Origin of the sequence: Pseudomonas sp. XWY-1, from assembly GCF_002953115.1 — a bacterium.
Lineage (GTDB): Bacteria > Pseudomonadota > Gammaproteobacteria > Pseudomonadales > Pseudomonadaceae > Aquipseudomonas > Aquipseudomonas alloputida.
This window is the reverse complement of record NZ_CP026332.1, coordinates 3,020,414-3,135,756: the sequence shown is the minus strand read 5'-3', so window position 1 is coordinate 3,135,756 and position 115,343 is coordinate 3,020,414. Positions and strand designations below refer to the sequence as shown.

Below are 115,343 nucleotides of genomic sequence, written 5' to 3'. Positions count from 1 at the left end.
GGTCCTTGCGGTCGGACCAGCGCCCGACCGGGTATTGCAGCAGCATCGCGCCAAGGATCACCCAGGCCATCATGTTGCCGACCTCACCCACCTCCAGGCCGATGCGCTGCAAGTACAGTGGCAGCAGCGCATAGATGCCGGCAATCGCTACACCCGAGCCGAAGCAGCCGACCAGGCCCGACGGTGCCACGCCCAGCAACTGGCGGGGCTTGAGGGGTTCGACCTGGTCCAGCAGCGGCGACACCCGCGGCAGGATCACGATCGGCAACACCGACAGTGCGGCCAGCACGCCGGCCAGCATGAACGGGGCGGTATCGCCTAGCTGGGTGATTTCGCCAAGACCGGCCTGGGCGATCACCCCGGCGCCGTAGAAGGCGATCATGTACAGCGCCAGCAGGCGGCCGCGGATTTTCGCGTCGCCGGCCAGCAGCAGCCAGCTTTCGATCACCAGGAACACGCCCACCGCGGCCCAGCCGTTGATCAGGCGTAGCACCGACCACCAGGTGACCTCGTAGAACAACCCTTGCAGCAGGATGGTCACGGCGATCAGCGAGGCGAAGCTGGTATAGGCGCGAATGTGGCCGATGCGCAGGATCAGCCGGTCGTTGAAGATGGCGCCGAGGGTCAGGCCGATGAAGTAAGTCGACGAGACGATACCAATGGTAGTTGCAGACTCACCGGCGGCGCCCAGGCGCAGGGTGGTCAGGGAAGACATGAAGCCGTTGCCCAGGGCAATGATGAACAGCCCGAGCAGGGGCGCCAGCGCCATGGCCAGCAAACGCGGAGACATACGTACCTCTAGTTGGATGAGCGGAATGAGCACCTTCTCGGCGCGCACACCGGCTCGACCCGGCAAGGGGCGAGTGGCGACACGGATGCGACCTGGGCAAGACTCAACCGCTGGGCGCTATGGGAGATGGGCCGGGCGGGGAGGGTTGAGCCTACTTCACATGTGCGTTCATGTGTTCAGGCGCTGACTCTGTCATTGCTGCTGGTTGCCACCGTTCAAGGCGACGGGCGAAAAGGAAGCGGGATTCTACGGGCTTGGACGCTTTTGCCCAAGGGGCTCGGGTGTGCGACGAGACGCCGCAGTCTCAGCGCGACATGAACATGTCTTCCACAGACATTTTCGATGGCGGCTCCTGCGTGCGTTGAAATCGGCCCGGTAATCTCACTGAGTGCTGCATAATGCTGAACCCCACCAAGGAAGGCCCCCATGTTCGCGTCGCTGTTCGCAGTCCTGGCCCCGGTTTTCATCGTCGCCGGAATTGGTTTTGCCTGGGCCCGCAAGGGCCTGGATTACCCCACTGACTTCATCGCCCGGGTGGTAATGACCGTCGGCACACCTTCGCTGGTACTGTCCACCCTCAGCCGTACCGAGCTGGACCCGAATGCCTTTACCAGCATGGCCGTGGCCTGCTTGCTGTGCACCCTGGGTATGGCCCTGGCCGCTTTGCTCGTGTGTCGCGCGTCGGGCATGCACTGGCGGGTACTGCTGGCGGCGTTCATGTTCCCTAACACCGGCAACATGGGCCTGCCGATCAGTCTGTATGCCTTCGGTGAGCATGGCCTGGCCCTGGCCGTGGCATTCTTCCTGACCCTGTCGATCGTGCAGTTCACCATCGGCATGGCCATCTCCGGCACGGCGGCTTCGCTCAAGGCGCTGTTGCGCAACCCTATCGTCATCAGCCTGGCCGGCGCCATGCCCATCATTTTTCTCGATTTCGAACTGCCGCGTTGGCTGGCCAACACCGCAGACCTGCTGGGCGGCATGACCATTCCACTCATGCTGCTGACCCTGGGGGTGTCACTGGCCAGCATTCGCCTGCGTCACGTGGGCAGCGGCATGCTGCTGGGCGGCTTGCGCATTGGCCTGGGGGCTGCGGTGGGCTGGGCAGTGGGCGCGGTACTGGGTATGGACAGCCTGGAGCGTGCGGTGCTGATGGTGCAGTCGGCGATGCCGGTAGCCGTGTTCAACTACCTGATGGCGGTGCGGGCCAACCGCGAGCCAGAGCAGGTGGCGAACCTGGTGATGTGTTCTACGGTGCTGTCGTTTGCCTGGTTGCCGGTGGTGCTGGCTTGGTGGATGTAAGCTATAGGCAACGACAGAAATTTCCGTTGAGTCAATGCGCAGGGGTCACAAGGCCTTGGCCAAAAACGCCGCCGTGCGGCTGTCGGTAGATGCCGCCACCACCTGCGGCGTGCCGCTGACCACCACCTTGCCCCCGGCATCGCCAGCACCCGGCCCGATATCGATCACCCAGTCGCTCTGCGCCACCACTCGCATGTCGTGTTCGACCACCACCACGCTATGCCCGCTTTCTACCAGGCGGTTCAGCTGTACCAGCAGCCGGTCGATGTCCTGCGGGTGCAAGCCGTTGGTGGGCTCATCCAGCACATACAGGGTCACCCCGCGGGCCATGCGCTGCAGTTCGGTCGCCAGCTTGATCCGCTGCGCTTCACCACCGGACAGCTCGGTGGCCGGCTGGCCCAGACGCAAGTAGCCCAGGCCGATATCCTGCAGCACTTGCAGACAACGGCGGGCAGGCGGTTGCTCGGCAAAAACCTGCAGGGCCTGGTCGACGGTCAACTGCAGCACTTGCGCGATGTTCATGCCTTGCCAGCTCACCGCCAGGGTTTCGGGGTTGTAGCGGGCACCCTGGCAGGTCGGGCAGGGCGCATACACGCTGGGCATGAACAGCAATTCGACGCTGACGAAACCCTCTCCCTCGCAGTTGGCGCACCGGCCCTTGGCAACGTTGAAGGAAAAGCGCCCGGCGTCGAAGCCCTGTGCCTTGGCCTGCTCGGTCGCCGCGAAGAGTTTGCGCACGTGGTCGAACAGGCCTGTGTAGGTGGCCAGGTTGGAGCGCGGCGTGCGGCCGATCGGCTTCTGGTCAACTTGCACCAGCCGCTTGATGCTGCCAAGCCCGGCGCTTACGTGGCCGCTGCTGGTCTGTTCGGGTTCGTCTTCCAGGCTTTGCGCTTCGGGCTCGCTACGTTGCTCGGCATGGCCCAGGTGTGCCCCCACCAATTCCAGCAGGGCCTGGCTGACCAGGCTGGATTTGCCCGAGCCGGAAATACCGGTAACGGCGGTAAAGCAGCCCAGCGGAAATGCAGCGCTCAGGTTATCGAGGTTATTGCGCGTGATGCCTTCAAGCTTCAGCCAGTCGCGGGCCTGGCGGGGGGCGCGTGCGGCCTGTACCGGGGCATTGAACAGGTAGGTGCGGGTGCATGACTGTTGCACCTCGACCAGGCCGGCAGGCGGCCCGCTGTAGAGGATTGTGCCGCCGTGCTCGCCGGCAGCTGGCCCTACATCCACCAGCCAGTCGGCGCGGCGCATGGTGTCCAGGTCGTGCTCCACCACATACACCGAGTTGCCAGACTGTTTCAGGCGCTGCAGGGCTTCGAACAGCGCTTCACTGTCGGCCGGGTGCAAGCCGGCCGACGGCTCGTCGAGTACGTAGACCACCCCGAACAGCTGCGAATTCAGCTGCGTGGCCAGGCGCAGGCGTTGCAGTTCACCAGAAGACAAGGTCGGGGTGCTGCGCTCCAGTGCCAGGTAACCGAGGCCGAGGTCAAGCAGCGTATCAATGCGTTCGAGCAGCTCGTTGGCGATGCGTTGGGCCGCCAGGCGTTTTTCCAGTGTCAGCTCGTCCTGCTGCCGGGTCAGGTAGTCGGCTGCCGCCACCTTGCGGAACACTTCGGCCAGCGCCTGCAACGACAGGTGCGACAGTTCGGCGATGTCCAGCCCGGCGAAGGTCACGCTCAGCGCTTCGCGCTTCAGGCGTTTGCCCTGGCACAGCGGGCAGGGGCTGGGGCGCATGTACTGGGCCACACGCTTGCGCATCTGCGCGCTCTGCGAGTGCATGAAGGTATGCAGCACGTAACGGCGGGCACCCATGAACGTGCCTTGATAGCTGGGCTCCAGCTTGCGCTTGAGCGCTTCGCGGGTCTGCGCCGGGGTCAGGCCGGCATACACGGGGGCGGTGGGCGTCTCTTCAGTGAACAGGATCCAGTCGCGCTGCGCCTGAGGCAGGTCGCGCCAAGGGATATCGACGTCATAGCCCAGCGTGACCAGAATGTCGCGCAGGTTTTGCCCTTGCCACGCCATTGGCCACGCCGCCACCGCACGCTCACGAATGGTCAGCGACGGGTCGGGAACCATGGTCGCTTCGGTCACCTCGTAGACACGGCCCAGGCCATGGCACTGCGGGCAAGCGCCCTGGGGCGTGTTCGGAGAAAAGTCTTCGGCGTACAGCATCGCTTGCCCGGCCGGATAGTGGCCTGCGCGTGAATAGAGCATGCGGATCGAACTGGACAAGGTGGTCACGCTACCCACCGAGGAACGTGCACTCGGCGTGCCGCGTTGTTGCTGCAGGGCCACCGCCGGCGGCAGCCCGTCGATGGCATCGACATCCGGCACGCCAACCTGGTCGATCAGGCGCCGGGCATAGGGCGCCACCGATTCGAAATAACGCCGCTGGGCTTCGGCATACAGCGTGGAGAACGCCAACGAGGACTTGCCCGAGCCGGACACGCCGGTGAACACCACCAAGGCATCGCGGGGAATATCGACATCGATGTTCTTCAGGTTGTGCTCGCGGGCGCCACGAACGCGGATGAAACCGCTTGGGGTGGTCGGGCTTGGAGGCATGAATCAGTCCTTGTCTGAAGCTGAGCAGTGCGCTCAAGTTAACAGCAATTGCAGCGCCCTTGCGTGGGCAGCAGTCAAGGAATCTACCCGATGGAGCCGGTGGGGTGGCAGGGCGCCGGCTGTCTTCGCCTTACCTGACGTTCGTCTCAAGGCTTTTATTGCAGACCCTAGCGGGTACCCAGCACATCGCGGATGTTGTCCACCACATTGTTGTCCTTGATCACGTCACTCAACCAGCCTTCCAACGGCATGTTGCCCCACTTGATCGCACGTTCGATCAGGTAGGGTACCGGGCTTTGCGGTTCGCTCTGTTTGAAGTACTGGGCGATGCCCGCAAGCATGGTGAATGCCTCGTCGCGGGTCAGCGGGGTGGTGCGCAGGGCTGCAGGCGCGGTCGTCGGGGGCGTGGCATTCATCGCTTCACCTGCTTCGTGGAGGTTGGCACCCGTGGCCTGTGGCTGTGCTTCTTCCGGGATGGCGGGGTGTAGCTCGACGCCGCGGTCCTTGAGCAGTTTTTCCGCCAGTTGGCTGGCACGCGAAAGCATGTCGGCAAGGCTGGCAAAGCTGGGCGCCTCGTGGCCGAACAGGCGGTCGGCGCTGGCCTGCAGGCGTTTGCATGCATTCAGGCTGGTAGCGATCTGCTGGGCCTTGGCGCGCAGGTAGTCGGTGTCGGTAAGCGCTACCGAACGCTGGAAGATCTCGGCGTTGATCTTGCCTTCGTTCAGTGCTGTCTGCATCGCCTTGGGGTTTTGCAAGGCGAGGTTTTCTACATGGCGTGATTCGTCATAGCGCAACACGCCAAAATGCTGCCCCTGGATAATGGGCAAGCCACCGGCAATGTCGGTGAGCGTGGTCTTCAACCAGGACAGTCGCGCCGCGCGCTCGTCCAGGCCGTCTTCGAGGGTGGGGTACAGCGTTTCCCAGAACGCAACCAGGAGCTGTTCGGTCAGCTCGAGGCCAAAGGTGATGCCTTCGAAGTGTTCACGCTGGGCCAGCCCCTCGCAGAGCCAGGCCACCAGCATCAGGTCTTTGCTTTGCTGCGCAAGCCCTTGAGCCGACAGGTTGATCACCTGCTCCCAGTCGGCAGTCTTCAAGTCGGTTTGCCAGTCGCCCTGGGTCAGGTAGTCTGGGTCCGCCCGGCGTGCCTCCTTGATCTGGTCGAACAAGGCAGAGAAGCTCAAGTCTTCGCCACTGCCACCCTCGATAGGGGCGACCAGTGTGGCCAGCGAGAGGTCATTGAGAATTTCAGGCATAGAACACTCTGGACATGGCTAGTGAACAGCGCGCCGGAAAACCCGGCGCGCTGCAGAACACAGGCCGCCGAAGCGGCCCATGGTTCGGTACGTGCTTAGGCAAACACTTTGTTCGCGGTGCGGTCCCAGCCACCCACGATGTTGCCGCCGGCCTGGCCGTCGGTGCGGTTCTGCTGGGTGTAGGTGGTTTTGATGCGGGCAAAGTTGAAGCTGATTTCTTCAACTGGCAGGTCGCTGACCGCCTTGTCTTCACCACTCTGGTTGCCACCGGCGACAAACCTGACCGAAGAGACCACCACTTCTTCCATGTCGATGGTCAGGTAGGTGACCTTGTCACCACCGGCGCGGTTCACGTTCAGCTTCAGTTTGGCGATGTGCTTGCCGGTACAGCAGTGTTCGAACAGTTTGGCCGATGCCTTGTCGACTGCCTTGCGGATCTTGAAGTCGCTCAGGGCAACGCGCTCGGAGGACGCACCGCCCGAGGAGCTGGCGGTTGCCGACGTAGCCTGGGTGGCGCCGTACTCGTAGCCCAGCACTTCGATCCAGTCCTTGTGTTTTTCATCCAGAACTTCGCCTGGGATGCCGTCGATTTGGATATACGCGTCAAATGCCATTGTGAAACTCTCCATTAACAACATGTAAAGGGTTGCTCATGCGCCCCTTGGTTTTGACCTCGCCGGGCGCGCCGGCAGAGGTAGCTTGCCGCCGCCCGGGCCTCATCCTGTGAGGCCCCGGCGACCGGTTTTTGCGGCGTGGCTCAGTTAAGCCCACGCACTTCGATTTCCACCCGGCGGTTGGGCTCCAGGCACTTGATCAACTGCGTTCGCGGTTGTTGCATGTCGCAGTTGACCAATGGCTTGCGGCTGCCTTCACCCTGCGCGACCACCAGCTCGGCAGGTACGCCCTTGCCAACCAGATAGGTGCGGATGGTTTGTGCCCGTTGTTTCGAAACCTGCAGGTTGCCCTGGCTGTCACCCAGTTGGTCGGCGTGCCCCGAGATGATGATCTTGCCGATATTCGGGGTGTTCAGCAGCTTGCTGGCAATTGCGCTCAGCTGATGCTGGCCTTCGTTTTTCAGGCTCTGGAAGTCGGCGCGGCCGAAGGCGAACAGGGTGTCGGACTCCAGCGTGATGGTCTCGATGGCACGCAGTGACTGGGCCCGCAGGCTATCGATGTAGTTGCGCGAACTGGACATCAGGAAGGCGTTGTCGAGGATGCGCGGTACATCTGGCTCTCGAATCTGGTCGCTGTAGAACGTGATCTGGCGGCTGGCGTACAGGTAGTCCTGGTTGCCACCGGCCTCGCTGCCAGCGGCGGCCATGCTCTTACCGGTATGGCGGGCGATGGCCGGGTACCAGTAGTCCGGCAGGTGCGCCTTGAGAAACGCCGGGTCGGCATGCTCGCGCTGGCCCGGAGAAAGCATCACATAAGTGTCCAGCGCCGCCTTTCCGAAATTGGCGATCGACTGGGCCCGGTTGTCATGGGGCAGCGCCTCGGCCTCCACGCTGTCAATACCGCTCACTGGCTGCAGCTCACGGGTGTTGCGCTGGTAGACCTTGAGCGTGGTCAGCAGGTACAGGGTACGGGTCAGATTATCGGCCGTGGGCTTTAGCATCACATTCTGCAACGTGGCGAAGTAGCGGTCGCGCAGCAGCGGCTCGACCTCATGGCCCTGGTACAGGCCCAGGCGCATACCGAGGGGCACGCCCTTTGCGTGGTGTTGCTCATGGTAGTGAGCAGCCCAGAAGCGCAGGCGGTCTAGGCTTCGCCAGGCGGTGTACTGGCCGCTGGCCGCCTGGTCGTCGGCCTTGGCCTGGGCCAGTTCGCCGGCAATGCTGGCCAGGGTGGCGCGGTTGTTCAGGTACGACCAGCCCCACAGGCTGCACAGCACCAGTGCCGCCAGGCCGGCAGCGCCCACCCACCCGGCCTTGCGCCGGCGTTCACGGTGGTTGCTGGTGTACAGCGCCACCAAATGCTGGTCGGGAATGATCACTTTGCGGAACAGGCTGTTGATGAACAGCGGCGCCGGCTGGCTGCCGGCAGTGCCCGTTCCTTCTGCGTGTTCGAGCGCGAAGCGTTCGGCCACATGCTGGCCGTGGCAGCCCCATTGAGCCTCGTCGGCCTGCAGCGCCGCGGTGAAATAGAAACCGCGCAGCATTTCGGCATTCTGGTAAGGGTTGGCACGCAGCAGGCTGTCGACGAACTGATGCAGGCGCGGCTTGAGCGCGGCCAGCTCCAGCGGGAAGCGGTAGGCAGCGTTGTTCTGCCGAGTGACTTGGATATCCTGCTGCACCAGCTGCTGGCTCGCCATCTGCCCCCAGTAACGGGTCAGCTCGTCCATCGCATTGCTGAAGCGCTGGCCCCAGTCGGCTTGCTCGTAACCCTTGTGAGAGAAGGTTTTACCCATCACTTCACCACGAGCCGCGTCGTCCAGTTGGCGATAGAACGCGGTGAAACCAGGGATCAGGTCGCACTTGGTGAAAACCAGGTAGATTGGCAGACGCACTTCCAGCAGCGCGCAGCTTTCCTGAATGCGTTCGCGCAGGCGCTTGGCCACGCGCTCCTGGTCTTCGACCGAGCCATGCAGGATATCGGCGATGCTGACGCTGACGATCAAGCCGTTAAGGGGGCGGCGCTGGCGATGCTGGCGCAGCAGTTGCAAAAAGCCGCGCCACTTGCCGGCTTCCTCGGGGCTGTTCATGTAGCGCCCGGCAGTGTCCAGCAGTACCGCTTCAGAACTGAAGAACCAGTCGCAGTTGCGCGTGCCGCCCAGGCCCGCGACCCGCACGCCTTCGCGCTCGGCATAAGGGAAGTTCAGGCCCGACTGCAGGATCATCGTGCTCTTGCCGGCGGCAGGCTGACCAATGACCAGGTACCAGGGCAGGGCATACAGTGCATCCTTGTTCGAGGTACCGCGCGGCTTGTTGCTGTGCAGGCGCTCGATGCCCTGCAGCAGGCGCTCGCGCAACAGGCTGACTTCTTCCCGGTCGGCCGGGGCTGCACTGAGTACAGCCTGGTCGGCGTCGTCGCGCAGCAGGCCTTCAAGGTTGTGGTGCTGACCCACTCCGCGGTACAGCAGCAGTACATAGCCCGCCGACAGCAGCAGAAACACGCCGATCCCGGCCAGCAGGCTGTGCAGCGAGGCGAAGCCGAAGGCTCGGCCGATGGCCCAGACCAGGAAAATCGCCAGGAAGAACGCCACGCCCAGCAGGTAGGGTTGGTAGCGCAGGCAGTAGTACTTGAGCTTGTTCATACAGGCGTCGCATCCAGTGCATCGACGAACTGGTCGATGACATGTTCAAGGGGGCGGTCGTAATCGTGCAGCCGTGGCACCGTTGTCAGCGGGCTGAGCAACTCCAGGTGCTGGCGCGGGTCGGCACAGCCACTGAGCAGGCGGTAGGCACAGCTGGCGTGGCGCGCCGGGAAGCAGTACAGCTGCGGGTGCATGAAATCGTCGGCCAACAGGCTCACTGCCGGCAGCGCTCGGTGTTCGCTCATGCGGGCCAGCCAGGTCAGCCACAGGTCGGCAGTGGGGTTTTTAAGGCCACGTTCGGCCGGCAACGGCAATTCGATGCCGCCTGCAAAGTCGCCCTGCAGCGAGGCACTGCCGAGCTTGAGGTGGGCGAGGGCGGTGGCACTGTCGAAACCTGGCCAGGATCCATGAAGGGCACGGGCCACATCCGCGAAGCTGAAATCATGCAGGAACTTGGCGTGCACCCGGCGGAACAGGTCCAGGTCCTGGCCCTGCAGCGGGCGCAAGGCCTTGATCCGTTCGAACAGGCGGATGCAGTCGGCGCCTTGCACGGCCTGGTGCAGCATCGGCTTGATCTGCGCGCTGAACAGCTCGCCAAGCGTGAACGGGTTGACCAGCCCAGTACTGTCATCGCCCTTGAGCAGCTGGAAGATGAAGAACGGGTAGCGCCGCTGGCTGGCATCGCGCGAGCTGAGCAGGCCACCCAGTAGCCAGTTGCCGTTGCGTGCGCGGTAGGTGAAAAAACACATCGGCAGCGCGTCGAACAACGCCTGCCAGTCATCGCGGTAGCGCATGGCTGCCAGTGATGACTGCAACCAGGCGTCGAACTCGCAGACTTCTTCCGCCGCCCCATGCAGGCTGACGAAATCTGCGCTCGACGGCAGCTTGCCGAAGCAACCGATCATTGCGCGCCCCTGCTGTTGAGGGCGCTCAGGGCCTTGACGTCACCCAGATCGGTCAGCTTGACCCCACCGAAGTTGCGCACGACAAGGCTTACGCGGCCGCTGGCGGTGTTCCAGCTGAAGCGTTGCTGAATGCCGTCCAGGTCGTCGACCCGAGCGCTCTCGTTCATGCGCAGCAGGCCCCACCGCCCAGGGAAGTCGAACACGGTGACCCGTGTGCCGCTCAGGGTGACGACGTCCAGGCGCGCGCCCGGCGCGGTGCTGGTGCCCGGCCAGGCGAAGCGGTTCCAGCTGCTGCGGCCGTTGCGGTAGTGCTGCTCCTGGCCATCGAGGGTGAAGACGATGTCGGTGAAGTTGGCCGAAGGTTCCAGCATGATTTCGAAGCCGTTGTCACGGTCCGACAGGCTGGCGATCACCTGGCCCACGGAGCTGGCCTTGTCGATGCTGTTGAGCATGCCAGGGTTGACCAGCGCCGGCCCCTTGCCATCGCCCACGCCCAGACCTTCACCACCGGCCAGGTTGCCGATTTCGTTGCGCTTGAAGGCCGGCAGCAGGCCGCTGTCCGGATCCACGAAGCGTTGCAGGTCTTTCACCGAAGCCTCGTTGCGGCTGCTGCCGGCAATCGGGTAACGGTGTGCCATGACCTGCTCCCAGGGCTTGGCGATCTGCTGCGCCCAGGCCTTGGCGATCTGCTCGCCGGCCGGGTCGCGCAGGGTCGCCCAGGCATACTGGATGGGCAGGCTGAACAGCCCCTGCAGCGAGCGCGACAGGCCATCCTGGCTGGTGTCGACGCTGCTTTCCACGTAGTTGCGCACGGTGGTGATCTCGCTCGGCTGGCCTTCCAGGGTCTCGCTGATCAACTGTTTGCTGCTCTTGCCCACATCCTGCGAGCGCTGGATGTTGTTCATGCGCACCTTGAGTTTGCGCAAGGCGGCCAGGTAGCGGTCCATGATGGTGCTGTCGGCGCCTTCGGCGTTGTTTTCGGCGAACACCCGCGCCACCGGCTCGAAGCGCTTGGCCAGGCTACCGTCGTCCACCGCCGGCAGGGCCGGGGCGACGTTGGCAGGCAGGGTGTCGTTGGCGTCGAACAGACCGGTGACCTTGCTCCAGAAACCGTCATCGCGGCTGGTGCCTGGGGCCGGGATGGCCTGCTTGACCGGCAGGTCCCACTGGGTATTGTCGTTGACCGCCTGCAGCAGGTTCTTCACTGGCGAGTTCTGCACGTCGCTCAACAGCCCCAGTTCCCGGGTCGCCGAGGCCAGGTCGGCGAAGTGGCGCACGCCAACGCTGCTGACCATCTTGTACCAGGCCTGGGTGTAGTCGCGCTTGTAGCGGGTCATGAACTCGCGCACGAAGTTGGCCTTCTGCACGATGGCATCGCCGCCTTCGCCGTCCAGCACCCAGTCCGACTCGTTGCGCAGATTGCCCGACACCAGCTTGATCAGCTCGGGCTTGACGAAGGTGTCCCAGCCCTGGCGGGTGTAGATCGCCGGCACACCCGCGGTTCCGTACAGCAGCGCGCGGCCTGGTTGCGGGACCAGGTCGTTGAGGCTCAGCGCCGGGAACTGCCGGCTCGACTCGAGCTGCAGGCGCAGGTATTCGCGATCGACCAGCGAACTGGAGATCATGAACGACTTGAGGTTCTGCCGGGTTTCGTTGATCAGCTGTTCGTTGCGCGGCAACGACGGCGCTTGGCCCTGCTCCAGCAACTGCACGTACAGCGGGGCATTTTCCGCGATCACGCCAGCGTCGGCCGGGGTGCCTTCGGCGGCGGCGCTGGCCCAGGCCTGGGGCAGGCTGGCAGCGACGAAGGCCGGGTCTGGATGGGCCTGGGGCTCGGTCAGCAACAGGTACAGCTTGAGGGTGTTGTAGGCCTCGATGATCGAGGCCACCTGCTGCTCGTCCAGGCGCCCGAGCATTTCTTCGGACAGTGACAGCCCACCGGTGGCGGCGGACAGCTCGGCGCCATCGCTGGCAGTGGCCAGGTTGACCTTGGCGGCATAGGCGCCAGCGCGGGTGTTGCCCAGCGCGGCCTTGGCCCTGGCTGCAACGGCAGGGGCCAGCGGCTTGCCATTGCGTTTCTTCGGCAGCGGGGCCGGGGTGAATTCCAGCTCCTGGTTGATACCGTTGGCGAAGGTGTTGAACGCCCGCATCTGCACTTGCAGGCTGCGTGCGATCGGTTCCAGCGCCTGGCTGCGCAGCTGCGCCAGGTAGGCGCTGCGGGTCACCTGGTGAATCGCCTCGCCCTGGTACAGGCCGCCACCCAGCTGCAAGGGCACTCCCTGCAAGCGATGGGCCTCGACGTTGGCCATCTGTTCACGCAGCACTTCCAGGCCCTTGCCTGCGGCCAGCTGCTGCTCGCGGTCTGCTGCCTGCTCGATGTGCGCCAGCTGCCCGCGCAGGCTGTCCAGCCACTGGCGGTTGTTGGCGAACGACAGCGCTTGCCAACCGATGAACAGCAACCCGGTGGCGGCGGCCAGGCCCAGTAGCAGCGGGCTGAACGCAGCCTGGCGGCCCAGGCGCGACTGGTAAAGGATCAGGTCGCGGTCGGGGAAGATCACCTGGCGGAAGGTGTCGGTGATGAAGTAGCTGCGGTTGCCCAGGGCCTTGCCGACGTGCCCGGCCTGTTCATCGTAGGCGGCCTGCAGGGCGAATTCGTCGGCGATGACGTCTTCATAGACCTGCCCCAGTTGCTGCCCGTTCTGCAGTGCACTGGTGAAGTACAGGCCACGTAGCAGCAGCGGGGCACCGCCGCGATGGCCGCGGGTGAAGTGGTCGAGGAATTGCTCGAGCACACCGCTGAGGGCGGCGAAGTACTGCGGGAAATTCAGCAGGGTGCTGTCGGCTTCGGCACCGAGGGCGATCATTTGCGCGTCGACGTGCTGGCGAATATGAGCCTGCAGCTTCTTCAGGCGCGTCTGCAGCACGGCGTGCAGGCCGTTGGTGCGGATTTCCGAAAGGCCAAAGGTCATGCCCAGCGGCTGCTGGCGTTCGTGCAGGTCGAGGCCGTCGAAAGCCTGGCTGAAACCCGGCAACTGGTCGGTCTTGCTCAGCATCAGGTAAACCGGCGGGTTGGCATCGAGGCATTCGGCGTATTCTTCCACCCGTGCCACCAACTGGGCCGCCAGGGCATTGCGCTCATCGCTGTTGGCCGCCAGCAGCTCGGGCAGGCTGACCACCAGGACCAGGCCATTGATCGCCGCTTTGCCGCGCTGCTTACGCAGCATGCGCAGAAAGGCCGAGAACTCGCTGGCCGACTGGTCGTCGCGCAGGTAGCGCCCGGCGGTGTCGATCATCACGGCGTCGGGGCTGAAGTACCAGTCGCAGTGCTGGGTGCCGCTTTCACTGTCGTTGGCCGTAGCGATGCTGGCCGACAGGCCGGAATGGGTCAGCAGCGAGGTCTTGCCGGCCGCCGACATGCCGACCACCAGGTACCAGGGCAGGTCGGACAGGGCCGCCTTGCCGCCGCCACCCGCGGAGCGGTCGGTGCGCAGCATGGCGATGGCGTGCTTCAGGCGCTCACGCAGCACCTGCTGGTCACGGAACTCGCCAGTGGCATTCCACGAGCGGTCGACCTCGATCTGCAGCAGGTTCTCCAGGTTGTGTTCGGCGCGAATGCGCTGGTATTGGCGCAGCACGATTACCAGCAGGAAGCAGGCACTGATGATTGCCAGCGCTTCAGGCACGTGATGACGCAGCCACGGCACCAGCGGCGCGGCCAGCCAGCAAATCAACAGGCTAGCCAGCCACAGCAATGGCAGCAGCACCCAGAAACTTTTCAACAGACGCAGTAATGTTTTCATGTCTTCCTGACTCGGCTACCTGGTATGTGCTCAGGCACTGAACAGCTGGCGGATTTGTTCGGACAGGGCGGCGACGTCCTTGTCCAGCAACCAGTCCAGCGTCAGGTACACGGCGACGCAGACCAACGCGATCAGCGCCAGATACACCCACAGCGGTACTTCATGGCGCAGCATCTGCGACACCTGGTCGGGCAGTGCCCAGTCCGGTGACAGGGCTTTGGGCGCCTTGCGGTAGCGGGCAATATCCTGGCCCAGGGTATTGGCCAGGTAACGCAGCTGGTCTTTCTGGCCGAGGCTGAACTTGCCCTCGAAGCCCAGTGCCAGGCACAGGTGGTAGACCTCAAGCACGTCGATGTTCTGCTTGACGTCGGCGCGCAGCCCATCGACCTTCTCGAAGAACCCTTCGCCGGCCAGATGCACGCCGAAATAGCGGAACTGCAACGGCTGCAGTTCAAAGTGCCGACGCAGCGCGTTGTCATCCGAGCGCAGTACGCTTTCGTCGAGGAAGGCGCACAACGCGTATTGGGTGTCCTTGACCTGCTCGACGCTATAGTTGGCGGCACGGGCATCACGTTCCAGGTTGGCGAAGAAGCGTTCGACGCTACCTTCGAAGGCCTGCACCGAGGTCACCTGGCGGCCGCGACGTACGATCAACGCCATGCTGATGAAGTCCTGGACCAGGTCCTTGAGCGTCGGTTTGTCGCTGGCGGCCGGGACGGCGCCCTGTTGCAGTACGGCTTCGGTCATTTGAGCACCGCCATCAGTTCAAGCTTGAGGTTGGTAAAGGCGCTGGGCGCATAGAAGCAGATGGCCTGGGCGCTGATCATTCGCTCATACACAGTGCCGTGTGGTTCGATGGCGAAGTACTGGTTGTCCAGGCGCACCGGAATCGCGTTCGGCAGCCGCGCGGCATGATTGAGGGTGACACCCGGCATGGCGCTGTTGACCACCACTTCAATGTCTTCCGGCGAACCGACCTTGAAGGCACGGGGCACCAGCTCCAGCAGGCTGGCGCCGGGCATGTCGGCATGCACGGCGATATAGAAGTCGGCTTCGGCCAGGCGCGGGTCGTGCAGTTGGCCTTGCCAGTGCGATGGCTTGGTCTGGGTCAGGTTGATGACAATGCACTGGTTGGGCACAACGTTGTCGAGCATCACCCGGATCATTTCGTCGAGCTTGACCAGCGACGCGGCCGGGTCGTGGTGGTCGTACTCGGGGATGTCGCTGAGCTGGGTGTCCAGGGTGAAGGTCAGCAGGCCGCCGGCAAGGTCGGCCAGGAACAGGTACAGGCGCTCCGGGTGCAGGCGCGGGTGGGCCAGTAGATGCGCCAGCTGCGGGTGGGCACGGTTGACCGTGTTCAGCAGCCAGAACAGGGTCACATCGCTGGAGCCGAACTCGGCGATCTGGTCGGCGCGCTCGCGGCGTCGGCCGGAAAGCGCCTTGCTCTTGGCCTGCAGGGCGCCGAGCAGGCGCTTGCCGATGCCGGCAATGGTCTCGTGGCTGCCCAGGTGCAAGGTGGGGTGGACGAAATGTGGGTCAACGTTGAAACCGCCCATGCTGTTGCGTGTCAGCTTGGCCAGTGGGCAGTGGCTGTAACCGTCGAGGCTGTCACCGTCGACCAGCAGTACGACGTTCAGGCGCAAGCTGGTGATTTCGTTTTCCAGCTCGCCTTCATTAAGGTCGGGCAGGGTGTCGAACTGCTTGCGGAAACGCCGTGCGGCCTTGTGTTCGTGGCCATCCTCGACGTAGTTGAGGCCGAATGGCTCGGGCAGCTTGAGCGCGGCATACACCTTCAGGTCGTTGGCCTTGAGCAGGTCCTTGAGGTCGCGCGCGGCCGGCAGCGGATCGTGCTGCGGCGCGTCGTAGAGGCTGCCATCGGGGAACACCAGCTTCAGGCGCTTGAGCTGCAGTGAACCATTGGCCAGGGCGTCCTCGTCCACCTGCAGCGCCTGAACCCCCCAATGGAAAGGGGTGCTGCGCAGGGTCGCCTCAGCCAACTGGTGCTGATGGAATTCGTCCTGATACTGGAAGTGCTGGGGCAGCAGGAACATGCCTTCCGACCACATCACCCGGCTCTGCTTGCTCATTTGACGCTATCCACTAAAGAGTTGAAGGTTGAATCCATGGCGTTGCTGGCCGACTGGCTGGCGGCGTCGGTGGCTTTGTCGATGGCCGCGTCCTGCACCTTGTCGGTGAGGGTCGCGTCGGCATCCTTGGCCTTCTGCGCAGCGGCAAGCTGGTCGGCGGTCGGCGGTTTGTTCAGTACGTCTACGCCCCGCATGGCGCTGATTTCGGTGTTGTCCACCAGCACCCGCAGGCCGTCGGAGGAGAACCAGATACCGTCCTTGCGCAGCGAGTTGGCGTCGAAGGCGACTTTCCAGCGCGCGTCCTGCTCATCGCGGAAGAACGCCGCCACGCCGACGTAGCGCGCGTTCTTGGCCAGCGGCCACTGGTCGATCTGGCCAATGCCGGGCAGCAGGGTGATCTCGCGGGTTTCCACCAGGGTGTTGCCCAAGGCTTTTTCCGGGGCGTCCCACAGGGTCTCGGCATCGGTAGCCGCGAAGCGCTCGAGGTCGGTCAGCTGATACACGCGCATCACCACCGACAGCGGCTTGCCCTCGGCGTCGGGGTTGAGCTGGTTGCCGCCGTCGGAGGTCAGGATGACCTTTTCGCTGTCGGCCAGCATGTCGGCCGCCCAGCTGTCTTCCATGCGCTTGCCGATACGGTCGGTGACCCCGCAGCCGGCCAGCGCCACCAGCAAGGCGGCTGCGGTCAGGCGTTTGAGGACGATGTGCTTGTGTTGCATGACGGCAAAACCTCCGGGTACTGGTCAGGCCAGGCGATAGGCGAAATCGCCATCGCTGCCCAGCTCGATCGCAAGGTGCTGGATCGGCGCGTCCTGGGCCATGCGCTCGAGCACACGCTGGGCGAGTTCGGGCATCAGGGTCTGGGACAGGATGTTGTCGATGTTGCGTGCGCCGCTGTCGACCTCGGTGCAGCGCGCGGCGATGGCCTTGACCAGCGCCTGGTCATAGCTGAGCTCGGCCTGGTGGTTGCGGGCGAAGCGCTTGGCGATGCGTTCGAGCTTGAGGGCGACGATGCGCTCGAGGATCTGGTCCTGCACCGGGTAGAACGGCACGATGCTCAGGCGACCGAGGAAGGCCGGCTTGAACACATGGTTGAGCTGGTCGCGCAGGTCTTCGACGATCGCCTCGGGCGTCGGCAGCTCGGTGGCGTTCAGGCAGGTCTGCATGATGCGCTCGGTGCCGGTGTTGGAGGTGAGGATGATCACCGTGTTGCGGAAATTGATCTCGCGGCCTTCGCCATCGTCCAGCACGCCCTTGTCGAACACCTGGAAGAACAGTTCCAGCACGTCGGGGTGGGCTTTTTCCACCTCGTCGAGCAAGACCACGCTGTACGGCTTGCGGCGCACCGCTTCGGTCAGCACGCCGCCTTCGCCGTAGCCGACGTAGCCGGGTGGCGAGCCCTTGAGGCTCGACACGGTGTGGGCCTCCTGGTACTCGGACATGTTGATGGTGATCAGGTTGCGCTCGCCGCCGTACAGGGTGTCGGCCAGGGCCAGGGCGGTTTCGGTCTTGCCGACACCGCTGGGGCCGAGCAGCAGGAACACGCCAATCGGTTTGTTCGGGTCTTCCATGCGCGCTCGGGAAATCTTGATGCGCTTGCCGATCTCATGCAGGGCGTGGTCCTGGCCCAGCACGCGTTCACCAAGCAGGGCCGGCAGGCGCTGCACGGTATCGATTTCGTCACGCAGCATCTTGCCCAGCGGGATGCCGGTCCAGCCACTGATAACCTGGGCGATGGCGCCGCTGTCGACCAGCGCATGGACCAGTGGCTGGTCGCCTTGCACGCGCGCCAGTTCGGCACGCAGGGTATTGAGCTGCTGGGCGTCGGCATCGTTGGCGGCGTCCAGCGCCTTGAGCTGTTCGACCAGCTCCAGCTCCTGCTGCCACTGAACATTGAGCTGCTGTTCCTGCTGCTGCTCGGCCTGCAGGGCAGCCTGCAGCGCTTCCAGGCGGCGGGCATGGTCGTGCCCCTTGCCGGCTTCGTGGCCGAGCACGCCGATTTCCGCCTGCAGGTTGTCGATCTGCCGACGGCAGTCTTCCAGTGCGCCGGGCAGCGAAGATTGCGCCAGGGCAATGCGCGCGCAGGCCGTGTCGAGCACGCTGACCGCCTTGTCGGGCAGCTGGCGGCCGGTGATGTAGCGGTTGGACAGGCGTACCGCCTGAACCAGCGCTTCGTCCATCACCGCCACCTTATGGTGCTCGCGCATCTTGCCGAGCAGGCCGCGCAGCATGTGAATGGCCTTGTCTTCGTCGGGCTCTTCCACTTTGACCACCTGGAAGCGGCGGGCCAGGGCGGCGTCCTTCTCGAAGTACTTCTTGTATTCGGCCCAGGTAGTGGCAGCGATGGTGCGCAACTCGCCACGGGCCAGGGCCGGCTTGAGCAGGTTGGCGGCATCGTTCTGCCCGGCCTGGCCGCCGGAGCCAATCAGGGTGTGGGCTTCGTCAATGAACAGGATGATCGGGTGCAGGCTGCGCTTGACCTCTTCGATCACAGCCTTGAGGCGGTTCTCGAACTCGCCCTTGACCCCGGCGCCGGCCTGCAACAGGCCCAGGTCGAGGGTGTGCAGGGCAACGTCCTTGAGCACCGCCGGCACGTCACCCTGGGCGATGCGCAGCGCCAGGCCTTCGACCACGGCGGTTTTGCCGACCCCGGCTTCGCCCGTGAGGATCGGGTTGTTCTGCCGGCGGCGGGTGAGGATGTCGACCATCTGCCGTACTTCGAACTCACGGCCCAGCACCGGGTCGATGCGGCCTTCGCGGGCACTTTGGGTAAGGTTGACCGTGTACTGGTCCAGCGCCGGGGTCTTGCCGCTGGCCTTGCTCGACGTGCTCACTGGCGCCGCTGGGCTGGCCAGCGGGCTGGCCTGCCTGGACTCGGCGCTACCCTCCACCAGCGCGGCAAGGTTCAGGCGCAGGTCATCGGCGTTGATTTTTTCCAGCTCCGGCGCTGAGGCGATCACCACGCGACGCAGTTCTGCATCGTCAAGCAGGGCCTGCAGCAGGTGGGCGCTGCGCACCTGGCCTACGCCGTATTCGATCGAGGCCAGCAACCAGGCTTGCTCGATCATGCGGGTAATGTGTGGCGACAGCGCCGGGGTGCGGGTATTGCCTTTCTTGAAGGTGCCCAAGGCGGTGACCAGCTGCGCCTGCAGGCGTTCGGCGACGACCTCGTAGTGGCGCAGGATCGGCGCCAGGTCGCTGTCGATGTTGTCGAGCAACTGCAGCAGCAGGTGCTCCACTTCCACGTCGTAATGGTGCTCGGACAGGCACAGGGCCGCCGCGCTTTCGGTGGCCGTGCGGCTGGTTTCGTTGAGCTTGGCGAACAGAGACTTCAGGTTCACAAGGCGACCCCATCGTAAGGAATGTGGAAGACGGCGCAACGCGAAGGCTCCGCGTCACGACCAGGGCGTTTGAGCCAACCCAGCCAGCCCAGGGCGACATTGCCGCTGCGGCCCAGTTGGGCGCGTGGCACCGCCTCGCGCTTGAGGCGTGGGGCAATTTCGAAATCCAGTTCGGCACCTATATAGAAGCGCACCAGCTCGACCAGCTTGCGGTAGCAGGCGGTGCCCGGCTGGAAGCGCTGGTAGTCGGCCAGGTTCAGCGGGCCCAACTCGATACGGATGCACGACTGGTAGTCCCAGACCCGGTTGCCGGCGACGGCGCTGTGGCCGAGCTGGGCATTGCGGCGGCCGAGCTGGGTGCATTGTTCGGGCTGCAGGTGCAGCCAGCGCCCGGCGAACGGCTGGACCTTGATCGGCAGCGAGAAATAGAAGCCGAGCATGCGTTCAAGGTTCAGCGCATTGCGCGGCTTCTGGCTGAGCAGGCCGGCAAAATAGCTGAACAGCTCACGACGCAATGCTGACGGTTGCTCTTCGAACTTCAGCTTCTGGGCGCGCGGCCCGAGGCCAACCAGGTTGAGCAGGTAGCCATCGAAGCCTGAGGTGCCATTGCGCTCGTGCTCGATGTGGAATTTGTATTTTTGCCAGGCCTCGTAGAACAGCGTGGTCATGCGGTGCGAAAAGATGTCGAGAAACGCATGGGCGGCATCGTCGCGATACTGCACGTGGCGCTCGAGCAGCAGCTCGGTGTACGGGCGTGGCAGCACGCCTGACGGCCCGACCAGGCCCATGAAGGTGACCTGCACTTCCGACAGCGGCAATCCGGCCGGCGACACCTTGCCTTCGCGCTCGAAGTGCAGGTCGCTGACCTCGCTGGCCGGGAACGCCAGCGACAGCTGGGTACGAAAACGCAGCGGGTCTTCGTGCGGCCGGGTTGCCAGGTCCATGCGCCCGGTGCGGCTGTAGTGCAGGCGGAGCAGGCGCACCAATTGAAAGAATTCGAATCGGTGCGGCTCGGCTCGGGCCTGATCGATCAGACCAGGGGCTGATCGCCGGTGCGTGCTGGCCATTGGACGACTCTCTTTTCTCGTTGTTGGGTGCGCAGGGTCAGTTGGGTGAAGCTGTTCATCGAGCAGTACTGGCCGAAGAAGTGGTCCAGCACCCTGCCGAACAGAAACACGCCGCTGCCGATGAACTGGCTTTCGTCCAGGGTCAGGGTGATGCCGACGCCGCGCACGAAATTTGGCCGCGGGTGGCCAATGCGCGCGACCACCGGTTCGCTGCTGATCGCCTTGATGCCGTTGATCTGTTTGCGAATGGCGGAGACATTGCGGTAGTTGTACAGCGACAACAGCTCCAGCAGCACTTCGCGGCCCTGGCTGACCAGCGACAGATGGTTCAGCGACAGGTGGGCGATCAACCGCCAGATCAGGCCCTTGCCCAAGGGCACACGCACCGTGGCGGTGGGCTTGCGCAGGCAGCGGATATCCTTGATCACCGAGTTGGCGGGAATGGTGAAATCGCCCCGTTCCCCACCGAACGGCAGCATCAGCGGCACGTCGCGGTTGCTGCAGGTAAGGCCGATACTGAGGGTGTCGCTGCTGGCGTCGATCAATTCCAGATCGCGGTCGACCACGCGGATGCTCATGGCAGTGGCGTCACCCTGGTTTCGCCGGCGCGCGACCCAGAAGCTGCTGTGTGGGTCTTGCTCACCCCGGGGTTCGAAAAACGGCTGGCAGGTGGCGACCTGGTCGATACCGCCGAGTTTGCGCACCCGCCGTACCCGGTCGATCGAGACCACTTCTGCAGCGTTGTGCAGCCGTGTATCAGGGGTGACCGGGTATTCGTGCTGGGTGTGGGTCAGCTTGATCGGCTCGGCCTGCTGGCGGAACAGGTTGATGATCGGCGTGCAGTTGAGCTTGAAGTTGTTGCGCCCGATGTTCTGGGTCAGCCGCGCCAGGCGCTCGCTGAGGTCGTAGTCGGAGAAATAGAAGTTGACCTCTACCTGCTCGATGGCCTTGCCCTGCAGGATGCGGGCAAATCCACTGAGGTCGAAGAACATGAACTTGTCGGGGAAGGTGAAATACTCGTGCAGCAGGCGGTAGCCCAGGAATGAGCGTTCGGAGTAGTCCACCAGGCCTTCGTCACGGGCATAGCCCACGGTTTTCAGGGCATCGGCCGGCAGCGCCACTTCGCGGCTGCGGCCCTGGTCGTCGAAGCTCAGCGTGGCCTTGGCCAGGTTGTTGAGCAACAGCTCGTACAGCTGCAGCATCAGGGTCGCTTCGCCGTCGAGGAAGAACCGCAGGCGGTTCATGTCCATCTGCCCGAACAGGGCATCGCCGGTGGCTGCCAGGCGGATGCGCAGACGAGCGACCAGGTCGGCGCTGTGCCCGTTGAAGGCCGAACGTTCCATTTCCGTGAACGAGGCCTGCTGCACGGCAATCGGCCACAGCTCTACCGGGTAGCAGGTGCGGAACTTGCACACCACGCCCTCCACGGGGTTGGCATGCATCTCGGTATGGCGCGCCACGCGGTAGGCTTCGGTGACTTTCTCGTGCCTGCCCAGGCTCAGTTCGACAATCGACATCGACGGAGTAGGGCGCAGGTAGTGGGGGTACAGCACCTCGAGGAAGGATTCGACGATCTCCGGAAACTCGTCATCGAGCTTCTTGTGCACCCGCGCAGACAGGAACGAGAACGCCTCGATCAGGCGCTCGGTGTGCGGGTCTTCGCAGTTGTCGCCCTCGATCAGCAACCGCGAAGCGATCTTCGGGTACTGCGCGGCAAACTCCTGGCCGAGAAAGCGCAGGTGCGACAGTTCCTTTTCGTAGTAGGGCAGCAGTTCGTCGAGCATCAGTTGAGGTTCTGCACTTTGTATTCCTGGGTGTTGACCTGCAGCACGGCGTCGAATGACACCTGGCGGCTGATGTCCTGCAGACGCAATACGGCGTCCACGCGGAAGGTCAACATGCGGTGGCCGTTCTGCTGGGCCAACAGCTGAACACGGACCCGGCGAAAGCGCCGGTCTCCGGTGCTGATCGCCCGCTCCAGCTGTTGCTGGATCAGGCGACGATCGTGCGGGTCGAGCACGCTGCGGCTGATGAAGTCCGGCATGCCGTATTCAAGGATGGAACCACCGAGCTGGCTGAAGCCGTCGAGCTCTTCGGCGACCAGGGACTGGCGGGTGTTCACCAGTACTTCGAGGTCGCGGACGATGCTGGCCTTGTACTCGGCCAGCGAGCAGGTGCGCTGCGCTGCGGGCTCGGCCGACTGGTAGGGACGGTCGTCCAGCAGTCGGTCGAGCAGCGAGGGCAGCAGGCGGGCCTGGTTACTCATGTGTCATCCCTGTACACAACGGCCTGTCAGCCGCGTGCGCCCTGTGGCAGCTCGGCAACCAGCCGCAGCGAGGCGGTCAGTTCATCCAGCTGGTAGTGCGGGCGCAAGTAGGTCACGGCCTTGTACACGCCTGGCTTGCCGGGCACTTCGAACACCTCGGCGCGGGCTTCGCGCAGCGGGAACTTGGCCTTGGCCTCCTGGCTGGCGGTGTCGTCGAGCAGCACATAGCTGGCCAGCCACTGGTTGAGGAAGCGCTCGACATCCATACGCGAGGCAAAGCTGCCGATCTTGTCGCGCATGATCGCCTTCATGTAGTGGGCGATGCGCGAAGTGGCGAAGATGTATTGCAGCTGGGCCGACAGGCGTGCGTTGGCGTTGGCGATGTCGGTGTTGTACTGCTTCTGTTTCTGCGCCGACTGGGTGCCGAAGAACGCGGCATAGTCGGTGCCCTTGCAGTGCACCAGGGGGATGAAGCCCAGATCCGACAGCTCTTTTTCGCGGCGGTCGGTGATGGCGATTTCGGTCGGGCACTTGAGGGCGATTTCGCCGTCGTCGGTCTTGAAGGTATGGGTCGGCAGGCCTTCGACCAGGCCGCCGCCTTCCACGCCGCGGATGGCCACGCACCAGCCGTAGCGGGCGAAGGCATCGGTGACGCGGGTGCCGAGGGCGTAGGCGGCGTTCATCCACAGGTATTTGTTGTGGTCGCGGCCATCGACGCTTTCGACGAAGTTGAATTCTTCCACCGGGGTGGTATCCGGGCCATACGGCAGACGACCGAGCACGTGGGGCAGGGTGAGGCCGACGTAGCGCGAGTCTTCCGAGGCGCGGAACGACTTCCACTTGGCGTATTCCACGGTGTCGAAGATCTTCGCCAGGTCACGCGGGCCGGACATCTCGGTGAACGAGTCCCAGCCGAACAGCTCGGACGAAGCGGCCGAGATGAACGGCGCGTGCGCCGCCGCCGCGACATGCGAGATCTCTTCGAGCAGGTACATGTCTTCGGGGTTGCGGTTGAACTCGTAGTCACCGATCAACATGCCGAAAGGCGCGCCACCGAAGGTGCCGTACTCTTCTTCGTAGACCTTCTTGAACAGCGCGCTCTGGTCGAATTCGCTGGCGGCCTTCAGGTCGCGCACCAGGTCTTTCTTCGAGGCATTGAGCAGGTGGATCTTCAGCGTGGTGCTGGTCTCGGTCTGGTCTACCTGGTATTTCAGGCCGCGCCAGGAGGCTTCCAACTGCTGGAACTCGCGGGCGTGCATGATCTCGTTCATCTGCTCGGAGAGCATCGCGTCGATTTCGGCGATGCGCGAATCGAGCACGGCGATCAGGTCCTTGCTCGGGGTCATCTCACCCTCGAGCACCTGGTTCACCAGTTCGCCAATCAGGTCGCGGGTGCGGTTGCGCTCGGTGTCGGAGCGGGCCACGCGGCTTTGCGAAATGATGCTGTCGAGCAGCGAGGGCTGTGGTGCGAAGTTTTCCACTTCGACCAGGTCGCCGGCCTGTTGCGGTGCGGTTTGCTTGTCGGTCATGTTCGGGCTCCTGCTCAGGCGCGATCGTCGCTGGACGGGTCTTCCACTTCGGCTTCACGGCCGAATTCCTTGCCCAAGGTCTTGAGCTTTTCAGTGTTCTGCAGCACATCCATCAGCAGCTCTTCGAGCTTGTCGTTGCCGCCCATCTTGTTGCGCAGATCGGCCAGCTTGTTGCGCACTTCCAGCAGCTTGCGCAGCGGCTCGACCTGCTTGACCACGTTCTGTGGCTCGAAGTCTTCGAGGCTGTTGAAGTTCAGTTCCACGCCCAGCTGGGTGCCGTTCTTGGCCAGGGTGTTGTCGACGCGGTAGGTCAAGCGTGGCTTGATACCCTTGAGCACACCGTTGAAGTTGTCGCGGTCGATGTACACGAACTTGCGGTCCTTGAGCTTGGGCAGCGGCTCCAGCGGGTTGCCGGAGAAATCACCCAGTACGCCGACGACGAAGGGCAGCTCCTTTTTCTCGATGGCATCGCCGATGTCCACGTCGTAGGTGATATGGACCCGAGGCGCGCGAACGCGGTCGAGTTTGTGCTGAGTGCTTTCCTTCTTCGCCATCGTGTTCTCCAGTGCGAGCAATTCGCTGCGAATCATTGCGCGGCCCGGTGCCGGGCGCTGCGCGTTACAGTCCTTCGATCGTCAGCAGCAGGCGCTGACGGATTTCGTCGTTCATTTCCAGGATGTTGTCGCGGCCTACCAGTTCTTCGAAGCTGGTGTTGCCGGCAATCTGCGTGCTGCTGCGGATGACCGAGTCGTCGGGAAGTTCCGAGCGCACCGGCGAGCTGATGACGCAGAACGGCAGGTCGCCAAAGCCCTTCAGGCGCTCGAAGCTCAGGCCGTAGCGCAAGCCCTCGAACAGGCGGCCAAGGCCAGGCGACTTGCTCAGGCAGTAGAACAGCACCAGGTAGTGCACCACGAAGCGGTACAGCTCGGCGCTGCTGCGGTTGGGGTCTTTGATGACATTGCGAAACCGCGCCAGGTCGAAAGCGTGGAAGCCCACTACCCAGCGGGTCGGGCTGGTGATGCGGATGACCTGGCCGCTGTGTTCCAGGGTCTTGTCGTATTCCAGCGGGAACAGTTCGGGGGTGGTGCTGATCAGGTTCAGCGGTACTTCCAGCTCGGTGACCAGCTGGAACGGCGCGGCCGAACCGATACGTTCGTAGAGTTCGACCAGGGCCTGGAAGTGGCCCTGGGTTTCGCGCCCGCTGCTGCGCTGTGCGCCTTGCAGGTATTCGCCAAACAGGGTTTGCGGACGGATCAGCGGTGCCACGGTGGCAAGGTAATCCGCCGCCTGCGCCTTCAGCGCATCGGAGATCGCCCGCGTCTGGCTACGCAGCTTGATCAGTGCTTCGACATCGAATGTCTGTGTCATTGGTGCATCGTCCATGTGCCTGCTTGATCGTCCTGAAACGCCGGTGGCGTGGACTTGAAAAATCGCCTTTCGGCTACAGCGAATTTGAGTGCTGGCATATGAATATTGTGTTGCCAGCAATGCCGAGTAGGGCACCTCGCTGCGGAAGAAGTTCCGGCGAGGGGGGGGATTTTTTCCCCGTTTTGAGACGCGACGCAATAATGGCGCGATGATATTGACAGCGTGTCTTGGGCGCAGAATATGGGGGGTCAAGCCCTAAAGACTGGGTACGAAAGGGGCTGGAAAGCGATGAAAATCGTTGGCAAAAGATTTTTTCAAAAAGTGAATCCGGTCTCATTTTTTGCGCTGACCGCTTTCTCGCGGAGGTGTTGGCGAGGCGCCTCAGGATGATGGCAATGCGACGGAATGTGCCGCGCGGAAAGAGTGTTATCAGGCGTGATTCATCCGTTTGGATGGTGACTTTTGAAAGCTCGCGCGCTCCCTCGGAAATAGCGTCGACCCCCGGGCCTGTGCCGCACCTGCACAGGCAACGGTCTTACCGAAAACCTTGAAAACGTGCGCGATCACTGTGGGAGAGGGCACGCCCGTTCCCACAGGAACAGCGCCGGCCCCAGGGTTTGTGCCCTACCTGCAGCAACAATTGCCTCAGCCAAAACCGTGAAACCTGCACGGCCCCTGTGGGAGCGGGTTCACCCGCGAACACCGGCGTAGCCGGTGCCATCCTCATGGTCGGCGGCCTGCTCGGGTCATTGCCGGAGTAGTGCAGGTCAAGCAAAATGAGCGCATGGACGAGAGCAACCTACTGCAAGGAATCAGCATGATCGACCTGAGAAGCCCGGATGCAATCCTGAGCGACTACGCAAAGCGTTACGCCCATTTGCTCCCCGAACTATCGCCGCAGTTGCAACAGCGCATGGCCTACATGCCGGAGCCCGACGCACCAAGGCTGCCGCTGACAAAGCCCGCCTGGCTGAGCGACCGATCCTGCACGTTGACACCAGGCCAGGCGATAGACCGCGCGCAGGGTGCATTGCTGGGCCTGGCGATTGGTGATGCGGTAGGCACCACCCTGGAGTTCCGGCGCCGCGATCAGGGGCAGGTCAGCGACATGGTCGGCGGTGGGCCGTTCCGCCTCGCGCCAGGTGAGTGGACCGACGATACCAGCATGGCGCTGTGCCTGGCAGACACCTACGCAAGCCAAGGCAAGTTCGATTTCGCGACCTTTGCCGATGCCATGGTGCGCTGGTACCGGCAGGGCGAAAACAGCGCCAATGGCCGCTGCTTCGACATCGGCAATGTCACCCGCCGAGCCCTGGAAGGGTGGGAGGCCCAAGGGCTTGCGTGGATGGGCAATCTCGAGGCCTCGACAGCGGGCAACGGTTCGTTGATACGGCTCGCGCCTACGGCCATTTTCCGACGCCACTCGCTGTCGGCAACCTGGTGGGAGAGTGTGACGCAGAGCAGCGTGACCCATCGCGCGATTGAGGTCTCGGAGTGCTGCAAGTTGTTCGGTGCACAGCTGCATTTGGCGCTCAATGGCGCGGACAAGGAAGAGGCGTTGTCGCCGAAGGTGCGCCCCCTGCAGCCCCGGGCCTTGATCATCAATGCCGGGGAGTACAAGCACAAAACCCGTGAGCAGATTCGCTCGTCAGGGTATGTGGTCGATACCTTGGAAGCAGCGCTCTGGGCTGTGTGGAATACGGACAATTTCAGGGATGCGATTCTGTTGGCTGCCAACCTTGCCGATGATGCCGACAGCGTGGCGGCGACGGCAGGGCAGATTGCGGGCGCCTTGTATGGGGTGTCGGGCATGCCGCCGGAATGGGTGGCCAAGGTTGCCTGGTCGCGGCACATTTGTGAACTGGCAAGCCGGTTGTTTGAACTCGCGCCTCAGGGGGATGAAATGGACGAGCTGCTATCTGGCAGTGAGTGATAGCACCTTTGATCAGGTAATGGCTCTCAACGCGTCAACTGCAGCCCGGCAAAATCGCAGTAGGTCGAACGTTAACAGGTCAGTTTATGCTCAGTGGCTTTTAGCCTGGAATTTTTTAAATGAACTCCATTCTTGTCCATTGATTAACGCCATATAGAATTTGGCAAAAGCCTCGCTAAGTTCATGGTCGTCTTGTAAGTTTGTTTCCTGTAGATAACGATACCAGGAGATGTCTCGCGCCTCTAAAGGTGCGTGGATTTCACCGTTCTCAGATTTCAACAGAAGGTCGCGAAGTAGGTTGAGCATGGTCATGGCGTCAGGATTCTGGTCCTTGATAGTTTCAAGCTTTTCGCGAAGCGCTCTGGCTGTAATTTTCAGTGTGTGCTTGTCCATTTAATGCCCGAGTATGCATAGTCCAGAGGGGCGCCGCTGTAAGTCCACGTCGCCCCGTCTCCAAGTTGCTGCGGCTTATCAACTGTCACCTTGTCGGTTTTCTCCGCCGTACTCGCTTTGAGCCTGACCAAGGTAGGCAACTCACCGCCCATCGACCTGGACGCAAATGTCCTTGCCGTCGATGACCTTGCATGGCCAGTTGTCGTTGATGTAGTGATCCGGCTTGAAGCACACCCGATCATCATTGACCCAGAACAACTGCCAGGCAGAACCCGATATCAGCAGCTTCGAGCAGGGCGTATAACCCCTGGCCAGCAAAGCCCCCGTAGTCAGAATCATCACCGCAGGGACGACATGGATCAGCGTTTTAATCGATATCCCGAACATCAACGCCTGGAAGCGGTGCAGCCGGGATGCAGGGGGTGGGTCGAACTTCTTGCCGGTCCAGGCGCAGATCGCGCTGCCAACGAGCAGGATGGCGAGTGCCGGTGGCGCCATGAGCAGGCCGAACGCGAGGTACGGTGTTTCCACGACCGGAGCGCCACGAAGCAGCCTGCCGTACAGCGGGAACAGGTAGTTGGTATAGGCATAAAGCGAGACGGCCCCTACCAGGAGCAATGCGATGAACATGGCGACGGCCAGCAGCCTCATCTTGAGAGGCGTAAGCCCGGGTGACATTTGTGAGGAGCGTGTATTCATTCGCAGAGCTTGGGCAGGTTGAACGTGGGGGCGATGGCAGTGAGGGCATCGATGGCAGCCTGAGGGCGCTTGGCCAGGTAGGCAAGTCTATTCCGTCGGGGCGCAGCTTGCGGATGACCCACCACTTGGCTTCATCGTAAAGCTCGTCGGCAATTCTACCCGCGATGTTTTTGGATGCCATAGCGTGGCGCATTGAGAGTCCTGCGCGCTCGACCTCGATTGGCGCTTGGCGGGTAGATCAACTCATGTCCATCTGGCGTTTCCGGCCCTTGCTGACCATCGCAGGGGCGATGCTCGGCCGCTGCCGCTAGGCAACGAACGGTGCCTGTTCGGTCCAATAGTACTCTTCGTAATCAACCAAGGTATGAACTCGCGAGTGGCCGAGTTCAATCAGGTAGTTGAATCGTCAAGCCGCGGGCCGACTGAATGGCCACGTAGTAAGCGTCCTTCAATACCCTGGCCAGCTCCGGGTCATTTTCCTCGAATTCCTTCGATGCAACAGCTCCAATCGTTAGCCTGTGCAGCTTGGATTTATCCTTTTCGGTACCGTCGAAAACTGCCCTGATGTACTTTAACTGGTCGACTATAGTCGCGTAAACCGTAAAGCCAGGAATGCGCTTTTGTCGGTCAATCGCCAGCGCAATTGCGTTATCTACATACTCCAGTGGTGTGGCTGGTTTCATCTCTCACCTGCTCATATTAGTTTGAAAGGTTATTTCCGATACAGGTTATTTGCATCGTTCCACGGAATGGATTTCGGTCCACGTGATGTGCATGAGTTGTATCGATATGTGTACGATTCTTGGCCGTTTTCACTTGGAGGCATGGGGCTAATGGCCTGCGGCTTTCAGCAGTGGCTCCAGTTCGACGCTCAGCTTCATCGCGGCAGGGTCTTGCGCCATCAGGCTGTCGATGATCAAGCGAAGCTTGAGTAATTTTTGCTTGAGTGTTTCGGTGTTCATGGTCAGTCCTTATTGGGGTAAGGAAATGCACCACTTCACCGCAACGTAAGAGGGCGCCACTCATTTGTTGGCAGGGTCAAACGTTCATGCAATGTCGGATTTAGTCAGCATTTATCTATGTGGCACTAGATGGCCGTGCCCCGATTTTTTCCTGGCTTGATGATTAGTAATTCATCGAGTTGTCTTTTGCGGCATTTTATCACGAAAGCCAGCGCCGCATCAGGATCATCCATGAAGGCATCAAATGTAGCTGGAGCGATGGCGTAATATTCTTCGTAGTCAACCATGCCGTTGCTGACGGGGAACGAAACGTAATACTGGCCAGCGTCTTCTTCGATGCCGATTGAGTACATGTGTTGACGACTGATGAAAAGATCTTTGAATTTCATAGGGGGCCTTCAAAAAAGGGGAGAGGTGCTGAACATCTTGGCGGAAATACCCGCCGCGTCTATGACGGCTTCACTGTTGCCGTCAGGTAGCTTGCCACCAGGGATCCAGAATTCGTTTGCACCGGCTTCATTTCCTGATGGAATCCGTAGATTCAACTGCTTCGGATCAGGGATGTCTACCCGGACCAGTGCATTGGTATCAAGAAAATTCTCAGGCAAGCCAAGGGCTTGCTCCAACGCGCGCTTGTCACCTGCTGTCTTGGCAAGTAGTTCGGTTGCTTCGTGGCCTGGCATGATGAACGACGTACCATCTCTCTGTGCGATGCCGTATTTCTCAAGGTTGGTCTGGGTCATGAAGCGTGAGGCGCCATTTTCGAATTGGGCCAAGTGTTGCGCGACATAATCTGGGTCTAGATAAGTGGTGGGGTCGGGCCTTTCGCCTTTGGCGATTGCAAGGATATCTTCTTCGGTGAATCCAGGTTTGTATTTGGGTTTTGGCGGCTCAACAGCCTTCTGCGATAGCTCGCGAGAGCGTCCGTTGGCAGGTAGTGGTTCAGTCTCTGCACGCTTGAATGGTGTGGCGTCACGTGCTTGAAGTTCAGCATGTGCCAGCAGCTTTTGCTCGTTCTTTGCCAGCCAGGCGGCCAGTTGCTTGTTGGACATTTCCGCCTGCAGCCGGGCACTGCGTATGGCGGGCGTTTCCATATTCCTCTGAATGCCCGCCTTTATCTGCCCGCGGGTCAGGTAGGTTACAATGGCCGTCAGCAGCAGCAACACCAGTTGCTCCTGGCCGCGGGCCAGTTGGCGCGCCGCACGCTCGACACGCTCCTGGGCCTGCGCCGCGGAACCGCCGCTCGGGTCCAGGCCAGCGGGCTTGAGGCCATCCTCGGCGAACCAGGCCGTGGCCATGCCTTGCTGAAGGGTCGACAGGCAGGCAGGCAGGCCCTGATAAAAATACTCGGCGATGGCGGACAGCCCCAGGCCCATGAGGATCAGGTTGCCGACCTGCAGGCCAATGCCGGCGCCGGCCACCGCGCCCGGCGCCGCGCCGACGCCAAAGGCGAACGCCCCGGCCACGCCACCGGCGAGCGAGCCAACCGCCACACTGCCACCGAGGATCATCGACACCTCTTTGACCAGTTGCAGCAGTACCGGCAGGATTTGCTCGATACCTATCGAGGACCACTTGCGCTTGAGGTTGTCCTGAATGATCGGGTAGGACAGGGCCATGGCCTGGCGCACGTTGTCGATACGCTGGCCACCGAGGTTGCCATAGGCCTGGTTGGCGCCATTGCTCACTCGCCGGCTGAAACCGTCCCAGGCCTCATGGGCGCTGTTCAGGCCGCTGTCGACGCTCTGGTTGAGCTCGCTGAATTTCTGCTCGAGATTGCGTTCGATGTCTCCCCAACTGGGGATGTTGGCTAAAAGATCCATTTTCGCTTCACTGTCCATGGAAGTGGCGGCGCTCGGCGGCGAGCGCAGCATGTCGCTTCAGACCTCAGGATGGGGGCGAAGTCCGGCGGAGAGCCCATTGTTCTCATGACAGGCGTGCGCGGCAATAATGGCAATTGAGCATCGCTGCACGGCTTTGTGGCTGACCGCATCCCGCAAGTGCCATTACGGCCGCGTTCGCGATGGCCATTTGGCGGAATTGGCCAGTGGCAAAAAATTTGAACCAATCCACGTTATGAAACATTTTTCTCCGCCAGTGGAGTTGATGCGTCAGGTAGCGAGACAGTTCGAGTGGGAGCTGTCAGGCATGGGCTCTGATCGATACCTCAAAAACCTTCTGTGACGGGCCGTTCGGCGATTGCCGGGGGCGCTTCCGGGCGCCAGTGAGGAGGATGAAGGATGGCGATATGACATTGCCTTGCAGGGCGGTATTGCCCGGTTTTCCTAGGCCTGTAGTGAGTTGACAGGGCAGCTTTTGCCGGTGTTTCCTTTGGGCCTTTCTGCCTGCCTGGCATTTGGGAATGTGAACCCTGTCGCATTTATTTCAATGCATGATGGCACTTTCCTTTCTGTAGGCAGTCGCATGATTCCGCAAGCACGCGCGTTATGCGCGCATGCAGAATACGCCCGCAAGATCAGGGTTGCAGCTGAGCATCGCAAGCGCGTGCTGGCCGTGTTTTCAAGGAGATTTCGCATGATCATGGACTTGGCCTCCGCGCTGCTGTCGCCACAGAACCGCCGCCTGTTCAAGTTTCACAACCTGGCCAACCCCGAGCAGGAGCTGCTGCTGGAAACCTTCAAGGGCACCGAAGCCCTGTCGCGGGCGTTCAACTACGAACTGCTGCTGGTCTGCGAAGACTCCGGCGTGCCGCTCAAATCCATGATGGGCCAGCACGTCAGCATCGAGATCGAATTGGCCGAAGGCGGCCCGCGGTACATAACCGGCTACCTCACACGCTTTGCCAGCATCGGCAGCGACGGCGGCATGGCACGCTATACCGCCACCCTCAACCCGTGGTTCTCGATGCTGAAGAACCGCTTCGACACGCGGATCTTCCAGGGCAACACGGTCGAGGAAGTGGTCACCGAAGTGTTCGCCCTATGCCCGGCGTTTTCCCGCCACGAGTTTCGCCTGACCCGGCCACAGAAGCGCTACACCTACATCACCCAGTACCGCGAAACCGACTTCAACTTCGTCCAGCGCCTGCTGGAGGAAGAGGGGATGTTCTACTACTTCGAGCACACCGCCGAAGGCCACACCATGATCATCTGCGATGACTCCAGCACGCTGGTGGCCATCCCCGAGCAACCGCAAATCCGCTTCCACAGCGCCTCGGTCACCGAGACCGCCGACTCCATTACCCAGTGGAGCGGTAACCGTCAACTGCAATCCGGCAAGATGGCCACGCAAACCTTTGACTACCGCCAACCGAACAACCGCCTGCCGGTGGCGCTGAACAGCGTGAACAATCAAGGCGATGTCGAGAACTTCGAGATCTACGACTTCCCCGGCCAGTACACCCACGGTACCTATGACGAAGGCGAAACCCTGCTGCGCCTGCGCATTGAGGCGCTGGAGCTGCGCGGCAAAAAGTTTGAAGGTGCCAGCAACTGCCGGGCCATGAAGCCGGGCTACACCTTCGAACTGCTGCAGCACTACATCCACGACCAGGGGCCGGTAGAAGACCGTCAGTTCCTGCTGATGAGCGTGGAAAGCGAAGGCCACAACAACTACCTTACCGGCCAGCAGGCCAGCTACTTCAACACCTTCAGTTGCGTGCGCAAGAAGATCCCGTTCCGCCCGCAGCTGAGTACGCCCAAACCGACCATTGCCGGCCCGCAGACCGCGATCATTGTCGGCCCACCGGGTGAGGAGATCTTCACCGACGAACTGGGCCGGGTGAAAGTCCAGTTCCACTGGGACCGCAATGGCAAATACAACGATCACAGCTCCTGCTGGGTACGTGTCGCCCAGTCCGGCGCCAGCGGTGGCTTCGGCAGCATCCAGATCCCACGTGTAGGCGACGAAGTGGTGGTGGTGTTCCTGGACGGCAACCCGGACCGGCCGCTGATCATGGGCAGCCTGTACAACAGCACCAACACCCCGCCATGGTCGCTGCCGGCGAACAAGACCCAGAGTGGGTTCCTGACGCGGTCGATGAAGGGCAAAGGGTCGAATGCCAACTTCTTCCGCTTCGAAGACAAGGCTGGTGCTGAGCAGATCATCATGCACGCCGAGCGCAATCTGGATACAGAGGTTGAGGCAGATGACAGTCTCAAGGTGGGCGGGAATCGAACGATCAACGTCGAAGGCAAACATTCCGAAACGATCAAGCTGGAAACCAGTATTGCGGTGGAGGAGGGTTCGTATTTTGTGACGGTGGATCAAGGGGCAGTGAAAATTAAGGCTGCAACGTCCATCACGTTGGAGGTCGGAAGCAGCAAGCTGGAAATGAAATCGGATGGCACGATTACCCTGTCAGGCATCTCCGTGGACGTTGCAGGCAGCAAAATAATCAATTTGAACAAGTCTTGATTAGCGACAAGGAAAAGTCCCATGCGTAGAAACATCTACGACCGATTATCTGAACGGCGCGAACGCGAAGAATGCCTTGAGCGTGAGCGTCTAGAAGAGGAGGCTCGCAATGCGGAGCCCCCTCCACCAGAGCGTTTTCTTACAAATGAATTGAGTTTCGTTCGTCCAGAAAATTTAAAAGACAAGACGTTTCACGTCTTCACGCTGACGGACATCGGACCTAGCCCGTTCTCGTTCGTCGTGGGGCGTTCGCCAGTGGAACCGGGTACGGACTTGGAGACGCTTGCGCAACAACTGCTTGGTGAGTTGAAAAAGACGTTGTCCCATGTTCAGTGGATCGAGCCGGTTTCCCCGGTAGAGGTAGCTGGATTGGAGGCCCGACGTGTCGAGTTTCGTTGGCGACAACAAGGCCAACCGGTTCATCAAGTACAGCTGATTTTTCTGCATCAGGATGAGTACAAGCGGCCTTTGCTCATGCAAATTACTGGTACGAGCAACAGTCCCAAAGGCATGACGGCGGAGGAGCGTAGTGCTTTCGATACGTTGGTTGAAAGTCTTCAACTGCGCTATCTGCCCGCGAACGAGGGGGATGCTGAACAGGCCGAATCAGCATGACTGCGGCTGCTGCGAGATTAGATGATCCAATCGAGCACTCCAGCGCTTTAGGTGGATTGCTTGCTGGCTTAGCAATTGGTGCAGGCGCGGTACTCATAGGTATTGCCGTTATCGGGACCGGCGGGCTTGGGGCTGTAGCGCTAGCCGCGATGGTTGGCGCGGGAGCAGCTACTGGCGCTGGAATCGGTCAACTGATTGGTAGCCTATCTTTCGCTTGTAGTGAAACAGGGCAAATACGATCAGGCTCAAGTAACGTTTATATAAATGGGAAGCCTGCTGCGAGGGCTCATCTGGATAATGCCGAGTGTTCGGATCATCCAGGGGGGCCTAAGATATTGGCCCAGGGCAGTGACTCGGTTTATATCAATGGTCAGCCTGCGGCTCGAGTCGGTGACCGGACAGTTTGTGATGCAAAAATAAGTGCTGGCTCCCCTAATGTGTGTATAGGAGGGGGGACAGCGACGACTGATGCAATTGACCCGGAAGTTCCTGTTTGGCTTGAGCGTTCGGTGATGGCGTTGGGGCTGGCTAGTGCTTTTGTACTGGCAAGTCCAGTGTTGGTGATGGCGGGGTTGGCAGGTGGTATTGCTGGCGGAATGGCTGGACATTGGGCTGGCGGCGAGCTTTTTGGTGAGGGCTCTGATGGCCAGAAGCTGATGGCGTTTGGTGGTGCTCTGCTTGGGGGGGGCATCGGCGCGAAAGGCGGAAGAGCATTTGACGCCCGATATGAGATCCGGTCTCATGGTTTCGGTTCTAACCTCGGGAATGTTAAAGTTGTTAGACGGGCTGCACCTCCACTTACACCTAAGAAAGGAATATCTCCACAGCTTTACCAGAAGTTGCGAGCGAAGACGCCCAGCAGAGAAATCCAGGCGATGGTGAATAAGGATGTTGTATTACCCATGAAGGATCCAGCGCTGCCGGGGCTGGAAGTTACAAAGCCGTTGCATGCTGATCATATCGTCCCGATGAAGACGATTACAGAAATGAAAGGATTTGATAAATTGACATTTGAACAGCAAGTCGAGATATTGAATTACAAGCCTAATTTTCATGGGTTGAGTGAAACTGCTAATACCTCGCGCGGCGCTAAAACCTACTCAGAATGGACTCGGTATAAAAAAGGTGGAGTAGATGTTGACGCTGGTTTCAGAAGTAGTATGATGGAGCGAGCGATGAAATTGGAAGTTGAGTTGCAAGAAATGATATCTGGTGTCTTGTAGGAAAAATTAGATGATTACTCTTGATGATATTTTGCAAGATCTCAGTGTTGAATTTTCTGGCCGTAAGTTGTGCTTCGATCTCAAAGACATCCCTCAAGATGTCGTCTTGCCCGCAAGTTGGGAGGGTTTTGGGCTTGGTCTTGATCTTGCGCCTGTATATCCTGAAGGTTGGGATTCATTTTTAAATGAGTTTCCAACAACGCTCGCGCTATTCAAGGACTGCTTGCTGGGCACCGTATTATTGATAGATGCTGAGATTGAAATGGTGTATGTCTTTCATGATGGCGCCAGTTTCTACTATTATGTAGGGGGGAGGCCTGTGGAAAGGACTGAGGCTGGGGAATTCAAGCACCTTCCCAGTAGGCTTCAAGATTTTTATCGTGAAGTGCATGATGGGTACACTTTCTTTCCGGCGCGCTCAATGGGGCCGCAATGCCTTAGTGACCAGTCACGTGTTTCCGACTTAGTTGATGAGGAGGACGACTCTTTTGCTGATAAGTGGATTACGGTATTCTCGAATGGCGCCGGAGACTATGTCGCGGTAGAGGCCGACAAGCAAGATGATACGGAAGGCTTGATATGGTGGCATGAAGATCCTGTGACTCCAGAAATGGGGATTGATATTTTTGAAGTTATGGATGCATGGATGGCAATATTCCTAGAGGATACTAAGTCTCGCAATGAGTTGATAGTTAAATTTCATTGATTATTGTTAATTATGGCGATGCTGAGATGTTTATTAAACTACTGGCTTCGCTCCGTTTTCAATGTGCCGTGATTTTTCTTGCTTGCCGAAGCCAGGGGTGACATTGGCTACGGCTCGAACAGAGAGTGCCGTAAGGCCGCAGTCTGTTCGCGCGCGCCACCATTGGTCGTTTTATTATCAAGCTCAATCTGGAAACCCATTAGCAATTCACCTGCGACGATGGCTTCGTGCTGTTGTTTTGACATAAGGTTTAATTGGTTCGTATGCTGTGTGGTTTTGTTTTTTAAAAATTGTTAGTGTGTTATCGCTTGGGGAGAGCTATCATTTTCTTGCAAATTCTTAGTTTTTACGTCATTTGACTAACTTAACTAATGCACTGAACAAGACCACCACGCTGGAGCGCAAGCCCGACGGCGAAGTGCTGCGCATCAGCCACCCGGACGGCACCACGGAAAGCTTCACCTACAACGTCTACGGTCAGGTGCTCAGCCACACCGACGGCAAGGGCCAGACCACCCGCCTGATGCGCACGGCCCGCGGCCTGCCGAGCAGCCGCCAGGATGCCAAGGGCCAGCGGGTTCGCTACGAGTACGACAAGGCCATGCGCCTGACCGCGCTGGTCAACGAAAACAACGCCACGTACCGCTTTGCCTACGACGCTTCGGACCGGCTGAGCGAAGAAGTGCGGGTGGATAACCTGACCCGGCGTTTCAGCTACGACGTCGGTGGCCATCTCACACGACTGGATGAGATTGGCTATGGCGAAAGTGCCGAGCGGCCCGAGCGCCATACGCTGTTCGAGCGTGATGCCATTGGCCGTTTGGTCGCCAAGATCAACCGTGATGCGAGCCAGACATTCGCATACGACGACGGTGACCGGTTGCTGAGCATCGAGCGGCAACCGAGCGGGATCGGCAAGCAGCTTGGGATCACGGAAGAAAAGCTGGAATACACCTACGATCTGCTCGGCCGGCTGAGCAAAGAAATCAGCCCTGACGGCACGCTCGGCTACGAGTACGACCCGCTCAGCAACCTGACCACGCTGACCCTGCCGGATGGGCGTAAGGTCAATCACCTGTATTACGGCAGTGGCCACCTGCACCAGCTGAATCTGGATGGTCAGGTGATCAGCGACATGGAGCGCGATGACCTGCACCGTGAGGTGTACCGGACCCAGGGCAAGCTCACCAGTTGCTTCGGTTATGACGCCATGGGGCGCAAGGCCTGGCAGTTTGCCTCGACCTTGCCGGCCGACAAGCTCTCGCAAGTGCACAACACCGGCATCAATACCTCGTTGCTAGTCGAGCACACTTACAACCCGATCCACCGCCGTTATCAGTACGACCCAGCGGGTGAACTGGTGCGTACCCTTGACAAGCTACGCGGCGAGATCAAGTACGAGTACGAAGCCAATGGCCAATTGCGCAGTCGCGATACCGGCTCGCTGATCGGCAGCGAGGAGTTCCGCTACGACCCGGCAGCCAACCGCCTGGACTTCAATGCGCGGCAGTTCGACAAGGTCAAGGACAACCGGATCAAACAGTGGCGGGATCAGGAGTATCGCTACGACCCGTGGGGCAATCTGATCGAGAAGCGCTCGGGGCATAGTAAGCTGCAGCACTTCAGCTATGACTGCGAGAACCGCCTGGTGCGGGCGGAGACGTTGGTCAATGGCAAGCTGGAAAGCCGAGGCGAGTACCGGTACGACAGCCTTGGGCGGCGGGTGGCCAAGCAGGCTGAAATCAAGGGCGAGGTCGAACAGAAGCGCTTCCTCTGGCAGGGGCTGAGGATGCTGCGGGAGGAAACGCCTGCGAAGAGCATCTTGTACCTGTACGAGCCGGGTAGCTATGCGCCGTTAGCGCGGGTCGATCAAGTTGAAGGGGAAGAGCAGAAGGTCTATTACTTCCATACGGATCAGATTGGTACGCCGTTGGAGTTGACGGACAGTGAGGGCAAGATTGTTTGGCAGGCGACGTATCGGTCTTGGGGGGCGATTGAGCAACTGGCGATCAATGAAGTCGAGCAGAATCTACGGTTCCAAGGCCAGTATTTTGATGGCGAAACGGCGCTTCATTACAATACGCTAAGATACTATGATCCTGAAGTTGGTAGATTCACTGGCCAAGACCCAATTGGCTTGCGGGGTGGGATAAATCTTTTCAGATATAATGTTAATCCAATCTGTTGGATTGACCCCACCGGACTCGCTCCATGCCAAGTAAGAGTTGTTAATAATACAAGAATTCATGGTCGTGGACAGGTTGACGGAACCCCTGGGCATGATCAGTTTTCTGAAGCAATCGCTAATAAATTGGCTATGAGCGGAAAGTTCTCGGATGTGTATTTAAACCGTTCATATAGTTTTGCTAATGGGCGAGGCGTCTCAGCTCGACGTCCAGATGTTATGGCTGTTGATATTAACGGGAAGGTACATGCGATCGAGCTTGCATCCAAGACGGATATGGGCAGGAAGCTTCCTACGCTTACATCGCGTAACGAAACGGCAATGAGTAACTTGCCTCTTAACAAGCAAGGCGAAATTTTGGTGTTAGAGCATCCATATAATGCCGCTGATATGAAGTCTATGCTTGATGATTTGATTTCTGGAATATAGGTGAATTTATGTCCATTGCGTTAGCTTTATACGGTATTGAGGGCGTCACCTCTAGATTGGCTCTGAAGTTTGCCAAGCACTATTTTTCTTGTCTGAATTTGCCGATTACAGGTGCGGCTTATTTTAAATATCTGAGTAATGGGGATCATGTCGGCGATCATGATTTAGTAATGGTAGAAATGACCGAGCTCGAAGAGAAAATAAACAACGGTATTGCTACTGCTTTTAGGGTATACAACGAGGCAGCAGGTGCTACCCCATGGTTTGCATCCTTCGGTTATACTACGAACGATTTTGGCGGCTTCTATCATTTTGATGGTCAGTGCTCTGGCGATTTTATTGAGCTAGAGGGAATGATAAAATTTATTAAGGGCGTTTCTGCTGATATTGCAGTGCCGTACGGTATCATCTATAGTTGCGACAAGGTAAGTAAGGCGTTTAGCTATGCTGCTGGGAATAATATGGTAACGATGTATCCGTATGAAAATTCATCGGCGTTCAAGAAGGAAGTTCCCGGCAGATTTCAGGGGCGAGAGCGCTATAAGGATCTTCTATTGAGAATGGTGTATCCCGTTAACGTGATTAGCAGTAAACATTTAGAAATTCGCGTTGGAGGGGTGGTGCTGAAAGACTGGATTGGTGAGAGTGCGGGACGAGGAAAGCTCGAAGCTCTGACTTCTTCCACATGGTTGTGGTATGTAGAGGCCGATCAGCTTGAAGAAGTAAATAAGTCTCTGGGTGAGGCAGGTATCCTAATTTCGTGGAAGAAGTTGGAGGTCAAAAAGCGTTTTTGAGTCATATAGAGTAGAGGTTGATGACTGCTATTTCGCTTAATGTTGTAGGTGTAATTGCTCCTGCTTTGTGTTAGGTATACCCCAATAATGTGTCGTGAGGGGTGATCTTTAAAAATAAAGAAAGCGACCGTGGGGCGGTAGCCGCCCCAATTCTTCTATATGCCGCATAATGATTATCGATGTGAACTTCAAGTCTAGGTACTTGTAGTTCAACAAGGGCGCGTAGATCGAGCGTTTTTGATAACCGTGACAGACACTCTTAGTGAGCTAGCGTCGCTGGAGCAAGCACGATGGCGTAGTGCAGTGCATCAGCTACCCAGCCGGCACCACTATTTTCAACTGCAAATTTACCCGGCACGCTTGCCAACGTTGCTGCGCTAGGCCATGCCGCATCCAAAGCCACCAAAGTTGAAAACCTGCTGAACATGACGGATGCCACGCGCGGCAAGCTGAAGAAGTGGGCAGCGTCACGTGGCAAACCCGGCAGTGTATCTGCCGCCAGGGCCATGAAAGGGCGCCTGAAACTGGTGCGCATGGGCGGAAACCTCTACTTCGAAATACCCGCCAATAGCCAGGCAAGTTTGTACAGGCTGCCCGGTCGGGGCAGTAACCTGCATGTGGCTGCTTTCAATACCGCCAAGGCGATGCGTGCAACTGCCCATATTGACTCGGCCGGGTACAGCAGCCGTGGCGTAGGCAAAGTACTGACGGGTGCCAAATTAGGCGGGGCATTGGCGTTCGGCCCCCAGGCTTACCTAGATGCGACGGAGGCAAAAAGCGTCTCGGAGTTCCTCCAGAAGTCAGCTTACACCCAGCCGACCAATGCATTGGCCTTTGGTGTCGGTGTATTGGTCGGCGGGCTAACAGGGCCGGCTATAGTCGTGATTGCCTTGTCTTTGGGTGCGGGTTTGGCAGTTCAGTTTGTCATGAGTGATGATTTTTCGGGGCTGGGCACTACCCTGGGTAATTTCTTGACGGGGAAGGATTAAATGTTTACCACAGAACGTTTTTTTAAAAAAATCTGGTCGGTGTGGCTGCTGGTCGTGATATTGGCCCTGATGATGACCGGAGTGGCGCCGCCATTCATGGCGGTGCCGGCGATCCTGATCATTATCGTTATGACGCTGTGGTGCATCAATTGTGCTTACCGCAGTGAGCACTTTGTAAGTTTCGCGAATTTGCGCATGTTCTTCAATATGTCAGTTGCACCAATGTTCGCATCGCTGCTGACACTGGGTGTTACCTACAAAAAAATGAAGTTGGGAGCGGCGACTTCTTTGATGTTAGGGCTCGCACCCGTCGTGCTGGTGTTGTTGACCTATGCAATGGCTTATTACTGGCGCAGTAAAAGTGATATTCTCCACTTTAAAGGGCAGCGCGTGGAATCCATCGAGCCGCCCCAGAAAGTTCAGTGGTGGCAGGCGGGTTTGGCGGCGGGCTTGAGCAGCGTGATCTATCCGCTGATGAAAAGCCATGACGTGCCGGCCACCGGGTTGATCTACTTCTTTGCGCTAATGTCCGTGTTCATGGTGTTTTACAATCGTGACAAGATCAGTGCACTCAGAGAGCTGAAAGTGCGCGAAGCGAAGGAAAACCGTCAATACACATTCATGGATATTGAAACTATTCAGAGCATGCGTGCTGCCTCGTGGTTGGGCAGGCTTTTCGCCGTACGGGCGCGCTGATGTTCACCGTTACAGGGAGTAAATTATGCTAACTGACGTTCTTTCCATGCTCGCGCCGCAAAACAGGCGATTGTTCAAGCTGAATATCCTGACACAAACAGCCAACGATGAGTTTTTGCTTGAGCACTTTTCCGGCACTGAAGAGCTTTCCAAACTCTATGAATTCGATCTGGCCTTGCTCAGCCAACAGAGCGATGTAAAGCTCAAGTCACTGATTGGCAGCCAGGCCACGATAGAAATCGAGTTATCCAACGGCTCTTTCCGCTACATTAACGGCTATGTTCAGCGGTTTAGCACCCAAGGCAGCGACGGCGGCTATGTGCGTTATGCAGCCGTGCTAGGGCCGTGGCTGTGGATGCTGACTTGCCGCTTCGATACACGCATTTTTCAAGAAAAATCGGTCCAGGCTGTTGTCAGTGAAGTGTTCGCCGGATTTGGCACGCTGGCCAAGTACGAATTTCGTGTAAGCAAGCCGCTCAAATCGCACAGCTACATTACCCAGTACCGCGAGAGCGATTTCAACTTTGTGCAGCGCTTGCTTGAGAGCGAAGGGCTTTTCTACTACTTCGAGCACACGGCCGACTCCCACCTGATGGTCATCACCGATGACTCCAGCACCTTGTTGCCGCTGCCCGAACAGCCGCAGATTCGCTACCACTCCGCGTCGGTTACCGAAACCGCTGATTCCATTACTCAGTGGCAGTCAACGCGGCAGCTGCAATCCGGTCAAATTGCCGTTCGCACGTTCGACTATCGCCAACCGCGCAACTTCCTACCTGTGACCATGCAAAGCTTGAATCAACAGGGCGATGTGGACAGGTTCGAGATTTATGATTTCCCGGGCCAGTACACCCATGGCAGCTACGAAGATGGCGAAGCCATCGTACGCAACCGTATCGAAGCGCTCGAGTTGATGGGCAAGACCTTCTACGGCGAGAGCAATTGCCGGGCCATGAAGCCGGGTTACACTTTTGAGTTGACCCAGCATTATCTGCACGACACCGGTGACGCTGAGAACCGTAAGTTTTTGTTGCTGAGCGTGGAGCATCGCGGCAGCAACAACTACATGACTGGCGACCAGGCCGGTTACGTCAACCGATTCGTGTGCGTGCGTAAAAAAATCGCATACCGCCCGCAGTTAAACACCCGCAAGCCTTTGATCAACGGCCCGCAGACCGCCATCGTTGTCGGCCCCCCAGGCGAGGAAATCTTCACCGACGAACTGGGCCGGGTAAAGCTTCAGTTTCACTGGGATCGCCAGGGGCAGTTCAACGATCACAGCTCGTGCTGGGTACGTGTCGCCCAGTCCGGTGCCAGCGGTGGCTTCGGTAGCATCCAGATTCCGCGCGTAGGCGACGAAGTGGTGGTGGTGTTCCTCGACGGCAACCCGGACCGGCCGCTGATCATGGGCAGCCTGTACAACAGCACCAACACCCCGCCATGGTCGCTGCCGGCGAACAAGACCCAGAGTGGGTTCCTGACGCGGTCGATGAAGGGCAAAGGGTCGAATGCCAACTTCTTCCGCTTCGAAGACAAGGCTGGTGCTGAGCAGATCATCATGCACGCCGAGCGCAATCTGGATACAGAGGTTGAGGCAGATGACAGTCTCAAGGTGGGCGGGAATCGAACGATCAACGTCGAAGGCAAACATTCCGAAACGATCAAGCTGGAAACCAGTATTGCGGTGGAGGAGGGTTCGTATTTTGTGACGGTGGATCAAGGGGCAGTGAAAATTAAGGCTGCAACGTCCATCACGTTGGAGGTCGGAAGCAGCAAGCTGGAAATGAAATCGGATGGCACGATTACCCTGTCAGGCATCTCCGTGGACGTTGCAGGCAGCAAAATAATCAATTTGAACAAGTCTTGATTAGCGACAAGGAAAAGTCCCATGCGTAGAAACATCTACGACCGATTATCTGAACGGCGCGAACGCGAAGAATGCCTTGAGCGTGAGCGTCTAGAAGAGGAGGCTCGCAATGCGGAGCCCCCTCCACCAGAGCGTTTTCTTACAAATGAATTGAGTTTCGTTCGTCCAGAAAATTTAAAAGACAAGACGTTTCACGTCTTCACGCTGACGGACATCGGACCTAGCCCGTTCTCGTTCGTCGTGGGGCGTTCGCCAGTGGAACCGGGTACGGACTTGGAGACGCTTGCGCAACAACTGCTTGGTGAGTTGAAAAAGACGTTGTCCCATGTTCAGTGGATCGAGCCGGTTTCCCCGGTAGAGGTAGCTGGATTGGAGGCCCGACGTGTCGAGTTTCGTTGGCGACAACAAGGCCAACCGGTTCATCAAGTACAGCTGATTTTTCTGCATCAGGATGAGTACAAGCGGCCTTTGCTCATGCAAATTACTGGTACGAGCAACAGTCCCAAAGGCATGACGGCGGAGGAGCGTAGTGCTTTCGATACGTTGGTTGAAAGTCTTCAACTGCGCTATCTGCCCGCGAACGAGGGGGATGCTGAACAGGCCGAATCAGCATGACTGCGGCTGCTGCGAGATTAGATGATCCAATCGAGCACTCCAGCGCTTTAGGTGGATTGCTTGCTGGCTTAGCAATTGGTGCAGGCGCGGTACTCATAGGTATTGCCGTTATCGGGACCGGCGGGCTTGGGGCTGTAGCGCTAGCCGCGATGGTTGGCGCGGGAGCAGCTACTGGCGCTGGAATCGGTCAACTGATTGGTAGCCTATCTTTCGCTTGTAGTGAAACAGGGCAAATACGATCAGGCTCAAGTAACGTTTATATAAATGGGAAGCCTGCTGCGAGGGCTCATCTGGATAATGCCGAGTGTTCGGATCATCCAGGGGGGCCTAAGATATTGGCCCAGGGTAGTGACTCGGTTTATATCAACGGGCAGCCTGCGGCACGGGTAGGTGACCGGACAGTTTGTGATGCAAAAATAAGTGCTGGTTCCCCTAATGTGTGTATAGGAGGGGGGACAGCGACGACTGATGCAATTGACCCGGAAGTTCCTATTTGGCTTGAGCGTTCGGTGATGGCGTTGGGGCTGGCTAGTGCTTTTGTACTGGCAAGTCCAGTGTTGGTGATGGCGGGGTTGGCAGGTGGTATTGCTGGCGGAATGGCCGGGCATTGGGCTGGCGGTGAGCTATTTGGTGAGGGCTCTGATGGCCAGAAGCTGATGGCGTTTGGTGGTGCCCTACTTGGAGGCGGTATTGGTGCTAAAGGTGGGAAAGCGTTCGATGCGCGATATGAAATCAAGGTGCAGGGCCTAGGTTCTAATCTTGGCAATGTCAAGGTGGTGCCAAAGAAGGTCTCCGTTGATAGTCCACCAATACGGGGTGCTGATGGCAGGTTTGTAAAGTCCAGTGAGACTCCCGTTCAATATAATCGAAAGTCTCAATATCCAAGCGGGTATCGCGCAGGCGTTAGGGAAAAAGTTTTGGATGCTAATACCATTCAAGATGGGCCAGATGCAGGAAAAGTTCTAACGGCTGACATGGATGTCGTTCATAGGAACGATCCGAGAATTACAATAGAGCACAATAAGCCAGTCGTTGAACACTGGAACGAACAAGGCTATAATTCTGCTCGTGCTTCACGAAATGATTTTTATAATGATACGGACAATATGAGTATTCGACTACGCTCTGCAAATAGTTCCGATGGTGCTAGAATGGCTGCGGAAGGCGTAAGGTATAGGCAGGATGTAGGGCCCGACTATGAGTGAGGCATGTATGTTTTCAAAAAATGATTTGTTGCAATCCTTTTCTAGTGTAGATGAATTCGCTGGTTGCTATTTTTTTCAGCATAAGCTTCCCAAGGTGGTTTACGAATATTGCTTGAAAAGCTCAGATGAGAAAGACCTGCTGGTTATATCTGAAGGCTTAAGTGACAGGGCATTTTCGGTGGAGGTTGTTGAGCAAGCGCCTCGCTCTTTGGATCAGGGCGAAGTTATTATTTTCAATATTTCGCAAAATAAATATGGGTTTACTCATGCGTTGGTAGTGCCCAATACATATCATGGCAGCCTGAAAGGACGACTGGAATCTAAGCGAGATAATCTATTTCTTTGTATTCCGATCCATCGATGTGAGTTTTCGGGAGGAGAGTCTGAGGCTGAATTTAAAGAGATGATTCGGCGAAGCATTCCGGTCTTTCGTTGGGATAGAAACGTTTGCCCTAAAATTAAAGTATATTTTGACAATCCCGGGACCGAAGCAGGTACAGATGAAGCAGGCGTGCTGATGAAGTACCCTACTCTGCTGTCAGAGATAGAGAGCCTCAATGGTGTGGTTAGTGGGTTTATTGAGATAACGAACTACAGAGGGGGTGTGGTGGAGGTCCTTTCACCAAAAAAAGAAGTATTCACTCTGATTCGCAATCGGAAAGATGAGCAGGTGCTCACTCACTCTCGATTGGTCGAGGCAGTGCACGATTTTGTTTTCGCTGGAAATTGAAACTGTTAGGTAGAGTTTCGCTCGCTAAACGGCATACCCTAAGCAACGACCGCTGGCTTTGAGGCGGTCGTATATTTTATTTTGCTCCAACACCGAGCTTGCCAGATCGCTAGTGACTCCTTCGTACCGCTCAAATCCATACTGGGCCAGCACGTCAGCATCGAAATCGAACTGGCCGAAGGCGGCCCGTGCTATACACCTATGTTGGACAGCATGGCGTCTAGCCCAGCCACCCCGACGGCACCACGGAAACCTTCACCTACAACGTCCACGGCCAGGTGCTCAGCCACACCGACGGCAAGGGCCAACGGGTTCGCTACGAGTACGACAAGGCCATTCGCCTGACCGCGCTGGTCAACGAGAACAACGCCACGTACAGCTTTGCCTACGACACTTCGGACCGGCTGAGCGAAGAAGTGCGGGTGGATAACCTGACCCGGCGTTTCAGCTACAACGTCGGTGGTCATCTCACACGACTGGATGAGATTGGCTATGGCGAAAATGCCGAGCGGCCGGAGCGCCATACGCTGTTCGAGCGTGATGTCATTGGCCGTTTGGTCGCCAAACTGAATAGCGACGCACAACAGCGATTCACCTATGACGACGGTGACCGGTTGCTGATCATCGAGCGGCAACCGACCGGGATCGGCAAGCAGCTTGGGATCACGGAAGAAAAGCTGGAATACACCTACGATCTGCTCGGCCGGCTGACCCAAGAAATCACCCCCGATGGGACGCTAGCCTACGAGTACGACCCGCTCAGCAACCTGACCACGCTGACCCTGCCGGATGGGCGCAAGGTCAATCACCTGTACTACGGCAGCGGCCACCTGCACCAGTTGAACCTGGACGGCCAGGTCATCAGTGACATGGAGCGCGATGACCTGCACCGTGAGGTGTACCGCACCCAAGGCAAGCTCACCAGTTGCTTCGGTTATGACGCCATGGGGCGCAAGGCCTGGCAGTTTGCCTCGACCTTGCCGGCCGACAAGCTCTCGCAAGTGCACAACACCGGTGTGAATACCTCGTTGCTGGTAGAGCACGCCTACAACCCGATCCACCGCCGTTATCAGTACGACCCAGCTGGTGAACTGGTGCGTACCCTCGACAAGCTACGCGGCGAGATCAAGTACGAGTACGAAGCCAACGGCCAGTTGCGCAGTCGTGATACCGGCTCGTTGATCGGCAGCGAGGAATTCCGCTACGACCCGGCAGCCAACCGCCTGGACTTCAATGCGCGGCAGTTCGACAAGGTCAAGGACAACCGGATCAAACAGTGGCGGGATCAGGAGTACCGCTACGACCCGTGGGGCAACCTGATCGAGAAGCGCTCGGGGCACAGCAAGCTGCAGAGCTTTAGCTATGACTGCGAGAACCGGCTGGTGCGGGCGGAGACGTTGGTCAATGGCAAACTGGAAAGCCGAGGCGAGTATCGTTACGACAGCTTGGGGAGGCGAATAGCCAAGCAGGCTGAAATCAATGGCGAGGTCGAGCAGAAGCGCTTTCTCTGGCAAGGGCTAAGGATGCTGCGGGAGGAATCGCCTGCGAAGAGCATCTTGTACCTGTACGAGCCGGGTAGCTATGCGCCGTTGGCGCGGGTTGATCGGGTTGAAGGGGAAGGGCAGAAGGTCTATTACTTCCATACTGACCAGATTGGGACGCCGCTGGAGCTGACGGACAGCGAGGGTGAGATCGTTTGGCAGGCGACGTATCGCTCTTGGGGCACGATAGAAACTTTGTCGATCAAAGAGGTCGATCAGAATCTGCGCTTCCAAGGTCAGTACTTTGATGCTGAAACAGGGCTGCACTATAATACCTTCCGATATTATTATTCTGAAGTGGGGCGTTATGTCACTCAGGACCCTATTGGTTTAGATGGCGGGCTAAATCTTTATCGCTATGGTCAGAATCCGGCAGGGTGGATCGACCCGTGGGGATGGGAGTGTTGGAGTACTGCTCGAAAAAACTATTGGAAAGCTGAGGCCAAAGCACCTACTCGTGCCTACTCACCCACAAACCTTGTGCGTATGGCTGAGGGGAAAGCGCCCAAAAAGACAGTTGAGGTGATTTCGCGCAAGACCGATAAAATATCAATTAGAGAGTATGCATTAGAACTTCGTCATAATGATATTCCTCAGCGAGTGGGTGGGGCGGGTGTACATGATTCGTCAAATTTGCTCGCGCTTACTCCGTGGGAGCATGAGGCTGTCGACCAGTTTAGGCATGTAGGGTCTGACTTGATTAGAGTAATTAAAGGAGTTGATGTATGGTAATCAATGGCGGTTCATTGGCGGAGAATCTAGTTGGGTCGTCTGCTTATAGGGAGTTACTTGCGGTGAATCGCCCCTGGTTTCCTAGACACTCTCCAAGCTCAGGAAATAGCGTTTCTCATACTCTACTGGAGACAGCTGCATAGCACTGCTGTGTCGGCGTTTAGGGTTATAGAACATCTCGATGTAATCGAAAATATCACTTCGGGCTTCTTCACGGGTTGTGTAGATCTTTCGTCGGATTCGCTCCCGCTTCAAAAGCTGGAAAAAGCTCTCGGCTACGGCATTGTCGTGGCAGTTTCCCCGCCGGCTCATGCTGCTGATTACATTGTTAGCCTTCAAGAAGCTTTGCCAATCTGAGCTACTGAACTGACTACCCTGATCTGAGTGAATCATCACTTGCTGCTGTGGCTTGCGTCGCCACACAGCCATCAACATTGCGTCGATAGCGAGGTCGCTGCACATCCTTGGCTTCATTGACCAACCAATTACTTGGCGTGAGAACAGATCCAGCACTACCGCCAGGTAGAGCCATCCTTCATAGGTGCGGATGTAAGTGATATCTGTCACCCAGACCTTGTTCGGTTCACTGACATTGAACTGCCGCGCGAGGTGGTTGGGCGAGGCCACTGTTGGTTTACCACCGTAAAACCCTGGACGCCGCCGATAGCCCGTTTGCGAACGCAGCCCCTCCGCCTGCATCAAGCGCCCGACTCGATTTCGTCCGCATTCCTCTCCTAGCTCACGTAGGTCATCGTGAATTTTGCGGTAGCCGTATACGCCTCCGCTTTCTAGCCAAGCGTGTTTGATCAAGCCAAGCAGACGTTGATCTTCTTTTGCTCGGGCAGATTGAGGCTCGGCCAGCCAGGCGTAGTAGCCGCTGGGGTGCACCTTGAGGGTTTGGCAAAGGCGCCGCACCGGGTAATCAGTCGAGTGCTTCTTGATGAAGGCGTACTTTAACCGCACTCCTTGGCAAAGTACGCGGCGGCCTTTTTTAAGATGTCTCGCTCTTCCGTCACGCGCTTGAGTTCAGCGCGCAGCTTGCGCAGTTCGGCCTGCTGATCGTCGTCTTGCTGACGCTGCTCTTGGGGCTTGCTGTAGACCTTGATCCAGGCATAAAGGCTGTGCACGGACATGCCCAGGCGCTGGGCAACATCGGCGACGGGCTTGCCTTTCTCGGTGACTTGCTTGACCGCTTCGATCTTGAATTCTTCAGGGTAACGCTGACGACTCATGGCACCTCCTATTTGGGCCTCATTATGAGGCTTGGAGGTGTCTAGGAAACCAGGGGCGATTCACTGTAAGTTCCAAGCGCTTTCAGATGAGGAGGATGAGGAAGAGTACCCCGTTGGCGCAGAGCCTTCTGGCGATGAAAGAAGTAAAACTCTTTCGGCTGGGAAATATTCACAAGGTTTTTTGTTGACCAATCTTATTGAGTTTGCATTGGCGATGTCTGGTCGTGAGTGTCTGCTGGAATATATTAAATTGTGTAGAATCCCAAATGCAAAAAAATATACTGATCAAATAATCAAGTTGACAGGTCTTGGGTAGCGCTGACTGTCGCTATGGTTGGTTTTGTTTGAATTTGCTAATGTTGTATTTTGCAGGTGTCCGTAGTTCTTTAATAACATATTAGGTAATATTTCGGGGCGAAAGCCCCGATGTCTCTTTAAATAGTCAATTCAGAAATTGCGTCTTTCATAGGAAGGGCGCCACCTCTTTGGCAGCACTGCCACAGGTCTGCACCGAAGGTGGCCACTACCGCTGGCAAACCCTCAGCGGCAAACCGCGCGTGGTCGAACACTGGACCAGCGACGGCGAGCACTACCACTTCCGCTACGACCTCGATAGCCGCACCAGCTGGGCCACCGACGTGCTCGGCCGCGAGCTGGAAGTGCAGTACAACGCTGACCACCGCGTGGTCGCCAGCCGTGATTATGGCGGCGAGCGCTACGCCATCGAGCTGGACGAACACGGCAATATGGTTGGCCTGACCTTGCCGGACGGTAACCGCCTGCAATTCAAGTACGACGAATTCTCCCGCCTACTCGAAGAGACCGACCCGCTGGGCCGCAAGACCACCTACGAATATCACCACCTGACCACGCTGGTGACCCAGGTCAGCTACCCGGATGGCAGCACTTGGCGAGCGCGCTACGATGACAAGGGCAACCTGCTCGCCGAATTCGATGCCCTCGGCCAGATGACCGAGTACCTGAACAGCGATGACGGCCTGCCGCACACCATCATCGATGCGACCTACAAGTCCAAGTACCTGTGGTGGAACACCCTGGCCCAGGTCGAGCGCTACCAGGACTGCTCGGGCAAGAGTACGTACTACCGCTATGACGAGCGCCAGCACCTGGTCGCGGTAACAGACGCGCTGAACCAGACCACCACGCTGGCGCGCAAGCCCGACGGTGAAGTGCTGCGCATCAGCCACCCGGACGGCACCACGGAAAGCTTCACCTACAACGTCTACGGTCAGGTGCTCAGCCACACCGACGGCAAGGGCCAGACCACTCGCCTGATGCGCACCGCCCGCGGCCTGCCGAGCAGCCGCCAGGATGCCAAGGGCCAGCGGGTTCGCTATGAGTACGACAAGGCCATTCGCCTGACCGCGCTGGTCAACGAGAACAACGCCACGTACAGCTTTGCCTACGACGCTTCGGACCGGCTGAGCGAAGAAGTGCGGGTGGATAACCTGACCCGGCGGTTCAGCTACAACGTCGGTGGCCATCTCACACGACTGGATGAGATTGGCTATGGCGAAAATGCCGAGCGGCCGGAGCGCCATACGCTGTTCGAGCGTGATGCCATTGGCCGTTTGGTCGCCAAACTGAATAGCGACGCACAACAGCGATTCACCTATGACGACGGTGACCGGTTGCTGAGCATCGAGCGGCAACCGACCGGGATCGGCAAGCAGCTTGGGATCACGGAAGAAAAGCTGGAATACACCTACGATCTGCTCGGCCGTCTGACCAAAGAAATCACCCCTGACGGCACGCTTGGCTACGAGTACGACCCGCTCAGCAACCTGACCACGCTGACCCTGCCGGATGGGCGCAAGGTCAATCACCTGTATTACGGCAGCGGCCACCTGCACCAGCTGAACCTGGACGGCCAGGTGATCAGCGACATGGAGCGCGATGACCTGCACCGCGAGGTGTACCGGACCCAAGGCAAGCTCACCAGTTGCTTCGGTTATGACGCCATGGGGCGCAAGGCGTGGCAGTTTGCCTCGACCTTGCCGGCCGACAAGCTTTCGCAGGTGCACAACACCGGCATCAATACCTCGTTGCTGGTCGAGCACGCCTACAACCCGATCCACCGCCGTTATCAGTACGACCCGGCGGGTGAACTGGTGCGTACCCTCGACAAGCTACGCGGCGAGATCAAGTACGAATACGAAGCCAACGGCCAGTTGCGCAGTCGTGATACCGGCTCGTTGATCGGCAGCGAGGAATTCCGCTACGACCCGGCAGCCAACCGCCTGGACTTCAATGCGCGGCAGTTCGACAAGGTCAAGGACAATCGGATCAAACAGTGGCGCGATCAGGAGTACCGCTACGATCCGTGGGGCAACCTGATCGAGAAGCGCTCTGGGCACAGCAAGCTGCAGAGCTTTAGCTATGACTGCGAGAACCGGCTGGTGCGGGCGGAGACGTTGGTCAATGGCAAACTGGAAAGCCGAGGCGAGTATCGTTACGACAGCTTGGGGAGGCGAATAGCCAAGCAGGCTGAAATCAATGGCGAGGTCGAGCAGAAGCGCTTTCTCTGGCAAGGGCTAAGGATGCTGCGGGAGGAATCGCCTGCGAAGAGCATCTTGTACCTGTACGAGCCGGGTAGCTATGCGCCGTTGGCGCGGGTTGATCAGGTTGAAGGGGAAGGGCAGAAGGTCTATTACTTCCATACTGACCAGATTGGTACGCCGTTGGAGTTGACGGACAGTGACGGCAAAATCGTTTGGCAGGCGACATATCGTTCGTGGGGAGCGTTAGAGCAACTGGTTATCGGTGAGGTCGAGCAGAACCTTCGGTTCCAGGGCCAGTACTTGGATGAAGAATCGACTTTGCACTACAATACCTTCCGTTATTATGACTCTACAGGTGGGAGGTATATTTCTCAGGACCCAATTGGAATCGACGGTGGATTTAATCTCTACTTCTATGCCCCCAGTCCTGTTGCTTGGGTCGACCCTTTAGGATGGGTGGCAGAAACTGCACCCGGCTATTTTGTTTACGCACTTTTTGATAAAGGGGCTAAAGATCCTTACTACATTGGAATCACCGATAACGTAACCAGGCGCCGCGGTGAGCATGTTGCTAGTGGCAGACTGAATGGTGGAAAGATGAAGGTCCTTGATCGTAATGTCACCTACGGGCAGGCGCGAGGCTACGAACAAGCTTACATCGAGCATCACGGCACCAAAACTGGTGTTGTAGGTGAGGCTATATCTGACACCAATAGAGGTAATAAGATTAATTCGTACGACCATCAGAGTAAAATGAGATCCGCAACTCGCCAGCAGTACTTTGAAAATAGCTTCAATGAAAAAACATCAAATCTCGGCGGAAAAAAATCAATGTCGAGTTCCATAGCCTGCTGAGGAGTTTTAACGATGGGGTGGTGGAATGCACCGAACCAAACTGAATTGATTATTGGCGATATTCCCTTGGATCGGATTGGGAATCTGTTGGAGGAGCTGCAGGAAATATATCTCGAATCTTTAGGGCGGCGGCCGACGATTGATGAGGTACGGTATATGATTGAATTATCTCTCAAAGTTAATGGTCCCGGCTTGTTTCACGAACTGCAAACCAATTCAGCTAATCATGAGGATGTTCTAGTGCGCAAAAATAAAGCTGTCAAGTACTCTGCAGGTGATGTTGTTGCCTTCAAGATTGATGAGAAATTATATGGGTTTGCGAGACTGATAAAGAAGATTGAGTTAGGTTATGTATCTGAAATTTACTCTGAAACAGCTGCTTCGCCCAGTGAAGGTCTATCTGTCATAAATAAAATTAAAAAATTCCCGGCTATATTGGATACTTTTTCGTTATTGGAAATGGGGGAGGGGGAGTGGTGTGTGGTTGGTAATGCGAAAGGGGAAAATGATGAAAAAGTGGACGGGCTGAGATTTGTGTTCGGAACTGCTCCATATGACTTGAAAAGCATAGATGTTAATGAGAATGAGCAAAAAATATCGGAAGACGATTCTACAGGGTTGCCTCCATACGAGCAGATGGGAGATGAAGACGTCAAGGAGCTCTTTGAAGACGATTGATGTTTGGAAAGTAGTTTTGATGCGTGCGTAGTGATTTTAGTGTTTTTCTGCTTGCTTGGCATATACGGGTGAATGTAGGGTGCATGAATTTTAAGTTTAGTTTCTGTCGTGTTGATGCATCTGGCGCTTATTTTTAGATGCGGGAATAGTGATTTTTTGGCAGGGGCCTTTGGTTCCCAGCGAACGATCTTTAACATCATTAAAGCAGAAGCGGGTGCCGACTTTGTTCATTCGCTTTTTAAAGGGATGCTTCGCTTCTCGGGCGAAATCGACAGCCGCTAGTGTTTCCACAACGTCTACGGTCAGGTGCTCAGCCACACCGACGGCAAGGGCCAGACCACCCGCCTGATGCGCACCGCCCGCGGCCTGCCGAGCAGCCGCCAGGATGCCAAGGGCCAGCGGGTTCGCTACGAGTACGACAAGGCCGCCTGACCGCACTATTCAACGAAAACAACGCCACGTACAGCTTTACCTACGACTCCAGCTCCACACCCATTCCGCTTCTCCCCCCGACTGGTTCCGCTGGGCGGAACCACATTCGTTTGTGATCCCGCGTCACTCGCGCTTATCTGTGAGCCAAGCACGACCTGCCTCACCTGTCGTGACCTGAAGGCGAACAACAAGAACGGGAAACCACCCGCGCGAGGAGACTCCACATGTCCCGACATCAGCATATCCAGGCCTGGCTCGCCGACGTGGCCAGCGACCTGCACGCGATCCGTCACGATATCCACGCTCACCCGGAACTGGGCTTTGAAGAAAGCCGCACCTCGGCATTGGTCGCCCGACTGCTGGAGGCATGGGGCTATGAAGTGCACACCGGTATCGGCAAGACCGGCGTGGTCGGCGTGCTGCGCAATGGCAGCAGCCCCCGCCGGCTGGGCCTGCGCGCCGACATGGACGCGCTGCCCATCCACGAAGCAACGGGCGCGGCATACAGCAGCCAGCACCCAGGATGCATGCACGCCTGTGGTCATGACGGGCACACCACCATGCTGCTTGGCGCCGCGCGCTACCTGGCGGCAACCCGGCAGTTCGACGGCACGCTGACACTGATCTTCCAGCCGGCCGAGGAGGGCCAGGGCGGTGCCGAGGCGATGCTGGCCGACGGCCTGTTGGAGCGCTTCCCATGTGATGCGCTATTCGGCATGCACAACATGCCAGGGCTGCCGGCCGGGCACCTGGGGTTTCGTGAAGGGCCGATGATGGCTTCGCAAGACCTGCTGACGGTGACCCTGGACGGGGTGGGTGGCCATGGCTCGATGCCGCACCTAGCCGTCGACCCGCTGGTGGCGGCCGCCAGTGTGGTGATGGCACTGCAAACCGTGGTGGCGCGCAATATCGATGCGCAGGAGGCGGCAGTGGTCACCGTCGGCGCGTTGCAGGCCGGCGAAGCGGCCAACGTGATCCCGCAACAGGCGCTGTTGCGCCTTAGCCTGCGCGCGCTGAACGCCGAGGTGCGGGCGCAGGCCCTTGAGCGGGTGCGGGCAATCATCGTCAGTCAGGCCGAGAGCTTTGGCTGCCGTGCCAGCATCGAGCACCGCCCGGCCTACCCGGTGCTGGTCAACCATGCCGCTGAGAACGCCTTCGCCACCCAGGTAGGGGTCGAGTTGCTGGGCGCCCAGGCGGTGGATGGCAACACCCGCAAGCTGATGGGCAGCGAAGACTTCGCCTGGATGCTGCAGCGCTGCCCGGGGGCCTACCTGTTCATCGGCAATGGTGTATCGCGGCCGATGGTGCACAACCCGGCCTACGACTTCAACGACGACATCCTGCTGACCGGCGCCGCCTATTGGGGCGCGCTGGCAGAGCGCTGGTTGGCACCTGCCTGATTGTCCCTTTTTGACCACTGCCGCTGGAACCCGGGCGCGATTGCGCCTGGGCGATCACCCAATCATTGTGTGGAGTGTTCCCTATGCAGACTTCGAGCACCGGCGTGTCGCGTACCCGGCAAGTGGTGGCCGCCGTTATCGGCAACGCCCTGGAATGGTATGACTTTATCGTGTATGGCTTTCTGGCCAGCATCATCGCCCGGCAGTTCTTCCCGTCCGACGACGAGTACGCCTCGCTGCTGATGGCCCTTGCCACCTTCGGCGTCGGTTTTTTCATGCGCCCTGTGGGCGGCGTGCTGCTGGGCATGTATTCCGACCGCAAGGGCCGCAAGGCGGCCATGCAGATGATCATCCGCCTGATGACCGTGTCCATCGCCATGATCGCTTTCGCGCCCGACTACCTGGCCATCGGCATGGCTGCGCCGCTGCTGATCGTGGTGGCGCGCATGCTGCAGGGCTTTGCCACCGGTGGTGAATACGCCAGCGCCACGGCATTTCTGGTGGAAAGCGCGCCTGCCCACCGCAAGGGCCTGTATGGTTCGTGGCAATTGGTAGGGCAGTGCCTGGCGGTGTTTTCCGGGGCGGCAATGGTGGCGTTGGTTACCCACCTGTGCTCGCCTGAGGCGCTGGACAGCTGGGGCTGGCGCATCCCGTTCGTGCTGGGCCTGCTGATCGGGCCGGTCGGGCTGTGGATTCGCAAGCATATGGAGGAGCCTGAGGCGTTTGTCGAGGCGCGTCGCCATGCCAAGGGCCAGTCGCCCGGCCTGTGGCAGGTGCTGCGTGAACACCGGCGCAGCCTGCTGGTGTCGATGGGGTTGGCCTGCGGCGCGACGGTATCGTTCTACGTGGTGCTGGTGAACATGCCGACCTTCGCCCACAAAAGCCTAGGCCTGCCGCTGGACCAGGTGCTGCTGGTGCAGATGCTTGCCGTGGGGCTGATGACCCTCGTGATTCCGTTGTCCGGGGCGCTGTCTGACCGGCTGGGGCGGCGCCCGGTGCTGATGGCCTTCACCCTGGCGTTCTTCGTGATGGTCTACCCACTGTATGTGTGGGTGGCCGCTGCGCCTTCCCTGGAGCGCCTGTTGGTCATGCAACTGCTGTTGTGCACGGCCATCGGTGGTTTCTTCGGCCCGGCACCTACTGCCCTGGCCGAACAGTTCCCGGTCCAGGTGCGTTCCACCGGCGTGTCGGTGGCCTACAACGTGGCGGTGATGGTGTTCGGTGGCTTTGCCCCGTTGATCGTGACCTGGCTCACCCAGGTGCTCGGCACCCCAGTGGCGCCGGCGTTCTACGTGCTGTTTGCCTGCGTGCTGACATTGCTGGGCACCTATTGCCTGAAAGAAGCACCGCGGGCAGTCAAGCCTGCCGCCTTCAACCTTGGAGTAAAACCGTGAAGCCGCTAGCCATCGACCCCATTGTTGCCCTCGATGCCGAGGCACTGTCCCAGGCCATCCATGCCCGCCAGTTGTCATGCCGGGAGGTGATGCAGGCCTACCTGGGGCATGTCGAGCGCTTCAATCGGCAGGTCAATGCACTGGTCTCGCTGCGCCCGGCCGAAGTGCTGCTGGCCGAGGCCGAGACGCGTGACCGCGAACTGGCCTGTGGTCATTCGCGCGGCTGGATGCATGGCATGCCACAGGCAATCAAGGACCTCGCCGCCACGGCAGGGCTGCGTACCACGCTCGGCTCGCCGCTGTTTGTCGAGCAGGTACCCGAGCAGGATGCGATCAGCGTGGCGCGGGTGCGGGCGAGCGGGGCATTGATCATGGGCAAGAGCAATGTGCCCGAGTTTGGCCTGGGCTCGCAAAGCTACAACCCCTTGTTTGGCACCACCACCAACGCCTACGACCCGTCGCGGGTGGCGGGTGGCAGCAGCGGTGGGGCTGCAGCGGCGCTGGCCATGCGCTTGCTGCCGGTGGCCGACGGCAGCGACATGATGGGCTCGCTGCGCAACCCGGCGGCGTTCAATAACCTGTTCGGCCTGCGCCCATCGCAGGGCCGCGTGCCGCATGGGCCGGCGCCCGAGCTGTTCGTGCAGCAGCTGGCCACAGAAGGGCCGATGGGCCGCAGTGTGGTCGACGTGGCGCGGCTGCTGTCGATACAGGCGGGTGTTGATGCCCGGGCGCCGCTGTCGCTAAGCGAAGGCCGGCGCGATTTTGCCGTTGGCTTGCCGCGCGATTTTCGCGGTGTACGGGTGGGCTGGCTGGGCGACTACAACGGCTATCTGCCGATGGATGACGGGGTAATGAGCCTGTGCGAGTCGGCGCTGGCCGACTTTGCCGAGCTGGGCTGCCGGGTCGAGGCCTGCCAGCCGGCATTCGACCTGGCGCGCTTGTGGCAATGCTGGCTGACCCACCGCCACTTCCTGGTGCATGGCAACCTCGGCGCAGTCTATGCCGACCCTGGCAAGCGCGCATTGCTCAAGCCCGAAGCACAGTGGGAGGTGGAAGGTGGCTTGCAGCTGAGTGCGGCGGCGCTGTACCAGGCTTCGTTGGACCGCAGCGACTGGTACCGCGCCATGGGCAAGCTGTTCGAGCGTTACGACTTTCTGCTGTTGCCCTCGGCCCAGGTGTTCCCTTTCGATGCACGCCAGCCATGGCCGACGGTGGTCGGGGGGCGGGCAATGGACACCTACCACCGCTGGATGGAAGTGGTGATCGGGCCGACCCTGGCCGGTTTGCCGAGCATCAGCGTGCCGGTGGGGTTCAATGCCGCCGGGTTGCCCATGGGCCTGCAAATCATAGGCCCGGCGCAGGCCGACCATGGCGTGCTGCAGCTGGCGTATGCCCACGAACAGCTCACCCGCTGGGTGGTGCGCTGCCCGCCACAACGCCTGCTTGCGCCATGAAAGCATGGGCAGGCGCGGATCTTGCTGGCTATCCTGACCATCCCGCTACAAGGAGGTCATACCCATGGGCATCACGGCAGACAGCGGCGGCGTGCGTTCGGTGGAGCGGGCGCTGGCCATTGTCGACCTGCTGGGCGAACACCAGGCGTTGGGCCTGGAAGAACTGCACTACCTGACGGCGCTGCCCAAGGCCACGGTGTCGCGCATGATCGCCACCTTGCAGGCGCAAGGCTGGGTGTACCGCGGCCTTGCCGACCGGCGCTACCGGCTGTGCGCGCGACGCCTGTTCGGTGACCGCCAGTTGCGTTTCAAGCGGCGCCTGGTGGAAAGCGCAGCGCCCATGCTGCTGGAACTGAGTGAGCGCACCGGGCTGGTCGCTGACCTGTCGTGTTTCGACGGCCAGCGGCTGGAGGTGATGGAAAGCGCCATTCCCCAGGTGCTGCGCAAGCGCTATCCGCTCACCAGTCAGATCGTTGGGCAGCATGCCAGCCTGTTTCATTCGGCGATGGGGCGGGCGTGCCTGGGGGAGCTGGCGGTGGACGAAGTGCAGCGCCTGGCGGCCCATGAGCGGCTGGGTGACGACGGGTTGTTACGCGATATCGAAGAACAAGCGCACAAGGGCTTTGGTCAGCGCACCGAAGGCTACTGGGAATACCCGGTGCGCCTGCCGTTCCTGATCCGCGCCATTGCCTTGCCGGTACATGCCGAAGGGCGCCTGGTCGGCAGCATTGCCTTGCAATGGCCGCTGGATCAGGCGCCGGTGGAACGGGTGTCGAGCCTGCACCTGAGCAGTTTGGCGACCACTGTGGGGGAAGTGCAGCGGGCGTTGGCTGTTTGATGTTTCCTGCACGGGTTTCTTCGCGGGCAAGCCACAGACGCGTGCATTGCCAGTAATGCCCACAGAGCCTGCGGGGCGTTACTGGCCCTCCCGAAATCCGCTAGGGCTCACCCCCGCCTGCTTGCGAAAGAACCGGCTGAAATACCCCACATCGGCAAACCCCAGTTCATGAGCGATCTCTTTCACGCTCAGGCTCGAATGCCCGAGCATGCGCTTGGCCTCCAGCACCAGTCGGGCATGGATCACATTCATCGGCGTCATGCCCAGGTGTTCCTGGCACAACCGCCCCAACGTCACCAGGGTCATGCCCAACTCGGCGGCGTATTCTGCCAGTGGCCAGTGCGCGCGATAGTGCATGTCTACCAGCTCGCGAAAAGCAGTCAGTTGCTGGCTGCGTCTTGATACTGGGCGCTGCTCACCTGCGGGTATGTGCGGCTCATGGCGCAGGACATGGATCATCAGTGCCAGCAATAGCGCCATGCTGCTGGCCACATGCTCGCGGGCGCGATTGTGGTATTCCTCGCGCAGGGCCCGAAACAGGGGCAACAACGGGTCTTCATCGGCGGCCCAGTGGGGCAGGGCAATCACCTGTGGTTTGCGCAGTTGCACCCGCACGTTGGGTGCCAGCACCTGAGCGATGCTATCCAGCGGGTGCTGCGCAGCCGTGATTACCTGGCCTTCTACCTGGCTGGCCCAATGAAAACCATGCACCACCTGCGCCGGGACGTACACCACGCAGGGCGCATGAACCTGAAACCGGTCACTGTCGAACAGCACCTCGCCGCCACCGCTTTGCAGGTACAACAGCTGCAGCAAGCCTTCGTGACGGTGTGCGGCAATCTCCCAGTTGTGCGCGCCAGAGCGCTGGGATATCTGCTCCACATGCAAGGCTTCGTGCCACACCGGCTGCGCGGTTTCACCGTACAGGGCGTAATTGGGGATCTTGTTCATGGTGTTGTAATTGTTCTGTTCAGTACCCGCTACTGTGCCATAGCTGCCCGCAGGCTTCAGGGCGCAGTGGGCAAATTGACGGGAATGTGGGGCTGGTTGCAGGTTTTGTCCATTCTGCCGGTGGGCCTGCCGGCCATAGCCTGTTGCCCAGAACAAGCAACGCTCTGGAGAACAGCATGCACAACAACAAGATCCTTTCTCAGTGGCTAGGCCTGGAGTCGGCCGTATGCGTGGTGACCGGCGCGGCCGGCGGCATTGGCGCAGCGTTGGCCGCAGCCTTGGTGGAGCAGCAGGCCCACGTGGTGCTGCTTGACCGCGACCTGGACAAATGCCGCGAACTGGCGGCCACCCTGGGGGAACACAGTGCAGGCGAAGTCAGTGCCCTGGCCTGCGACATTGCCGACCCGGCCAGCGTGGAGCAGGCTGCGGCCCAGGTACAGGCGCTGCATGGGCGCTGCGATGTACTGGTCAACAATGCCAGCGTGCTGCGCCCCGGTGCGCTGGACACGCTAAGCCTGGAACAATGGAACCAGGTGCTGGCGGTCAACCTCAGTGGCTACCTTTTGTGTGCCCAGGCCTTTGGCCGTTCCATGCTGGACTGCGGCCAGGGCCGTATCGTGCATGTGGCCTCGATTGCAGCCCATTACCCGCAACCCAACAGTGGCGCTTACAGCGCGGCGAAGGCAGGCGTCAGCATGTTGTCGCGGCAGATCGCCGTGGAATGGGGGCCGCGTGGTGTGCGCAGCAACGCCGTATGCCCGGGTTTGATCCGCACGCCATTGTCGGCGGCGTTCTATGCCGACCCACAGGTGGAGCGCCGGCGTAGCGCCATGACCGCCAACCAGCGCATCGGTGAGCCGCAAGACATCGCCGAAGCCGTGCTGTTTCTGGCCAGCCGCCGCGCCGACTATATCAACGGCGCCGAGCTGACCGTGGATGGCGGACTGGAAAGCATGCCCATGGCATTGATCCCGCGCCCTGGCTTCGAGGGGGCAGGCCAATGAATACGCGTAGCTGCGATGTACTGGTCATCGGTGCGGGTGCTGGCGGCCTGGCGACAGCCATCACGGCGAAAAAGCTTGGCCTGGATGTGATCGTCATCGAAAAGGAGGAGTGCTTCGGCGGCACCACGGCGTTTTCCGGCGGCGTATTGTGGGTGCCGGGCACCCGGCACGGGGGCAATGACAGCCAAGCAGCGGCCATGACCTACCTGCGCAACGAAACAGGTGCCTGCTTCGATGCGGCCGGGGTGGAGGCATTCTTGCGCTACGCGCCGCAGATGGTTGAGTTTTTCGAGCGCGAGACGGCAGTCAAGTTCGTGCCCACGCTGTACCCCGATTATCACCCGCAGGTAGAAGGCGGCGTCGATGTGGGCCGCTCGATACTGGCCGCACCTTACGACATCCGTGGTCTGGGGCCCGACATGGCGCGGCTGCGCCCGCCGCTGAAGACCATCACCTTCATCGGCATGATGTTCAATTCGTCGAATGCCGACCTCAAGCACTTCTTCAATGTCACCCGTTCGTTGACCTCGTTCACCTACGTGGCCAAGCGCCTGCTGACCCATTTGAAGGAGCTGGCCTTGTACCGACGCGGCACCCAGGTCACCAGTGGCAATGCCCTGGCGGCACGGCTGGTACGCTCGGCACTGGACCTGGGCATTCCGATTCTCACAGGCACCCCGGCGCGGCAGTTGCTGCGCGAAGGGGCGCGAGTAGTGGGGGCGGTGACCGGGCAGGCCGGCAGCGAGCAGCGCATTGAGGCCCGGCGCGGTGTGGTGCTGGCCTGTGGCGGTTTCTCCCATGACCTGCAACGGCTGCGCCAGGCCTACCCGCATGTACGGCGTGGCGGCGAGCATTTTTCACCGGTGCCAGCGGGCAACACCGGCGATGGTGCGCGCATGGCCGAGGCGCTGGGAGCAAAGGTCGATATCTGCCTGCAGGCACCTGCAGCCTGGATGCCGGTGTCGAAGGTGCCGGTGGGTGGTGGGCGGCATATTGCCTTTCCGCATTTGCTCGACCGCTACAAACCGGGTGTGATCGGCGTGCTGCGTTCAGGGCAGCGATTCACCAACGAGTCGAATGCCTACCACGACGTAGGCGCAGCGCTGATCGAGGCGTGTTCCGACCAGGCAGAAACCGCCATGTGGCTGGTGTGCGACCGCCGCACCCTGGCCAAATACGGGCTGGGCTTTGCCAAGCCTGCGCCGATGCCGCTGGGGCCATTGCTGCGCAACGGTTACCTGCTCAAGGGCCAGACCCTGGCGGAGTTGGCCGGCAAGGCCGGTATCGATGCGCAAGGGCTGGAGCAGACTGTGCGCGAGTACAACCTTGGCGCCGTCCACGGCGAAGACCGTCAGTTCGGCCGCGGCAGCACCAGCTTCAATCGCTACCTGGCCGACCCGCAGCAACAACCCAACCCGTGCGTAGCGCCGGTTGGCGAGGGACCGTACTTTGCCGTGAAAGTCATCATGGGCGATCTGGGCACTTTCGACGGGCTGCGCACCCGTGTGACCGGTGAAGTGTTGGCGGCCGACGGGCAAGTCATCGACGGCCTGTATGCGGTGGGTAACGACCGCGCCAGCATCATGGGCGGCAACTACCCCGGGGCGGGCATCACCCTGGGGCCGATCATGACCTTTGCCTACATCACCGGGCGCCATCTGGCGGGTGTCGAGCAGGGGCTGGCGGCGGGCAACGCACGGGAGGTGGCGTGATGGACAAGCCTGTGGTCGACCACCGCATCTACACCATTCGCCCGCGCGGCATGGCGGCCTTTCTCGAGGCGTTCGACCAGCTGGCGATGCCGATCCTGCTGCGCCACCTCGGTGCACCCCTGGCGTTTTACACCAGCAGCATCGGGCCGTTGAACCAGGTGGTGCACTTGTGGGGCTATGACAGCCTCGATGACTTCGAGAAGCGCAGCGCAGCGCGGGATGCCGACCCGGACTTTGCCGCGTACCTGCATGCCACCCGCGACCTGGTGGTGGCTCAGGAAACACGCATCATAAGGCCTGTGCGCTTACCCAGCCTTTTCCACTAGGGCTGCGACAAACACCGTCATAAAAACAACAACAGGTGATACCTATGAACAACACACTCGACGTGCGCCAACTGATCGACCAGCAACCCATCGGCCGTTACCAGAAATGGGTGGTGTTCCTCGGCTTTCTCATCATCGCCCTGGACGGCCTGGACGTCGCCATCATCGGCTTCATTGCCCCGCAATTGAAAAGCGATTGGGGCCTGGATGCGCAAAGTCTGGGCCCGGTATTGAGCGCCGCGTTGATCGGCCTGGCACTCGGCGCATTGATTGCCGGCCCCTTGGCGGACCGTTACGGGCGCAAGGCGGTGTTGCTGTGCAGCGTGCTGCTGTTCGGCCTCTGGACACTGGCCTCGGCCTTTTCACCCAACCTGGAAGCCCTGGTCGCGTTGCGCTTTCTGACCGGCCTGGGCCTGGGCGCAGCCATGCCCAATGCCAGCACCCTGGTCAGCGAGTATGCCCCGGCACGCAGCCGCTCGCTGCTCATTACCCTGGCATTCTGCGGCTTCTCCCTGGGCGCGGCGGCAGGTGGTTTCGTCAGCGCCTGGATGATTCCGAACCTGGGCTGGCGCAGTGTCCTGGCATTGGGTGGGGTGTTGCCGCTGATGGTCCTGCCGTTGCTGTATTGGCGCCTGCCGGAATCGGTGACGTTCCTGGTCAGCAAGGGGGCGGACCGCAAGCGCATTCTGGCCATTGTCCGTCGCCTGGCACCTGAGCATGTCAACGCCGACACGAACTTTGTCTTGCCCGGTAAAGACCAGGCTGCAGGCGGTGCAATCGGCACTATCCTCTCTGCGCGGTATCGCTTTGGTACCTGCATGCTCTGGGGCGGGTACGTGCTGGCGCTGTTCCTGGTCTATCTGTTCAGCGGCTGGTTGCCGACGCTGGTGAAGGAGGGGGGCGGGTTCTCGGTGGCCGAAGCGGCCATCGTCACGGCCTGTTTCCAGATTGGCGGCCCGTTGGGCGCAATTTCGGTGGGTTGGGCCATGGATCGTTACCCGGCGCAGCGCGTGCTGGTACTGACCTTCCTGTTCAGTGGTGCGGTGATTTTTGCAATTGGTCAGGTCGCTGCGGACTTCGCCTGGTTGTGCGCGGTTGCGAGCGCTGTAGGCTTTGGCCTTAATGGGGCAAGTGTTGGGATGAATGCACTGGCGGCGGCTTTTTACCCGACTGAAGCACGGGCGACCGGGGCCAGTTGGATGAGTGGCATCGGGCGCCTGGGTGCGATTCTCAGTGCCTTTGCCGGGGCACAGATGCTGGCGCTGGGCTGGAGTTTTGCCCAGGTGTTCGCTTCGTTGTTGCTACCCGCAGGGTTGGCGGCTTTGGCGGTATGGCTGCAGGGGCGAAATGCGGCGTCACGGCTTAGCGTTCCAGGCTGTACATCCGGCACCCCGGCTGCAGCGCCAGCAAGTTCGGCTCCCGCTCCCTAGCCTTCGGGAACACACCCCTTATCTGAAGCCATACGCTCGATCAACGCCCACAACGCCGCATCATTGAAATCGTCGACAACCAGCCTGGCGCCCGCCGCCAGCAACCGCTCCGGGGTCTGCGTCGTGGCCACGCCCACGGTAAAGATCCCCGCGCCACTGGCCGCGGCCGTCCCCGGCAATGAGTCCTCGAAGGCCAGCGCTTGCCCGGCCTCGGCACCCAGCCGCTGCAGGCCGGTGAGGTAGGGCAGCGGGTCCGGTTTGGGCCGTGCCAGTTCTTCGGCCACCAGCACATGTTCAAAGTGTTGGCCCAGGCCCATGGCGTTCAGCATGTGCTCGGCGTTCAGCCGCGGTGCGTTGGTCACCACGCACATGCCGATGCCATGGGCCTGGGCATGCTCCAGCAGGCGCAACAGGCCTGGCATCGGTTCAAGCGACGGCGACATTGCGCGGAACAGCGCTTCCTTGCGGTCGGCCAACGCCTGGCACTGTTCGACACTGGCGCCGCTGAACAGCTCGGCGAACAGCTCGCCGTTGGCGCGGCCGCTGACCTGGGCGTCGAACTGCGCCTGGCTCAGCTCGCGGCCGTCGTGTTCGCGCAGCAGTTGGCGAAAGGCCTGCAGGTGCAGGGTGTCAGTGTCGGTGAGGGTACCGTCAAGGTCGAACAGCAGGGCGGTCAGCATGGGATATCCAGATGAAAAAACACAAGCCAGGGGATCATAACCAAAGCTGACGACGAAGGGGGCTGTTCAGCGTGCTCCGAAAAGAGTACAAATGTGCTCCATGGACACTCTTACCCCCAAACGCCGCGCCATTTTCGAATTCATCCGTGAGCGCATTGCCGAGCATGGTCAGCCGCCGAGCCTGGCCGATATCGCCACGCGCTTCGGTTTTGCCTCGCGCAGCGTTGCGCGCAAGCACATCACCGCCCTGTGCCAGGCCGGTTACATCGATGTCACGCCAAACCAGGCGCGGGGCATACGCCTGGCCGAACCGCTGCGCCGGCCGGAAATCCTCGAAATACCCGTGCTGGGCCAGGTGGCGGCGGGTGCCCCCATCGGCCCGGACCTGGACATCCACGAGCAGTTGCTGCTCGACCCCAGCCTGTTCCGCCGTACCCCCGACTACCTGCTGAAGGTGCGGGGCGACTCGATGATCGACGACGGCATCTTTGACGGTGACCTGGTCGGCATCCTGCAACAGGCCGACGCCCGCGACGGGCAAATCGTGGTTGCGCGCCTGGACGGCGAAGTGACCATCAAGCGCCTGCAACGCCAAGGCGGCACTTACCGGCTGTTGCCACGCAACCCGGCCTATGCGCCGATCGATGTGCAGCCCGAACAGGACTTTTTCATCGAAGGCGTGTTCTGCGGCTTGCTGAGGCGCGACTGATGGGCGCCGTGGTCGACCTCGACAGGCTGCTGGAGCAGCGCCGGGTATGGCGCGGCCGGCAGGCCCAGGCACGGCCACTCGGGCTGCAGCCCACCGGCCATCCTGCCCTCGACGAACGTTTGCCGGAAGGTGGCTGGCCGGCGGCAGCACTGAGCGAGCTGTTGCTGGCCAACCCCGGCTGTGGCGAATTGCAGTTGCTGTGGCCAACCCTGGCCCGGCTGAGTGCAGAAGCCAGCAGAGTGGTGCTGGTGGCTCCACCCTTCATCCCTTTTGCACCGGCCTGGCAGGCAGCGGGGGTGGACCTGCGCTGGCTGGTACAGGTGGATGCCGAGCCTGCCGATGCCCTGTGGGCTGCCGAACAGTGCCTGCGCTCGGGCAGTTGCGCGGCGGTGCTGTGCTGGCCGGAACGTGGCGATGACCGCGCCCTGCGGCGCTTGCAGGTAGCGGCCGAAACCGGGCAGGCACTGGCGTTCGCCTGCAGGCCGCAGCAGGCGTCGCACAACCCTTCACCCGCAGCGCTGCGCATTGCAGTCGACACACGCCCGGCGCAATGGCGCGTGCTGAAAAGCCGGGGTGGCATGCCTCCAGCGCTGCCTATTCCCTGCCCGGGGCGGGGCTGATGCACCATGCTCTGGGCCTGCATCCTGCTCCCGCAGCTTGCGCTGGACACCGTCCTGCGTGAGCGTGACGACCCTGACACGCCTTTGGTGCTGATTGGCGGGCCGACCCAGCGTCGCGTGTTGCAGGCAGTCAACCCGGCGGCCGCTGCACTGGGCCTGCGGGCCGGGCAAACCCTGACCGCAGCGCGTGCCCTGGCCGATGGCTTCACCTGTGTCGAAGCCGACCCCAAACGCATCGATCAGGTGCAACAGCTGCTGGCGGCCTGGGCCTACCGCTTCAGTGCCCAGGTCAGCCTGCATTACCCACGGGCGCTGCTGCTGGAAGTGGGCTCCAGCCTGCAACTGTTCGGGCCCTGGCCTTTGTTCGAGGCGCGTCTGCGTCAGGAATTGGCAGAACTCGGCCTGCGCCAACGCATTGTCCTGGCCAGCAACCCGGTGGCAGCTCGCATGCTCGCCAATGGCCACGATGGCCTGGCCGTGGGCGATGTCGACGCCACCCGAGCTGCGCTGCTTGGCATGCCCATCACGCGCGTCGGCCTGCCGGCAGAGGCGGCCGAAGCGTTTGCCCGCATGGGCTTGCACCAGCTGGGCCAGGTATTGGCCTTGCCCCGCGATACCTTGGCCAGGCGCTTTGCGGCCCAGGTGCAGTTGCACCTCGACCAGTTGCTCGGCCAGCGCAACCTGGGGCTGGACTTCTACCAGCCACCGGACCGTTTCGAAACCCGGCTGGAACTCAATTTCGACGTCGAGTCGCACCAGGCGCTGTTGTTCCCGCTGCGGCGCATGCTCAACGACCTTGCTGCATTTCTGGCCGGGCGAGACTGTGGCGTGCAGCGCTTCTGTCTGCATCTGGAGCACGCCGAGGGGCCGGATACCCTGCTCAAGGTGGGCCTGCTGGCGGCCGAACGCGATGCTGCGATGCTGTTCGAGCTGGCCCGTGCGCGCCTTGAGCCGCTGCGCATACCCGCACCGGTGCGCAACCTGCGGCTGGTTGCCGAAGACTTGCCACCCTTCGTGCCACAGCATCAGGCGTTGTTCGACCCGCGGGCGCAACAGGCGCAACCCTGGGCGCAATTGCGCGAGCGGTTGCGCGCCCGCCTGGGGGATGAGGCCGTCAAGGGGCTTGGTGCAGCCGCCGATCACCGCCCCGAATGCGCCTGGCAGTTGGCGGAGCAGGGGGCCCAAGGCAACATGCCCGTTGCACCGGGCAGCCGCCCAGGGTGGCTGTTGTCGGCACCGATCGCGCTGGATGACGCCGCCTACCAGGTGCAGGGCTATGCCGAACGCATCGAATCAGGTTGGTGGGATGGCGGCGATGTGCGTCGCGACTACTACCGCATCGAAACCCGTGACGGCCTGCGCGGCTGGGCCTACCGCGACCTGAGCCAGGCCGGCCCGCTTTGGCTGCAGGGTTGGTTCGCATGAACATCCCGGGTTATGCCGAGCTGCATTGCCTTTCCAACTTCAGCTTCCAGCGCGGTGCATCGAGCGCCGACGAGCTGTTCCGGCGTGCGCGCGAGCAGGGCTACCAGGCCTTGGCAATCACTGACGAATGCACGCTGGCCGGTATCGTGCGCGCCTGGCAGGCAGCCAAGGTGCACCAGTTGCGGCTGATCGTCGGCAGCGAGGTGCAATTGTGCGACGGGCCCAAGCTGGTGCTTCTGGTCGAAAACCTGACGGGTTACCAGAACCTGTGCGCCCTGATCACCCGTGCCCGGCGGCGGGCAGAGAAGGGTGCGTACCAGCTGTTTCGTGATGACTTGCTGCTGCACCACCAAGGCCTGCTGGCCTTGTGGGTGGCCGCTGACAGTGGCGATACCGCTACCGGCGCGTGGCTGCGCAGTGTGTTCGCTGAGCGCCTGTGGCTGGCCGTGCACCTGCATCGGGGCAGTGACGATGCCGTGCGCCTGCAACGGCTGCGGGCACTGGCGGCTGATGTAGGCATTCGCACCGTGGCCTGTGGTGACGTGCACATGCACGTGCGTGGTCGCCGTGCCTTGCAGGACTGCATGACTGCCATCCGCCAGCATTGCCAGGTGAGCGAGGCCGGGCGCTTTCTGTTTGCCAATGGCGAACGGCACCTGCGCAGCCAGGCGCAACTGGCCGAGCTGTATCCGCTCGACCTGCTGGCCGAGACCCTGGTCATTGCCCGGCGCTGCCAGTTTGACCTGAGCGAACTGAACTACCAGTACCCACGCGAACTGGTGCCCGAGGGGCATACCGCGGCAAGCTGGCTGCGCGAATTGTGCGAGCAAGGCATGCCGCTGCGCTGGCCAGACGGGCCGAGTGGCAAGGTGCGGGATGTGCTTGCCAAGGAACTGGGGCTGATCGAAGAGCTGGGCTACGAAAGCTACTTCCTGACGGTGCACGACATTGTCGCCTTCGCCCGCAGCCAGCGCATTCTATGCCAGGGCCGGGGGTCGGCAGCCAACTCGGTGGTGTGCTTCGTGCTAGGCATCACCGAGCTTGACCCCATGAAACACCACCTGCTGTTCGAGCGCTTCCTGTCGCGCGAGCGCAACGAGCCGCCGGACATCGACGTGGACTTCGAGCACGACCGGCGCGAGGAGGTGATCCAGTATGTGTTCCGTCGCTATGGCCGGCACCGGGCGGCGCTCACTGCGGTAGTCAACACCTACCATGCCGCCGGTGCGGTGCGGGATGTGGCGCGGGTGCTGGGGCTACCTGCCGATCAGGTGGATGCCCTGGCCAAATGCTGTGGTCGCTGGAGCGATCGCATACCCGATGACCAGCGCCTGGCCGAGGCCGGTTTCGAAGCGGGCAGCCCTTCGCTGCGGCGGGTGCTGGTGCTGGCCGGCGAACTGATCGGCTTCCCCCGGCACCTGTCACAGCACCCGGGCGGTTTTGTCATCTCCCAGCAACCGCTCGACCAGCTGGTGCCGGTGGAGAATGCCGCGATGCCGGAGCGCACGGTGATCCAGTGGGACAAGGACGACCTGGACATGGTCGGCCTGCTCAAGGTCGACGTACTGGCGTTGGGCATGCTCAGCGCCTTGCGTCGCTGCTTCGACCTGCTGCAGCACCACCGTGGCCGGCACCTGACCCTGGCGACCATCCCCAGCGAAGACCCGGCCACCTACGCCATGATCAGCCGCGCCGAGACCATGGGTGTGTTCCAGATCGAGTCGCGCGCGCAGATGGCCATGTTGCCGCGGCTGCGGCCCCAAAAGTTCTACGACCTGGTCATTGAGGTAGCCATTGTCCGCCCCGGGCCGATCCAGGGCGACATGGTCCACCCGTACCTGCGCCGGCGCCTGAAGCAGGAGCCGGTGACGTATCCGTCGCCGCAACTGAAGGAAGTGTTCGAACGTACCTTGGGCGTGCCGCTGTTCCAGGAGCAGGTGATGGAGCTGGCGATGGTCGCGGCCGACTATACCCCGGGCGAGGCCGACCAGTTGCGCCGCAGCATGGCAGCCTGGAAGCGCCACGGCGGCCTGGAACCGCACCGCGAACGGCTGGTGCAGGGCATGCTGCGCAATGGTTACACGCTGGCGTTTGCCGAGCGCATCTTCGAGCAGATCAAGGGGTTTGGCAGCTATGGCTTCCCTGAGTCGCATGCGGCCAGCTTTGCCTTGCTGTGCTATGCCAGCAGTTGGCTGAAGTGCCATGAGCCGGCGATTTTCACCTGTGCGTTGGTCAACAGTTGGCCGATGGGCTTCTACAGCCCTGATCAGCTGCTGCAAGAGGCTCGCCGCCAAGGTATCGAGGTACGGCCGGTGGATGTCTGCCACAGCGACTGGGACTGCACCCTGGAGCCTGATGCTGAAGGCACCCTGGCCATTCGCATGGGCCTGCGACTGGTGCGTGGCCTGGCCGAAGCCGATGCCAGGCGCGTGCAGCAGGCGAGGGCGCAGCGGCCGTGGCGCAACGTCGAAGACCTGTGCCTGCGCGCCGGCCTGGACGCACGGGCCCGTGCCCGCCTGGCTGATGGCGGTGCGCTGCGCGCCTTGGCCAGTGATCGGCATCAGGCGCGCTGGCAGGTGGCGGCGGTGCAGCCGCAGCTGCCGTTGTTCGCCGATGTGCAGGCCTTGCCTGAAGAACCGGTGCAATTGCCCGTGCCAACCGTGGGCGAGGACCTGATGGCCGATTATCAAACCCTCGGCACTACGCTTGGCCCACATCCGTTGACCCTGTTGCGCGCTCGCCTGAGGGCGCTGGGGTGTCGCAGCTCCAGTGAATTGCAGGGTGTGGAGCATGGCGACAACATTGCCGTGGCCGGGCTGGTGGTGGGCCGGCAACGGCCTCAAACCGCCAGCGGTGTGACCTTCGTTACTCTGGAAGACGAACATGGCATGGTCAACGTGGTGGTGTGGCGTGCGCTGGCCGAACGGCAGCGGCGGGCGCTGGTGGGTTCGCAGTTGCTCAAGGTCAGTGGGCGGTTGGAGCAGGAGAATGGGGTGCGGCACCTGATTGCGCGGCGGTTGGAGGATGTGAGTCCGCTGTTGCAAGGGCTGGATGTGCGCAGTCGGGATTTCCACTGAAACCCCAACGCTCGGTACTTGCACGGTTTCCTGTGCGGGCGAGCCCGCGAAGCAGCCACCGCGTTGCATGGCACCGGCCTTGCCGGTGTTCGCGGGCATGCCCGCTCCCACAAAGGTCGCGTCCTGGGCCAGATTGCGCTTGGCGATCGGCAGCGGTGGGTGGCGCAGTTGCTCAAGGCTTGCTCAAGGCTTGCTCAACGCTCGGTACTTGCGCGGTCCTGTGGGAGCGGGCGAGCCCGCGAAGCAGCCACCGCGTTGCATGGCACCGGCCTTGCCCGTGTTCGCGGGCATGTAGGCTCCCACAGAGGTCGCCTGCTGGTCCAGCTTGCGCTCGCCGGTTACACCATCGCCAACCGCTGCTTGCGCGTCGGTGCAGGGAACGCCCGGTCGATCGCCCGCAGGTCTTCACCGGTCAAGGTCAGCGCTCCCGCCGCCGCATTGAGCCGCACGTGCTCGGGCGCCACCGCCTTGGGGATGGCGATCACGCCGTCATCGCGGGTCACCCAGGCCAGGCAGACCTGGGCCGGTGTGGCGCCATGGCGCTCGGCGATTTCCGCCAGTACCGGGTGCTGCAACAAGCGCCCGGCCTGAGCCAGCGGGCAGTAGGCCATGGTCGGCAAGCCACGTTTTTCGCACCACGGTAGCAAGTCGAATTCGATGCCACGCTGGGCCGGGTTATACAACACCTGGTTGGTGGCACAATCAGGGTTGTGCAGTTCGCGCAGGTCGTCGACGTCGAAGTTGGACACGCCCCAACGCTTGATCTTGCCTTGCTCGCGCAAGCGCTCGAAGCCTTCGACGGTTTCCTCCAGCGGGTGCTGACCACGCCAGTGCAGCAGGTACAGGTCGATGCAATCGGTGCCCAGCCGGGTGAGGCTGCGTTCGCAGGCAGCCGCCATGCCGCGCAGGCTGGCATTGTGCGGGTAGACCTTGCTGACCAGAAATACCCGGTCGCGGCGCCCGGCAATGGCTTGGCCAACGACCTCTTCTGCCCCCCCTTCGGCATACATCTCGGCGGTGTCGATCAGGTTCAGGCCCAGCTCGATGCCCTGTTGCAGCGCCGCGACTTCGGCAGCCTTGCGACCTGGGTCTTCGCCCATGTACCAGGTGCCTTGGCCGATGGCTGGAACGCTCGTGCCTGCCAGACTTACATAACGCATGTCACCTCCGGGATCCGGGTATTGGAAAGAAGCACCTCAAGCAATGCTTGCGCTGCAGTGGAAAGCTTGTGCTCGCTGAGGGCAATCACGCCGATGCGCCGCTCGACTGTGGGCTCGACCAAGGTTACGCAGCGGGCACCCAGCTCCTGCATCTGGTTGATGCACAGCGCCGGCACGGCACTGACCCCCAGGCCGCTGGCCACCATGCGGCCGATGGTCGTCAGCTGGTGGCTTTCGAACGCGACTGCCAGCTTGCCGTGGCGGGCCGCCACATTCTGCTCCATCAGCAGGCGCACCGCCGAAGGGCGCTGCAGGGCCACGAAATCTTCGGCCATCAGCTGTGCCCAGCTGACCTGGGGCAGCAGCGCCAAGGGCGAGTCGGCGGCCACTACCGCAACGAAGCGGTCCATGTACAACGGGTGGAAGTCCAGCCCATCGATGTTATCCGGCTCGAAGCCGATGCCCAGTTCGACGCGGCGATGGCGTACCAGTTCCTGTACCTGTTCGTTGATCACGTCGTGCACCGTGACGTTGACCTTGGGGTAGCGCTGGCGAAACACCTTGAGCGCGTGGGGCAACAGGTTGCCGGCAAAAGCCGGCATGGCCGCCACTGACACACGGCCCAATTGCAGGGTAAAGCGCTGGCGCAGCATCTCTTCGGTGTCGTCCCAGTCGGCCAGCAGGCGGCGTGCCAGTGGCAGCAGCACTTCGCCTTCGGCAGTCAGGCTGACGCTGCGCGTGGTGCGGCTGAGCAGGGCGCCGCCGAGGTTTTCTTCCAGCGCCTTGATGGTCAGGCTCAGTGCCGGTTGCGAAACGTGCAGGTGTTCACCGGCCTGGGCGAAGCTCTGGTACTTGGCCACGGCGACAAAGGCGCGCAGTTGTTTGACGTTCATGTCGGGCCTATCGTTTGTTTTGTAAAAATTATCAATCGATGACGAAAACAAAATTAACAAATCAGTCGCTTGCGGTGAAGATGTCTGCACACGCTCACCGACAGCCTCGTCGGTTAAACAACTACAAAAGGCGGATCAGCATGGCCGGACTGGACAAGCGCGTTGCAACCTATGAACAGGCCCTCGAAGGCCTGACCGACAACATGACGGTACTGGCCGGTGGTTTCGGCCTGTGCGGCATCCCGGAAAACCTTATCAGCGAAATCAAGCGGCGCGGCGTCAAGGGCCTGACCGTGGTTTCCAACAACTGCGGCGTGGACGGTTTTGGTCTGGGCGTGCTGCTGGAAGACCGGCAGATTCGCAAGATGATCGCCTCCTACGTGGGCGAAAACGCCGAGTTCGAACGCCAGTTGCTCAGTGGCGAGCTGGAAGTGGAGCTGACCCCACAGGGCACCCTCGCCGAAAAAATGCGCGCAGGTGGTGCCGGCATTCCGGCGTTCTACACCGCCACCGGCTATGGCACCCCGGTTGCCGATGGCAAGGAAGTCCGCGAGTTCAAGGGCCGCAAGTACATCCTGGAAGAATCCATCACCGGTGACTTCGCCATCGTCAAGGGCTGGAAGGCCGACCACTACGGCAACGTGGTGTACCGCAACACTGCGCAAAACTTCAACCCGCTGGCGGCCACCGCCGGCAAGATCACCGTGGTCGAAGTGGAAGAAATCGTCGAGCCCGGCGTGCTGCTGCCAAGCGAAATCCACACCCCGGGCATCTACGTGGACCGTGTCATCGTCGGCACCTTCGAAAAGCGTATCGAAAAGCGCACCGTCAAGGCCTGAGCGCCATCCACCCGAACAATAAAGAGATCCTGACCATGGCACTGACCCGCGAACAGATGGCGCAACGCGTTGCCCGTGAACTGAAGGACGGTTACTACGTCAATCTGGGCATCGGCATCCCCACCTTGGTGGCCAACTATGTACCCGCCGACATGGATGTGATGCTGCAATCGGAAAACGGCCTGCTCGGCATGGGCGAATTCCCCACCGAAAGCACCCTCGATGCCGACATGATCAACGCCGGCAAGCAAACTGTCACCGCCCGCCGCGGCGCCTCGATTTTCGATTCGGCACAATCGTTCGCCATGATCCGTGGCGGCCACGTCGACCTGACCGTACTGGGGGCTTTCGAGGTGGACGTGCAGGGCAACATCGCCTCGTGGATGATTCCGGGCAAGCTGGTCAAGGGCATGGGCGGGGCCATGGACCTGGTGGCCGGCGCCGACAACATCATCGTCACCATGACCCACGCCTCCAAGGACGGCGAGTCCAAGTTGCTGCCAAAGTGCAGCCTGCCGCTGACCGGTGCGGGCTGCATCCGCAAGGTGCTGACCGACCTGGCCTACCTGGAAATCGAAGACGGCGCCTTCATCCTGCGCGAGACCGCACCCGGGGTCAGCGTCGAGGAAATCATCGAGAAAACCGCTGGCAAGCTGATCGTGCCGGATGATGTGAAGGAAATGACATTCTGATTGCCCGCTACAGACTGCCCCTTGTAGGCACAGCTTTGTGCTGCGAAGGGGCCTGTTAGGGGTGGCCAACTCGCCACCCCTATAGCGCGAAGCTTTGCCTTACCGCCAGTGATGCCTTGATTCAAGGCCTCTGCAGGCTTGGCGTCAGCTTTCAGACGCGTATCATGGCTGCCTCAGCCTGGGAAACCCGCGTCACATGTCTATCCGATTGAAACTGCTGCGTAAGAAACTGGGGATGACCCTGGAAATGCTGGCCGAAAAGACTGGCATGACCAAAAGCTACCTGTCCAAGGTCGAGCGCGGCCTCAACACGCCCTCGATCGCTGCGGCGCTGAAACTGGCGAGGGCGCTGAACGTCAATGTCGAAGAGCTGTTCGCCGAAGAGCAGGCCGGGCAGAGCCGCTACAGCCTGGTGCGCCGTACCGAGCGCCAGGCCCTGGTTGGCGATGGGCAAGGGCCGGGGTACGCGGCCCTCACCAGTCAGGTCGGCCAGCGCAGCCTGCTGCCGTTTCTGATTCAGCCGCCGTCCGAGTTCAGCGACCCCACGTTCAAGGAACACCAGGGCGAAGAGTTCCTGTTTGTTCACGCAGGCCAGGTGGAAGTGGATTTCATGAGTGAGCGGGTGTTGCTGGAGCAGGGCGACGCCCTGCATTTCAATGCCCAGACACCGCACCGGCTGCGCTCGGTAGGTGCGACACCGGCGCAGTTACTGGTTGTGGTTCACCACGCAGACGAATGAAAGCGCAGGGGGCAATCATGCCCCCACGTGTTATCAGCTGTGAAACGCCATGTTCATCGCATCATCCCTCCCTTGCATAATCTGCATGCCGTTTTTTTGACGAATGCGCCCATCGCCCATTGAATTTTATTATGGTGTCGGATCATTGACGTAGTGTCATTGTGCCCATAAGCTCAAATCAAACATGTAACAACACCCGCAGCACCGCTCTAATAACTCATTGATTTTCCTGTTTTTAGGAGGGGAGTATGCGCACGACTCTGATAATCAAATCGATGTTCTTGCTGGTGATGCTAAGTGGTGCTGCCCGCGCGGCAGATTCGTATATAAATCAGAACAGTATCATTCCTGTTTCAACTGCTGGCTGGTTCTTTGCCTTTGCTGTGGTCGGTTTTGTTGCCGTTGCCAACCGCAGAAAGATCTGAACCGGCTGCCTTGTACCTGAAGTGACTGCTCCTTGCCGCGAAGCCACAGGCATGGCTTGTGAATTCTCCAACCGTTGCTATATTCCCAGTAGCCCGTAGGACCAACATTTACAAGGCGTTGCAGCCACGTCTGCAGCGTCAAGGCAAGGGCCTCCAGGAAGGTCGAGGCCATCGCGGCAGCAGTGCGCCGTGAAGCGGAGCGAGAGTTGGTGTGTTGTTCTCATTCAGTGCTCTTTGTCGGGCCATTTGGCCGGAGGGACCCTCATGGTGCGTTCAATGTTTGCCGCTTTCTGCATGCTGACGGTGTGGTCTGGCGCCGGTAACGCCGACCAGAGCAGTGCTGCCTACCTGCTCAGCCCCGGCGATGTGGTGATGGTATCGGTGTGGCAGGAAGACAGCCTGCGTCAAGAAGCCACCGTACTTCCCGATGGCAGTATCACCTTCCCCCTGGCCGGGCGCATCGATGTCGCCGGGCTGGACGTGACGGCAGTCGAAAAGCAGGTCGCTGCCAAACTCGAAAAATACCTCCCCGACCCTAACGTCAGCGTTGTCGTCAAAAGCATTGCCGGCAACATGGTCTATGTACAGGGTAAAGTGATCAAACCTGGGCCCGTGCAAATGGCAGGCCCCACGGCGGTATTGCAGGCGCTGAGCATGTCGGGTGGCCTGGACAAGTTTGCAGATGAAAGCGAAATCAAGGTGGTCCGCGGCACCGGTGCTTCCCAAAAGATCCTGCCCGTGCGATATAAGGACCTGGTGTCTGGGCGGGACATGTCCACCAACATCCAACTTCAGGCTGGCGATACGCTGGTCGTTCCTTGATCTTGCCTTTAATAAGAACATTTAATGCCTCTTCTTAGAACAACTCGCATTGCAACGGCAATCTTGGTCTTGCCGTTCACGGACGCGGTACTGGCGGCAAATTGGCAGTCTACGGTGGTGGTACCGACATCCGTCGAATACGACAGCAACCCATTGCTGTTGACCTCGGGGGAAAAGGGCATAACGCGCACGATCATCGCGCCGGATTACACCCTGATTGGTACTTTCGACCGTGACGAATTGAGGTTGGGGCTTGGCATGCATGTGCTGCGCTCGTCCGATACGGATATCGTCGATGACCGTGAAGACCCTGATATCAGCCTGGGTTGGCAGCGCACCACCGAGCGGGGGCGGTTCGGCCTGGTGGGGCGCTACAACGAAAGCTCGACGCTGTCGGGCACAGTACTGGATACCGGGGTGATTACTACCGACGGTACACAGAAGCTTTACACCTTGACTGGCAACTGGAGCCAGGCGGTGACCGAGCGCAGTACCTTGAGCAACGAAACCACCTACAGCCGTGCCCGTTACGACATCAGCACGCTGACGGGCTACGACGAACTGGCGAACGTCTTTACCTGGACTTACGCCTGGAGTGAGCGGGCTGACCTGTATACCCGTTTTGGTGCCCGGCGCTATGAGCCCGAAGAGGACCTTACCGCGACCGCTTCCAACAGCTACAGCCCGGCAGTCGGCATCAAATACCAGCTTGCCGAAGGCTTGAGCGCCGATGCCCATGTTGGCGTCAACCAAGTGTCAGGTGACGACGGTGGCCGGCGCGGGGAGGGTGGGGTTGCGTTGCTGTACACCGGCCCGCGTGCCGATGCCAGTCTTACCGCCGAGCGCAGCACGGTGGCGAGCGCCGAAGGCGGCTTCGCCGAACTGGACCAGGTGCGTGGTGTGTGGAGCTATGCGCTGACCGAGTTGTCCCGGGTGGGCGCCGACGCCGCGTGGCAAGACAGCAAAGGGCAGTCGCCCAACACGCTGCAGACTTACAGCGTATGGGCCAGCCGCCAGTTTTCGCCTTACTGGGACCTGCGCCTGTCGCTGATGTACAAGGAACGGCAGCAGGACCATGTACCGGATGCGACCGCTACGATCGTTGGTTTGACGTTGACGTACAGGTACCCCGACATCTGAACTTCAGGCAGGTGGCCCTATGAAGTCTGACTACGAGCTCTCCCTCAGAGATTACATCGCCATTATCAAGGACAGGGCCCTGGTGTTAGGGGTGAGTGCCGCAGTCATTCTCGCCGCGACCGTGGCCGTCGCGTTGATGGTGCCGCCGATCTACCAGTCGACCGGCACCATTCTGGTGGAGTCGCAGCAGATTTCGCCTGAGCTGGTGTCGACCAACAACACCAGTTTTGCCGATGAGCGCATCGAGGTGATCCGTCAACGGGTGATGACCCGCGACAACCTGCTGCGCATCATCGCCAAGTACGACCTCTTCCCCGACAAGCGCTTCAGCGAAAGCGACAAGATCGACCAGATGCGCAACGCGATCGTGGTCGAAACCCTGACCACCTACGTGCGCGGCCGTGGTGAAGCGACCGTGGCGTTCAATGTCTCGTTCGAGCACAAGCAGGCACAAGTGGCCAAGGAAGTCGCCGATGAACTGGTGACGCTGTTCCTCAACGAAAACCTCAAGCAGCGCACCGAGCGGGCCAACGAAACCACCGAATTCCTAACCCAGGAAGCCAACAAGCTGGGTGCCGAGCTGGCCAGCCTGGAAAACCAGCTGGCCGATTTCAAGCAGGCCCACGCCAATGCCTTGCCCGAGCACCAGACCCTGCGCATGAACATGCTGTCGCGGGCGGAGCTGGAATTCCGTGAGGTCGACCGTGACTACAAGGCTGCCCAGGAAGAGCTGCGCTACCTGGAACTGGAGCTGTCTGCGGCCAATGCCGGCCTTGCCACCAAGGTTGCCGAAGGCACCCGGTCAACCCGTGCCGACCTGCCCGAAGACCTGCCAAGCCTGAAAGCCGAATACGCGCAGCTGCTGACCCGCTACAAGAACGCCCACCCGGATGTCGTGGCGGTCAAGCGCAAGATCCAGGCGCTCGAAGCCAGTGGGGGGCGCACTGCGGCAGTGTCCACGGTCAGCCTCGACGCGGCCCGTGTCCGCGCCAAGATGAGCGCCGCCCAGGTGCGTATTGCCTCGCTGGCAGAGCAAAAGCGTGAGCTGACCCGGAAAATGGAAGGCTACGAAGCCGAGATCCTCGAGGCGCCGCAGGTCGAGCGTGGCCTGGTGACCTTGATGCGTGACCACGACAACGCGCGCAAGAAATACGAAGAGATTCGTGCCAAGGAAATGGGCGCAAAGATTACCGAAAGCCTGGAGCAGGAGAACAAGGCTGAACGCTTTGTGCTGCTGGAGCCTCCCCTGTTGCCTGAGAAGCCGATCAAGCCTAACCGCAAGAAAATCGCTGCGCTGGGCCTGGTGCTGGCACCGGCCGGTGGCGGTGCGCTGGTGATGCTGCTGGAAATGCTCAATCAGCGCGTGCGTGGCGTGGGCGCCCTGGAAAGCCTGCTGGGCAAACGAGTGCTGGTGGCACTGCCCTATATCGATACCCGGGCCGACGTCGCCCGACGCAAGCGCTGGCGCAATCGACTGATCCTGGCGGCACTGGCGCTGGCAGCTATCATGATAGGGCTGGTGCACGTGTTCTACATGCCACTGGATGTGCTGTTGTACAAAGTCATGTCTCGGTTTGTATAGGGAAAGCAGTGATGGACAGGATCAAGCCGGCTGTTGGCAACAATATTCATCAGGTTACCCCAGGTACTCCCCAGGCACTGTCTCCCGCCCCAGGTACGGCGCTGGCCGAAGTGCCGGGTCAGTTCGATTACGTGAACACCAAGGTGGTACCGCTGCGTGCAGACCACCTGGAGCGTAACCGCATCGTGGCATACAACAAGAACTCCAACATGAACGGGCCGATCGACCTTTTGCGTACGCAGGTGCTCAGGGCCATGGACGAGAACGGCTGGCGTACCTTGGCCATCACCTCGCCAACGCCAGAAGCGGGCAAGACCATGCTGTCGATCAACCTGGCCATGAGTATTGCCCACCACACCACCAAGACTGCGTTACTGGTGGACTTCGACCTGCGCCGGCCCAAGGTCGGCAGTTACCTGGGCCTGCCCATGGAGCAGGCACTGAACGAGTTTCTGACGGACAAGGCCGAGTTGCAGGACTGCCTGGTCAACCCCACCTTGCCGCGCTTCGTGGTGCTGCCAACGCGGGTACCCGTGCCCCTGTCGACCGAGATGCTGTCCTCGCCCAAGGTGAACAACCTGATTGGCGATTTGCGCAACCGCTACGAATCGCGCATCTGCATTTTCGATTTGCCACCGCTGCTCAGCTCGGACGATGCGATCACCGTGTTGCCCAAGTTCGACTGCGTGTTGCTGGTGGTGGCCAACGGAATGAACAACAAGAAGGAAATCGAGGATTGCCTGCATCACCTGGGCACGGTGAACCTGATCGGGACAGTGTTGAACAAGGCTGACGAACAGCCACGCACCTATTACTGAGCCCCCTGGCCATACGCCTGTAGGCGCAGCCTTGTGCTGCGCCTGAAGGCAACGCGGGCAACTCAGCGCCTCCAGGGATACTGCAACTCCCACTGCCACGCATGCCGCACAATCTGCTCAAGCGAGGCGAATGCCGGGCGCCAGCCCAGCACCTGCATGGCTTTGCTCGCATCCGCCACCAGCCGTGGCGGGTCGCCGGCGCGGCGCGGTGCGTCAAGGGCAGTGATCTGTCGCCCGGTCACGGCCCGGGCCGTATCGATCACCTGCTGCACCGAAAAGCCCAGGCCATTGCCCAGGTTGAACGCGGCACGCTCGCCACCGTCCAGTAAATAATCCACTGCCAGTGCATGGGCCGCCGCCAGGTCTGCCACATGCACGTAGTCGCGTATGCAGGTGCCATCCGGCGTGTCGTAGTCGCGACCAAACACTGTCACCGCCTCGCGCCGGCCAGATGCAGCCTGCAGGATCAACGGGATCAGATGGGTTTCCGGCTCGTGACGCTCGCCTAGCTGGCCTTCCGGGTCAGCGCCCGCTGCATTGAAATAACGCAGGCTTACCGACTTCAAACCATAGGCCCGGTCGAAGTCCTCAAGAATCTGCTCGACCATCCATTTGCTCAACCCATACGGGTTGATCGGCCCCTTGGTGTGCGCTTCATCGATCGGCACGTACTGCGGGTTGCCGTATACGGCGGCACTCGAAGAAAACACCAGGTGCCTGATGCCGGCATTGACCATGGCCTGCAGCAGGGAAAGGGTGGCTGCGACATTGTTCTGGTAGTACTTGCCGGGGGCACTGACCGACTCGCCCACTTGAATGAACGAGGCGAAGTGGAACACCGCATCGAAGCGGCACACGCCAAACAGCACATCCAGTGCGGCTTCGTCGGCGATGTCGAGCTTGGCCCACTGGATACCGGGGCCAGGTGAGACCAGGTCCGCCACCAGCACTTCATGGCCGGCGGCGAGCAGGTGCTTGACCATGTGCGAGCCAATGTAGCCCGCACCACCCACAACCAGATATTTCATCCCCACCTCCTGGAATCTGCTGTTTACAGACGCAGTGAACACTCCCTGACACGTGCAGGTGGGATGATCAGCTACAGGTGACCTGAGCGTAGATGGCCATATGCTCTATTTCAAGAATAGCCAGTTGGACATGTAGGTGCCGTCGAAGGTAATGGTGTATTGCCCATCCTTGTAGGCCACCGGCAGCGGCTTCAGCTGCTCCCGTGCATCGCGGGCGAACAGTTTCAGGCCGGCGGGTGCCTTGATGTCCAGGCTGCCTTCAAGGGGCTCGACATTGAACGGCGTCTTGTCATCGGCCTTGGGCATGGCACGGGTGCCCAGTGACAGCAGAAGCTCGCGCGACTGGCCCAGTGGCTTGCCGTCCAGGCTCTGGACCACGACGCTGGCGTAAGGCGTTTTCGTTTGTATCTGAATGGCACCCAGGTTGATCGGGCGGCCGCCCAGCCAGCCGCTGGCGGCCTGGGTCAGTGGCGTGTCGATGGTGTAGATGCCTTGTTGCCAGTTGCGCCTGAGTTCGCCTGTGTCGGTCACCGACTCGGTGGCATCGGCGGCCAGCAGCGCTTGCCCCGGGTCGTGCAGCACCTGCGCGTCTGCCGGGATGGGCGCGGGTTTCAGCCAAGGCAATTCCGGCGTGTGTGGCAGGGCGATCTGCAACTGGCCCTTTTCCATGGCCGTGCGCAGCAGCGGTGAGTTACGCGGGGTGATTTCCTGGTTGTACAGGGTGGCAGGTGTCGGTGCGAACACGTAGCGAGTGGTGGCGGGTTTCACGTCCGCACGGCGATAGAGCAGGGCAGCGGCGGGCAGGGTGGCGATCATCGCGGGGTCGTTGTACGCGTGCCAGTTGTCCGCCGTGCGCCAACCCGGGTTGAACGCCTGTTGGCTGTAGGCGTATTGCAGCATGGCGTCCCAGCCTTGGTGGCTGGCGGTGCCGGCGATGTAAATCGGCAGCGAGTGACGGTCAGGCAGCGGGAAGGGCTCGGCGTTCCACTCGGTGACGGTCAGCGGTTTGCCGACGACCTGGGCGGCAGCAATCCAGTCGATCATGCCGTCGCTGGTCAGCGGGTTCTTCTCCAGTTGGCCTGTGTCCCCGTAGCTGTGGGCGTCGATGACATCACCAACGCTCAGTGCCGGCAGTGCGCTAAGCCCATTGCCGCCCCAGGTGCTGGTGGTAGCAATGGGGACTTTCACGCCCACGCTGCGCAAGTGGGCGATCATGTCGGCATTGAAGCGTTGTTCAAGCTCGTTGAGCAACAGCTTCGACGGCCCATGCTCCCAGGCACGCCAGGTCAGGTCGGCGGGTAGGTCAAACTGTTTGGCAAAGGCCTTGGCCGCCGTCATGTAGTGCGCGCTGTGGCGGGGTACATCCTTGTTCGGCATCAGGGCGTTGCCGTAATGCTGGGTCAGGTCATTCTCGTTGGTGATCAGCACGGCGGCGATGGCCGGGTCGTCCTTGTAGGCCAGGCCCGTGTACTCGTTCACATGGGTCAGGTACTGCTCGGCGAAGCGTTTCATCGCTTGCCGGATACTGTCATTCACGTAGGCGTAACCTTTCAGGTCGACGCGACCGTCCTGCTCGGGCAGCTCCTTGAAGTCTTCGATGTGGTCGTTGGCGGTAAACGCACGCTGCACATGCATGTCCAGCCAGATGTAGATGCCTTCGTCCTTGAGTGACTTGATCCACAGGTCGAGCTTGCGCAGCGATTCGGCGCTGAGCTGCTGGGTATCGCGCACCAAGGTGCCGTCGCCAAAGACGTTGGGGCTGACCCAGGGCGAGTCGTGGTGATGCAGGCGCACCAGGTTGAAACCCAGTGCCGAAAGGCGTTTGGCTTGTTGGCGGATTTCGTCGTCGGGGCTCTTGAACAGCGAGTAGGCCGACAGGTTGGTGCCCCAGAAGCGTACCGGGGTGTTGTCGGCGAACATCAACTGGTCGCCGACCGCCTTGACGAAGCCACGCTTGCCGGCGGGTTTTTCCGCTGCGTTGAGGAACGACAGGTCCACCGGCGAGGTGCGCCAGTCCAGCTGGTCATCAGGCCACTTGGCGGGGTCTGCCAGGCCGAAGCGCTCGCTGGGTGTCGGGCCGAGTTCGATGTCGCCGGTCACGTTGAGCACGGCCTTGAGCTGCTGGCGGCCGGCGCTGATCGGGTCCTTGTAGAGGAATGCGCGCAGCTCGGACGGGTTGCCGCGCTCGAAATAGACCTTGGCCAGTGGCGGGTCGAAGCGCATTTCGATGCGTCGCCCCTGGTCAGCCTTGCCCCACGTCCAGCCGCGGTTGTCGGGCAACAATTGCGGGGCACCCATGTCGCCGGCGATTTGCGCCGGGTCGAACTGGAACACCAGGCCGCCACCCATGACACCGCTCTGGCGGCTGTGGGCGTCGAGGTCGAAGGCCCAGCTCAGGGTTTGCGCCTGTTCCTTACGGATGTCAGCCTGCAGGTCGAAGTCCAGTTCCTTGTTCTTGCCCCGCAGCGTGTAGTGGTAAGGGCCATTGACCTTGAAGTCGGTATAGAAACCGGTCCAGCTCCAGTTGGCAGCCCAGAAATCGAATTTGGCCTTCATGACCGGGCCACCGCCGTGTGTCACGGTAGGCAAGCCATTTTGCTCATCGACACTGACCTGCCAGTCTGAAGCCCAGCTGGCCAGCGGCAGCAGGGCCAGGCCGGCAATGGCCGAAAGGCGCACGTAATGACGCAGGGACAGCCTATTCATGAACATTACCTGGGTTGTAGGTCGGGTTCTGCCAGTTCCACGGCCGGGCTGTTGTGCAGCCGGCGAACCATCTGGATGTAGGCCACGCCCAGGCCAGCGATAGACCAGTACACCACCGGGATGAAGGTGATGCTGCTGACCGTGAAGATGATGACCAGAATGCCGATCAGCGTTGCCAGCAACACCCGGCCGAGCTGTCGTCGCTCGTCGTCCTTGTCGGCAAAGCTGAGCATGGCCTTGCGGATACCCCGCAGCACGACGGCAAAGAACGCCAGGAACAGGCCTAGCCCGACCAGGCCGACCCGCAATGCCAGGTTGATGTAGGTGTTGACGATGTCGATGATGCCGTCGCCCTGGATCATCGCCTGCATTTCGGGTGTGTTGCGGAAGTCGAAGGAGCCGAACAACGGGTTGCGCTGGATGACGATCCACGAGTTGTCCATCAGCCGCTCGCGGTAGGTGATGTTCTCTTTCTCGAGGTTACCGATGAACGGCAGCAGGTCCAGCACCTTTTCGCCCCCAGGCACGACGGTTAGCAAGGGCAACGCCAGCATGCCTGCCGCACCCAGCAGCGCCAGGCGCTTGACGGCGCCTTTGCCCAGGGCGATGAACACCACCACGATGACCACCGCGCCGATCCACGGGCCACGCGACAATGGCGCGAACAGCCCGGCGGCCAGCAGCAGGGCGCCCATGGCCCTGTGCAGCGGGCGTTGCACATAGCCCTGCACGAACAGGAACAGGCCGATGGCCACGCTCATCACGTAACCCAGTGCAATCGCCTGGCCGGTGGTGACGCTTGCCCGCAGTGCACCACCCCGGCTCAGGTAGCCGGACATGCTCCATGGCACGCCCATGGCGTCGACCAGGGCGCTGTACAACAGCCAGTGGCGCACATACTCGGCCACAGCGATCAGCGCCATGACGAAAGAGGCGAGCACGAAGGCCAGCAGGGTGTCCTTGAAGTCGCTGATCTGGCGCAGGCCACGGCTGGCCACGTAATACGGCAGGAGAACGTCGACATACAGGTACAGCGCCTGGCGCAGCGTGTCGGTAAGGGTGGTTTCGCGCAAATAGAGCACGCTCATCAGCAGCAGGCCGGCCGCCAGCAGTTTATCGGCCCAGGTGCGGCCAAAGCGCAAAGTGTCACTTTGGCGGCGCAGGTGCAGCGCGGCCGGCAGCAGCACGCACAGGGTCAGCAGGCGAATATGGTTCAGGTCGACCAGGTAATTGACCACGCCAAACCCGGGCACCTGCACCGACGCTGGCGGGATCAGGAACAGCAGCATGTAGAACAGCGCCATGGGGTTGTGCTCGCGGCGCCCGGCCAGCAACAGGACGACCGCGCCCACCCCCAGGTACAGCCAGAAGCTGTGGGAGAAAAAAGCCAGCAGGGTCAGCAGGAACCACAGATTGCGCCGGCGCTTGTAGTCGCTGAGCGGAATCAGGTCGGTGGCAGGCCGCCGGGCCATCAGGAAGACCACGCTCGCCAGAAAAAGGATGACGATCAACGCACGAAAATGTTCAGGCATCGGCTATGTACACCTTTCCCTTGGTGGGCAACGGCTAGCATCGTGGCTAATTGAAACTATAGTGACTTTTAGCCAATCAGTCAGAGATTGAAGTCATGCCGTCGATTGATGTGTCAGCCGCCGCGAGCCTGCGCAAGCGGGCCCTGAGGGCCGGGTCTTGGAACCTGGTCTCGCAGGTGGCTTCACAGGCGATGCGCCTGGGCGGCAATCTGATCATGGCCCGCTTGCTGCTGCCGGAAATGTTCGGGGTGATGGTCATCGCCACCACTGTTTCGATACTGCTGCATTTGCTTTCCGATGTCGGCCTGCGCCAGAACATCATCCAGAGCCACCGCGGAGACGATCCGGACTTTCTCAACACCGCCTGGACCGTGCAGATCATCCGCGGTTTCCTGCTGTTTGCCCTTACCCTGCTGCTGGCCCTGGGAGCTTGGTTGGCCCAACTGGCTGAGCTGTGGCCGGCCGACTCGACCTATGCCGCGCCCGTCCTGCCGATGGTGCTGGCGGTCACCGGCCTGTCGGCGGCCATCTGGGGTTTCCAGTCCACCAAGATAGATGTGGCGGTACGCACTTTCCAACAAAAGCGCGTGGTACTGGTCGACCTTGCCTCGCAGGTGGCCGGCCTGGTGGTGATGCTGGTGCTGGGCTTGCTGACCCATTCGATCTGGGCGCTGGTGTTATCAGGCCTGGTTTCGGCGGTCGTCTGGACCGTGCTGGGGCATACCGCCCTGGAGGGGCCCAACAACCACCTGCGCTGGGACCGTTCGGCGCTGACCGAGCTGATCGTGTTTGGCCGCTGGATCCTGTTGTCGTCGATGGTCGGCGTGCTGGCGATGTACGGCGACCGCATGTGGTTTGGTGCCAGCATGTCGGCGGCGCAACTGGGTGTGTATTCGATCGCCGTGCTGATCCTGGGTGCGGTGCAGACCGCGCTCATGAAAATTGTCGGCGCGGTGGCGCTGCCTGCTTTCAGCGAAGCGGCCCGGGCCGACGACAAGCCGCGCCTGAAAGCGCTGTATTTCCGCTTTCGGCTGCTGGTCGACCTGCTGGTGCTGTTCATTTGTGGCGGTTTCCTGACCGCCAGCCCGCTGCTGATCGGCTGGATGTATGACGATCGCTACCGCGAAGCCGGGCCGATGCTGGCGATTCTCTCGCTATCGTTCATCGTATTGCGCTATACCTTGGCTCATCAGGTGTGGATTGCCTTGGGCCTGACCAAGTACCAGGCCATGGACAACATCATCCGCCTGGTCTCGTTATGGGGGCTGTTGCCGCTGTTACTGGCGATTGGCGGGGTGGAGTGGGCTATCTGGGGGGTTGCCCTGCATGCTGTGCCAACGCTGGTGCTGGTTGTGTATGTGAACTGCAAACTGGATATCTTCAGCCTCAAACGTGAACTGGTGGTACTGCCGATGTTGCTGGTCGGGGCGCTGTGCGGGGCACTGTTGACGGCCTTTTTCAACTGGCTGTAGCGCAGTTTGCCGGGTGTAACTTTCATGGCTACAGGTCACGGGAACATGGGGAAGCTCACTTTTTGTACTGCGCAATTGGGTCGTAGAGGCTTTCTCCAGAGCTGTGTCTTGCTCGGCGCGGGGGGCGCGGTGTTCGGCGCCTCGGCGGCCGTTGCGGGCAAGACGGTCGAAAAGCCCGGGTTCGTGGTAATCAACGGTTGGGTATTGCCGTCCCGCTACTTCCGGAACGCGTCAGCATGATCAAGGACTTTGAGCAGCAGAAGGTGCTGCGCGATCACTATGATTTCTGCATCATCGGGGCCGGCCCGGCGGGTATAACCCTGGGCTTGCGCCTGGCAGCCGCCGGCTGGAGCGTAATGATCGCCGAAGGCGGGGGGCGCGAATATGCGCCGCACTCGCAAGACTTGTACGCGTGCTCATCCACCGGCCTGGAACTGTATGCCGAGGAAACCCGCCTGCGCTACCTGGGTGGCACCTCCAATCACTGGGCTGGCCGGTGCCGACCATTCACCCCTTCGGATTTTGCCGTCGCCCCGCCAGGCGTCTTGCCGGGCTGGCCAATTCCCTACTCGGAGATCGAAGGCTTTCTGCCGGCAGCCATGGAGATCGTCGATCTGGCGCCTGGCTCGGATTTTCGTGCGATGAATGCCGGTCTCAATGGCGGTGACTTCGAGGCGGACCGTTTTCTGCTCAGCACGCCGACACGTTTTGCGCAGAAGTACGCTACAGCACTGGAGCAGACCCCAGGCCTGGATGTGTTCATCAACTGCAATTGCGTTGACCTGGAGTTCGACAAGGCTTCCGGCCACCTGGCTGCGGTGGTTTTGTCTGACTATGAGTGCAATCGTCAACGCCTGGTGGCTGGAAATTTCATTCTGGCCACAGGGGCCATCGAGAATGCCCGGCAGTTGCTGAACAGCGAGACCCTGGTGGCCGCAGGCGTGGTGAGCAAGGAAGGGCTGGTCGGCGGGTGTTTCATGGAACACCTGAATATCGAAATGGGCACTTTCATCCTCAAGTCCGGGCAGGACCCAGAGCCGCGCCAGTACTACACCACCGATGCTTTCGTCGACGAGTACAAGGCCGGTAAAGGCAATGTCACCGCCTCCTTGCTGGCCGATGTGCAAACTTATGGCCGCACTGCCGAGGTGAAGTATTTTCTCGAGAGCCTGGCCTGCGACATGGGGTTTGCCAGCAAGGTCGCCTTCGTCGCCAAGTTCAGCTGCCCTGGTGACGGCGTGATCGGCACCATGATCGAGCAGTTTCCCAACCTGCACAGCCGCATTTCGCTGCTGGACAAGAAGGATGCGCTGGGCGTGGCCAAGGTCAATGTCAATTGGGTGCTTAGCGCCGAAGACCGGCACACCATCAAGTGCATTGGCAGCGAACTGGCCAAGCAGTTCGCCGACATGGACCTGGGGTTCGTCAAGCTCAACGATTTCGTTTACGACACCTCGATACCGCTGAGAATGGCACCCCATGCCCATCACATGGGCACCACGCGCATGGCCGCCTCGCCGCAGTTTGGTGTGGTCGATGCCAATTGCAAGGTGTTCGGTACCGAAAACCTGTATGTCGCCGGCAGCAGCATTTTTGCCAAGGGCGGCGCCTCCAACCCGACCATGCCGCTGTTGCAATTTGCCTTGCGGCTGGCCGACCACCTCGATAACAAGATGAAAGCGGCCAGCGGCGCCGCGGCGTGATGAAGGTTGTACACGGGTGAGTGCGATGCGGTCAGCACCTAGAAGAACGAGACCGGAACGCCTCAGGAGACTCCAGATTGTTCAGATCGCGAGGCCAGGCAGTATGAAAGGATGGATACGCAAGGCAGTGGCGCGCTACGCCCATGCAACCGGGCGAGGTGGCAAATTCTACAGGAGGTTCTGCAACCCATCTGGTCTTGAATGGGGGGCCTATCTGGCCCGGTGGGGCAACTTTCATTCGGTCGGCAGCAATTTCTACGTCAATACAGGCTGCAAGTTTCTCGACCCGTCGCTGGTACGTATCGGTAACAGCGTAGGCTTGTCCGACTGCACGTTGATCGGTCATGACGGGGTGGTATTGCTGATCGAGCATCGCTTTGGCAAGCACCTGGATTCGGTCGGTTTCATCGACATCAAGGACAACTGCTTCATCGGCCATGGTGCGATCGTGATGCCGCGCGTGACCATCGGGCCCGAATCCATCGTGGCGGCAGGGGCGGTGGTGACCAAGGACGTGCCGCCAGGCACCGTCTATGGTGGCAACCCTGCCGAGTTCATTTGTACCACCGAACAGTTGATCAAGCGGGTCGAGGCACGTTGCGAAGCCTACCCATGGATCGATCTGGTGAAGCAGCGCAACGGTGCCTACGACCCGGAAGTGGAACCGTTACTGATGGCGCAAAGACGTCAGTATTTCTTCGGGGACAGCTGAAATGGCTAGCAAACCTGTGGATGTCATGGTGGTCAACTTCAATACCGCTGGACTGTTGCAGCCGATGTTCGATGCGCTGCGCCGGGCCGACAGCGAGCGCCTGGCCAGTTACCTGGTGGTCGACAATGCCTCGCGCGATGACTCGGTGCAGCGCATGGCCCAGGTGTGCCCCGAGGCACTGCTGCTGAGCAACAAGCAGAACGTGGGTTTCGGCCGGGCCAACAACCAGTTGTTGGCGCACCTCAAGGGCAAGTACGCCTTGCTGCTCAATACCGATGCCTTCGTTGCCGCCGACTCGCTGCAAAAAACGCTCGACTACATGGACGCCCACCCGGAGTGCGGCGTACTGGGGGTGCGCCTGGAGGGTCGCGATGGCGACCTGCAGCCCAGTTGTCGCTACTTCCCCACGCCGCTCAATGTGTTCGTCGGGCGCACCGGGTTGGGGCGGTTCTTCCCAGGGGTGAAGATGGTCGACGACATGAACTGGGACCACGCTTCGGTGCGCGAGTGTGACTGGTTGCCCGGCTGCTTCTACCTGGTGCGCCGCGAAGTACTCGACAAGGTGGGTTTGTTCGACCCGCGCTACTTCCTTTATTACGAGGAGGTGGACCACTGCAAGCGGGTGAAGGAAGCGGGCTGGAAAGTGGTGTTCTACCCGCATACCACGGTGGTGCACATCGGTGGCGAAAGCTCCAAGTCGGTGGCGGAGCTGGAGGCCGCCAGCCGGCAGATCTCGTCCTATCAGATCGAAAGCGAGTTGCTGTACTTCCGCAAGCATCATGGGGTGGCGGGGCTTGCCCTGCACATGCTGCTGGTCACGCTGGGCGACCTGGTGCTGGCACTCAAGGCGCTGTTGAAACGACGCGGCTGGGGCGCCATTCAGGCCTGCTGGCGTCATTGCCGGGCAACCTGGTCTTTGCTGTTCAAGACCCGGTACGCCAGCCAACCGACAAGGTAGGTGGAGCCATGTTCGATAATATTCGCGCCGACCTGCGGGCCCATGGCGGGGACTGGGGCGCCCAGGGTTTCTGGGTATTGCTGGTGTACCGCTTTGGCCGCTGGCGTTATACGCTGCGCCCGGCACTGCTGCGCAAACTGTGCTCGCTCATCTACAAGGTGCTGTTCAAATTCGTCCAGATCATCACCGGTATCGAACTGCCGTGCGAGGTGGTGATCGGGCGCAACTTCGTCATCGATCATTTTGGCGGCATCGTTGTCAGCGGCTATGCCCGCTTCGGCGATGACTGCCGTATCCGCAACGGCGTGGTGGTGGGCCTGAAGAATGTCGACGAGCCGATTGCCCCGGTGTTCGGCAACAACGTCGACATTGGCACCGGGGCCAAGGTGCTGGGCAGTATTCGCATCGGCAACAACGTGATCATCGGCGCCAATGCCGTCGTGCTGGTAGATGTGCCTGACAATTCACTGGCAGTGGGGGTGCCGGCCATCATCAAGGCCCGGCAACCGGCCGCCACGGCATCGGTCGAGTGAGGCCTATGGCAACGGTGATCGGCGTGGTGGTGATCGGCCGCAATGAAGGCCAGCGTCTCGAGCGCTGCCTTGTTTCGCTGGCGCAGGGGGCGGACAAGGTCATGTACGTCGACTCGGGATCCACCGATGGTTCGCTGCAGTTGGCCGCCGACCTTGGCGTGGACGTGCTGGCGCTGGACATGAGTATCCCGTTCACCGCCGCACGCGCCCGAAATGAAGGCTTTGCCGCCTTGCAGCGCCTGTTGCCATCGATGCAACTGGTACAGTTCGTCGATGGCGACTGCGAGGTGAATGCCACCTGGCTGGCCACGGCGCAGGCTTTTCTTGAGCAGCACCCCGCCGTGGCAGTGGTGTGTGGTCGACGGCGTGAGCGCTTCCCGCAGCGTTCGGTGTACAACTTGCTGTGCGACCTGGAGTGGGATACCCCGGTCGGTGAGGCCAAGGCCTGTGGCGGCGATGCGCTGATGCGGGCAGACGCCTTTGCTGCCGTGGGTGGCTTCCGTCCTGACCTGATCGCTGGAGAAGAGCCGGAACTGTGCGTGCGTTTGCGGGCCCGCGGCTGGAAAGTCTGGCGACTGGCTGCCGAGATGACCCTGCACGATGCCGGCATGACGCGTTTCAGCCAATGGTGGCGGCGTAGCCTGCGCGCTGGGCATGCCTATGCTGAGGGCGCCTACCTGCATGGCCAGCCACCCGAGCGGCATTGGCTGCGTGAGTCACGTCGGGCCTGGTTGTGGGGCCTGGGCATACCTTTGGTGATCGCGCTGGCCTGCCTGCTGCTAGGCGGCTGGGGCCTGCTCTTGCTGTTGATCTACCCACTGCAGGCCGTGCGCCTGGCGCGCCGCGGCGGCAAGTGGACGCGCGAGAACTGGCTTCAGGCTGTGTTCCTGGTGTTGGGCAAGTTCCCGGAAATGCTCGGCCAACTGAAGTTCCTGCGCCACCGCCTTGCGGCTGGCAAATCGGCTTTGATCGAGTACAAGTGAGAGAAACCCATGATGCTCGGCACCCTCGTCAAAAGCGTGTTTACCTTGCAACCGGGTTACTCGTTGCGGGCGATGCACAACAAGTACAAGTTGGCACGGCAGATCGCCAGGCAGTGGCCTGAGCTGAACGGGTTCATGCAGCGCATGACGGCGGCGCTGGGCCCGCATGGTCTGCAGCGGCTGGGTGTGGATTGTATCGGTGTCGTGCAATGGCCTTACATCAGCCAATGCTGGGAGGCCCCGCAGCGTCTGGAGGTGGTGGCTTCGCACTTTGAATTGATGGCTGGGCAGTTCCCGGCGTTGCTGTTGCTGGGGCGCGACGAAAGCCTGAGGCTGTGTGACCTGTCCAGCCACTCGCCGGGCTGTTGCCTGGTACTGGACCGGCCAATCTGGTTCAAGCGTGAAGGCGAGCTGGTGTTGAACCTGTTCCAGGCCGACCTGCGTGTGGCATCCCTGGCCTTCACCCTGGGCCGCAGCCAGGGTGAGACCTGCCTGTTCATTGGTGCGGTGCAGGGCATCCACAAAGGTATCGACAGCGAAACCTCGCTGGCCATCTACCGTGACCTGACCAAGGACTTCGAAGGGCTGCGGCCACGCAGCCTGTTGCTCGAAGCGTTGAAATGCCTGGGCAGAACCTTGGGTGTGACACAGCTGTATGCCGTCAGCGACGCCTGCCGGCACCATCGCCATCCCTATTTTGGCAGCGACAAGGGCCAGGACCTGGCGGCCAACTACGACGTGATCTGGCAAGAACACGGTGCCACAGCGTCTGACCGTGAGGATTTTTTCAGCCTGCCATTAGCGCCGGCGCAACGGGCGGAAACTGACATCCCGGCCAAGAAACGGGCGATGTACCGCCGCCGCCAGGCATTGCTCGACGATGTTTTCACCCGTTTGCAGGCAGCATTGCCAAGCAGCAATCACAACCTTGGACTACAAGGAAAACAGGGGGATGCATTTGCTGTGAGTGCATCGGCAGTAGACGGACCGCCCGTAGTCGACAGCCTGAAGTGAAGGTTGCCAGGGAAGGTTGGTCATCAAGCGGGTTTGGATCTGGATTCGTATGCGCATTGCTTACTTCATCAATCAGTACCCGAAAGTCAGCCACAGTTTCATCCGTCGCGAAATTCTGGCGCTGGAGCGCCAAGGGGTCGAGGTGCAACGTATAGCCCTGCGTGGGTGGGACGCCGAAGTGCAGGATGCCGAGGACACAACCGAACGGGGCAAGACCCGCTACGTATTGCAAGGTGGGCTCAAGGGGTTGTTGGCACCGACGTGGCAGGTACTGCGTACGCAGCCGCGGCGGTTTTTCCAGGCGCTGTGGCTGGCCATGCGCCTCGGCTTGCGGGCCGACCGTGCCTGGCCCTACCACCTGGTCTACCTGGCCGAGGCCTGCCAGGTGCTGCAGTGGTTGCAGGCAGGGGAGGCGACACATGTGCACGCGCATTTCGGCACCAACTCTACTGAAGTGGTCATGCTGGCCAACGCCCTGGGCGGGCCGGCATACAGCTTTACCGTGCACGGCCCTGAAGAATTCGACAAGCCACAGTTCTTGCACATGGGTGAGAAGGTGCGCCGCGCCGCCTTTGTCGCGGCGGTGAGCTCGTACGGGCGCAGCCAGCTGTACCGTTGGGTGGCGCACGAGCACTGGGGCAAGGTGAAGGTGGTGCACTGCGGCCTGGAGCGTGGCTTTCATGAGGTGGCGCCGGTCGCTGTGCCGTCGGCGCCACGGCTGGTGTGTATCGGGCGCCTGTGCGAACAGAAGGGCCAGCTGCTGTTGCTGGAAGCGGCGCGCTGTCTCGCTGCCCAGTCGATCGCCTTCGAGCTGGTGCTGGCGGGTGACGGTGAAATGCGCGAGCAGATCGAGGCCTTGATTGCCCGGCACGGCTTGCAGCAGCAAGTGCGTATCACCGGTTGGATCAGCAGTGCGCAGGTACGCGAGGAAATCCTGGCCGCCCGTGCGCTGGTGCTACCCAGCTTCGCCGAGGGCTTGCCCGTGGTCATCATGGAGGCCATGGCCTTGCGCCGGCCCGTGCTCACCACCTATGTAGCGGGTATCCCCGAGCTGGTGCGGCCTGGCGAAAACGGCTGGCTGTTCCCAGCCGGTGCCGTGGACGAGCTGGCAACAGCCATGGCCGACTGCCTGGCGCAACCGGCCGAGGTACTGCAGCGCATGGGCGAGGTGGCCTACCAGCGTGTCGTGCAACGGCATGACATCGATACCGAGGCGGCCAGGCTGGCCGACTATTTCAAGGCATACGCATGATAAGTGTATTGGGTTGGTTACTGGGCCTGTTGGCGATCATCGTCCTGGTACCGGTGTCGGTGCTGTTGCTGCAAGTGTTGCTGGCTTGCCTGCCGGCGCGGTCCAGGCCCAAGGGCATTGGCGAGCGCCCGCGAGTGGCGGTGTTGGTGCCCGCCCACGATGAGGCGCTGGTCATTCGTGCGATGCTGGCCAGCGTTACGCCGCAACTGCTGGACGGCGACCGCTTGCTGGTCGTGGCAGACAACTGTTCGGATGACACGGCCCGGTTGGCACGCGCGTCCGGTGCCGAAGTGGTAGAGCGCCACGATACGCGCTTGCGCGGCAAAGGTTACGCATTGGATTTCGGCGTGCGCCACCTGGCTCAGCGGCCGCCCGAGGTGGTCATCGTGGTGGATGCCGACTGCCAGGTGGGCGAGGGGGCGATCGATTGCCTGGCGCGCCGCTGCCACGCACTTGCCCGCCCGGTACAGTCGCTGTACCTGATGCGTGCACCGGCAGGTGCCGGGTTGCGGGTGCAAGTTGCCGAGTTTGCCTGGCGGGTCAAGAACCTGGTGCGGCCACGCGGCTGGGCGCGCCTGGGCCTGCCATGCCAACTGATGGGCGCGGGCATGGCGTTCGGCTGGCACGATCTGAGCCTGATCAACCTGGCCAATGGTCATCTGGTCGAGGATGTGAAGCTGGGCCTGGACCTTTGCCAGCAGGGCAAACCTCCTGCTTTCTGCCCCGAGGCACTGGTCACTAGCCAGTTCCCACTTAGCCAGCAGGGCCTCAACAGCCAACGCACTCGCTGGGAGCATGGCCATCTGGGCTTGATGCTTGCCGACGCACCCAAGCGGGCGATGGCTGCCATCACCCAGCGCAACGCTAGCCTGGCGGCCTTGACCCTGGACTTGCTGGTGCCGCCCCTGGCGTTGCTGGTACTGACCTTGCTCGGGCTTAACCTGGTGACCTGGCTGGCGTACCTGCTGTTCGGCCTGGCGGCACCCGCGTGGCTCGCCTTTGCCGGTTTGGCCTTGCTGGCCTTTGCCGTTGTGTTGGCCTGGGCGCGCTTCTGCCGTGAAGTGATACCGTTCTCGGTGCTGCTGTACGCGCCGTTTTACGCGGCCAGGAAAATTCCCTTGTACCTGAGTTTCCTGATCAAGCGCCAAGTTGAATGGGTGCGTTCAAAACGGGATGACGACTGATGGCTCAGTGGCAGAATCGCTGGAAGCGTGTGATCGACCAGCTGGCAGTGATCGCTGATGACGCCGCCGTGCAGCACCTGCTCGATCGCCTGGCCACACCGGATACGGCCACCGTGCTGGGCTTCGTCAACGCCCATGCGATGAACCTGGTGGTGCGCGATGGTGGCTACAGCCAGGCGCTGTCGGCCGCAGATGTGCTGCTGCGCGATGGTGCCGGCATGGCGATCCTGTATCGCTGCCTGGGCCTGGAACCCGGGCTCAACATGAACGGCACAGACTTCATTCCCAGGCTCATGGCTGCTTACCGAGGGCGCAAGGTCGCCTTCTGGGGCACCCGGCAACCCTACCTGGACCAGGCTGTGCAGCGCTGTAAAGCCGAATTCGGCATCGTGCCAGTGTCGGTTCACGATGGCTTCGCCAGCCTGCAAACCTATCTGCAGTTGGCCCGCGTCCAGCAACCCGAGCTGATCGTGCTGGGCATGGGCATGCCCAAGCAGGAAGCGGTGGCAGCGGCGTTGGCAGCCACTGGCGGGCCATGCCTGATCGTGTGCGGTGGGGCGATCCTGGACTTTCTCGGCGGCAAGGTCAGCCGTGCCCCCGAATGGCTGCGGCGTTTGGGGGGCGAGTGGCTGTACCGCCTGCTGCGCGAGCCCAAACGCCTGTTCATGCGTTATGTGGTGGGCAATCCGCTATTCCTGTTGCGCACCCTGTTGTACCGGCGGGCGGCGGTTTCGGCCAGGCGGGCCCTATGAATCGGCCAAAAATCGCAAAAGCGGTGATCCCGGGTACGCCAGCGCCGGGTGGCTGCTACAGTGATATCAATCGCTTGAGGGCGCCACGCGCCTGCTGCACGGTTTTTGCTTAAGTCTGTTTTCAAGTCTTGCTGTTTGATGGAAGGCACTTGCTACGCTCATCTTGATGAGGTCTGAAATGGTTTTCGAACCCAGAAGCAGTCGTTCCTTACTCCAGAGAAGAAGCAGTGTCAGTAACGCCATCCAGGCCGGCCTCGATGGTATTGCCGTCACCGGTATTGCCTGGTACCTGATCTACGACCAGTTCGGCTATATCACATCCGATTACGTGATCATGCTGCTGCTGCTGATTGGCGCACTGGCAGTCATTTATGATCATTACGCGATCTACCGCACCAACGTCGGGCTTTCGATCAAGGCGTTCCGCCTGTTCAAGGCCTGGTCGGCAACGTTTTGCTTCCTGGTCGTCATGGCGTTCCTGACCAAACAGAGCGAAACCTATTCACGGCTATTGGTGGTGCAACTGTTCGTCATTGGTTATGTCGCCCAGTTATTCTTGCATTTTGCCGTGCGCGAACTGCAAAAGCGCTTTAGCGCGCATGCGCGCCTGGACAATGCCCTGATCATCGGCAACGGTGACCTGGCCAACTTCCTGTATCAGAAAATCAGCAACAACCCGTGGTTTGGCGAGCGGGTGCTGGGTTGCGTGCTGCTCGACAAAGGCGATGGGCAGGGGCTGGAGAGTGCCGAGGGCAAGCAGCGCCTGCCGGTGCTGGGGCATATTGGCGACCTCGACGAGCTGGTGGCCCAACACGGCATTCGTACGGTGTATCTGGTGACGCCACTGGGTGGCTCCGAGGTCATCAACGACGTGTATTTCAAGTTGCTCGACAAGTGCATTGCGGTGAACTGGGTGCCGGATATCTTCTCGTTGCGCCTGATCAACCACAGCGTGCGGGAAATTGCCGGCATTCCGGTGCTGACCTTGTCGGAGACACCCTTGACGGGCATGAGCCTGTTCTTGAAAAACCTTGAAGACCGGGTGCTGGCCGCGTTGATTTTGCTGTTTGCATCCCCCGTATTGCTGGCTGTTGCGCTGGCCATCAAGATCGACAGCCGCGGGCCGGTGTTCTTCCGCCAGGAACGTACCGGCTGGACAGGAGAATCGTTCCGCATCTGGAAGTTTCGCAGCATGCATGTTCACCAACCGGAAGCAGGTGTGGTCCAGCAGGCGCAGAAGAACGACCCACGGTTGACCCGGGTCGGCGCCTTTATCCGGCGTACAAGCCTTGATGAACTGCCACAACTGTTCAATGTGCTGACCGGGGAAATGTCCCTGGTAGGGCCGCGGCCGCATGCCCTGCAACATGACACCTTGTATTCGCAGGATATCGTTGACTACTTTGCCCGCCACAATATCAAGCCAGGCATGACAGGTTTGGCGCAGGTGCGCGGCTTCAGGGGGGAGACCAAGGATATCGAGCAAATGATCCAGCGGGTCGACTCGGACATCGAGTACATCAACAACTGGTCGTTGTGGCTGGACTTCGTGATCCTGGTGCGCACGCTTAATGCCTTCACCGGTAAGCAGGCTTATTGAGCGCAGCGCTCCTGCTCAAGCGCACCCAAGTGGCTATTCCTTGTTCAACGGATGCAACGCCCTGAACCCCCGCGCTTCTTCCACCAGCCAGTCATGCACCGCCCGCGCACCTGGCTGGTTCAAGCCGCCTGGCGGGTAATGCACCACATAACGCTTGTGGTTGGCGATCGGTACACCAAACGGCACGATCAGTGCCCCGCGTTCCAGTTCATCATTGAGCAGCGTGCGGCGGGCAATCGCCACGCCGATACCGGCAATCGCCGCCTCGATGGTCAGGTGGTTGCGGTTGAAGGTGTGCCCGCGCCGCACATCCAGGCCGGCGGCGCCGATGCCTTCCAGGTAGAACTCCCACTCGGCATATTCCGAACTGCCACGCCAGGCGGTGATGTCATGCAGCAGCGGGTAGTGCGCCAGGTCAGCGGGGCCATGCAGCGGCGGGCGCCCGCGCAGCAGGGCAGGTGAGCACACCGGGAAGATTTGCTCGTCCAGCAGTGGCGTCGAAAGCATGCCTGGGTAGCTACCATCGTTCAGGTCGATGGCCAAATCGAAATCACCCGGGGTCAGCGCCTGGGCACTGTCTTCGGCGACCAGGCGCAGTTCGATATCCGGGTAGCGCTGTTGAAAACGCGGCAAGCGCGGCGTGAGCCATTTGGCCAGGAACGAGGGGATCGAACGCACACGCAAGGTGCCGCGGATTTCCCCCGCGTCCAGCCGCAGCAGCTCGGCTTCGATACTGCCGTAGGCCTCGGCCACCGTCTGGGCCAGGCGTTGCCCCTCGGCGCTCAGCTCCACGCCGCGCGCCCGGCGCAGGAACAGCCGGTAGCCCAGGCGCTCTTCCAGTTGGCGCATCTGCTGGCTGACCGCGCCCGGGGTGATGTGCAGCTCTTCGGCACAGCGGGTGAAGGACAAGTGCCGGGCTGCGCAGGCAAATACATGCAGCCAGACGAACATCTGACCATTGAGTTGTCGTCGCATCGTTTAGTACCACTAAAGGCTTGCTTAGGAAGTTTCGTTGGTCATCCGTGAGCCAGCGCGGCAGTATCGCGCAAAATCGCAATAACGCTCAATTTCTTCAGACAACCCTACCCTGGATGCATATCAGGGCAGGGTCAGGCATTAGCATGGCTATCAGTGTTTTCGACCTTTTCAAAATTGGCATCGGGCCGTCCAGTTCCCATACCGTCGGCCCGATGCGCGCGGCGGCTACCTTTGCCCAGGCCTTGCGTGAGCAGGGGCTGCTGGCCCAGGTAACGCGCGTGCAAGTGCGGCTGTATGGCTCGCTGTCGGCCACCGGGGTTGGCCATGCCACCGACCGCGCGTGCCTGCTAGGCTTGATGGGCCAGTGGCCGGACCGTATCGACCCGTCCACGATCGAATCGCGCATCGGCCAGGTCCTGCAAGAGCACTGCCTGATGCTCGACGGTAGCCATCCGCTGGCCTTCGACTACGGCCGTGACATGCTGCTGCTCGACGAGAGCCTGCCTTATCACCCCAATGCCATGAGCCTGGAAGCCATGGACGGGCAGCGCAGCCTGTTGAGCCAGACCTATTTTTCGGTGGGCGGCGGCTTCATCGTCGAGCAAGCCGAGATCGATGCGCCGGCAAGCGAAACGAATGCCGTGATGTTGCCTTATGAGTTCGACAGTGGTGCCCAACTGCTGGCGTTGTGCAAGGCCCACAACCTGAGCGTGGCGCAACTGATGATGGCCAACGAATGCGCCTGGCGCCCGGAGGCCGAGGTGCGCGAAGGCTTGTTGCGCATCTGGGCGGCCATGCGCGAGTGCGTGGCGAACGGCCTGCGCAACGAGGGCATCCTGCCGGGCGGCTTGCACGTCAAGCGCCGCGCCGCGCGGTTGCATCGCAGCCTGCAGGAGCTGGGCAAGCCCAACGTGATCGGCTCGACCCTTGGTGCCATGGAGTGGGTCAACCTGTTCGCCTTGGCGGTCAATGAAGAAAATGCTGCCGGTGGGCGTATGGTAACCGCGCCCACCAACGGGGCAGCCGGCATTATCCCGGCGGTGTTGCACTACTACATGAAGTTCAACCCCAATGCCTGCGATGCTGATGTGGTGGACTTCCTGCTTGGCGCAGCGGCGGTTGGCATCCTTTGCAAAAAGAACGCCTCGATTTCCGGTGCCGAGGTGGGTTGTCAGGGGGAGGTGGGCTCAGCCTGTTCGATGGCTGCTGCCGGCCTGGCGCAGGTACTGGGTGCTACGCCGCCCCAGCTTGAAAACGCCGCCGAAATTGCCCTGGAGCACAATCTTGGGCTGACCTGCGACCCGGTGGGCGGCCTGGTGCAGGTGCCGTGCATCGAGCGCAATGCGATTGCTGCGGTCAAGGCGATCAACGCTGTGCAGATGGCACTGCGGGGTGATGGCGAGCACTTCATCTCGCTCGACCGGGTGATCCGCACCATGCGTGATACTGGCGCGGACATGCATGCCAATTACAAGGAAACCTCGCGCGGCGGTTTGGCAGTTGCTTTTGTCGAGTGCTGATATTTAACGCGGTCAACTGGAGCGGCCTTGTGTCTCGATGGGCCGCTCCTTAACCAGGTTGCGCTGACCTGTTGGGTCAGCGCTGACTCAGCGGCCTTTCTGCTTCGCTGCCAGGAAGCTCGCACGCATGTCCTTGGCCCAACCATCGAGCACCGGCTTGACGTCATTCAAGGTCAGCTTCTGGGTATCGTTCTCCAGCTCCTGGCCCGCGCCCTTGCGGACCACCTGGGCCAGTACCTTCTGGCTGGCACCGTCCAGGAACGCTGCCTCCACACCGACATCCACGTCCTGGTCACGGCCACCCATGGCGGTATTCACTCCCGCCGCGATAAGCGCGATAGGGATCACCTCGTAAGGCCTGAGGCCCTCGTTACTGGTGGACACTGCCGTGATCGCCGGGCGCACCACGATCACGCCCGGGCCAGGCCCCTTGGCCAAAGGCATCACGCTGCCCATTTCGCGGCGCAGGGCCTCGTTGAAGTAGCGGGTGATTTCCTGCAGCGTCTGCTGCGAGATAACAGCTGTGGGCTGCGGCTTGGGGTAGAACTGGCTTGGCTCGACGAACACCTGGCTGTATTGATTGATATTGACCTTGGGGTCGATCCAGCGCATCACCGGGTCACCCGACGGGCTCTTGGCCTCTTGCAGCCGGCTGTAGTCTTTGAGGAAGCCGGAGTAATCCTTGGGGTCCACGCGGTTGCTGGAGCAGGCGGCCACGGCAAGCAGCGCGGCGCACAACAGGGTAATGCGAGGCAATGATTTCATGATGAAAAGGCATCCATGAGAGGTCGGCCTCAACAACGCTAGCAGGTGCGAGGCAGTTGGCCAGTGGACGGGGCAATCCTCTTTGAAAAGAACACAGTGCGTGGCTCGCCCTGAGGGGCGCTGCAAACGTTGCTGCCCACTCAACCCAGGGCCTCACGCAAGCGGTACCACAACATGCCCAGTGCCAGCAGGGGGGAGCGCAGGGCCTTGCCGCCGGGGAAGGTCAGGTGCGGCACGGCGCTGAACACATCCAGGCCGCGGCTGTGGCCGAGGGCGATGCTTTCGGCCAGCAGTTTCGCCGTCCAGTGCGTCACGTTCAGCCCGTGGCCGGAATAGCCCTGGGCGTAATACACGTTAGGGTGCTGGTTCAGGCGCCCGACCTGGGGGAAACGGTTGGCGGTGATACCGATCATGCCACCCCACTGGTAGTCGATGCGCACGTTGGCCAGTTGCGGGAACACCTTCAATACCTTCGGCCGCATGTACGCGCCGATGTCTTTAGGGTCGCGCCCGGAATAGTGGCAGGCGCCGCCGAACAGCAGGCGGCGGTCTGCGGTAAGGCGGTAGTAGTCCAGGCCGACCTTCTGGTCGCATAGCGCCATGTTCTGCGGGATCAGGCTGCTGGCCAGTGCTTCGGGCAAGGGTTCGGTGGCCACCACATAGCTGCCGGCCGGGAGCACCTTGCCGCTCAGGCGCGGTTCCAGTTCATCCAGGTGAGCGTTGCAGCCCAGCACCAGGCTGCTTGCGCGCACCTTGCCGCGCGCCGTGTGCAGCGTCAACCTGGGCCCGTGCTCAATGCGCAGCACCGGGCTTTGCTCGAAAATGCGCACGCCCAGGCTGTGGGCCGCGCGGGCTTCGCCCTGCACCAGATCAAGTGGGTGCAGGTGTCCCGAGCCCATGTCGACCAGGCCGCCAGCGTACTGGTCGCTGGCGACGATTTCGTTCAACTGCCCGGCGCTGACCAGGCGTGTCTCATGGCGATAGCCCAGGGCGGCCAGGTCGTCCTGTTCCTCCTTGAAGGCGGCGAACTGCGCCGTGGTGTTGGCCAGTTCGCAGAAGCCCCAGCGCAGATCGCAGGCAATGCCGTAGCGGGCGATGCGCTCGGCCACCAGTTCCACTGAGTCGATGCCGGCCTGCTTCAGGTAGCGCACACCGTCCTGGCCGACATGCCGGGCAAAGCCGCTGACATCATGGCCGATACCGCGAATCAGCTGGCCGCCATTGCGCCCACTGGCGCCCCAGCCGATGCGTCGGGCTTCCAGCAGTACCACCGAGAGGCCGCGCTCGGCCAGCTCCAGGGCGGTATTGACCCCGGTCAGGCCGCCGCCGATCACGCATACGTCGGCCGTCAGTTCGCTGTCCAGGCTGGGGTAGGGTGCCGCGTCGCGCGCTGTGGCGGCGTAGTACGAGGCAGTGTGTTGGGTATTGAAAGACATGAGCGTTCTCGACTCAGCGGTTGGACTTGATCTTGCTCCAGGAGCGGGTCATGACGCGCATGATTTTCGGGCTCGGGGTGCTGGAGATGTACAGCTTGTCCAGCACCTCCTGGGGTGGGTAGATCTCGGGGTTGTTCACCAGCGATGCATCCATGTAGGCCTTGGCGTCCGGGTTGGCGTTGGCATAGCCGACCGTGGCGCTGACCTTGGCGATCACTTTGGGGTCGAGCAGGTAGTTGATGAACGCCAGGGCCTGCTCGGGGTTGTTGGCGTCCTTGGGGATGGCCAGCAGGTCGAACCACAGGTTGCTGCCTTCCTTGGGAATGCTGTAGGCGACCTTCACGCCGTTTTTCGCCTCTACGGCGCGGTTGGCAGCCTGGAACACGTCGCCGGAGTAGCCGAACGCGATGCAGACATCACCGTTCGCCAGGTCAGAGACGTACTTGGAGGAGTGGAAGTAGGTGATGTAGGGGCGCAGTTCGAGCAGGCGGGCCTCGGCCTTGGCGTAGTCGCCCGGTTTTTCGCTGCGCGGGTCCATGCCCAGGTAGTTGAGCACGGCCGGGAACAGCTCGTCGGGCGAGTCCATGAATGCCACGCCGCACTGCTTGAGCTTTTTCAGGTTTTCGGGCTCGAACAGCACTGCCCACGAGTCGATATGGTCCACACCCAGTGCCGCCTTGACCTTGTCGACGTTGTAGCCGATGCCATTGGTGCCCCACAGGTAAGGCACGGCGTACTGGTTGCCGGGGTCGTTCTGTTCAAGTTGCTTGAGCAGTTTGGGGTCCAGGTGTTGCCAGTTCGGCAGCTTGCTGCGGTCCAGCGGCAGGAAGGCGCCGGCCTGGGCCTGGCGGGCGAGGAAGTGGTTGGACGGTACCACCACGTCATAACCCGTACGCCCGGCCAACAGCTTGCCTTCAAGGGTTTCGTTGGAGTCGAACACGTCATAGACCACCTTGATTCCGCTGCTGGCCTGGAAGTCGGCCAGGGTGGTGTCACCGATGTAGTCGGTCCAGTTGTACACACTGACCGTGGGCGCGGCCTGGGTGGTGGTGGCGAACAGCAGGGTGAATGCAGCGGGGATCAGGGCTTGCAGATGACGCATGGGAACACCTCGTTGGTCTTGTTCTTCGAGTTCGGAGCAGGCTTGCCTGTGCATGGGGTGCAAAGCACCCCCGCGGTGGATCAGACACTCAGCATCAGGAATTCACGCTCCCACGAGCTGATGACGCGCTTGTAGTTCTCGTGCTCGGCGCGCTTGACCGCCACGTAGCCCTGGACGAACTGCTTGCCCAGGTACTGCTGCACGGTTTCGCAGTCTTCCATGTGCTGCAGCGCATCTTCGATGGTGATCGGCAGGCGCAGGTTGCGGCGTTCATAGGCGCGGCCCTGCACCGGTGCGCTAGGGTCGATCTGCTCGACCATGCCCAGGTAGCCGCACAGCAGGCTGGCAGCGATGGCCAGGTACGGGTTGGCATCGGCGCCCGGCAGGCGGTTTTCCACCCGCATCGCCTCAGGGCTGGAGGTGGGCACGCGCAGGCCGGCCGTGCGGTTTTCTTCGCCCCACTCGACGTTGACCGGTGCCGAGGTATCCGGCAGGAAGCGGCGGAACGAGTTGACGTTGGGCGCAAACATCGGCAGCAGCTTGGGGATGTACTTCTGCAAGCCGCCGATGTGATGCAAAAACAGCTGGCTCATGCTGCCGTCTTCGTTGGCAAAGATCGGTTTGCCAGTGGCGATGTCGACCACGCTCTGGTGCAGGTGCATGGCACTGCCGGGTTCATCGGTGATCGGCTTGGCCATGAACGTGGCGGCCACGTTGTGCTTGAGCGCGGCCTCGCGCATGGTGCGCTTGAACACGGTGATCTGGTCGGCCAGGTCCAGCGCGTCGCCGTGGCGGAAGTTGATCTCCATCTGCGCCGGGCCGTCTTCGTGGATCAGCGTATCCAGGTCCAGGCCCTGGATCTCGCACCAGTCGTAGACGTCTTCGAACAGTGGGTCGAATTCGTTGGCGGCGTCGATCGAGAACGACTGACGGCCACTTTCAGCACGGCCTGAACGCCCCAGTGGCACCTGCAGTGGCAAGTCCGGGTCTTCGCAGCGCTTGGTCAGGTAGAACTCCATCTCGGGTGCGACGATTGGCTGCCAGCCCTTGTCGGCGTACAGCTTGAGCACCTTCTTCAGCACGTTGCGTGGCGAAAGCTCGATAGGGTTGCCTTGCTTGTCGAAGGTGTCGTGGATCACGATCGCGGTTGGCTCGATCGCCCACGGGATCTGGTAAACGGCAGTGGGGTCAGGGCGGCAGACCATGTCGATGTCGGCGGCGTCGAGCAGGTTGTAATAGATGTCATCGTCGACGTAGTCGCCGGTGACCGTCTGCAGCAGCACGCTTTCTGGCAGGCGCATGCCTCGCTCATGGAGGAACTTGGCGGTAGGCGCAATCTTGCCGCGGGCGATGCCGGTCAAGTCGCTGATCACGCATTCGACTTCGGTGATCCGGTGTTCTTTCAGCCAGGTGGACAGCTGATCGAAGGGGGCGTTCATACAGACCTCTTGGTTGGGTTTTAGTGGGGGAGCGTGGGCGCTTGCGAAAACCGTTGAACAGTTGCGAAGGCGTTACGCTTCCCAGGTGACGCGCTGGAGACTATCTTGGGCGCAGCCCCCCCGGGGCGATCTATCCACTTTCTTCAGTATCGAATGCACCAAAAGAGTGCATACAGGACGATGTGTGACAACCGCCAATGCGTTGAAGGTCCAGGCTTTCCACACCACTGACGTCACCGAGCAAGTGCGCGCCACCCCTGGCTGGCAGCAGCAGTACCGGCAGATGTCGCCCGGGTACTTCAGCGGTGAGCTGCGGTGTCTGGGGCTGGAGGGTGTGGAGGTGTACGAAGAGCGCCTGAACACCCGGGTGGAGCAGTTTTTCCGCGCGCCAAGCGGCTCGCTGGCGTTTTGCTTCGACCGCAGCGAGAACAGCCTGTACCTGCTGAACGAACAAAGCCGCAATATCTGGATCACGCCGGAGAACTACCAGGAGGTGGCGGTCGTGTTCGACCAGGCCTTCCTGGCCCGCCATGGGCTGGACCCGCAGCGCCTGGAAGGGTTGTTCATGGTGCCACTGGGCAGCGGCCAGAATGCGCTGTTCGGCAGCTGGCTCAGCGCCACCTTGACCCGGTTGGGCGAGGAGGGTTGCCCGTTGCAAGGGCAGGCCCTGGCTGAGCAGCTGCTGGAGGACTGCCTGTTCATTCTCGACAACGCCAGCCAGCGTTTACAGGGCGTGGCCCTGGGGCGGCGGGACGAGGAAAGGGCGATCATGCACCGGGTCAGCGAATGGGCGGCCGACTGCCCGGAAGAGACGCTGAACCTGCTTGAGCTGGCAGACGTGGCTGGGGTTTCCCTGCGCCAGTTGCAGCAGGCGTTCAAGGCGTTTACCGGCATGCCGCCGGCGCACTGGCTGCGCCTGCGCCGGCTCAACGGTGCGCGGCGTGATCTGTTGCGCGGTGGCGGCGTGACCGTGGCCGAGGTGGCGATGCGCTGGTCGTTCTGGCATTTAGGAAGGTTTTCAGAGAGTTACCGGCAGTTGTTCAAGGAGTTTCCCAGTGAAACATTGAAGCGCTGCAGGGTTTGAGGTGGAGGCGGGGCTGCCGGCCTCTTCGCGGGCTCGCCCGCTCCCACAGCACCAGCATGGTTTCGTGAATCGCACGTTGCCTGGGGCGCGGGCAAGTCCGCGAAGCGGCCAGCCCAGGCAACACTGAACCCAGCATTCCACGCCAAAAGTTGCTATCGTGCCGCCCTGATTTCACCCGAGGTGCCGATGTTCTACCTGCCTTTGCCCAGCGACCAGGCCGACCGCCTCGCCAGCGCGGCCGTTACCGAGTTCTTCACCACCGCCAGTGTTGTCGATGCTGCTACCGTGCTGTTCGTGCAAAACCTGCCACGCCAGCCTGCCACCGCCTCGGCCGACGCGCAGGAGCGTCGTTTCGCCGAAATCGTGCGCATCGCCAACGAAGTCGAAGGTGTCGCCCCTGGGCGCTTCCAGGCCCAGGTAGCGCAGCAATTCGATCGCGAAGCGTTCGCCATGGGCCTGGGCATGCTGGGCGAAAATGGCATTGCACTGCTGTCGGCCGAAGTGCAGTACCAGGCGGACGAATGGCTGGATGACGAAGGCCAGTGGAACTTCCAGTTCGCCGACCGCTACCGCCAACGGGCCACGCCGCTGCACCCGGTGTACCTGCCGTCGCTGGCCAGTGATTTGATGCTCAGCGACCAGCAGAACCGCCTGCTGCGCGAATTCCTCAGTGGCATCGACGAGTCTGTGGCTGTGCAAGGTTTCGCCGGCACCGGCAAGACCTTCCTGATTCACCAGTTCGCCCGGCTGCTGGAGCCACAGCGCACCTTGCTGCTGGCCTTGACTGAAGGCCAGTTGCGCGCGCTGCAGGCGCGGGTCAAGGACGCTGCCGCCTATACCGCGCTGACCTTCGGCCAACTGGCTGACGAGCTGCTCAACCGTGACCTCACCAGCAACGGCTGGCGATTGCGCGATCCGTACCGCACCAAGCTGTCCTGGCGCCCCCAGGAAGCGCAAGTGGTGCGCTGGCTGGCCATCCCTGATATCGGCCCGCTCGCAGCGCGTGACGTGGTTGCCTTGTGCATCCGCGCCGTGCGCACGTTCTGCCACAGTGCCGATACCCAGCTTCAGCTGCACCACTTGCCCTGGGCCGGGCCTGGCACCTCGCCGTTGGATCAGGAGGTGCTGCTGGAAAAGGCACGCCTGTACTGGCAAGAGCTGATTCGCCCGTCGGCGCGGGACATTCAGCTGCCGGTGCGTGACTACCACCGGGTCAAGCTGCTGTCGCTGACCGAGCATGTCATCGACAGCCGTTATACCCATGTCATCGTCGACGAAGCCCACGAGCTGTCGGCACCGATGCTGGCGGTACTCGATCGCAGTCCGCAGTCGATCATTACCCTGGGTGACGAACTGCAAAACCTCAACGGCCTCAGCCCGCACCATGGCAGCTTCATCCGGCAACGCTGCATCGACCATTCACTGCGCGCCGGGCCGGCAATGGACAATGTGCTCAACCCGCTGATCCAGGCGCACCCGGCCACGATCCAGGCGGCCTTCAGTGGCAACGCCGAGCACTACACCCGGGTCAGTTTCTTCGATACGGTGATGGTGCCGGAACAGCCCACGGCGCTTATCGTCGATGATGAATGGGGCCTGTTTGGCTGGTTCCAGCGCCTGACGCATCAGGGGGTACCGTTCTTGTTGCTGAAAAGCGCTCGCAAGGACTTTGAGCTGTTCGTCGAGGACTGCATCGAGCTGTACCGCTACGGCACCCGGCCGCGCCACCCGATGCTGTTCCGCTATGCCAGCTGGCAGGCGCTGGAACAGGACAAGGGCGATGACAAAGCGTTCGTCGCCGTGGCCAACATGCTGCGCAAAGGCTACACGCCGGAGCACTTTGCCAAGGCCAAGAGCCGCTACCGCTGGGACAAGGCGCCGAAGCTGTTCCTGGGGCGAGTACGTGATGTGAAGAACATGGAGTTTGCCCGGGTGATGGTGTCGCCGGAGCTGATGGTGGCGCCACAGGTGGCGGGTAACCGCAATGAGCGGGCGCGTATGCTGGCGGGGTTATATACCGCCTGTTCGCGGGCGCGGCATGAACTGATCGTGCCGGGGGGGATGCTGGACTGGGTCAAGGACCAGGTTCGGGATTGACGCAGCTGGGGCTGCAAAGCAGCCCCAGGGTCATGAATCAGTTACGGTCCAGCCACACGGTCTGGGCATTGGTGAACTCGCGCACACCAAAGTGCGACAGCTCACGGCCGAAACCACTCTTCTTCACGCCACCAAACGCCACGCGGGGATCGGAAGCGCAGTAGCCGTTGATGAACACGCCACCGGTGTCCAGCGCGGCGGTCATGCGTTCGGCCAGCGCGTAGTCGGCTGTGTAGATGGTCGAGGCCAGGCCAAACTCGCTGTCGTTGGCCAGTTCCACGGCATGGTCGGCATCGCGTGCAGTGATGATCGCCGCTACCGGGCCGAACAGCTCCTGCTTGAACGCGGTCATGTCCGGGGTGACATTGGCGAACACGGTCGGTGCGTAGAAGTTGGCCACGCCTTCGACCTTGTTGCCGCCCAGCAGCAACGTGGCGCCTTCGGCCAACGTCGCCTGAACCTGGCCATCCAACTCGTCGCGCAGGTCATAGCGGGCCATCGGGCCGATATAGGTGTCGTCCTCCAGCGGGTTTCCGACTTTCAGCTGGCGAGTGGCTTCAACGAACTTGTGGGTGAACGCGTCGACGATGCTGGCTTCCACGATCAGGCGCTTGGCGGCGGCGCACACTTGGCCGGTGTTCTGGTAGCGGCCTATCACCGCGGCCTGGACGGCAGCATCCAGGTCGGCATCGGCCAGCACGATGAAGGGATCGGAGCCACCCAGCTCCAACACGCACTTCTTCAGCGCGGCACCGGCCTGTGCACCAATCGCCATGCCGGCACGCACGCTGCCGGTCAGGGTCACGGCGGCGATGCGCGGATCGTTGATGGCGCGGGTGACGCCATCCGGGGTCACGTTCAACACTTCGAACACGCCTTCCGGCAGGCCGGCATCCTTGAACAGCTCACCCATCAGGTAGGCGCTGCCCATTACGTTCGGTGCGTGCTTGAGCACGTAGGTGTTACCCGCCAGAATCGCCGGCACGGCGCCGCGCAGCACCTGCCAGACCGGGAAGTTCCACGGCATCACGGCCAGGATCGGGCCCAGCGGGCGGTATTCGATACGGGCTTTTTCGACCTGGGTCGGCTCGGCGGCGAGCATGGCCGGGCCGTGCTCGGCGTACCAGCGGCACAGGCCCACACACTTGCTGACTTCACCGCGAGCCTGGGCGATCGGCTTGCCAATTTCGCGGCTGATCATGTGCGCGAAAGCTTCAGCCTTGGCTTCGAGGGTGCCGGCCAGGGCCAGCAGGTACTCGCTGCGCTGACCCAGCGACACCTGGCGCCACTGGCGGTAGCCAACCTTGGCACGTTGCAGCGCCGCTTCCAGTGCGGCGTCGGTGTCGAACGGGTAGGCGCCAATCTGCTCGCCGCTGTACGGGTCGAGGGAGATGGCGTGGGTCAGGCTGCTGATCGCGCTCATGGCGGGACACTCTCGTTGTTGTTAATCAATGAGGCCAGACTAGTGGGCTATGGCTTTAATGAAAACTGAATAATAATGAGCGAAACATTCACGTTTGGAGAATGCCTGTGGACCTGGTGCAACTGGAGATCTTCAAGGCCGTGGCAGAGCAGGGCAGCATCAGCGCCGCCGCGCAGCACATCCATCGGGTGCCGTCGAACCTGACCACGCGCATCAAGCAACTGGAGGAGGACCTGGGTGTAGAACTGTTCATTCGGGAAAAGAGCCGCCTGCGCCTGTCGCCTGCGGGTTGGAACTTCCTCGAATACACCCGGCGCATCCTCGACCTGGTCCATGAGGCGCGGCTGACCGTGGCGGGTGAAGACCCGCAGGGCACCTTTGCCCTCGGATCGCTGGAAAGCACGGCGGCGGTGCGCATTCCGGCGTTGCTGGCCGCCTACAACCAACGCTACCCCAAGGTTGACCTTGACCTGTCCACCGGGCCTTCCGGGACCATGCTCGAAGGCGTGTTGTCTGGCCGCCTGGTGGCGGCGTTCGTCGACGGCCCGGTGCTGCACCCGACGCTGGAGGGCATACCGGTGTTCGAGGAAGAGATGATGGTCATTGCGCCGCTCAACCATACACCGGTGACCCGCGCCCAGGACGTGAACGGTGAAAGCATCTACGCCTTCCGCGCCAACTGTTCATACCGCCATCACTTCGAAAACTGGTTCGTGCAGGACCAGGCGGTACCGGGCAAGATTCACGAAATGGAGTCGTACCACGGTATGTTGGCCTGCGTCAGTGCGGGTGCCGGCCTGGCCATGCTGCCGCGCAGCATGCTCGACAATATGCCCGGGTGCAGCACCGTCAGCGCCTGGCCAATGTCGGAGGACTTCCGCTATCTGAAAACCTGGCTGGTCTGGCGACGAGGTACGGTCTCGCGCAGTTTGAGCATGTTCGTGAAGTTGCTTGAAGAAGGCCGCGCAAGCTGATGTTTTCACTAGATAACCTGATTTTCTGAAGTGAATTTCACCGCCATGACCAGGCATCAGCACGAACACCCTTTCGCTGGGAGGATCAGATAATAGGTAAGCCATCCTCGAAAGGAGGGTCGTACCATGCGTAACCATCACTATGCGCTCGGCGCTGCCTTGCTGATCACCCTGGCCCTGCCATGGACCCTGGCCGCCGCTGCCGACCTCAATGCCCCCATCGACATGCAGGCCGTGCAGTTGCAACCGCAGGAGCAGAATGGCGTGCGCTACCTGCAGGGCGGTATCGGCCAGGACGAGGCCAATGCCCTGCGCAAGACCACGGGTTATGACCTGCACGTAGAGCTTTCGACCGGCCCGGAAGGCAAGTTCCAGAGCGGGGCCACCGTCGATATCCAGAATGCCCAGGGCCAGCCCGTACTCAGTGTCAGCGATGCCGGGCCGCTGCTGTATGTGCAATTGTCTCCCGGCAAATACAAGGTCATTGGCAATGCCCAAGGCCAGGCGGTGCAGCAGTGGGCGACCGTCACGGGCAAGGCGCCCACCACCGTTAACCTTAACTGGCGTTGATGAAAAGTCGGGCAGGAGTACGCCTGTACTCCTACCTGGGGTCAGGTCACGCCTCGCGAATTCCTGTGCCCGGCAGGCACATCTTTACCAAGTGATTTAGCCAATAGTGGCAATACACTTCCAACTTTCTGATTATCTGGACAATAATCAGAAAAGTATTACTTCGTATGACCGGTCTGGATGCACCGGTCAGCGCAAAACATCGAGGGGCCCAAGCCCCCGCTTGCCGTGTAGACCATCAGGAGAGTCGTTGATGAAAACCCGTCTAGCAGCTTCGCTGGCCGTAGCAGTGCTGGCCTTTGCCGGGGCCGATCTGGTCCAGGCTGCGCAGATATCTGGCGCCGTGGGCGCCACCGGCCAAGGTGACATGACTTACCGTATCGGCATGTCGTTCGACTGGGACAAAAAATGGCTGGAAAGCAGCACCGGCCATGTGAGCGGTTACTGGGATGCGGCCTACACCTATTGGGAAGGTGGCGATGCCAGTGGTGCGCATTCGCTGTCGTTCAGCCCGGTGTTCACGTATGAGTTCAGCGGCTTTACCTACACGCCTTACATCGAGGCAGGCATTGGCCTGGCAGCGTTTTCAAAGACCGACGTGGGCGACCAACGACTGGGGTCGGCGGTCAACTTTGAAGACCGTATCGGCTTTGGCCTGAAGTTGCCGGGAGAACAGAAGGTAGGCATCCGTGCCATGCACTACTCCAACGCCGGGATAAAGCAGCCAAACGACGGCATAGAGTCGTACTCGCTGTTCTACAGCACAGCGTTCTGAAATTACGGGGCCACTGCGCGGCCCCGGCAATTCAGAAGGTATAGGAAACGCCGGCCTGCACCGTACGCGGTGCGCCGGGGTATACGTAGCTGTTGAACGCGCCCTCGTCATACCCCTTGTTGAACACGTTTTTCACGTCCAGGTTCAACCGCACGTGTTCGTTGACCTTGTAGAACGTCAGCAGGTCAACCACGGTGTACTGGTCCATGTTGTAGGTGACCGCCTCGGTCTGACCATTGCGGTCATCCACATACTTCACCCCAAGTCCTAACCCAACACCTTTGGCAAAACCGTCTTGGAACTCATAAGTGTTGAGCAGGCTGAAGCTGTTGCGCGGGATGTTGGCCAGTCGCGTACCCGTCGGCAGGCGGTTGTCCTTGGTAACTTCGGCATCGACATAGGCGTAGCCACCGATTACCCGCCACTCAGGCGTGATATTGCCGGCGATGTTGATATCCAGCCCGCGGCTGCGCACTTCCCCGGCGGCCAAGCTGTAGTTGGTATTCACCGGGTCGCGCGTCAGGACGTTCTCCTTGACGATATGGTAGATCGCCGCGTCGACACTCAACTGGCGGTCGAGTGACTCCCATTTCACACCCAGCTCGTAAGATTTGCCCTTCTCCGGGTCGAAACCACCGCCACTGGCCGGCGTGCCCGTATTGGGTTTGAACGAACGTGCGGTGTTGGCGTAGACCGCCAGGGTATCGGTCAGGTCGTAGATCAAGCCAAGGCGGGGTGTGACGCCGTTTTCGCCCTTGCTGAAATCGCCGGCATTGTTCAGCTTGTTGTCATAGTCATGCTCGAAACGCTCGAAGCGCACGCCTGCCAATGCCTTCAAACGCTCGGTCAGGGCCACTTGGTCCTGAATGAAGAACGCCCACGTCTGCAGGTTTTCCTTGTCCCAGGTGGTGGTGCGGTTCAGGGCCGGACGCGGCTGGCCCAGTACCGGGTTGTAGATGTCGATCGGGTAGGCTGCCGAGGAACGCTGGATGATCGAGTTGTAGTCGTAGTTTTCGTATTCGACCCCGGTCAACAAGGTATGGCTGAAATTGCCGGTGTCAAAATGCCCGGTCAGGTTCAGCTGCCAGTCGCGGTCGGTCCACTCCAGCTTGCGGTAGTTGAAGTTGCGCTGCAGCGTGCGTCCATCTGCCGGTGCGCCGTCGGCTTCGACAGCGTTGCCCTTGAGTGAGCCATCGAGGAACTGGAACCCGCCAGCCAGCGACCAATTGTCATTGAGCAGGTGCTCGAAACGCAGCTGCGCCATGTTGTTGTCGTTATGCAGCAGGTTGTCGCTGCCTTTCTCCCAGATGTAGGTATCGCGCGAGGCGCTGCCGGTCTGGGTGGGGTAGCGGGTCAGGCCGCGATCGAGGGGGTGGTTGTTGCGCATGAAATCGCCTTCGAAGGTGATCTTCGTGGCGTCATTGACCTGCCAGCTGATGACCGGGGCGACATCGTAGCGTTCGCTTTCGACATCGTCGCGGAAGCTGTCGCCGCCTTCACCCAGTACGTTCAGGCGGTAGGCCAGCGAGCCGTCCTGGCTCAGCGGTCCGGTGGCATCGAGGGTGGCACGGTGCATGCCCTGGTCATCGAACTGGCTGCCAAGGGTGACCTTGGACTCCGGCAACGGCTGCTTGCTGACCACGTTGAACGTACCGCCGGGGTCGCCACGGCCGTACAGGCTGCTGGCCGGGCCACGGATGACCTCCAGGCGCTCGACGGTGTTGGCATCCGGGGCGTTGGGGTAGCCGCGGTTGATCGGAAAGCCGTTGCGATAGAACTCGCCGGTCGTGAAGCCACGCACAGTGAAGGTTGTCAGGCCCTGGCCGCCGAAGTTGTTGGCGCGGCCGACACCACCGGCGTAGTCCAGGCCGTCCTGCAGGCGCGTGGCGCCCGTGTCTACCAGCACATCCTTGGGCACCACGCTGACCGATTGCGGGGTTTCGTGCAGCGCCGTGTCGGTGCGGGTGGCACTGGCCGAGCGGGTGGCCTTGTAGCCATCGACCGGGCCGTCGGCGCGTTCACCGTCGGCAGTACTGGTGATGCTCAGGGCCTGGAGTTCGATCTGGTTAGGGTCGCTGAGCGGTTCAGGCTCGGCAAAGGCCAGCGGGGAGACAGCATGAAGCACACAAAGCGAAACGAACGTGCGGCGCATCGACAGTACGGTCCTTGAATAGGGCGCTGAGGGGCTGGGTCGGGAAACGCCGCGAACATACTACGAATCATTATCAAATGCATTAATTTTGAGTGGCACTGGTGTACCAGATACCAGCGAAGATATAGCGTCAGTGACAACAGTGCCTGCAGGGCACTGCGAAGGGGCCGACAGGTTAGAAGCTGCTCTGTGGGTGCAAGTGCCTCTTCGCAGTACAAGGTTATTCCTGCCTGGCCCCTGGGGCAGCCTGCTGAAGCTCAGCGAACAGCCTTGATCGCCAACACATTGCACAGCGGGTGTTCCAGCACATGCGCCGTTGTCCCGCCGAGGAATGTCTGCATGGTGTCATGCCGGTGGCTGCCCATGACGATCACGTCCACCCTGTTGTGGCCGACGAACTGGGCAATGGCCCTGATTGCGGCCCCTTCGAGGAAGTGCCGGCGCTCCAGCGGGATCTGGTGATGGTCGCCCAGGCGGTTGAACGCCGCCCGCTGCGCGGTTCGCACACTGCTGTCGAAGCCGGGCATGGTGACCGTACCGGCGCCGAAGTCGGCGATGTGGGTCTTGGCCGCGTCGCACACATGCAGCAGGTGCAGTTCGGCGTTGCACTGCAGGGCCAGGTCGTGGGCGCAGTGGATGACCTGCTCGTCCAGGTGCTCGCCAGCGCCATGGCTATTCAGATCCACTGCGGCGGCGATCTGCCGTGGCAGGGGCAGGCGAATGTCGCTGACCAGATGCACGGCGACCGGGCTGTCCTTGAGCAACTGCCAGTCCAGCGGCGTGACCAGCAGGCGTTTGAGTACGGGCTCGTGCTGTACGTCCTTGACCAGCAGATCGCAGCCCAGCCGTTCGACCCGTTCCAGTACGCTGCCCAGCGGGTCGCGGGTCAACAACAGCTCGGTGGACACGTCCACACCGGCATCGCTCAGCTGTTCGGCCTCATCCGCCAGCCATTGGCGGTTGTCGCTGAGCAGCCGCTCACGCTCACGACCATCGCTCATCAAGCCAAAGGTGTCGACGTCGTCGACGAACACATTGATATCCAGCAGGGCACCGCTGGACTCTGCCAACGCCGCCGCGCGTTGCAGCGCAGGCGTATGACGCATTTGCGGGCCGAGCATGACGAACAGACGTTTGAACTGGCTCATCGCACACCTCCACGTGTGGCAGCCCCCCGGTGACCTGATCATGTTCAGTCTAGACCGCCGCAGCGTACACCGGGGCGATGTGTCGGGTATGATGCGTGCCCCATCATTGTCACGAGGCCCGTCCCATGTCCCTGAGTGCTGAACAGATCGTTGAGTATCGCGCCTTTGCCGAGCAATTGGCCGATGCTGCCGCTGCAGCGATCGCGCCGTACTTCCGCGCCAGCCTGGATGTCGAGGACAAGGGCGGGCGTCTGTACGACCCGGTGACCGTGGCCGACAAGGCCGCTGAAGACGCCATGCGTGAGTTGATCCAAGCGCGTTATCCCGAACACGGCATTCTTGGCGAAGAAGCCGGCATTGCAGTGGGCAGCAGCCCGTTGACCTGGGT

92 protein-coding genes and 4 pseudogenes (2 of these 96 running past the window's edge) are annotated in these 115,343 nt (G+C 60.9%); 57 read left to right on the top strand and 39 right to left on the bottom strand.

The genetic code is table 11. The annotated features are described in order from the left end of the window. On the bottom strand, nt 1-790 hold the 5' portion of the coding sequence (locus tag PRJ_RS14495) for an MFS transporter (RefSeq protein ID WP_020190937.1). 509 nt of this gene lie to the left of the window's left edge; 790 of the gene's 1,299 nt are visible here — the first part of the coding sequence; it begins with the start codon at nt 788-790; its stop codon lies off the left edge, out of view. A 426-nt stretch (nt 791-1,216) separates the two neighbouring features. Between PRJ_RS14495 and PRJ_RS14490 the strand changes: the two genes are divergently transcribed. Next, nucleotides 1,217-2,092, top strand: a complete 876-nt coding sequence (locus PRJ_RS14490) for an AEC family transporter (RefSeq protein ID WP_104961772.1) — start codon at nt 1,217-1,219, stop codon at nt 2,090-2,092. Between the two features lie 45 nt (nt 2,093-2,137). On the opposite strand, the gene PRJ_RS14485 is transcribed toward PRJ_RS14490, so the two are convergent. The 16 genes from PRJ_RS14485 to PRJ_RS14410 form a co-directional block, all read right to left on the bottom strand. Next, a complete protein-coding gene (locus PRJ_RS14485) occupies nt 2,138-4,654 on the bottom strand; it encodes an excinuclease ABC subunit UvrA (RefSeq protein WP_104961771.1) in 2,517 nt (838 codons plus the stop codon). Between the two features lie 167 nt (nt 4,655-4,821). After that, a complete protein-coding gene (tssA, locus tag PRJ_RS14480; RefSeq protein ID WP_012052418.1) occupies nt 4,822-5,907 on the bottom strand; it encodes a type VI secretion system protein TssA in 1,086 nt (361 codons plus the stop codon). 95 nt (nt 5,908-6,002) lie between these two features. After that, the gene (locus PRJ_RS14475; protein WP_003248334.1) at nt 6,003-6,521 is read right to left on the bottom strand and encodes a type VI secretion system tube protein Hcp; all 519 of its coding nucleotides are present in this window, start codon (nt 6,519-6,521) and stop codon (nt 6,003-6,005) included. Nucleotides 6,522-6,664: 143 nt separating this feature from the next. After that, a complete protein-coding gene (tssM, locus tag PRJ_RS14470; protein ID WP_014860346.1) occupies nt 6,665-9,160 on the bottom strand; it encodes a type VI secretion system membrane subunit TssM in 2,496 nt (831 codons plus the stop codon). Then, nucleotides 9,157-10,065 (bottom strand): type VI secretion system-associated protein TagF, encoded by a 909-nt coding sequence (gene tagF, locus PRJ_RS14465; protein ID WP_104961770.1) that lies wholly within the window; start codon nt 10,063-10,065, stop codon nt 9,157-9,159. The genes tssM and tagF overlap by 4 nt, the downstream gene beginning before the upstream one ends. Beyond that, on the bottom strand, nt 10,062-13,865 hold the full coding sequence (locus tag PRJ_RS14460; RefSeq protein ID WP_104961769.1) for a type VI secretion protein IcmF/TssM N-terminal domain-containing protein: 3,804 nt from the start codon (nt 13,863-13,865) through the stop codon (nt 10,062-10,064). The genes tagF and PRJ_RS14460 overlap by 4 nt, the downstream gene beginning before the upstream one ends. Nucleotides 13,866-13,895: 30 nt before the next feature. Next, nucleotides 13,896-14,612 (bottom strand): type IVB secretion system protein IcmH/DotU, encoded by a 717-nt coding sequence (gene icmH, locus PRJ_RS14455; protein WP_003248342.1) that lies wholly within the window; start codon nt 14,610-14,612, stop codon nt 13,896-13,898. Beyond that, nucleotides 14,609-15,952, bottom strand: a complete 1,344-nt coding sequence (gene tssK, locus PRJ_RS14450; RefSeq protein WP_003248343.1) for a type VI secretion system baseplate subunit TssK — start codon at nt 15,950-15,952, stop codon at nt 14,609-14,611. Before tssK ends, icmH begins: the two co-directional genes overlap by 4 nt. Continuing rightward, the gene (tssJ, locus tag PRJ_RS14445; protein WP_014860349.1) at nt 15,949-16,671 is read right to left on the bottom strand and encodes a type VI secretion system lipoprotein TssJ; all 723 of its coding nucleotides are present in this window, start codon (nt 16,669-16,671) and stop codon (nt 15,949-15,951) included. Before tssJ ends, tssK begins: the two co-directional genes overlap by 4 nt. Nucleotides 16,672-16,695: 24 nt before the next feature. After that, the gene (gene tssH, locus PRJ_RS14440) at nt 16,696-19,293 is read right to left on the bottom strand and encodes a type VI secretion system ATPase TssH (RefSeq protein ID WP_104961768.1); all 2,598 of its coding nucleotides are present in this window, start codon (nt 19,291-19,293) and stop codon (nt 16,696-16,698) included. Beyond that, the gene (gene tssG / locus PRJ_RS14435; protein ID WP_012052411.1) at nt 19,290-20,360 is read right to left on the bottom strand and encodes a type VI secretion system baseplate subunit TssG; all 1,071 of its coding nucleotides are present in this window, start codon (nt 20,358-20,360) and stop codon (nt 19,290-19,292) included. The genes tssH and tssG overlap by 4 nt, the downstream gene beginning before the upstream one ends. Continuing rightward, nucleotides 20,324-22,144, bottom strand: coding sequence for a type VI secretion system baseplate subunit TssF (tssF, locus tag PRJ_RS14430; RefSeq protein WP_104961767.1), 1,821 nt, complete (start codon nt 22,142-22,144; stop codon nt 20,324-20,326). Before tssF ends, tssG begins: the two co-directional genes overlap by 37 nt. Then, nucleotides 22,144-22,626 (bottom strand): type VI secretion system baseplate subunit TssE, encoded by a 483-nt coding sequence (gene tssE / locus PRJ_RS14425; RefSeq protein WP_003248355.1) that lies wholly within the window; start codon nt 22,624-22,626, stop codon nt 22,144-22,146. The genes tssF and tssE overlap by 1 nt, the downstream gene beginning before the upstream one ends. A gap of 26 nt (nt 22,627-22,652) precedes the next feature. Beyond that, nucleotides 22,653-24,155, bottom strand: coding sequence for a type VI secretion system contractile sheath large subunit (gene tssC / locus PRJ_RS14420; protein WP_003248356.1), 1,503 nt, complete (start codon nt 24,153-24,155; stop codon nt 22,653-22,655). Between the two features lie 14 nt (nt 24,156-24,169). Continuing rightward, nucleotides 24,170-24,709, bottom strand: a complete 540-nt coding sequence (gene tssB, locus PRJ_RS14415) for a type VI secretion system contractile sheath small subunit (protein ID WP_104962881.1) — start codon at nt 24,707-24,709, stop codon at nt 24,170-24,172. A gap of 64 nt (nt 24,710-24,773) precedes the next feature. After that, nucleotides 24,774-25,523: a hypothetical protein gene (locus PRJ_RS14410; protein WP_028697263.1), complete on the bottom strand. Its 750-nt coding sequence runs from the start codon at nt 25,521-25,523 to the stop codon at nt 24,774-24,776. Nucleotides 25,524-26,340: 817 nt separating this feature from the next. On the opposite strand from PRJ_RS14410, the gene tri1 reads away from it, so the two are divergent. After that, nucleotides 26,341-27,456 (top strand): ADP-ribosylarginine hydrolase Tri1, encoded by a 1,116-nt coding sequence (gene tri1, locus PRJ_RS14400; protein ID WP_029380649.1) that lies wholly within the window; start codon nt 26,341-26,343, stop codon nt 27,454-27,456. A gap of 90 nt (nt 27,457-27,546) precedes the next feature. On the opposite strand, the gene PRJ_RS14395 is transcribed toward tri1, so the two are convergent. The 6 genes from PRJ_RS14395 to PRJ_RS30410 form a co-directional block, all read right to left on the bottom strand. After that, the gene (locus PRJ_RS14395; protein ID WP_019751691.1) at nt 27,547-27,849 is read right to left on the bottom strand and encodes a hypothetical protein; all 303 of its coding nucleotides are present in this window, start codon (nt 27,847-27,849) and stop codon (nt 27,547-27,549) included. A gap of 141 nt (nt 27,850-27,990) precedes the next feature. Continuing rightward, a complete protein-coding gene (locus tag PRJ_RS14390; protein WP_014860353.1) occupies nt 27,991-28,500 on the bottom strand; it encodes a hypothetical protein in 510 nt (169 codons plus the stop codon). A 434-nt stretch (nt 28,501-28,934) separates the two neighbouring features. Then, on the bottom strand, nt 28,935-29,231 hold the full coding sequence (locus tag PRJ_RS14385) for an immunity protein Tsi6 family protein (protein WP_014860355.1): 297 nt from the start codon (nt 29,229-29,231) through the stop codon (nt 28,935-28,937). 147 nt (nt 29,232-29,378) lie between these two features. Beyond that, complete coding sequence (locus tag PRJ_RS30415) at nt 29,379-29,510, bottom strand: hypothetical protein (RefSeq protein ID WP_014860356.1); 132 nt, start codon at nt 29,508-29,510, stop codon at nt 29,379-29,381. 125 nt (nt 29,511-29,635) lie between these two features. Continuing rightward, a complete protein-coding gene (locus PRJ_RS14380) occupies nt 29,636-29,899 on the bottom strand; it encodes a hypothetical protein (RefSeq protein WP_014860357.1) in 264 nt (87 codons plus the stop codon). A gap of 9 nt (nt 29,900-29,908) precedes the next feature. Further along, nucleotides 29,909-31,333, bottom strand: coding sequence for a DUF6861 domain-containing protein (locus PRJ_RS30410; protein WP_223843625.1), 1,425 nt, complete (start codon nt 31,331-31,333; stop codon nt 29,909-29,911). Nucleotides 31,334-32,045: 712 nt separating this feature from the next. On the opposite strand from PRJ_RS30410, the gene tssI (PRJ_RS14360) reads away from it, so the two are divergent. From tssI (PRJ_RS14360) to PRJ_RS14300, 13 genes and pseudogenes are all read left to right on the top strand, one after another. Beyond that, nucleotides 32,046-33,887 (top strand): type VI secretion system tip protein VgrG, encoded by a 1,842-nt coding sequence (gene tssI, locus PRJ_RS14360; RefSeq protein ID WP_104961766.1) that lies wholly within the window; start codon nt 32,046-32,048, stop codon nt 33,885-33,887. 21 nt (nt 33,888-33,908) lie between these two features. Continuing rightward, nucleotides 33,909-34,502: a DcrB-related protein gene (locus PRJ_RS14355; RefSeq protein ID WP_088512118.1), complete on the top strand. Its 594-nt coding sequence runs from the start codon at nt 33,909-33,911 to the stop codon at nt 34,500-34,502. Continuing rightward, nucleotides 34,499-35,725 (top strand): PAAR domain-containing protein, encoded by a 1,227-nt coding sequence (locus tag PRJ_RS14350; RefSeq protein WP_088512117.1) that lies wholly within the window; start codon nt 34,499-34,501, stop codon nt 35,723-35,725. The genes PRJ_RS14355 and PRJ_RS14350 overlap by 4 nt, the downstream gene beginning before the upstream one ends. A gap of 10 nt (nt 35,726-35,735) precedes the next feature. Beyond that, a complete protein-coding gene (locus PRJ_RS14345) occupies nt 35,736-36,431 on the top strand; it encodes a hypothetical protein (RefSeq protein ID WP_088512116.1) in 696 nt (231 codons plus the stop codon). A gap of 349 nt (nt 36,432-36,780) precedes the next feature. Then, nucleotides 36,781-39,045, top strand: a pseudogene (locus PRJ_RS14340) (RHS repeat-associated core domain-containing protein); the annotation flags it as partial. 8 nt (nt 39,046-39,053) lie between these two features. Further along, nucleotides 39,054-39,839, top strand: a complete 786-nt coding sequence (locus PRJ_RS14335; protein ID WP_104961765.1) for a hypothetical protein — start codon at nt 39,054-39,056, stop codon at nt 39,837-39,839. Nucleotides 39,840-40,264: 425 nt separating this feature from the next. After that, nucleotides 40,265-40,828, top strand: coding sequence for a hypothetical protein (locus PRJ_RS14330; protein ID WP_223843516.1), 564 nt, complete (start codon nt 40,265-40,267; stop codon nt 40,826-40,828). Next, the gene (locus PRJ_RS14325) at nt 40,829-41,524 is read left to right on the top strand and encodes a hypothetical protein (protein WP_003248399.1); all 696 of its coding nucleotides are present in this window, start codon (nt 40,829-40,831) and stop codon (nt 41,522-41,524) included. It abuts the gene before it with no gap. 25 nt (nt 41,525-41,549) lie between these two features. Then, complete coding sequence (gene tssI / locus PRJ_RS14320) at nt 41,550-43,391, top strand: type VI secretion system tip protein VgrG (RefSeq protein ID WP_104961764.1); 1,842 nt, start codon at nt 41,550-41,552, stop codon at nt 43,389-43,391. Between the two features lie 21 nt (nt 43,392-43,412). Continuing rightward, nucleotides 43,413-44,006 (top strand): DcrB-related protein, encoded by a 594-nt coding sequence (locus PRJ_RS14315; RefSeq protein ID WP_088512118.1) that lies wholly within the window; start codon nt 43,413-43,415, stop codon nt 44,004-44,006. Continuing rightward, nucleotides 44,003-45,211, top strand: a complete 1,209-nt coding sequence (locus tag PRJ_RS14310; protein ID WP_104961763.1) for a PAAR domain-containing protein — start codon at nt 44,003-44,005, stop codon at nt 45,209-45,211. The genes PRJ_RS14315 and PRJ_RS14310 overlap by 4 nt, the downstream gene beginning before the upstream one ends. Nucleotides 45,212-45,218: 7 nt before the next feature. Then, on the top strand, nt 45,219-45,941 hold the full coding sequence (locus PRJ_RS29850) for a hypothetical protein (RefSeq protein WP_147429975.1): 723 nt from the start codon (nt 45,219-45,221) through the stop codon (nt 45,939-45,941). Nucleotides 45,942-46,168: 227 nt separating this feature from the next. Next, a pseudogene (locus tag PRJ_RS14300) lies at nt 46,169-48,214 on the top strand (RHS repeat-associated core domain-containing protein); the annotation flags it as partial. An 81-nt stretch (nt 48,215-48,295) separates the two neighbouring features. On the opposite strand, the gene PRJ_RS14295 reads toward PRJ_RS14300, so the two are convergent. Then, a protein-coding gene (locus PRJ_RS14295) for an IS3 family transposase (RefSeq protein ID WP_104960814.1) occupies nt 48,296-49,446 on the bottom strand; the annotation gives its coding sequence in 2 pieces (ribosomal slippage) (nt 48,296-49,212 and nt 49,212-49,446; 1,152 coding nt in all). 37 nt (nt 49,447-49,483) lie between these two features. Here PRJ_RS14295 and PRJ_RS29845 point away from each other — a divergent pair. From PRJ_RS29845 to PRJ_RS14260, 8 genes and pseudogenes are all read left to right on the top strand, one after another. Next, entirely contained in the window at nt 49,484-49,762 is a 279-nt protein-coding gene (locus PRJ_RS29845; RefSeq protein WP_158682564.1) for a hypothetical protein, read from the top strand. Between the two features lie 199 nt (nt 49,763-49,961). Beyond that, nucleotides 49,962-52,422 (top strand): annotated as a pseudogene (locus tag PRJ_RS14290) (RHS repeat-associated core domain-containing protein); the annotation flags it as partial. 413 nt (nt 52,423-52,835) lie between these two features. Then, nucleotides 52,836-53,501 (top strand): hypothetical protein, encoded by a 666-nt coding sequence (locus tag PRJ_RS14285; RefSeq protein ID WP_019750525.1) that lies wholly within the window; start codon nt 52,836-52,838, stop codon nt 53,499-53,501. A gap of 288 nt (nt 53,502-53,789) precedes the next feature. Then, a pseudogene (locus PRJ_RS30700) lies at nt 53,790-53,986 on the top strand (sugar-binding protein); the annotation flags it as partial. Between the two features lie 171 nt (nt 53,987-54,157). Beyond that, entirely contained in the window at nt 54,158-55,333 is a 1,176-nt protein-coding gene (locus PRJ_RS14275; protein ID WP_104961762.1) for a M20 aminoacylase family protein, read from the top strand. Between the two features lie 83 nt (nt 55,334-55,416). Then, nucleotides 55,417-56,727, top strand: a complete 1,311-nt coding sequence (locus PRJ_RS14270) for a citrate-proton symporter (RefSeq protein ID WP_104961761.1) — start codon at nt 55,417-55,419, stop codon at nt 56,725-56,727. Further along, on the top strand, nt 56,724-58,181 hold the full coding sequence (locus tag PRJ_RS14265; protein WP_104961760.1) for an amidase: 1,458 nt from the start codon (nt 56,724-56,726) through the stop codon (nt 58,179-58,181). Before PRJ_RS14270 ends, PRJ_RS14265 begins: the two co-directional genes overlap by 4 nt. 64 nt (nt 58,182-58,245) lie before the next feature. Next, nucleotides 58,246-59,019, top strand: coding sequence for an IclR family transcriptional regulator (locus tag PRJ_RS14260; RefSeq protein ID WP_004576295.1), 774 nt, complete (start codon nt 58,246-58,248; stop codon nt 59,017-59,019). Between the two features lie 78 nt (nt 59,020-59,097). Here PRJ_RS14260 and PRJ_RS14255 read toward each other — a convergent pair whose 3' ends face one another. Then, nucleotides 59,098-59,970, bottom strand: a complete 873-nt coding sequence (locus PRJ_RS14255) for a helix-turn-helix domain-containing protein (RefSeq protein WP_104962880.1) — start codon at nt 59,968-59,970, stop codon at nt 59,098-59,100. Between the two features lie 176 nt (nt 59,971-60,146). Here PRJ_RS14255 and PRJ_RS14250 point away from each other — a divergent pair, with 176 nt between their 5' ends. From PRJ_RS14250 to PRJ_RS14235, 4 genes are read left to right on the top strand one after another with little or no spacing between them, the layout of a single operon-like run. Continuing rightward, on the top strand, nt 60,147-60,974 hold the full coding sequence (locus tag PRJ_RS14250; protein WP_004374198.1) for an SDR family NAD(P)-dependent oxidoreductase: 828 nt from the start codon (nt 60,147-60,149) through the stop codon (nt 60,972-60,974). After that, nucleotides 60,971-62,686 carry an FAD-dependent oxidoreductase gene (locus tag PRJ_RS14245; protein ID WP_104961759.1) on the top strand — a complete coding sequence of 572 codons (1,716 nt, stop codon included), beginning with the start codon at nt 60,971-60,973 and terminating at the stop codon, nt 62,684-62,686. The genes PRJ_RS14250 and PRJ_RS14245 overlap by 4 nt, the downstream gene beginning before the upstream one ends. Beyond that, a complete protein-coding gene (locus PRJ_RS14240; protein ID WP_004374204.1) occupies nt 62,686-63,012 on the top strand; it encodes an NIPSNAP family protein in 327 nt (108 codons plus the stop codon). Before PRJ_RS14245 ends, PRJ_RS14240 begins: the two co-directional genes overlap by 1 nt. Nucleotides 63,013-63,056: 44 nt before the next feature. Next, complete coding sequence (locus tag PRJ_RS14235; RefSeq protein WP_104961758.1) at nt 63,057-64,442, top strand: aromatic acid/H+ symport family MFS transporter; 1,386 nt, start codon at nt 63,057-63,059, stop codon at nt 64,440-64,442. On the opposite strand, the gene PRJ_RS14230 is transcribed toward PRJ_RS14235, so the two are convergent. Continuing rightward, nucleotides 64,439-65,122: an HAD family phosphatase gene (locus PRJ_RS14230; protein WP_104961757.1), complete on the bottom strand. Its 684-nt coding sequence runs from the start codon at nt 65,120-65,122 to the stop codon at nt 64,439-64,441. The genes PRJ_RS14235 and PRJ_RS14230 overlap by 4 nt on opposite strands. A 91-nt stretch (nt 65,123-65,213) precedes the next feature. On the opposite strand from PRJ_RS14230, the gene lexA reads away from it, so the two are divergent. From lexA to PRJ_RS14210, 4 genes are read left to right on the top strand one after another with little or no spacing between them, the layout of a single operon-like run. Further along, entirely contained in the window at nt 65,214-65,831 is a 618-nt protein-coding gene (gene lexA, locus PRJ_RS14225) for a transcriptional repressor LexA (protein WP_012052394.1), read from the top strand. Beyond that, on the top strand, nt 65,831-66,451 hold the full coding sequence (gene imuA / locus PRJ_RS14220; RefSeq protein WP_104961756.1) for a translesion DNA synthesis-associated protein ImuA: 621 nt from the start codon (nt 65,831-65,833) through the stop codon (nt 66,449-66,451). The genes lexA and imuA overlap by 1 nt, the downstream gene beginning before the upstream one ends. Nucleotides 66,452-66,457: 6 nt before the next feature. Next, on the top strand, nt 66,458-67,876 hold the full coding sequence (locus PRJ_RS14215) for a DNA polymerase Y family protein (RefSeq protein ID WP_104961755.1): 1,419 nt from the start codon (nt 66,458-66,460) through the stop codon (nt 67,874-67,876). Further along, nucleotides 67,873-70,953, top strand: coding sequence for an error-prone DNA polymerase (locus PRJ_RS14210; RefSeq protein ID WP_104961754.1), 3,081 nt, complete (start codon nt 67,873-67,875; stop codon nt 70,951-70,953). The genes PRJ_RS14215 and PRJ_RS14210 overlap by 4 nt, the downstream gene beginning before the upstream one ends. A gap of 338 nt (nt 70,954-71,291) precedes the next feature. Here PRJ_RS14210 and PRJ_RS14205 read toward each other — a convergent pair whose 3' ends face one another. Both PRJ_RS14205 and PRJ_RS14200 read right to left on the bottom strand, forming a co-directional pair. Then, nucleotides 71,292-72,113 (bottom strand): aldo/keto reductase, encoded by an 822-nt coding sequence (locus PRJ_RS14205; protein WP_104961753.1) that lies wholly within the window; start codon nt 72,111-72,113, stop codon nt 71,292-71,294. Further along, the gene (locus PRJ_RS14200; protein WP_104961752.1) at nt 72,101-73,006 is read right to left on the bottom strand and encodes a LysR family transcriptional regulator; all 906 of its coding nucleotides are present in this window, start codon (nt 73,004-73,006) and stop codon (nt 72,101-72,103) included. The genes PRJ_RS14205 and PRJ_RS14200 overlap by 13 nt, the downstream gene beginning before the upstream one ends. A 140-nt stretch (nt 73,007-73,146) precedes the next feature. Between PRJ_RS14200 and PRJ_RS14195 the strand changes: the two genes are divergently transcribed. From PRJ_RS14195 to PRJ_RS14165, 8 genes are all read left to right on the top strand, one after another. Further along, complete coding sequence (locus PRJ_RS14195; RefSeq protein WP_004374230.1) at nt 73,147-73,845, top strand: CoA transferase subunit A; 699 nt, start codon at nt 73,147-73,149, stop codon at nt 73,843-73,845. A gap of 35 nt (nt 73,846-73,880) precedes the next feature. Then, nucleotides 73,881-74,537: a CoA transferase subunit B gene (locus PRJ_RS14190; RefSeq protein WP_010954014.1), complete on the top strand. Its 657-nt coding sequence runs from the start codon at nt 73,881-73,883 to the stop codon at nt 74,535-74,537. 196 nt (nt 74,538-74,733) lie between these two features. Further along, on the top strand, nt 74,734-75,276 hold the full coding sequence (locus PRJ_RS14185; protein WP_104961751.1) for a helix-turn-helix domain-containing protein: 543 nt from the start codon (nt 74,734-74,736) through the stop codon (nt 75,274-75,276). A 248-nt stretch (nt 75,277-75,524) separates the two neighbouring features. Further along, nucleotides 75,525-75,701: an EPS-associated small membrane protein EppA gene (gene eppA, locus PRJ_RS30075; protein ID WP_004374238.1), complete on the top strand. Its 177-nt coding sequence runs from the start codon at nt 75,525-75,527 to the stop codon at nt 75,699-75,701. A 264-nt stretch (nt 75,702-75,965) separates the two neighbouring features. Then, entirely contained in the window at nt 75,966-76,523 is a 558-nt protein-coding gene (locus PRJ_RS14180; protein ID WP_014591044.1) for a polysaccharide biosynthesis/export family protein, read from the top strand. Nucleotides 76,524-76,547: 24 nt separating this feature from the next. Further along, the gene (locus tag PRJ_RS14175) at nt 76,548-77,663 is read left to right on the top strand and encodes a hypothetical protein (RefSeq protein WP_019438668.1); all 1,116 of its coding nucleotides are present in this window, start codon (nt 76,548-76,550) and stop codon (nt 77,661-77,663) included. Between the two features lie 19 nt (nt 77,664-77,682). Next, the gene (locus PRJ_RS14170; protein WP_104961750.1) at nt 77,683-79,245 is read left to right on the top strand and encodes a Wzz/FepE/Etk N-terminal domain-containing protein; all 1,563 of its coding nucleotides are present in this window, start codon (nt 77,683-77,685) and stop codon (nt 79,243-79,245) included. An 11-nt stretch (nt 79,246-79,256) separates the two neighbouring features. Continuing rightward, nucleotides 79,257-80,063, top strand: a complete 807-nt coding sequence (locus PRJ_RS14165) for a CpsD/CapB family tyrosine-protein kinase (protein ID WP_104961749.1) — start codon at nt 79,257-79,259, stop codon at nt 80,061-80,063. A gap of 62 nt (nt 80,064-80,125) precedes the next feature. Here PRJ_RS14165 and galE read toward each other — a convergent pair whose 3' ends face one another. The 3 genes from galE to PRJ_RS14150 form a co-directional block, all read right to left on the bottom strand. After that, a complete protein-coding gene (gene galE, locus PRJ_RS14160) occupies nt 80,126-81,091 on the bottom strand; it encodes a UDP-glucose 4-epimerase GalE (protein ID WP_104961748.1) in 966 nt (321 codons plus the stop codon). Nucleotides 81,092-81,196: 105 nt separating this feature from the next. Then, nucleotides 81,197-83,797, bottom strand: coding sequence for a cellulase family glycosylhydrolase (locus PRJ_RS14155; protein WP_104962879.1), 2,601 nt, complete (start codon nt 83,795-83,797; stop codon nt 81,197-81,199). A 5-nt stretch (nt 83,798-83,802) separates the two neighbouring features. Then, entirely contained in the window at nt 83,803-85,329 is a 1,527-nt protein-coding gene (locus PRJ_RS14150) for an O-antigen ligase (protein ID WP_104961747.1), read from the bottom strand. A 95-nt stretch (nt 85,330-85,424) separates the two neighbouring features. On the opposite strand from PRJ_RS14150, the gene PRJ_RS14145 reads away from it, so the two are divergent. From PRJ_RS14145 to PRJ_RS14090, 11 genes are all read left to right on the top strand, one after another. Next, entirely contained in the window at nt 85,425-86,801 is a 1,377-nt protein-coding gene (locus tag PRJ_RS14145; RefSeq protein ID WP_104961746.1) for an oligosaccharide flippase family protein, read from the top strand. Nucleotides 86,802-87,037: 236 nt separating this feature from the next. Then, on the top strand, nt 87,038-88,504 hold the full coding sequence (locus PRJ_RS14135) for a GMC oxidoreductase (protein ID WP_104961745.1): 1,467 nt from the start codon (nt 87,038-87,040) through the stop codon (nt 88,502-88,504). Between the two features lie 103 nt (nt 88,505-88,607). Further along, the gene (locus PRJ_RS14130; protein ID WP_029615442.1) at nt 88,608-89,216 is read left to right on the top strand and encodes an acyltransferase; all 609 of its coding nucleotides are present in this window, start codon (nt 88,608-88,610) and stop codon (nt 89,214-89,216) included. A 1-nt stretch (nt 89,217) separates the two neighbouring features. Beyond that, nucleotides 89,218-90,174, top strand: coding sequence for a glycosyltransferase family 2 protein (locus PRJ_RS14125; protein ID WP_010954024.1), 957 nt, complete (start codon nt 89,218-89,220; stop codon nt 90,172-90,174). A gap of 8 nt (nt 90,175-90,182) precedes the next feature. After that, nucleotides 90,183-90,707, top strand: a complete 525-nt coding sequence (locus tag PRJ_RS14120; protein ID WP_064492801.1) for a serine O-acetyltransferase — start codon at nt 90,183-90,185, stop codon at nt 90,705-90,707. A gap of 5 nt (nt 90,708-90,712) precedes the next feature. After that, a complete protein-coding gene (locus PRJ_RS14115) occupies nt 90,713-91,690 on the top strand; it encodes a glycosyltransferase family 2 protein (RefSeq protein WP_104961744.1) in 978 nt (325 codons plus the stop codon). Nucleotides 91,691-91,699: 9 nt separating this feature from the next. Then, nucleotides 91,700-92,704 (top strand): VirK/YbjX family protein, encoded by a 1,005-nt coding sequence (locus tag PRJ_RS14110; protein WP_104961743.1) that lies wholly within the window; start codon nt 91,700-91,702, stop codon nt 92,702-92,704. 49 nt (nt 92,705-92,753) lie between these two features. Next, nucleotides 92,754-93,956, top strand: a complete 1,203-nt coding sequence (locus PRJ_RS14105; RefSeq protein ID WP_064492799.1) for a glycosyltransferase — start codon at nt 92,754-92,756, stop codon at nt 93,954-93,956. Next, entirely contained in the window at nt 93,953-95,140 is a 1,188-nt protein-coding gene (locus PRJ_RS14100) for a glycosyltransferase family 2 protein (RefSeq protein WP_010954029.1), read from the top strand. The genes PRJ_RS14105 and PRJ_RS14100 overlap by 4 nt, the downstream gene beginning before the upstream one ends. Next, a complete protein-coding gene (locus PRJ_RS14095; RefSeq protein WP_010954030.1) occupies nt 95,140-95,892 on the top strand; it encodes a WecB/TagA/CpsF family glycosyltransferase in 753 nt (250 codons plus the stop codon). The genes PRJ_RS14100 and PRJ_RS14095 overlap by 1 nt, the downstream gene beginning before the upstream one ends. 178 nt (nt 95,893-96,070) lie before the next feature. Beyond that, entirely contained in the window at nt 96,071-97,492 is a 1,422-nt protein-coding gene (locus tag PRJ_RS14090; protein ID WP_104887594.1) for an undecaprenyl-phosphate glucose phosphotransferase, read from the top strand. A 33-nt stretch (nt 97,493-97,525) separates the two neighbouring features. Here the strand turns inward: PRJ_RS14090 and PRJ_RS14085 are convergent, their stop codons facing one another. Further along, on the bottom strand, nt 97,526-98,467 hold the full coding sequence (locus PRJ_RS14085; RefSeq protein ID WP_012052371.1) for a LysR substrate-binding domain-containing protein: 942 nt from the start codon (nt 98,465-98,467) through the stop codon (nt 97,526-97,528). Between the two features lie 146 nt (nt 98,468-98,613). Between PRJ_RS14085 and PRJ_RS14080 the strand changes: the two genes are divergently transcribed. Continuing rightward, the gene (locus PRJ_RS14080; protein ID WP_064492797.1) at nt 98,614-99,990 is read left to right on the top strand and encodes an L-serine ammonia-lyase; all 1,377 of its coding nucleotides are present in this window, start codon (nt 98,614-98,616) and stop codon (nt 99,988-99,990) included. A gap of 87 nt (nt 99,991-100,077) precedes the next feature. On the opposite strand, the gene PRJ_RS14075 is transcribed toward PRJ_RS14080, so the two are convergent. The 4 genes from PRJ_RS14075 to PRJ_RS14060 form a co-directional block, all read right to left on the bottom strand. Then, a complete protein-coding gene (locus PRJ_RS14075; RefSeq protein WP_064492796.1) occupies nt 100,078-100,755 on the bottom strand; it encodes a DUF3313 domain-containing protein in 678 nt (225 codons plus the stop codon). 140 nt (nt 100,756-100,895) lie between these two features. After that, nucleotides 100,896-102,191: an FAD-binding oxidoreductase gene (locus PRJ_RS14070; RefSeq protein WP_104961742.1), complete on the bottom strand. Its 1,296-nt coding sequence runs from the start codon at nt 102,189-102,191 to the stop codon at nt 100,896-100,898. A 13-nt stretch (nt 102,192-102,204) separates the two neighbouring features. Beyond that, on the bottom strand, nt 102,205-103,293 hold the full coding sequence (locus PRJ_RS14065; protein ID WP_010954036.1) for a polyamine ABC transporter substrate-binding protein: 1,089 nt from the start codon (nt 103,291-103,293) through the stop codon (nt 102,205-102,207). Nucleotides 103,294-103,373: 80 nt separating this feature from the next. Then, on the bottom strand, nt 103,374-104,732 hold the full coding sequence (locus tag PRJ_RS14060) for a glutamine synthetase family protein (RefSeq protein WP_010954037.1): 1,359 nt from the start codon (nt 104,730-104,732) through the stop codon (nt 103,374-103,376). 184 nt (nt 104,733-104,916) lie between these two features. Between PRJ_RS14060 and PRJ_RS14055 the strand changes: the two genes are divergently transcribed. Beyond that, nucleotides 104,917-105,816: a helix-turn-helix domain-containing protein gene (locus PRJ_RS14055; protein WP_104961741.1), complete on the top strand. Its 900-nt coding sequence runs from the start codon at nt 104,917-104,919 to the stop codon at nt 105,814-105,816. Between the two features lie 186 nt (nt 105,817-106,002). After that, nucleotides 106,003-107,913 carry an AAA family ATPase gene (locus PRJ_RS14050; protein ID WP_104961740.1) on the top strand — a complete coding sequence of 637 codons (1,911 nt, stop codon included), beginning with the start codon at nt 106,003-106,005 and terminating at the stop codon, nt 107,911-107,913. A gap of 37 nt (nt 107,914-107,950) precedes the next feature. On the opposite strand, the gene PRJ_RS14045 is transcribed toward PRJ_RS14050, so the two are convergent. Further along, complete coding sequence (locus PRJ_RS14045; protein ID WP_104961739.1) at nt 107,951-109,336, bottom strand: aldehyde dehydrogenase family protein; 1,386 nt, start codon at nt 109,334-109,336, stop codon at nt 107,951-107,953. A gap of 107 nt (nt 109,337-109,443) precedes the next feature. Between PRJ_RS14045 and PRJ_RS14040 the strand changes: the two genes are divergently transcribed. The 3 genes from PRJ_RS14040 (at nt 109,444) to PRJ_RS14030 (ending at nt 111,655) form a co-directional block, all read left to right on the top strand. Next, nucleotides 109,444-110,310 (top strand): LysR family transcriptional regulator, encoded by an 867-nt coding sequence (locus PRJ_RS14040; protein WP_004374302.1) that lies wholly within the window; start codon nt 109,444-109,446, stop codon nt 110,308-110,310. Nucleotides 110,311-110,436: 126 nt separating this feature from the next. Next, the gene (locus PRJ_RS14035) at nt 110,437-110,880 is read left to right on the top strand and encodes a hypothetical protein (RefSeq protein WP_104961738.1); all 444 of its coding nucleotides are present in this window, start codon (nt 110,437-110,439) and stop codon (nt 110,878-110,880) included. Nucleotides 110,881-111,133: 253 nt separating this feature from the next. Beyond that, the gene (locus tag PRJ_RS14030) at nt 111,134-111,655 is read left to right on the top strand and encodes an acyloxyacyl hydrolase (RefSeq protein WP_020193020.1); all 522 of its coding nucleotides are present in this window, start codon (nt 111,134-111,136) and stop codon (nt 111,653-111,655) included. Nucleotides 111,656-111,686: 31 nt separating this feature from the next. Here PRJ_RS14030 and PRJ_RS14025 read toward each other — a convergent pair whose 3' ends face one another. Both PRJ_RS14025 and PRJ_RS14020 read right to left on the bottom strand, forming a co-directional pair. Beyond that, nucleotides 111,687-113,807, bottom strand: a complete 2,121-nt coding sequence (locus tag PRJ_RS14025) for a TonB-dependent siderophore receptor (RefSeq protein ID WP_104961737.1) — start codon at nt 113,805-113,807, stop codon at nt 111,687-111,689. 257 nt (nt 113,808-114,064) lie between these two features. Further along, nucleotides 114,065-114,955 carry a universal stress protein gene (locus tag PRJ_RS14020; protein ID WP_104961736.1) on the bottom strand — a complete coding sequence of 297 codons (891 nt, stop codon included), beginning with the start codon at nt 114,953-114,955 and terminating at the stop codon, nt 114,065-114,067. A gap of 125 nt (nt 114,956-115,080) precedes the next feature. Here PRJ_RS14020 and hisN point away from each other — a divergent pair, with 125 nt between their 5' ends. Continuing rightward, nucleotides 115,081-115,343 carry the start of a histidinol-phosphatase gene (hisN, locus tag PRJ_RS14015; RefSeq protein WP_104961735.1) on the top strand. 529 nt of this gene lie beyond the right edge of the window, so only the first 263 of its 792 coding nucleotides appear in the window; it begins with the start codon at nt 115,081-115,083; its stop codon lies off the right edge, out of view.

Excerpts from the sequence above, each read along its gene's own strand:
- PRJ_RS14490 (WP_104961772.1), top strand. The coding sequence starts at position 1,217 with ATGTTCGCGTCGCTGTTCGCAGTCCTGGCCCCGGTTTTCATCGTCGCC.
- PRJ_RS14485 (WP_104961771.1), bottom strand. The coding sequence starts at position 4,654 with ATGCCTCCAAGCCCGACCACCCCAAGCGGTTTCATCCGCGTTCGTGGC.
- tssA (WP_012052418.1), bottom strand. The coding sequence starts at position 5,907 with ATGCCTGAAATTCTCAATGACCTCTCGCTGGCCACACTGGTCGCCCCT.
- PRJ_RS14475 (WP_003248334.1), bottom strand. The coding sequence starts at position 6,521 with ATGGCATTTGACGCGTATATCCAAATCGACGGCATCCCAGGCGAAGTT.
- tssM (WP_014860346.1), bottom strand. The coding sequence starts at position 9,160 with ATGAACAAGCTCAAGTACTACTGCCTGCGCTACCAACCCTACCTGCTG.
- tagF (WP_104961770.1), bottom strand. The coding sequence starts at position 10,065 with ATGATCGGTTGCTTCGGCAAGCTGCCGTCGAGCGCAGATTTCGTCAGC.
- PRJ_RS14460 (WP_104961769.1), bottom strand. The coding sequence starts at position 13,865 with ATGAAAACATTACTGCGTCTGTTGAAAAGTTTCTGGGTGCTGCTGCCA.
- icmH (WP_003248342.1), bottom strand. The coding sequence starts at position 14,612 with ATGACCGAAGCCGTACTGCAACAGGGCGCCGTCCCGGCCGCCAGCGAC.
- tssK (WP_003248343.1), bottom strand. The coding sequence starts at position 15,952 with ATGAGCAAGCAGAGCCGGGTGATGTGGTCGGAAGGCATGTTCCTGCTG.
- tssJ (WP_014860349.1), bottom strand. The coding sequence starts at position 16,671 with ATGCAACACAAGCACATCGTCCTCAAACGCCTGACCGCAGCCGCCTTG.
- tssG (WP_012052411.1), bottom strand. The coding sequence starts at position 20,360 with ATGGCCAGCACGCACCGGCGATCAGCCCCTGGTCTGATCGATCAGGCC.
- tssF (WP_104961767.1), bottom strand. The coding sequence starts at position 22,144 with ATGCTCGACGAACTGCTGCCCTACTACGAAAAGGAACTGTCGCACCTG.
- tssE (WP_003248355.1), bottom strand. The coding sequence starts at position 22,626 with ATGAGTAACCAGGCCCGCCTGCTGCCCTCGCTGCTCGACCGACTGCTG.
- tssC (WP_003248356.1), bottom strand. The coding sequence starts at position 24,155 with ATGACCGACAAGCAAACCGCACCGCAACAGGCCGGCGACCTGGTCGAA.
- tssB (WP_104962881.1), bottom strand. The coding sequence starts at position 24,709 with ATGGCGAAGAAGGAAAGCACTCAGCACAAACTCGACCGCGTTCGCGCG.
- PRJ_RS14410 (WP_028697263.1), bottom strand. The coding sequence starts at position 25,523 with ATGACACAGACATTCGATGTCGAAGCACTGATCAAGCTGCGTAGCCAG.
- tri1 (WP_029380649.1), top strand. The coding sequence starts at position 26,341 with ATGATCGACCTGAGAAGCCCGGATGCAATCCTGAGCGACTACGCAAAG.
- PRJ_RS14395 (WP_019751691.1), bottom strand. The coding sequence starts at position 27,849 with ATGGACAAGCACACACTGAAAATTACAGCCAGAGCGCTTCGCGAAAAG.
- PRJ_RS14390 (WP_014860353.1), bottom strand. The coding sequence starts at position 28,500 with ATGAGGCTGCTGGCCGTCGCCATGTTCATCGCATTGCTCCTGGTAGGG.
- PRJ_RS14385 (WP_014860355.1), bottom strand. The coding sequence starts at position 29,231 with ATGAAACCAGCCACACCACTGGAGTATGTAGATAACGCAATTGCGCTG.
- PRJ_RS30415 (WP_014860356.1), bottom strand. The coding sequence starts at position 29,510 with ATGAACACCGAAACACTCAAGCAAAAATTACTCAAGCTTCGCTTGATC.
- PRJ_RS14380 (WP_014860357.1), bottom strand. The coding sequence starts at position 29,899 with ATGAAATTCAAAGATCTTTTCATCAGTCGTCAACACATGTACTCAATC.
- PRJ_RS30410 (WP_223843625.1), bottom strand. The coding sequence starts at position 31,333 with ATGGATCTTTTAGCCAACATCCCCAGTTGGGGAGACATCGAACGCAAT.
- tssI (WP_104961766.1), top strand. The coding sequence starts at position 32,046 with ATGATCATGGACTTGGCCTCCGCGCTGCTGTCGCCACAGAACCGCCGC.
- PRJ_RS14355 (WP_088512118.1), top strand. The coding sequence starts at position 33,909 with ATGCGTAGAAACATCTACGACCGATTATCTGAACGGCGCGAACGCGAA.
- PRJ_RS14350 (WP_088512117.1), top strand. The coding sequence starts at position 34,499 with ATGACTGCGGCTGCTGCGAGATTAGATGATCCAATCGAGCACTCCAGC.
- PRJ_RS14345 (WP_088512116.1), top strand. The coding sequence starts at position 35,736 with ATGATTACTCTTGATGATATTTTGCAAGATCTCAGTGTTGAATTTTCT.
- PRJ_RS14335 (WP_104961765.1), top strand. The coding sequence starts at position 39,054 with ATGTCCATTGCGTTAGCTTTATACGGTATTGAGGGCGTCACCTCTAGA.
- PRJ_RS14330 (WP_223843516.1), top strand. The coding sequence starts at position 40,265 with ATGACGGATGCCACGCGCGGCAAGCTGAAGAAGTGGGCAGCGTCACGT.
- PRJ_RS14325 (WP_003248399.1), top strand. The coding sequence starts at position 40,829 with ATGTTTACCACAGAACGTTTTTTTAAAAAAATCTGGTCGGTGTGGCTG.
- tssI (WP_104961764.1), top strand. The coding sequence starts at position 41,550 with ATGCTAACTGACGTTCTTTCCATGCTCGCGCCGCAAAACAGGCGATTG.
- PRJ_RS14315 (WP_088512118.1), top strand. The coding sequence starts at position 43,413 with ATGCGTAGAAACATCTACGACCGATTATCTGAACGGCGCGAACGCGAA.
- PRJ_RS14310 (WP_104961763.1), top strand. The coding sequence starts at position 44,003 with ATGACTGCGGCTGCTGCGAGATTAGATGATCCAATCGAGCACTCCAGC.
- PRJ_RS29850 (WP_147429975.1), top strand. The coding sequence starts at position 45,219 with ATGTTTTCAAAAAATGATTTGTTGCAATCCTTTTCTAGTGTAGATGAA.
- PRJ_RS14285 (WP_019750525.1), top strand. The coding sequence starts at position 52,836 with ATGGGGTGGTGGAATGCACCGAACCAAACTGAATTGATTATTGGCGAT.
- PRJ_RS14275 (WP_104961762.1), top strand. The coding sequence starts at position 54,158 with ATGTCCCGACATCAGCATATCCAGGCCTGGCTCGCCGACGTGGCCAGC.
- PRJ_RS14270 (WP_104961761.1), top strand. The coding sequence starts at position 55,417 with ATGCAGACTTCGAGCACCGGCGTGTCGCGTACCCGGCAAGTGGTGGCC.
- PRJ_RS14260 (WP_004576295.1), top strand. The coding sequence starts at position 58,246 with ATGGGCATCACGGCAGACAGCGGCGGCGTGCGTTCGGTGGAGCGGGCG.
- PRJ_RS14255 (WP_104962880.1), bottom strand. The coding sequence starts at position 59,970 with ATGAACAAGATCCCCAATTACGCCCTGTACGGTGAAACCGCGCAGCCG.
- PRJ_RS14250 (WP_004374198.1), top strand. The coding sequence starts at position 60,147 with ATGCACAACAACAAGATCCTTTCTCAGTGGCTAGGCCTGGAGTCGGCC.
- PRJ_RS14245 (WP_104961759.1), top strand. The coding sequence starts at position 60,971 with ATGAATACGCGTAGCTGCGATGTACTGGTCATCGGTGCGGGTGCTGGC.
- PRJ_RS14240 (WP_004374204.1), top strand. The coding sequence starts at position 62,686 with ATGGACAAGCCTGTGGTCGACCACCGCATCTACACCATTCGCCCGCGC.
- PRJ_RS14235 (WP_104961758.1), top strand. The coding sequence starts at position 63,057 with ATGAACAACACACTCGACGTGCGCCAACTGATCGACCAGCAACCCATC.
- PRJ_RS14230 (WP_104961757.1), bottom strand. The coding sequence starts at position 65,122 with ATGCTGACCGCCCTGCTGTTCGACCTTGACGGTACCCTCACCGACACT.
- lexA (WP_012052394.1), top strand. The coding sequence starts at position 65,214 with ATGTGCTCCATGGACACTCTTACCCCCAAACGCCGCGCCATTTTCGAA.
- imuA (WP_104961756.1), top strand. The coding sequence starts at position 65,831 with ATGGGCGCCGTGGTCGACCTCGACAGGCTGCTGGAGCAGCGCCGGGTA.
- PRJ_RS14215 (WP_104961755.1), top strand. The coding sequence starts at position 66,458 with ATGCTCTGGGCCTGCATCCTGCTCCCGCAGCTTGCGCTGGACACCGTC.
- PRJ_RS14210 (WP_104961754.1), top strand. The coding sequence starts at position 67,873 with ATGAACATCCCGGGTTATGCCGAGCTGCATTGCCTTTCCAACTTCAGC.
- PRJ_RS14205 (WP_104961753.1), bottom strand. The coding sequence starts at position 72,113 with ATGCGTTATGTAAGTCTGGCAGGCACGAGCGTTCCAGCCATCGGCCAA.
- PRJ_RS14200 (WP_104961752.1), bottom strand. The coding sequence starts at position 73,006 with ATGAACGTCAAACAACTGCGCGCCTTTGTCGCCGTGGCCAAGTACCAG.
- PRJ_RS14195 (WP_004374230.1), top strand. The coding sequence starts at position 73,147 with ATGGCCGGACTGGACAAGCGCGTTGCAACCTATGAACAGGCCCTCGAA.
- PRJ_RS14190 (WP_010954014.1), top strand. The coding sequence starts at position 73,881 with ATGGCACTGACCCGCGAACAGATGGCGCAACGCGTTGCCCGTGAACTG.
- PRJ_RS14185 (WP_104961751.1), top strand. The coding sequence starts at position 74,734 with ATGTCTATCCGATTGAAACTGCTGCGTAAGAAACTGGGGATGACCCTG.
- eppA (WP_004374238.1), top strand. The coding sequence starts at position 75,525 with ATGCGCACGACTCTGATAATCAAATCGATGTTCTTGCTGGTGATGCTA.
- PRJ_RS14180 (WP_014591044.1), top strand. The coding sequence starts at position 75,966 with ATGGTGCGTTCAATGTTTGCCGCTTTCTGCATGCTGACGGTGTGGTCT.
- PRJ_RS14175 (WP_019438668.1), top strand. The coding sequence starts at position 76,548 with ATGCCTCTTCTTAGAACAACTCGCATTGCAACGGCAATCTTGGTCTTG.
- PRJ_RS14170 (WP_104961750.1), top strand. The coding sequence starts at position 77,683 with ATGAAGTCTGACTACGAGCTCTCCCTCAGAGATTACATCGCCATTATC.
- PRJ_RS14165 (WP_104961749.1), top strand. The coding sequence starts at position 79,257 with ATGGACAGGATCAAGCCGGCTGTTGGCAACAATATTCATCAGGTTACC.
- galE (WP_104961748.1), bottom strand. The coding sequence starts at position 81,091 with ATGAAATATCTGGTTGTGGGTGGTGCGGGCTACATTGGCTCGCACATG.
- PRJ_RS14155 (WP_104962879.1), bottom strand. The coding sequence starts at position 83,797 with ATGAATAGGCTGTCCCTGCGTCATTACGTGCGCCTTTCGGCCATTGCC.
- PRJ_RS14150 (WP_104961747.1), bottom strand. The coding sequence starts at position 85,329 with ATGCCTGAACATTTTCGTGCGTTGATCGTCATCCTTTTTCTGGCGAGC.
- PRJ_RS14145 (WP_104961746.1), top strand. The coding sequence starts at position 85,425 with ATGCCGTCGATTGATGTGTCAGCCGCCGCGAGCCTGCGCAAGCGGGCC.
- PRJ_RS14135 (WP_104961745.1), top strand. The coding sequence starts at position 87,038 with ATGATCAAGGACTTTGAGCAGCAGAAGGTGCTGCGCGATCACTATGAT.
- PRJ_RS14130 (WP_029615442.1), top strand. The coding sequence starts at position 88,608 with ATGAAAGGATGGATACGCAAGGCAGTGGCGCGCTACGCCCATGCAACC.
- PRJ_RS14125 (WP_010954024.1), top strand. The coding sequence starts at position 89,218 with ATGGCTAGCAAACCTGTGGATGTCATGGTGGTCAACTTCAATACCGCT.
- PRJ_RS14120 (WP_064492801.1), top strand. The coding sequence starts at position 90,183 with ATGTTCGATAATATTCGCGCCGACCTGCGGGCCCATGGCGGGGACTGG.
- PRJ_RS14115 (WP_104961744.1), top strand. The coding sequence starts at position 90,713 with ATGGCAACGGTGATCGGCGTGGTGGTGATCGGCCGCAATGAAGGCCAG.
- PRJ_RS14110 (WP_104961743.1), top strand. The coding sequence starts at position 91,700 with ATGATGCTCGGCACCCTCGTCAAAAGCGTGTTTACCTTGCAACCGGGT.
- PRJ_RS14105 (WP_064492799.1), top strand. The coding sequence starts at position 92,754 with ATGCGCATTGCTTACTTCATCAATCAGTACCCGAAAGTCAGCCACAGT.
- PRJ_RS14100 (WP_010954029.1), top strand. The coding sequence starts at position 93,953 with ATGATAAGTGTATTGGGTTGGTTACTGGGCCTGTTGGCGATCATCGTC.
- PRJ_RS14095 (WP_010954030.1), top strand. The coding sequence starts at position 95,140 with ATGGCTCAGTGGCAGAATCGCTGGAAGCGTGTGATCGACCAGCTGGCA.
- PRJ_RS14090 (WP_104887594.1), top strand. The coding sequence starts at position 96,071 with ATGGTTTTCGAACCCAGAAGCAGTCGTTCCTTACTCCAGAGAAGAAGC.
- PRJ_RS14085 (WP_012052371.1), bottom strand. The coding sequence starts at position 98,467 with ATGCGACGACAACTCAATGGTCAGATGTTCGTCTGGCTGCATGTATTT.
- PRJ_RS14080 (WP_064492797.1), top strand. The coding sequence starts at position 98,614 with ATGGCTATCAGTGTTTTCGACCTTTTCAAAATTGGCATCGGGCCGTCC.
- PRJ_RS14075 (WP_064492796.1), bottom strand. The coding sequence starts at position 100,755 with ATGAAATCATTGCCTCGCATTACCCTGTTGTGCGCCGCGCTGCTTGCC.
- PRJ_RS14070 (WP_104961742.1), bottom strand. The coding sequence starts at position 102,191 with ATGTCTTTCAATACCCAACACACTGCCTCGTACTACGCCGCCACAGCG.
- PRJ_RS14065 (WP_010954036.1), bottom strand. The coding sequence starts at position 103,293 with ATGCGTCATCTGCAAGCCCTGATCCCCGCTGCATTCACCCTGCTGTTC.
- PRJ_RS14060 (WP_010954037.1), bottom strand. The coding sequence starts at position 104,732 with ATGAACGCCCCCTTCGATCAGCTGTCCACCTGGCTGAAAGAACACCGG.
- PRJ_RS14050 (WP_104961740.1), top strand. The coding sequence starts at position 106,003 with ATGTTCTACCTGCCTTTGCCCAGCGACCAGGCCGACCGCCTCGCCAGC.
- PRJ_RS14045 (WP_104961739.1), bottom strand. The coding sequence starts at position 109,336 with ATGAGCGCGATCAGCAGCCTGACCCACGCCATCTCCCTCGACCCGTAC.
- PRJ_RS14035 (WP_104961738.1), top strand. The coding sequence starts at position 110,437 with ATGCGTAACCATCACTATGCGCTCGGCGCTGCCTTGCTGATCACCCTG.
- PRJ_RS14030 (WP_020193020.1), top strand. The coding sequence starts at position 111,134 with ATGAAAACCCGTCTAGCAGCTTCGCTGGCCGTAGCAGTGCTGGCCTTT.
- PRJ_RS14025 (WP_104961737.1), bottom strand. The coding sequence starts at position 113,807 with ATGCGCCGCACGTTCGTTTCGCTTTGTGTGCTTCATGCTGTCTCCCCG.
- PRJ_RS14020 (WP_104961736.1), bottom strand. The coding sequence starts at position 114,955 with ATGAGCCAGTTCAAACGTCTGTTCGTCATGCTCGGCCCGCAAATGCGT.